This window comes from Pseudomonas sp. NPDC089408 (assembly GCF_044749445.1).
GTDB lineage: Bacteria > Pseudomonadota > Gammaproteobacteria > Pseudomonadales > Pseudomonadaceae > Aquipseudomonas.
Genome location: NZ_JBIVHY010000020.1, coordinates 1 through 98,121 on the forward strand (window position 1 = coordinate 1; position 98,121 = coordinate 98,121).

At 62.8% G+C, this 98,121-nt stretch carries 77 protein-coding genes, 2 pseudogenes and 2 riboswitches; of the genes and pseudogenes, 47 read left to right on the forward strand and 32 right to left on the reverse strand.

Annotated elements, in window-relative coordinates; genetic code table 11:
• Nucleotides 1-642: 642 nt before the first annotated feature.
• The 4 genes from ACIP02_RS23465 to ACIP02_RS23480 all read right to left on the reverse strand — a co-directional run bounded on the left by ACIP02_RS23465 (nt 643) and on the right by ACIP02_RS23480 (nt 5,591).
• A complete protein-coding gene (locus tag ACIP02_RS23465) occupies nt 643-1,422 on the reverse strand; it encodes an alpha/beta fold hydrolase (protein WP_400621274.1) in 780 nt (259 codons plus the stop codon).
• Nucleotides 1,419-1,844, reverse strand: coding sequence for a VOC family protein (locus tag ACIP02_RS23470; protein WP_400621277.1), 426 nt, complete (start codon nt 1,842-1,844; stop codon nt 1,419-1,421). Before ACIP02_RS23470 ends, ACIP02_RS23465 begins: the two co-directional genes overlap by 4 nt.
• Before the next feature lie 117 nt (nt 1,845-1,961).
• Nucleotides 1,962-2,888 carry an alpha/beta fold hydrolase gene (locus ACIP02_RS23475; RefSeq protein ID WP_400621280.1) on the reverse strand — a complete coding sequence of 309 codons (927 nt, stop codon included), beginning with the start codon at nt 2,886-2,888 and terminating at the stop codon, nt 1,962-1,964.
• 186 nt (nt 2,889-3,074) lie between these two features.
• Nucleotides 3,075-5,591: a UvrD-helicase domain-containing protein gene (locus ACIP02_RS23480; protein ID WP_400621283.1), complete on the reverse strand. Its 2,517-nt coding sequence runs from the start codon at nt 5,589-5,591 to the stop codon at nt 3,075-3,077.
• Nucleotides 5,592-5,767: 176 nt separating this feature from the next.
• Here ACIP02_RS23480 and ACIP02_RS23485 point away from each other — a divergent pair, with 176 nt between their 5' ends.
• Both ACIP02_RS23485 and ACIP02_RS23490 read left to right on the forward strand, forming a co-directional pair.
• Entirely contained in the window at nt 5,768-6,466 is a 699-nt protein-coding gene (locus tag ACIP02_RS23485) for a pirin family protein (protein ID WP_400621285.1), read from the forward strand.
• A 459-nt stretch (nt 6,467-6,925) separates the two neighbouring features.
• A complete protein-coding gene (locus ACIP02_RS23490; protein WP_400621288.1) occupies nt 6,926-9,697 on the forward strand; it encodes an amino acid adenylation domain-containing protein in 2,772 nt (923 codons plus the stop codon).
• A 73-nt stretch (nt 9,698-9,770) separates the two neighbouring features.
• Here ACIP02_RS23490 and ACIP02_RS23495 read toward each other — a convergent pair.
• A pseudogene (locus ACIP02_RS23495) lies at nt 9,771-9,854 on the reverse strand (RNA polymerase subunit sigma); the annotation flags it as partial.
• An 8-nt stretch (nt 9,855-9,862) separates the two neighbouring features.
• Nucleotides 9,863-10,003, reverse strand: coding sequence for a sigma factor-like helix-turn-helix DNA-binding protein (locus ACIP02_RS23500; RefSeq protein ID WP_400621291.1), 141 nt, complete (start codon nt 10,001-10,003; stop codon nt 9,863-9,865).
• A 477-nt stretch (nt 10,004-10,480) separates the two neighbouring features.
• Here ACIP02_RS23500 and ACIP02_RS23505 point away from each other — a divergent pair, with 477 nt between their 5' ends.
• On the forward strand, nt 10,481-15,055 hold the full coding sequence (locus tag ACIP02_RS23505) for a hypothetical protein (protein ID WP_400621293.1): 4,575 nt from the start codon (nt 10,481-10,483) through the stop codon (nt 15,053-15,055).
• On the forward strand, nt 15,052-19,560 hold the full coding sequence (locus ACIP02_RS23510) for an RHS repeat-associated core domain-containing protein (RefSeq protein WP_400621296.1): 4,509 nt from the start codon (nt 15,052-15,054) through the stop codon (nt 19,558-19,560). Before ACIP02_RS23505 ends, ACIP02_RS23510 begins: the two co-directional genes overlap by 4 nt.
• Nucleotides 19,561-19,598: 38 nt before the next feature.
• Here ACIP02_RS23510 and ACIP02_RS23515 read toward each other — a convergent pair.
• The 6 genes and pseudogenes from ACIP02_RS23515 to ACIP02_RS23540 all read right to left on the reverse strand — a co-directional run.
• Nucleotides 19,599-20,345 (reverse strand): annotated as a pseudogene (locus ACIP02_RS23515) (IS5 family transposase); the annotation flags it as partial.
• Between the two features lie 203 nt (nt 20,346-20,548).
• Nucleotides 20,549-20,998, reverse strand: coding sequence for a hypothetical protein (locus ACIP02_RS23520; RefSeq protein WP_400621299.1), 450 nt, complete (start codon nt 20,996-20,998; stop codon nt 20,549-20,551).
• A 3-nt stretch (nt 20,999-21,001) separates the two neighbouring features.
• Entirely contained in the window at nt 21,002-21,487 is a 486-nt protein-coding gene (locus tag ACIP02_RS23525; protein ID WP_400621302.1) for an isochorismatase family protein, read from the reverse strand.
• A 69-nt stretch (nt 21,488-21,556) separates the two neighbouring features.
• Complete coding sequence (locus tag ACIP02_RS23530; RefSeq protein WP_400621305.1) at nt 21,557-22,789, reverse strand: type II toxin-antitoxin system HipA family toxin; 1,233 nt, start codon at nt 22,787-22,789, stop codon at nt 21,557-21,559.
• A complete protein-coding gene (locus tag ACIP02_RS23535; RefSeq protein WP_215521491.1) occupies nt 22,773-23,027 on the reverse strand; it encodes a helix-turn-helix transcriptional regulator in 255 nt (84 codons plus the stop codon). Before ACIP02_RS23535 ends, ACIP02_RS23530 begins: the two co-directional genes overlap by 17 nt.
• A gap of 158 nt (nt 23,028-23,185) precedes the next feature.
• Nucleotides 23,186-24,097: a LysR substrate-binding domain-containing protein gene (locus tag ACIP02_RS23540; RefSeq protein WP_400621308.1), complete on the reverse strand. Its 912-nt coding sequence runs from the start codon at nt 24,095-24,097 to the stop codon at nt 23,186-23,188.
• A 194-nt stretch (nt 24,098-24,291) separates the two neighbouring features.
• Between ACIP02_RS23540 and ACIP02_RS23545 the strand changes: the two genes are divergently transcribed.
• Genes ACIP02_RS23545 through ttdB form a run of 3 tightly spaced genes read left to right on the forward strand, consistent with a single transcriptional unit; the run spans nt 24,292 to nt 27,196 of the window.
• Complete coding sequence (locus tag ACIP02_RS23545) at nt 24,292-25,626, forward strand: dicarboxylate/amino acid:cation symporter (RefSeq protein ID WP_400621311.1); 1,335 nt, start codon at nt 24,292-24,294, stop codon at nt 25,624-25,626.
• A gap of 53 nt (nt 25,627-25,679) precedes the next feature.
• Entirely contained in the window at nt 25,680-26,579 is a 900-nt protein-coding gene (ttdA, locus tag ACIP02_RS23550; protein ID WP_400621314.1) for a L(+)-tartrate dehydratase subunit alpha, read from the forward strand.
• 8 nt (nt 26,580-26,587) lie between these two features.
• A complete protein-coding gene (gene ttdB / locus ACIP02_RS23555) occupies nt 26,588-27,196 on the forward strand; it encodes a L(+)-tartrate dehydratase subunit beta (RefSeq protein ID WP_085678993.1) in 609 nt (202 codons plus the stop codon).
• 153 nt (nt 27,197-27,349) lie between these two features.
• On the opposite strand, the gene ACIP02_RS23560 is transcribed toward ttdB, so the two are convergent.
• Nucleotides 27,350-28,408 carry a sigma-54 interaction domain-containing protein gene (locus ACIP02_RS23560; protein WP_400621317.1) on the reverse strand — a complete coding sequence of 353 codons (1,059 nt, stop codon included), beginning with the start codon at nt 28,406-28,408 and terminating at the stop codon, nt 27,350-27,352.
• Nucleotides 28,409-28,702: 294 nt separating this feature from the next.
• Here ACIP02_RS23560 and ACIP02_RS23565 point away from each other — a divergent pair, with 294 nt between their 5' ends.
• The 5 genes from ACIP02_RS23565 to ACIP02_RS23585 all read left to right on the forward strand — a co-directional run bounded on the left by ACIP02_RS23565 (nt 28,703) and on the right by ACIP02_RS23585 (nt 36,580).
• Entirely contained in the window at nt 28,703-29,776 is a 1,074-nt protein-coding gene (locus ACIP02_RS23565) for an ABC transporter substrate-binding protein (protein ID WP_400621319.1), read from the forward strand.
• An 11-nt stretch (nt 29,777-29,787) separates the two neighbouring features.
• A complete protein-coding gene (locus ACIP02_RS23570; RefSeq protein WP_400621322.1) occupies nt 29,788-31,011 on the forward strand; it encodes a lipase family protein in 1,224 nt (407 codons plus the stop codon).
• Nucleotides 31,012-31,023: 12 nt separating this feature from the next.
• Nucleotides 31,024-32,223 carry an LLM class flavin-dependent oxidoreductase gene (locus ACIP02_RS23575; protein ID WP_400621325.1) on the forward strand — a complete coding sequence of 400 codons (1,200 nt, stop codon included), beginning with the start codon at nt 31,024-31,026 and terminating at the stop codon, nt 32,221-32,223.
• A 4-nt stretch (nt 32,224-32,227) separates the two neighbouring features.
• Entirely contained in the window at nt 32,228-33,781 is a 1,554-nt protein-coding gene (locus ACIP02_RS23580) for an ABC transporter substrate-binding protein (protein WP_400621328.1), read from the forward strand.
• Between the two features lie 222 nt (nt 33,782-34,003).
• Nucleotides 34,004-36,580, forward strand: a complete 2,577-nt coding sequence (locus ACIP02_RS23585) for a TonB-dependent receptor (protein WP_400621331.1) — start codon at nt 34,004-34,006, stop codon at nt 36,578-36,580.
• 81 nt (nt 36,581-36,661) lie between these two features.
• Here ACIP02_RS23585 and ACIP02_RS23590 read toward each other — a convergent pair whose 3' ends face one another.
• On the reverse strand, nt 36,662-37,393 hold the full coding sequence (locus ACIP02_RS23590) for a hypothetical protein (protein WP_400621334.1): 732 nt from the start codon (nt 37,391-37,393) through the stop codon (nt 36,662-36,664).
• Between the two features lie 237 nt (nt 37,394-37,630).
• The gene (locus ACIP02_RS23595) at nt 37,631-37,933 is read right to left on the reverse strand and encodes a DUF3077 domain-containing protein (RefSeq protein WP_201201019.1); all 303 of its coding nucleotides are present in this window, start codon (nt 37,931-37,933) and stop codon (nt 37,631-37,633) included.
• Between the two features lie 197 nt (nt 37,934-38,130).
• Between ACIP02_RS23595 and ACIP02_RS23600 the strand changes: the two genes are divergently transcribed.
• On the forward strand, nt 38,131-38,754 hold the full coding sequence (locus ACIP02_RS23600; protein ID WP_400621338.1) for a glutathione S-transferase family protein: 624 nt from the start codon (nt 38,131-38,133) through the stop codon (nt 38,752-38,754).
• Between the two features lie 43 nt (nt 38,755-38,797).
• Here the strand turns inward: ACIP02_RS23600 and ACIP02_RS23605 are convergent, their stop codons facing one another.
• On the reverse strand, nt 38,798-39,967 hold the full coding sequence (locus ACIP02_RS23605) for an MFS transporter (protein ID WP_400621340.1): 1,170 nt from the start codon (nt 39,965-39,967) through the stop codon (nt 38,798-38,800).
• Nucleotides 39,968-40,061: 94 nt separating this feature from the next.
• Here ACIP02_RS23605 and ACIP02_RS23610 point away from each other — a divergent pair, with 94 nt between their 5' ends.
• The 4 genes from ACIP02_RS23610 to ACIP02_RS23625 all read left to right on the forward strand — a co-directional run bounded on the left by ACIP02_RS23610 (nt 40,062) and on the right by ACIP02_RS23625 (nt 44,058).
• The gene (locus ACIP02_RS23610; RefSeq protein WP_400621342.1) at nt 40,062-40,961 is read left to right on the forward strand and encodes a LysR family transcriptional regulator; all 900 of its coding nucleotides are present in this window, start codon (nt 40,062-40,064) and stop codon (nt 40,959-40,961) included.
• 184 nt (nt 40,962-41,145) lie between these two features.
• Nucleotides 41,146-42,123, forward strand: coding sequence for a D-2-hydroxyacid dehydrogenase family protein (locus ACIP02_RS23615; protein WP_400621345.1), 978 nt, complete (start codon nt 41,146-41,148; stop codon nt 42,121-42,123).
• Between the two features lie 55 nt (nt 42,124-42,178).
• Complete coding sequence (locus ACIP02_RS23620) at nt 42,179-43,117, forward strand: 5'-nucleotidase (RefSeq protein ID WP_400621348.1); 939 nt, start codon at nt 42,179-42,181, stop codon at nt 43,115-43,117.
• Between the two features lie 170 nt (nt 43,118-43,287).
• Entirely contained in the window at nt 43,288-44,058 is a 771-nt protein-coding gene (locus ACIP02_RS23625) for an SDR family NAD(P)-dependent oxidoreductase (protein WP_400621351.1), read from the forward strand.
• A 68-nt stretch (nt 44,059-44,126) separates the two neighbouring features.
• On the opposite strand, the gene ACIP02_RS23630 is transcribed toward ACIP02_RS23625, so the two are convergent.
• Nucleotides 44,127-44,291 (reverse strand): hypothetical protein, encoded by a 165-nt coding sequence (locus tag ACIP02_RS23630; protein ID WP_177410275.1) that lies wholly within the window; start codon nt 44,289-44,291, stop codon nt 44,127-44,129.
• A gap of 227 nt (nt 44,292-44,518) precedes the next feature.
• Between ACIP02_RS23630 and ACIP02_RS23635 the strand changes: the two genes are divergently transcribed.
• Nucleotides 44,519-45,283: a hypothetical protein gene (locus tag ACIP02_RS23635; RefSeq protein WP_400621355.1), complete on the forward strand. Its 765-nt coding sequence runs from the start codon at nt 44,519-44,521 to the stop codon at nt 45,281-45,283.
• A 97-nt stretch (nt 45,284-45,380) separates the two neighbouring features.
• Here ACIP02_RS23635 and ACIP02_RS23640 read toward each other — a convergent pair whose 3' ends face one another.
• The 3 genes from ACIP02_RS23640 to ACIP02_RS23650 all read right to left on the reverse strand — a co-directional run bounded on the left by ACIP02_RS23640 (nt 45,381) and on the right by ACIP02_RS23650 (nt 47,934).
• On the reverse strand, nt 45,381-46,043 hold the full coding sequence (locus ACIP02_RS23640) for an HD domain-containing protein (RefSeq protein WP_400621480.1): 663 nt from the start codon (nt 46,041-46,043) through the stop codon (nt 45,381-45,383).
• A gap of 50 nt (nt 46,044-46,093) precedes the next feature.
• Nucleotides 46,094-47,239 (reverse strand): GGDEF domain-containing protein, encoded by a 1,146-nt coding sequence (locus ACIP02_RS23645; protein WP_400621358.1) that lies wholly within the window; start codon nt 47,237-47,239, stop codon nt 46,094-46,096.
• A gap of 155 nt (nt 47,240-47,394) precedes the next feature.
• The gene (locus ACIP02_RS23650; protein WP_400621361.1) at nt 47,395-47,934 is read right to left on the reverse strand and encodes a LysR family transcriptional regulator; all 540 of its coding nucleotides are present in this window, start codon (nt 47,932-47,934) and stop codon (nt 47,395-47,397) included.
• Between the two features lie 109 nt (nt 47,935-48,043).
• Between ACIP02_RS23650 and ACIP02_RS23655 the strand changes: the two genes are divergently transcribed.
• Complete coding sequence (locus ACIP02_RS23655; protein WP_400621364.1) at nt 48,044-49,048, forward strand: DMT family transporter; 1,005 nt, start codon at nt 48,044-48,046, stop codon at nt 49,046-49,048.
• An 84-nt stretch (nt 49,049-49,132) separates the two neighbouring features.
• Here ACIP02_RS23655 and pssA read toward each other — a convergent pair whose 3' ends face one another.
• The gene (gene pssA / locus ACIP02_RS23660) at nt 49,133-50,461 is read right to left on the reverse strand and encodes a CDP-diacylglycerol--serine O-phosphatidyltransferase (protein WP_400621366.1); all 1,329 of its coding nucleotides are present in this window, start codon (nt 50,459-50,461) and stop codon (nt 49,133-49,135) included.
• A 179-nt stretch (nt 50,462-50,640) separates the two neighbouring features.
• Between pssA and ACIP02_RS23665 the strand changes: the two genes are divergently transcribed.
• Nucleotides 50,641-51,648 (forward strand): GlxA family transcriptional regulator, encoded by a 1,008-nt coding sequence (locus ACIP02_RS23665; RefSeq protein WP_400621369.1) that lies wholly within the window; start codon nt 50,641-50,643, stop codon nt 51,646-51,648.
• Between the two features lie 120 nt (nt 51,649-51,768).
• On the opposite strand, the gene ACIP02_RS23670 is transcribed toward ACIP02_RS23665, so the two are convergent.
• From ACIP02_RS23670 to katG, 3 genes are all read right to left on the reverse strand, one after another.
• Entirely contained in the window at nt 51,769-53,103 is a 1,335-nt protein-coding gene (locus ACIP02_RS23670; RefSeq protein ID WP_400621372.1) for an MFS transporter, read from the reverse strand.
• Nucleotides 53,104-53,258: 155 nt separating this feature from the next.
• Nucleotides 53,259-54,470, reverse strand: coding sequence for a M24 family metallopeptidase (locus ACIP02_RS23675; protein WP_400621373.1), 1,212 nt, complete (start codon nt 54,468-54,470; stop codon nt 53,259-53,261).
• Between the two features lie 252 nt (nt 54,471-54,722).
• Nucleotides 54,723-56,981 (reverse strand): catalase/peroxidase HPI, encoded by a 2,259-nt coding sequence (gene katG, locus ACIP02_RS23680; RefSeq protein ID WP_400621376.1) that lies wholly within the window; start codon nt 56,979-56,981, stop codon nt 54,723-54,725.
• 446 nt (nt 56,982-57,427) lie between these two features.
• Here katG and ACIP02_RS23685 point away from each other — a divergent pair, with 446 nt between their 5' ends.
• Nucleotides 57,428-58,330 carry a LysR substrate-binding domain-containing protein gene (locus ACIP02_RS23685; protein ID WP_400621379.1) on the forward strand — a complete coding sequence of 301 codons (903 nt, stop codon included), beginning with the start codon at nt 57,428-57,430 and terminating at the stop codon, nt 58,328-58,330.
• Nucleotides 58,331-58,488: 158 nt separating this feature from the next.
• Here ACIP02_RS23685 and ACIP02_RS23690 read toward each other — a convergent pair whose 3' ends face one another.
• Nucleotides 58,489-59,367, reverse strand: coding sequence for a DMT family transporter (locus ACIP02_RS23690; protein ID WP_400621382.1), 879 nt, complete (start codon nt 59,365-59,367; stop codon nt 58,489-58,491).
• A gap of 247 nt (nt 59,368-59,614) precedes the next feature.
• On the opposite strand from ACIP02_RS23690, the gene ACIP02_RS23695 reads away from it, so the two are divergent.
• Nucleotides 59,615-60,439 (forward strand): aldo/keto reductase, encoded by an 825-nt coding sequence (locus tag ACIP02_RS23695; protein WP_400621385.1) that lies wholly within the window; start codon nt 59,615-59,617, stop codon nt 60,437-60,439.
• A 90-nt stretch (nt 60,440-60,529) separates the two neighbouring features.
• On the opposite strand, the gene ACIP02_RS23700 is transcribed toward ACIP02_RS23695, so the two are convergent.
• Entirely contained in the window at nt 60,530-61,729 is a 1,200-nt protein-coding gene (locus tag ACIP02_RS23700) for a sugar transporter (RefSeq protein WP_400621387.1), read from the reverse strand.
• A 205-nt stretch (nt 61,730-61,934) separates the two neighbouring features.
• On the opposite strand from ACIP02_RS23700, the gene ACIP02_RS23705 reads away from it, so the two are divergent.
• Nucleotides 61,935-63,251, forward strand: a complete 1,317-nt coding sequence (locus tag ACIP02_RS23705; protein WP_400621390.1) for a hypothetical protein — start codon at nt 61,935-61,937, stop codon at nt 63,249-63,251.
• Nucleotides 63,252-63,393: 142 nt separating this feature from the next.
• Here the strand turns inward: ACIP02_RS23705 and calA are convergent, their stop codons facing one another.
• A complete protein-coding gene (calA, locus tag ACIP02_RS23710; RefSeq protein WP_400621393.1) occupies nt 63,394-64,446 on the reverse strand; it encodes a vanillin reductase in 1,053 nt (350 codons plus the stop codon).
• Nucleotides 64,447-64,628: 182 nt separating this feature from the next.
• Here calA and ACIP02_RS23715 point away from each other — a divergent pair, with 182 nt between their 5' ends.
• The 4 genes from ACIP02_RS23715 to ACIP02_RS23730 all read left to right on the forward strand — a co-directional run bounded on the left by ACIP02_RS23715 (nt 64,629) and on the right by ACIP02_RS23730 (nt 69,969).
• Nucleotides 64,629-65,534, forward strand: a complete 906-nt coding sequence (locus ACIP02_RS23715; RefSeq protein WP_400621396.1) for an AraC family transcriptional regulator N-terminal domain-containing protein — start codon at nt 64,629-64,631, stop codon at nt 65,532-65,534.
• A 431-nt stretch (nt 65,535-65,965) separates the two neighbouring features.
• The gene (locus ACIP02_RS23720) at nt 65,966-66,472 is read left to right on the forward strand and encodes a sigma-70 family RNA polymerase sigma factor (protein ID WP_400621399.1); all 507 of its coding nucleotides are present in this window, start codon (nt 65,966-65,968) and stop codon (nt 66,470-66,472) included.
• Nucleotides 66,469-67,446 (forward strand): FecR domain-containing protein, encoded by a 978-nt coding sequence (locus tag ACIP02_RS23725; RefSeq protein ID WP_400621402.1) that lies wholly within the window; start codon nt 66,469-66,471, stop codon nt 67,444-67,446. Before ACIP02_RS23720 ends, ACIP02_RS23725 begins: the two co-directional genes overlap by 4 nt.
• 90 nt (nt 67,447-67,536) lie before the next feature.
• Entirely contained in the window at nt 67,537-69,969 is a 2,433-nt protein-coding gene (locus tag ACIP02_RS23730; protein ID WP_400621405.1) for a TonB-dependent siderophore receptor, read from the forward strand.
• 7 nt (nt 69,970-69,976) lie between these two features.
• Here ACIP02_RS23730 and thpR read toward each other — a convergent pair whose 3' ends face one another.
• Nucleotides 69,977-70,522 carry an RNA 2',3'-cyclic phosphodiesterase gene (gene thpR / locus ACIP02_RS23735; RefSeq protein ID WP_400621408.1) on the reverse strand — a complete coding sequence of 182 codons (546 nt, stop codon included), beginning with the start codon at nt 70,520-70,522 and terminating at the stop codon, nt 69,977-69,979.
• Between the two features lie 158 nt (nt 70,523-70,680).
• On the opposite strand from thpR, the gene lpxO reads away from it, so the two are divergent.
• From lpxO to ACIP02_RS23750, 3 genes are all read left to right on the forward strand, one after another.
• The gene (lpxO, locus tag ACIP02_RS23740) at nt 70,681-71,580 is read left to right on the forward strand and encodes a lipid A hydroxylase LpxO (protein ID WP_400621411.1); all 900 of its coding nucleotides are present in this window, start codon (nt 70,681-70,683) and stop codon (nt 71,578-71,580) included.
• Nucleotides 71,581-71,818: 238 nt separating this feature from the next.
• A complete protein-coding gene (locus ACIP02_RS23745) occupies nt 71,819-72,163 on the forward strand; it encodes a carboxymuconolactone decarboxylase family protein (protein WP_400621413.1) in 345 nt (114 codons plus the stop codon).
• A 78-nt stretch (nt 72,164-72,241) separates the two neighbouring features.
• Entirely contained in the window at nt 72,242-72,811 is a 570-nt protein-coding gene (locus ACIP02_RS23750; RefSeq protein WP_400621416.1) for a GNAT family N-acetyltransferase, read from the forward strand.
• Nucleotides 72,812-72,997: 186 nt separating this feature from the next.
• On the opposite strand, the gene ACIP02_RS23755 is transcribed toward ACIP02_RS23750, so the two are convergent.
• On the reverse strand, nt 72,998-73,744 hold the full coding sequence (locus ACIP02_RS23755) for an outer membrane beta-barrel protein (RefSeq protein WP_400621419.1): 747 nt from the start codon (nt 73,742-73,744) through the stop codon (nt 72,998-73,000).
• Nucleotides 73,745-73,904: 160 nt separating this feature from the next.
• Nucleotides 73,905-74,113: riboswitch (cobalamin riboswitch) on the forward strand.
• A 111-nt stretch (nt 74,114-74,224) separates the two neighbouring features.
• Between ACIP02_RS23755 and ACIP02_RS23760 the strand changes: the two genes are divergently transcribed.
• The 7 genes from ACIP02_RS23760 (at nt 74,225) to ACIP02_RS23790 (ending at nt 82,650) form a co-directional block, all read left to right on the forward strand.
• Entirely contained in the window at nt 74,225-76,351 is a 2,127-nt protein-coding gene (locus tag ACIP02_RS23760; RefSeq protein WP_400621422.1) for a TonB-dependent receptor, read from the forward strand.
• A gap of 196 nt (nt 76,352-76,547) precedes the next feature.
• Nucleotides 76,548-77,714, forward strand: coding sequence for a DUF1624 domain-containing protein (locus ACIP02_RS23765; RefSeq protein ID WP_400621425.1), 1,167 nt, complete (start codon nt 76,548-76,550; stop codon nt 77,712-77,714).
• A gap of 28 nt (nt 77,715-77,742) precedes the next feature.
• Nucleotides 77,743-77,942: riboswitch (cobalamin riboswitch) on the forward strand.
• 110 nt (nt 77,943-78,052) lie between these two features.
• Nucleotides 78,053-79,063, forward strand: coding sequence for an ABC transporter substrate-binding protein (locus tag ACIP02_RS23770; RefSeq protein ID WP_400621428.1), 1,011 nt, complete (start codon nt 78,053-78,055; stop codon nt 79,061-79,063).
• Nucleotides 79,063-80,079 carry a FecCD family ABC transporter permease gene (locus ACIP02_RS23775; RefSeq protein ID WP_400621431.1) on the forward strand — a complete coding sequence of 339 codons (1,017 nt, stop codon included), beginning with the start codon at nt 79,063-79,065 and terminating at the stop codon, nt 80,077-80,079. Before ACIP02_RS23770 ends, ACIP02_RS23775 begins: the two co-directional genes overlap by 1 nt.
• Nucleotides 80,076-80,864 carry an ABC transporter ATP-binding protein gene (locus ACIP02_RS23780; RefSeq protein ID WP_400621434.1) on the forward strand — a complete coding sequence of 263 codons (789 nt, stop codon included), beginning with the start codon at nt 80,076-80,078 and terminating at the stop codon, nt 80,862-80,864. The genes ACIP02_RS23775 and ACIP02_RS23780 overlap by 4 nt, the downstream gene beginning before the upstream one ends.
• A 17-nt stretch (nt 80,865-80,881) precedes the next feature.
• Complete coding sequence (locus ACIP02_RS23785; RefSeq protein WP_400621437.1) at nt 80,882-81,316, forward strand: pseudoazurin; 435 nt, start codon at nt 80,882-80,884, stop codon at nt 81,314-81,316.
• Nucleotides 81,313-82,650 (forward strand): OprD family porin, encoded by a 1,338-nt coding sequence (locus ACIP02_RS23790; RefSeq protein ID WP_400621440.1) that lies wholly within the window; start codon nt 81,313-81,315, stop codon nt 82,648-82,650. Before ACIP02_RS23785 ends, ACIP02_RS23790 begins: the two co-directional genes overlap by 4 nt.
• A 325-nt stretch (nt 82,651-82,975) precedes the next feature.
• Here ACIP02_RS23790 and ACIP02_RS23795 read toward each other — a convergent pair whose 3' ends face one another.
• Together ACIP02_RS23795 and ACIP02_RS23800 are read right to left on the reverse strand one after the other, a co-directional pair.
• Complete coding sequence (locus tag ACIP02_RS23795; RefSeq protein WP_400621443.1) at nt 82,976-83,290, reverse strand: hypothetical protein; 315 nt, start codon at nt 83,288-83,290, stop codon at nt 82,976-82,978.
• Between the two features lie 132 nt (nt 83,291-83,422).
• A complete protein-coding gene (locus ACIP02_RS23800; RefSeq protein WP_400621446.1) occupies nt 83,423-83,920 on the reverse strand; it encodes a GNAT family N-acetyltransferase in 498 nt (165 codons plus the stop codon).
• A 131-nt stretch (nt 83,921-84,051) separates the two neighbouring features.
• Here ACIP02_RS23800 and ACIP02_RS23805 point away from each other — a divergent pair, with 131 nt between their 5' ends.
• From ACIP02_RS23805 to ACIP02_RS23840, 8 genes are all read left to right on the forward strand, one after another.
• A complete protein-coding gene (locus ACIP02_RS23805; protein ID WP_400621449.1) occupies nt 84,052-84,531 on the forward strand; it encodes a hypothetical protein in 480 nt (159 codons plus the stop codon).
• 60 nt (nt 84,532-84,591) lie between these two features.
• The gene (locus ACIP02_RS23810; protein ID WP_400621452.1) at nt 84,592-86,163 is read left to right on the forward strand and encodes a diguanylate cyclase; all 1,572 of its coding nucleotides are present in this window, start codon (nt 84,592-84,594) and stop codon (nt 86,161-86,163) included.
• A gap of 209 nt (nt 86,164-86,372) precedes the next feature.
• Nucleotides 86,373-87,149 carry a ParA family protein gene (locus ACIP02_RS23815; protein WP_400621455.1) on the forward strand — a complete coding sequence of 259 codons (777 nt, stop codon included), beginning with the start codon at nt 86,373-86,375 and terminating at the stop codon, nt 87,147-87,149.
• 174 nt (nt 87,150-87,323) lie between these two features.
• A complete protein-coding gene (locus ACIP02_RS23820; RefSeq protein WP_400621457.1) occupies nt 87,324-87,734 on the forward strand; it encodes a DUF2946 family protein in 411 nt (136 codons plus the stop codon).
• Nucleotides 87,735-87,802: 68 nt separating this feature from the next.
• Nucleotides 87,803-89,953 carry a TonB-dependent receptor gene (locus ACIP02_RS23825; RefSeq protein WP_400621460.1) on the forward strand — a complete coding sequence of 717 codons (2,151 nt, stop codon included), beginning with the start codon at nt 87,803-87,805 and terminating at the stop codon, nt 89,951-89,953.
• A 368-nt stretch (nt 89,954-90,321) separates the two neighbouring features.
• The gene (locus tag ACIP02_RS23830; RefSeq protein ID WP_400621463.1) at nt 90,322-90,963 is read left to right on the forward strand and encodes a hypothetical protein; all 642 of its coding nucleotides are present in this window, start codon (nt 90,322-90,324) and stop codon (nt 90,961-90,963) included.
• A 258-nt stretch (nt 90,964-91,221) separates the two neighbouring features.
• A complete protein-coding gene (locus ACIP02_RS23835; RefSeq protein WP_400621466.1) occupies nt 91,222-92,559 on the forward strand; it encodes an MFS transporter in 1,338 nt (445 codons plus the stop codon).
• A 77-nt stretch (nt 92,560-92,636) separates the two neighbouring features.
• Nucleotides 92,637-92,816: a hypothetical protein gene (locus tag ACIP02_RS23840; protein WP_400621469.1), complete on the forward strand. Its 180-nt coding sequence runs from the start codon at nt 92,637-92,639 to the stop codon at nt 92,814-92,816.
• A gap of 10 nt (nt 92,817-92,826) precedes the next feature.
• Here ACIP02_RS23840 and ACIP02_RS23845 read toward each other — a convergent pair whose 3' ends face one another.
• Complete coding sequence (locus ACIP02_RS23845) at nt 92,827-94,239, reverse strand: amino acid permease (RefSeq protein ID WP_400621472.1); 1,413 nt, start codon at nt 94,237-94,239, stop codon at nt 92,827-92,829.
• A 325-nt stretch (nt 94,240-94,564) separates the two neighbouring features.
• Here ACIP02_RS23845 and ACIP02_RS23850 point away from each other — a divergent pair, with 325 nt between their 5' ends.
• Together ACIP02_RS23850 and ACIP02_RS23855 are read left to right on the forward strand one after the other, a co-directional pair.
• Nucleotides 94,565-95,989, forward strand: a complete 1,425-nt coding sequence (locus tag ACIP02_RS23850; RefSeq protein ID WP_400621474.1) for a PLP-dependent aminotransferase family protein — start codon at nt 94,565-94,567, stop codon at nt 95,987-95,989.
• A 419-nt stretch (nt 95,990-96,408) separates the two neighbouring features.
• On the forward strand, nt 96,409-97,899 hold the full coding sequence (locus ACIP02_RS23855) for a methyl-accepting chemotaxis protein (protein ID WP_400621477.1): 1,491 nt from the start codon (nt 96,409-96,411) through the stop codon (nt 97,897-97,899).
• Nucleotides 97,900-98,121: the final 222 nt, after the last annotated feature.

The window sequence follows — 98,121 nt, forward strand, 5'->3', positions numbered from 1 at the left end:
ATCTTGATCTTGATCTTGATCTTGATCTTGATCTTGATCTTGATCTTGATCTTGATCTTGATCTTGATCTTGATCTTGATCTTGATCTTGATCTTCGCGACTTCAGGAGGCCGAGCGAAGGGTTTGCGGAGGGAGGTGACGGGCATGGATGCCCGTCAAGCGCTGAGGCCCCATGGATGGGGCCTGCAGCGCGTACTCCCGGGAGCAAGACCGTAGCGAGGGAACCCCGGAGCGCAGCGTAGGGGCCGGATGATGGGAGCGCAGCGTTTTTTGGTTACTTTTTGCCGCGTTTGGCAAAAAGTGACTCGCCGTAAGGGCGAAAAGGTGAGTACGCGTCGCCATCGCAAATGGAGTTATCGCTTTATCAAAACAGGCGCTTAAGCTTTTGAGGGTGGGCATTCACACCGAGTAGACATTCATTCGCGCTGGTGGCGCCAAGTCACCCTTCCGCCCTTACGGCGGGTTACTTTGGTCTTGCCCAAAGTAACCAAAGGCGCCCGCTCCCATCATCCGGCCCCTACGCTTCGCTCCGGGGTCCCCTCCTGAAGTCGCAATCTGTGGCGCCTGAACTCTCGCGCGCTTAGAAGCAAAAGCAAAAGCACGGCACGGCACGGCACGGACATGCACTGTGACCACGAACCATCAGCGCAAGAAATGAATGACTTCCGCCACCACCTGCTCTGCCTGCTCCCGATGCGGCACATGCCCACAACCTTGCAACAACCGCATCACCCCTGGCCCACCGGCATGCGCCAATAACCGCTCGGGGTGCGCCGTTGAGCCGAACTCGTCGTTATCGCCATGCAGGCTCAACAGCGGGCAACGCACTTGTGCCAATACAGCATCCAGGTTCCACTGGGCAAAATCCTCAGCCAACCAGTTGCTCACCCAGGCGCGCAGTACCCATTCGGCCTTGCTGCCATGGTAGCGCTGCAACCGCTGTAACTGCCCGGGTTCGGCAAACTGCAGGTCGGCCGCTCGAATACCCTCCAGCGTACGGTCTTCGACAAATGCCTGCGCTGACTCGGTAATCAGTGCCACACACTGGCTGCCAAACGCCGCCGCGCAAGCCACCGCCATGCCGCCACCCACGCTGTGGCCAAAGACGATGAAATCCTCAACCCCCAAATGCTCAAGCAGCGCCGAAAAGCCCTGCCGCGCCTCGTCCTCGACAAAGCCCAAGCGTAATACACCCGGGTGGGCACCGGAACGGCCAAAGCCCAGGCGATCGTAGGCAATTACCCGGTGCCCGGTGGCGTGCGCCAACTGCGCTGGAAAGTCGCGCCATAAAGCTACACAGCCCAGCGAGTCATGCAACAGGACGATGGGCGCCCCTTGTGCCTGCGCTGGCACCCACTCCTGTGCGAACAGCTTGCCTTGTGCGGTATCGACCCAGTGTTCGCGGCTGTGCAGGTTGCTCATGCCACCCCCGCAGTCGGTATCGGCCCTTTCAACTCGACCTGGTTGCCATCCGGGTCATAGCAGTACAACGACAGCCCCTCGCCTTCAGCGCCATAGCGCTTCTCGGCAGGCTCCACTTTCACCCCGGCAGCTTGCAGGTAGGCGGTCAACGCCGGCTCATCGAACGGCTCGATGCGCAGGCAAAAATGATGCAGGTTGCGCCCCTCGGTGCCTGGCGCCGCACCGCCGGGCTTGCCCAGCGGGCCATCGAGGGTGACCAGGTCGATCATTGCCGTGCCCGTGGCCAAATGAACCATACCCAGATCTTCGCGCACGCGGCTAACCGAGCAGCCGAGTAATTCGGTGTAAAAGGCAACGCTGCGCGGCAGGTCACTGACCCGCAATACAAGGTGGTCGATGTGCTTGATGGCGAACGGTCGCATGTCGGGGCTCCTGTGGATTCGCGTACCCTGGGTGTTCGCGGCTAAAGCCGCGCCCACAGAGATTGGGGGTTTGCACAGCCACCATAGCCCAGGTGCGCAAGGCGTGACCAGAATCAGCTACTCGTTCACCAAGCGTTGCAGAACACCCCCTTCATGCCGCGCGAGGATGCGCAGCAATTGATCGACCAGCGCCCGGTCCGGCGCATCCAGGTGGAAGTGGTGCCCACCCGGGTGCCAGGAAATTTTCGCCTGGCTGGGCAAGGCGGCCTGGCGCCGGGTGAAACCTTCGCCGGTAAATGCACCCTGGCGGCCAAACAGCAGATAAAGCGGGCAGTGAATCTGGCTGAGCAGGTCGCAGGCTTCGCGCTCGGTCAGCGGCATCGGCTCAGGCAGTACCAGGCGCGGGTCGTGGCGCCAGCAATAACCATCCCCCAACTGCAGCAGGTCGCGCAGCGCCAGCAGCCGTGCGGCACCTTCCGAAAGTTCGGTATCCAGGCGTTCGCGGCGCTGCGCCAGGGCGGTGTCGAGGTCGTCGAAGCGGCCGACGTCCGGCTCGGCAAAACCTTGCAGCTGGCTGCGCTGGACCATGCGCTTGAGTCGGTAGGCCCGCGCCAGATGCTGCACGCGGTCATCCTCTGCCACGGTGAACGGTGCGCCCATGCCGTCGAGGAAGGTCATGCTGGCAATGCCGCTGGTCATCGCCGCCAGCAGCGAAGCCACCCCAGTGCCCATGCCGTGGGCCAGTACATGAAACTGCCCCAGGCCCAGGCTTTCGGCTACCGCCAGCATGTCCTCGGCGTGCTCCCACAGGTAGTAGCCACTGTCGTGGCGGCGGTGGTCGGAACGACCGTGACCGACCAGATCGGGGGCCACCACGAAGCAGCCATCGAGCATCGGTGCCAAGCGCTCGAACGAGGCGGCATTATCCAGCCAGCCATGCAGGGCCAGCACCGGGATACCGTCTTCCGGCCCCCAGCAACGCACGGCAATTTCAATGCCGTTCAGGTCTAGCAGATGATCCTTGGGTGTCGATGCAGAACGCATGGGTACGCTTCCTGACTTGCAGCCTGGTACGACCACACCAGGCCAAATACGCCGCCGGCCCCTTCGCCTGCTGTCGCCAGCGGCAACCCTTGCGCCGGGCCGCAAGGGGCTCCGACACGTTACCTTGGCGTAACGTCAGGCATCCCACTGGCCCGTCACCGACCGTGACTTAACCGTCACCGACCCTCACTGCCCGCGCAGGTCCTCGAAAAAGGCCTGCTTGCCATCCACCTGGCCCGACGCCCGTGGGGCCGCTGCGGCTTCGCCATTGGCGGCCTCAACATGCCAGTAGCAATGCTGCACCGCACGGGTCACCGCCACGTAGGCCAGGCGCTGCACTTCTTCTTTCTGCGCGGTATCGAACGGTTGGGCATCACCGGCCTTGCCCAACCCGGCCTGGCGGTACACCTGGTTCTTGTACGGCGAGCTGGTCAGGTACTGGCAGTCACCGAGCATGAATACCGCGTCGGCCTGCAGGCCCTTGGCACTGTGGTAGGTCAACTGGCGCAGGCGGCGCTGCTCGGCCGGCAGTGCCGCTTCGGCATGCAGCACGCTTTGCAGGTGCTCGGCCATCAGCGCCCGGTCGCCCCCTTTGCGGTACAACATCATCACCGTCTCGCCGCGCTGGTAATGCTCGATCAGCGTTTCACCCAGGGCCGCCTCATCACGGTCGAAGACCTTGACCGGCGAGCCCGGCAGCTCGGCTGCCGGGCCACTGGCCCGGGCTTTCTTGCCGGCAATCGCCGGGGTGCCCTTGACCAGGTGCTCGGCAGCGTCGATCACCTGCTGTTGGCAACGGTAGTTGTCGACCAGCATCACCCGGGTGTTGGCCGGCGACAGGAAGGCTTTGGTGAACTCCATGAAGTACTTCGGCGAGCTGCCGCGCCAACCATAGATCGACTGCCAGTCATCACCCACGCACAGCAGCGACGAGTGCTGGGCATGGCGACCGGTGTGCATGGCCGGGCCACGCCGGCGGATTTCCGCAAGGCTGGCGCGCAGCCAGCTGACAATCTGCGGCGACACGTCCTGGAACTCGTCGATCATCAGGTGCGCCAATGGCCGCAACAGCGGGTCAGGCAACAGGCGCAGGTTTTCCGGGTTGTTCTCGCCGAACAGGGCGAACATGCGGTTGTAGCTCATCACCGGTGGCGACTGGTCCAGCAGGTGCGCCTCCAGGGCTTTCCAGTACAGGGCCAGGGCCTCGAAGAACAGCGCGTCGCTGTCGCCGGACGGGAAGCTCATTGCCGCCACCGCCGTGTTCACATCCAGGCCAAGGTTCTCGATGAAGTTGGCCGCCGCGACGAACGCATCCAGCAGCGGTGCCGGGGCCAGTTCGCCCTTGACCTTGTATTCAAAGCCGGGGCCGGCCACCGCATCACCGGCCAGCGAGGCTGCCAGGCGCCGGGCCATGGCGTAGTTGTCGAGCCAGATCAGCGGCCTGTCGCAGAACGCCTGCAACAAGGTGCGCTTGACCGCCCATTCGCCACGCACCGCCAGCTTGGCGCCGGGCCGTTGGTACTGCGCGCTTTCCGCAGGGTCAAAGCCCAGCACCACCAACGGCCCGTTCCCCGCCAGGCGCCCGTGCACATGGAAACGGCTGCCACGGATTTCGACGGTTTCGCGGCACGGTTCGATGCCCTTGATCGGCCAGGCGCGGGCGGCGAACCACAGGTCCTCGATCACGTCGCACAGTTCTTCGTCGCGCTGGGCAGCCAGCTGGGTCACCTGGGCGCGCTTCTGCACGTCGGGGTTGTTCGGGTCCAGGGGTTTGAGTTGCAAGGCTTCGCTGCGCAACTGGCCAACCAGCTCGGCAAAGCGCGGGGTTTCGCCCAACAGGCTGCTGTAGCACAGGTTCAGTTGCTGGCGCTGGGCATCGTTGAGGCGCAGGTCAAATGGGTTGCTGTCGGCCTCGGCTTCACGCCCGGCAGGCATCTCGTTGCCCAGCGTTTCGAAGGCACGCACCTGGTCGAACCCCGGCAGGCTGCGCACCAGCGGCAGGATGCGCGAATGGAACGTGCGCACCAGCTCGCGGGCCTGCGGCGCTTGCAGGTTGATCTGCCACAGGGCGAATACTTGCAGCAGGCGCTTGATGAAGTCCTTGCGCGACTCGCGGGTGAAGGTAACCACGGTCATCGCGTCCAGCTCGTAGCCCAGGTAGTGGCGCAACAACAGGATGCGCAGCACCAGAGAGGTGGACTTGCCCGCCCCGGCCCCGGCCACCACGCAGGTCGATGGCGTGTCGCTGAATATCAGCTTCCACTGTGCGGCGCTGGGCTGTGCTTCGGCCGGCAGGCGCGCGGCGACATCGGCCTTGAAGCGCTTTTTCAACTCGGCGGTCAGCGGCAGGCGCCAGTCGTCGAACAGGTTGTCGTCCTGCCCGGGCACGGCGGCGGTGTCCGGACGGGTATCGCGGATCACCAGCACCTGGCGCCCAGCCTCATAGCCCTCCACCCGCCCACGTTCGAAGCCGTCACGCAAACCGTCGGCATGGCCACTGCGCTGGCCCGTGGCATGGCCAAGGAACCAGGAATCACGGTGCTGCGCCTGCAGACGGGTCAGGCCACGCCCTAACAGGCGAGCGGCCAAGCGGCGCAACCAGGGCAATTGGGCGGGCGGGGTAAGGTCGGCGGGGGCCAGGGGTTGCTCGTGGGCCACGGTCACTCCGTTGAAAAACAAAATCAGCCGGCATGTTCGCCCCATCGACAGAAAATCGCCAGCGAATGCTTGCAGATCAGTGCATTAGGCGATGAAGCGGGTAAACGCCTGCCCCAAAATAACATTCGATATATTGATTGTTTTAAGCCGATATTTACGCTTATTTTCGATGTTTCTTTAGCGCATCATGGCTTCATTCCACTGATTCAAGGAGCACGACCATGCTGCAACTGCGACCGTTCGACAGCCTCGGCCACGCCAACCACGGCTGGCTCGACGCCCACCACCATTTCTCGTTTGCCGAGTACTACGACCCGGCGCGTATGCACTGGGGCAACCTGCGGGTCTGGAACGACGACCTGATCGCAGCCGGCAGCGGCTTCCCGCCGCACCCGCACCGCGACATGGAAATCATCACCTATGTGCGTGAAGGCGCGATTACCCATCAGGACAGCCTGGGCAACAAGGGCCGTACCGAAGCCGGTGACGTGCAGGTGATGAGCGCCGGTACCGGCATCGTGCACAGCGAGTACAACCAGGAAGACGTCGATACCCGTATCTTCCAGATCTGGATCGTGCCGGAGCGCACCGGTGAAGCACCGCAGTGGGGCACCCGGCCGTTTCCCAAAGGTGAGCGTGGCGAAGGCTTTGTGACCCTGGCCAGTGGCCGTGCCGATGACGAAGACAGCCTGCAGATCCGCGCCGATGCGCGGTTGGTAGCCGCCACTTTGAAGGCGGGCGAAACCGCCGAGTACCGCTTCGATGCCGCCCGCCGGGGCTACCTGGTTCCGGCCAAGGGCCTGGTCGAAGTCAACGGGCTGCGAGCCAAGGCACGTGATGGCGTGGCGATCGAGCAGGAAGAAGTGCTGCGGGTGACCGCCATTGAAGACAGCGAGATCGTGCTGGTGGATGTGGCCTGATCACCGTTGGCCTTCAGAGCGCAATACCTGTAGGAGCGGCCTTGTGTCGCGATCGGGCCGCACAGCGGCCCCTCGATTTCAGCCATGCTGCTGATATTGCTGGGGCCGCTGTGCGGCCCGATCGCGACACAAGGCCGCTCCTACAAAAAAACCAGCCAAACGCCGGATCCGTGTAAGAGCGGGTTTACCCGCGAAGTAGGCAACGCGGTGCCTGGCACCGGCTGCGCCGGTGTTCGCGGCTAAAGCCGCTCCTACAAAAAACCAGCCAAATGCTAAACCAGCCAAACACCGGCCCCATGTAGGAGCGGGTTTACCCGCGAAGCAGGCAACGCGGTGCCTGGCACCGGCTTTGCCGGTGTTCACGGCTAAAGCCGCGCCTGCGATTGGCGTCATTGCCCTCCCTGCACTAGCGTTGTGCTACCAGCCAGCCCCAACGTTCATGCGGAGCCTTCACCCATCATGCCAGACCTGCGCCCGAACCCGACGCTGTGCCTGGAATACCGTGCCGAGCAGCCGATTCATCAGGCCTTCCTGCAACAGGCCCAGCGCTGCCCAGACGCCAGTGCAATCATTACCCCGCACGCCACGTGCAGTTACACCCAGCTGGCACAGATCAGCCAGGGTATTGCTGCCCATCTGCTGGAACAGACCGGCAGCAGCACTGATCGTGTGTTGATCGTCGCCGAGCGCTGCGCCGCGCTGGTCTACGCCATGCTCGGCTGCCTGCGTGCCGGGCGGGCGTTCAGCGTGGCCGACGCCGCCTACCCCGCCCCGCGTATCCAGCAATTGGCCAGCACCTTGGCGTCTGCCGTAATCCTCCGCTGTGGCCAGGCAACCGTCGAAGCCGGGCAGACCCTGGTTGTAACGGTGCCGGAGGCCCCCGCCGAGGCACTGCAGGCCTTCCCTAGGCACGCTGCGACACTGCCCGCCGTCAGCCCCGAACAACCGGCCTACATCACCTTTACCTCGGGCAGCACTGGCGAACCCAAGGGCATTGTCACTCACCACGCGCCGCTGGTGCACTTCGTCGACTGGCATGTGCACCAGCACGGTTTCACCCAGGCCGACACCTTCTCGTTGCTGTCCGGCCTGGGCCACGACCCGGTGTACCGCGATGTATTCACGCCACTGTCACTGGGTGCGACCATCGCCTGCCCTGCCCAGTCAACCCTGACCGATCCGGTACGGCTGGCCAACTGGATACACCAGCATGACGTGAATGTAATCCACCTCACCCCACCGCTGGGCAAGCTGATCGAAACCGGCGCGCAGATGATTGGCCAACGGTTCGAGCAACTGCGCTACCTGTTCTGGGGCGGCGATGCACTCAGCCCGGCGTTGTTCCAGCAAATCCGCGCCATTGCGCCAAACGCCGTTAACGTGAACTTCTACGGCACCACTGAAACCCCACAAGCCATGGCCTTCCACAGGCTCGACCCAGGCGCGGGCAACACCCCGGTGCCGCTGGGCAAAGGCATCGCTGAAGCCCAGTTGCTGGTGGTCAACCCGGCCAACCAGCTGGTCAGCGTGGGTGAAACTGGCGAAATCCTGATCCGCAGCCCTTACCTGTCGCGCGGCTACTGGGGCGACCCGGCGCTGACCGAGGCCAAATTCATCGCCAACCCGTTTACCGCAAACGCAACCGACCGTTGCTACCGTACAGGTGACCTGGGCACCTACCTGGCCGATGGCAGCGCCAGCTTCCTCGGCCGCGCTGACGGCCAGGTGAAGATCCGCGGCCATCGCATCGAACTGGCAGAAATCGAAAACACCATCAGCCGCCACCCGCACATCGGGCAGTGCGTAGTCCTGGCCAACCACGACAGCGCAACGCCCCGTCTGATTGCCTACTGCGTCGTGCGCCAGGCCACCCACGCGAATGAATTGCGCCAGGCAATCGCTGGCCAGTTGCCGGACCACATGGTGCCGGCACTGTTCGTGTTCCTCGACGCCCTACCGCTCACGCCCAACGGCAAAATCGACAAGCGCGCACTGCCTGCACCGTTTGACGACACCGCAAGCCAACCCTTGTCACCGCTGGCTGAAAACCTGAGTACGGCCTGGGCGCGCATCCTCCAGGTACCGCGCCTGGATACCAGGTTGAGCTTTGTCGAACTGGGCGGTGATTCGCTGTCGTTCGTACAAGCCTCACGGGTGCTGGTGGAGCTGATCGGCCACTTGCCGGAACGCTGGGAAACCCTGCCGGTGTATCAGCTGGCCGAACTGAGTGCACCGTCAAAAAGCGCATGGCGGGCCATGGAGATGCCGGTGTTCATGCGTATGCTCGCCATCATCCTGATTGTCGTCGGCCACCTGAGCGCGTTCGACCACTGGCTGATCGTCGGCGAAACCTCGGTGCTGTTTCTGGTTTCTGGCATCAGCCTGGCACGCTTCCAGCTCAAGGCCATCGAAGCACGGGGTGATGCACGCACGCTGCTGCCGTCACTGGCCGCCATCGTGGTACCGACCCTGTTGTACACCGCACTGCTGCAACTGGTGTTCGACCGGCTGCACTGGCAATCGCTGCTGCTGGTGTCCAACTGGTTTCCGGCCAGCGAGGTCAGCCTGTTCAATTACTGGTACATCGAAGTGCTGGTGCAGATGATCATGATCATTGGGCTGCTGCTGTCGATCAGGCGCGTGCGCCAAGCCGTCAGCGCCGACCCGTTCCGCTGGCTGATCCTGGCTACCTGCACGCTGGTAGCGCTGGATGTGCTGCTCAACCGTTTCGTGTTTGACGCCAGCCCCCTGCTCCACCGGGTGCCGCAACACTTCCTGGCAGTGATGGTGCTAGGCATGGCCGTTCATCACGCCGATACCACCGCGCGCAAATGGGTCGCCAGTGCAGTGGCCGTGCTGGTGGTTGGCGAACTGGACCTGATGGCGGTCGCCGGTATCGGCTGGGAGGCATTCACGCGTTATGTCGACATTGCCTTGCCGGCGATGCTGGCACTTATCTGGTTCCGCTCGGTACCCGTGCCAGCGCTGGTAGCACGGGCGGGTGCAGTGATCGCCTCGTCAACCTTGTATATCTACCTGACGCATTTCCAGTTCCAGTCAGTGGCAGACCCTATTTTCCATCACCCGCTGTTCGAAGTGGCCCTCGCCCTCGCGGGTGGGGTGGCGGTGAGCTACTGCTGGAATACCGTGCTGCGTCTGTTGTTTTTCCGCTGGCGCAAGCGCAATCAGGCAGCCGATACGGATGCTGACGCGCGGGCCAGCTCCGTGTGAGCCGATTTGCCCTGCAGGTCATCAGCCGCCGTGCGATGGTCGCCAGGTAGCCTTTGGGTTCGCGCACGGCTTCGAGTTTAACCGCCGCGTCGGCAGCAGAGATCACGCACACGAACACATCCTGGACCAGGTCGGCCGCCAGGTGGCTGCAGTTCACCCGCGGTTTCAGCCAGTTATGCCGGCCACGTAGCGGCGTACGCTGACTTCGGAGATCCCCAACTTGCTGGCGATGTGTTTGTACGGCATGCCATCGATCTGCGACAGCAGGAATGCCTCGCGCACCTTGGGCCCGAGCGAGGCCAGCATGGTCAATGCCTGGGCCTGGCAACAGGCCGAGCGTTTGCAAACACGGATGGCCACAAGCGAAAGCCCGGCTTCGGCACGTGTACTGGCGTTGGCAGCGCAGGGTCGACACGCCAGCCACCCAGCAGCAGCCCACCCGACAGGCAGTCCAGCTTTGCTGCAGCCTTGGCCAGGTCGATCGGGTGGCTCCCCCTGAGCCAACAAGTGCCCCACCGCCTACTCGATAGCCGACAGCCCACTTAGCTGCGCCACCACGCGGGTTCACGTAGACCAGCATCTTCACCGCCCTGCGAACGCACTGCAGGCAACGGGTGCGCCGTGATGGCGCGTGCGAAAGGACAACTTCGAAGCACTGCAACTGACATTTTTGCCAGTTGCCCCCCTTCTCATCCAGATGAACACTCAATCACCCCTGTTGCCTGCATCGGCTCAGCAGCGTGATCCAGCACCCTGTTGGCCCCTCAAACCAGAGAGGTTGAAATGAGCGCCAAGAAAACCTACAGCGTAAAAGATGTGTACAGGTGCCTCAATATAGGCGACCCCGTTACCGTCAACGGTAATACCTGGTACTGGGGGGGAGCCAACAAACGGATCGCTTGGTTCACGCCAACGCTCGAATATAGAGACTTCATTGAGATTAAATGGAACGACATCGACAGCTTCGAGTGTGTTGAAGAAGCAAAGCAAAGAGTAGCGAACGATTTATCCGAGTTTTTCAACAGCGGCTGGCGGCTGGTGAAGACCAGCTACCATGACAAACTCCATACCCTCCCTCACCCATTCCTGACCGAACATGCGTTCGATGAAAGTTCGTGCTTCTTTCAGATCGGCAAGGCTTCAATGCGTGACGCCTCAAGAGCTGAATTCATCGACGATGATGACGTCAAAGCATTGAAAGCCAGACTTTCCAACCCCTGGTTTTTAAATAGGCTCAGCAAAGGTTTTTCCCCATACCAAGCTTTGAAATACGTGTTCTTTTTCCTCGGCGAAAACACCCCAGCACCTGACTTCGTGGACATGGAGGCCACCCGATACCAGGCATTCATGCATGAAACCGCACCTGATTTTGTACTTGAACTACCCGGTATCACTCATCCGCTTGCGGTCGCACCTGCCGTAGAACCTGCCACTGCGCCCGAATTGTTGGCCATGTTACCCAGCATGACCGGCTTCACGCACAGTGAATTGGGCACAGGTGATTGCGTTTGGGCAAGCCCCTGCCATGTGCTGGCGGACCGGGACCTGCAGTTGGACGAAAGCATTCACGTCTGGGCAATCGACCCCATCGACGGGCGCGTGCTGAAAACCGTCTCGCTGAAAGCGACCGAAGCCACCAAGGCCCGCGTGGCCTGGCCGGTTGCGTTGGTCAAGGCGATTCAGGCCGACGACACGCTGGTCGAAGGCTCCGTGCTGCTCCAGGCGGGGCATCTGTCGGACGACGCCGAACTTACCGAAAACATTGATGCCCCCACCTCGCTAACCTTCACTGGCTACAACAACATCCAGAAAAGCCAGGTCGACCGTTTGTGGGCGTTTGATTCGCATTGCAAGCTGCTCAGCAACCTGCCGTTCAAGGCTAACCAGGTCTGTGCACTCACGCTTCCGGATGCAGCGCCGCCTTTGGAAGAGCGTGCTTGCATCCAAGTACGCCACAGGACCAGCCAGCACCTGTACGAATCCCATTTTTTCCAGCCCGACGCGAACAGCACCGGCGGGAGCTGGAGCAAACAGATGTGCGAATTTCTTAACCAGCACAGTGCGATGCTTAGGGCCGGCAAGCGCCAGGACGATGGCATCAGCATCACGCCCGCGCTGCAGGGTAACCAGCTCTGGATACCGCAACTGTCTGACCTTTCTGTTCAACTTGAATCCGTCAATTGGCTTGAGCATGCATCATTCACCGTGAACGCGGACCTGGCCTTGGAAACCAAGGTAATGATTGCGGTGCACGATGATGTAACGGGCGCACCGTTGCCGGGATCACCGTTCACGTTCAGCCCAAGTGTTGCAACACAGGCGCAGAAACAATGGCCCAGAGCGTTGGCCAGCCAGTTGGCTGGCAGCCCCTTGGCAGCCTACATCAAACTGGAACAGGTAGGCGGCGGCACGGCCCCTGCTTCGACATGGCGTTGCCTGCGCGCAGGGGTGCCACTTCGCATCTGGATGAGCGAACCCTTGGCGTCACCTGCCTGGTCAAGCCGTTCCAGCGAGGATATTGATGATGTGCTTGACGCCTGTATTGGCGACGAAAGTATTCAGTTGCTCATAGAGAGCCGTGACACGCGCACGGGATACCTCTGCCACGCTTCATCCATTACCTTGCCGGCGATGGCATCTTCGATAGATCAGGCAGAAAAGCGGGCCAAGCTAGCAAAAACGCTTGAAGAGCACTTGAAACAAAACGGAGTCGTCTGGCTTGGACTCAGCATCGATGGCAATTTTTCCGGGACCGCTCTGAACAATTGGAGAGTGCGTGAATCAACAGCCCTCCAGCTACAAATAACACTGAATAAAATAACGCCGACGCCCATCCCGACCCAAGAACAAGACACTAAGCCGTTATTTTTCCACGTCCATAAACTTATTACGAATGGACTAATTGAGGCACATAATACCACCTTTCGCACAGCCTACATAGCCGAATCGCATTTATGGAGCGCCCCGCTCGCTTCAAATTACTTATCCCGTATTAACTCACGCCTGATAGACACTGTGTACAACCCTGATTTCGCCCCCATAGACGACATTTATTATTTACACTCAAAAATACTTCACACTACGCCCGACTACATCGTCCTCCCCTCGCTGATCGAAGGAGCGATTGAACAAAAATCCACGCAAATCAATATATGCATATCACAGCGCGACAAACCAAGCAAATATGAGAAAGATTATTTTGTTAGAGCTATACGGAAACTTTTGGATAGCGCAATCTTTTACCGCGATACTGAGTCAAAACCAGATATCGGCGTCATCTCTCAAAAGTCTTCAATAGACAAGGCCGCCCAGATTATTTGCGATAGCTTTGTAAATATATTTTTCCACCTTGGAAGTGGGCTAACTGACATGCACGTTTCCGCTATTTTCAAGGCCTTCTCCTGCAGAGATCTCATAAAAAAGACCCTGTCAAATCTAGTAAGCACTCAATGCCATTTCGCTACGATTGACATCCACACCTCTTCATCACCTGAGCAACTCTGCATTGTGCTTGATGCTCAAACCATTGATAGACGCTTTTCGCTAGTCTCGTGCGAGCGAAATGACTATGGGCTGGCACTTGACTTAGATATCCCTTTCGAACCAGATGAAGATAGTGCTTCCGCAGGCATCTTGATCGGTATCGTATCGCCTGGTTTTCTTTGGAAAAAAGTTCAAAGCTGCACAACAAAAAAAGAAGTAAATATCGAAACACCTGCGACCGACACCCTGTGTGCCGACATGGCAAATACCGAAGGGTCCGAGCTCTTTGCCTCTAGCGGCTCGCAGCTTCATGGTGTCTCGCCCCGGACCGGCCTGTTCCACTTCCATCATCCAGTTGCAACGCTCTCCAGCCTCTCCGGCAACACGCCTGCAATCCCACTGGCGTTCAACTACTCGCCGTTACGTGCCAACGAAAGCGCCCTTGGCGATGGCTTCGCGCTCACCGGCTTTTCAAGTTACGACAATCGAAAGCGGCGCCTGGTACTGGGCAACGAAACCGTGGCTGAGCTCAGCATTGAGGATATCAAGAAACTGATTAATGGCGAGCCGATAGTAGGCCTTGGCTATACCCTCAAAGCGGGCCAAGGGACTACTCACGCGCTGAGCGCTGAAGGTAGTAAACGAAAGGTCTATCACCTGACGGCCTTCACAATCGAATACCTGAACGGCCACGAGGAAGTACTTGGCCTGCCCCAGGCACATGACAATCTGGAAAGTGGCGGGGCGTATAAAGATAATCTTAAAAGCCAGATCAATAAAGTTATCGCGAAGATCGATAACGCACTGGAAGATCTGAAGACGCCATCAAAAGATGCACCGCCGATATGGACTATTGTCGGTTTTTTATTGGGCGGAGTCATTGGCGGTGCGGCAGGTTCAAAAGTCGATGAGTACGAAAAAACCCGTTGCGTACAACTGTCTTCCATTGTCGCGGGTTTTATCAGCACCACATGGGGCGCCGGCTTATTAGGTAAGGATCTGGAAAAACTTAAACGAGTCACCGCGAGTAAATCAGAGCTGAACGAACTCAAAGCCGAAATGGCGCTGGCACTCGCCGAAGCCGAGCGCAATGCCTTGATCCTGGTGCCCCTGCAACTCAAGGCCGACAGCCGAGCACTGCAACTGGCCTGGCAAGGCGTGAAGGGCCATGTCCGCCTGAACAGCATAAAGGACGGCGTCAACGTTCTGCTCAAGGCCGAACACTCCGCCGAGCCGGTGCTAAAGGGTAGCGTAAAGAGCGTTTTCACCCTCTGGCCAGAGACTGATGAGCGCTGCTGCATCACCCTGGACATCAAGGACTGCCTGCTCAGGCGTTTGACTCGATCCAGCGGCCCCCAGACGGACAAGCCCGACCAGCGCCTGCGCTTCCAGTACACCGCGATGCCAGCGCTCGATAATGTATTGTGCTGCGTTGCCGAGGACGATGGTTCACGGGAAGTGGTTACCTACGACCCGAGGCGCTACTGGAGCTGGACCTTGGGCTGGATTTCACTCCCTCGCGTCAATCTGCATACCTTCGTCCCCGGTGGCCAACAACCCAATACCCACCACGCCTGGGCCTGGGAAGGTGAAAAGCAAATCACCGCAGCCACCCGCTACGCGCACGCCCCTGTCGGCAGCGACCTGGCACAGGTCCCCTCCACCCGCTGGGAGTGGTCCCACAGCGCTGACGGTGCCACGCAGCTTGCGCGCCTGATCGAGAAGGTTCCCGGCGAGCAGCAGCGCATCACGCGCCATGTCTACCAGACCGACGACACCGTGCCCGATCCGCTGCGCCAGCCGCGGCAAACAGAGCAGCACATCACCGTCGAAGATCTCCGCGTCGCCGCCACTGCCGAGGAACAGCAGCCATGACCAGCACGGATCAGACCAGCTCCAGCCCAGCGCCCACCCGCCCAGAAACATCGTTCACGGAAACCACGCTTACCCGTTACCGACCAGGCGGCCTTGAGCCTATACAGTTCATCACTGACGATGGCTTGCACACACGGCTCTGGTACTACGAAGCCGACGCCCATCCACTGGATATCAGCAAGCTGGTTGCAGGGCTGACACTGGCCAAGGTCACCAGCGGTACCAACGCCACCCTGGGCAGCAACGGCAGGGCGCTGGCCGATGCCGCCCAGCTCACCTGCACCCAGCGCCCAACGGCGGGTAAAGGCCTGCTGCCACTGTGCGCGCAATACCAGTACCTGCTGCTGCCCGACGGTACCTGCCAGGCCCCAGTACTGACCCTGTTCGGCTACGCCCTGAACCAGCACGACGAGCACGGCACCCTGTTACCCAACACCGTGCTCACCTTCGAAGGCTTCGAAGCGTTTGCCGACAGTGACAGCCTGGCCTTGAAGGACGTGAAACTGGCCAAACCGACAGCGCTGTCCGTCTCCCTGGTGCAGGCCAACTACCAGCACCAGGCCGGCGCGGTTCGCAGCAGCGAACGCATCGCCACCCAGTGGTACCAGAACGACAACGCACGCAGCACCCAGACCGTGACCGAGGTGGTGACCACCGGCCAACAAGCCGCCACCCTCGAACTGCTGCGCACCACGCCGTACTCGACGGCAACGGCTATCCTGGAGCGCCACATCGTGTCGGTGCGCACCGGCCGCCTGCTGCGTGAAACCCAGCAAGACAGCGAGGGCAAGGCCATAGCGTTCACCTGCCATCGGTACGATAGCCTGGGCCGAGGCCTGCGCAGTGACACCTATGCGTTCAATGAAGAGGCCTTTACCACCGGCGTGGTGACTGCGCTAGTAGCCACCCACTCGCAATCCATCCACTACGCGCAAGACGGCAAGGGCAACTGGGTCAGGAGTTGCGACGCGCAGGGGCGTCACCAGCAGTGCTATTACGATGGTCAGCAACGTCTCGTGCGCCGTGAGCTGCAACGCGTGCCAGGGCCCGACCACGGTGCCGCCAACTACTGCACGGTGGAAACAACAGCCTGGGACAGCGATGGGCAAATGACCAGCCAGGTGATGTTCGACTACTTGCCGGGTGGCCTGCGCATCGACAATGTCAAAGCACTGCCCGAGCAGAGCAAGGACTGGTTCTGGCAGGCCCACGGGCATGACCCGGTGGTTACCGATGCAAAGCAGAATGTGTCGCTGACTACCCGCTCCACCCTGGGGCTGATTTCGCAAGGCGCACTGACCACGCAACAAACCACCCAGCGCAACCAGCCGGACGGGGCGGTCACTCTGACCCACGAAACCTGGAAAGGCTTGGAGAAACCTGCCACCGGCGCTGCCATCACAACCACCCAGACCCTCAACCAGAAAGGCCAGCGCACCCAGGTGACCGAGGACATTCCCGGCTATGCCAAGCAAGCCAGAACCTGGGATATCAGCTACGACGGCCTGGGGCGCCCAGAGAAACTGACCCAACCGGACAAATCGATCATTGCCTGGGCCTATGAAGGCTTGAACGACGCCCCGACCCGCATGAGCGTGAAAAAGTCGGCGAACGCGCCGGAACGGGTACTGGCTAGCCGCACGTTCAATGGGGGCGCCGTGTCGACGCTGGTAAGAGGCAGCGATACCAGCCAAACGCTGCGAACCCGACCAGACGGTTACGTGAAACCAGACGGCACCAGCCTTTACCATGCACGCAACGACGATGGCAGCCGGTCCTGGTATGCACAAAAAGGCAACAGCACCGCTAGCAGAGTACCTTTGGTAACCTTCAAGTTGAACACCGTCACACAGGCCTTGCAGGCCGAACGCCCGGTGCAGGGTGATCATCAAAGCTTGGTCACCAGCGAAACCTTGCAGCCGCTGCTGCTCGGCACCTGGCGCTTCAACCGGACGGTGCACGGGCAACAGCAGCGCGATGAGGCCTCGGCCTCCCTGCGCGGCGTGTTGACCGGCACATGGAACAACAACGCCCTGCCCCTGCAGGCCTGGGAGAATGCCCAAGGCTACCGCAGCCGGTTGCGCCGCGGCCCCCTCGAGTACCATTACACCTACACCGCACTGGGCCAGTTGGCCTGCCTGACGGTGCAGGACCTGCGCAGCGGCCAGCACTTGCAGGTGCTGCACGACTACGATGCCTTCGGCCGCGAAACCACACTCAGTTATGCGCTGAACGGCCAGGAAAAGGTGCGCTACGAGCAAACCTGGTCACCGGCCAGTCAGCTGCTGACCAAAACGCTGTACCGTGACGGCACGCGGGCAAGAACCGAGACATTTGTCTATTACACCAGCGTGACCGGCACCAGCGATGAATTGCAGCAATGGACGGTGGACGCAGTGGATGGCGAGCAGGTCAAGGATGAAGAAGGGCATGCCATCAAGAAAGAGACTTACCAATATGACGAGCTGGGCAGCATGACCCAATGCTCGACCACGCGTAGCAACAACGACACGCGGGTACGCAACTATGCCTACGACGATGCGTTGCATCCCACTCGGCGTACCGCGATGACCTGCACTACGACCCTTGCCGGCAAGACCAGTACCCGCAAGGTCACCCTGGCTTACGACGCCAACGGCAACCTGGCGACCAACGAGCAGGAACAGTCCCTGGCCTACACCGACAGCGGTCGCCTGCGGTCAGTGACTGCCAAGGGTGGCACCACGCCGCTGACTTATTACGAGTACGACGAACATGACCGGCTGATTGCCCAGTGTGATGTCGTCAACAACCAGCGGCGCATCCTCAATTATGGCGCCAATGGCCTGAGTGGGGAAACTTGGCTGGATGGTGCAGGCAAGGTGCTCAAGCGCCTGACGCTGGATGACCAGGCAGGCCTTGCGGTGGCCTTGGACGGTCAATGGCTGTTCGTGCTCGGCGACCCGCAGACCGGTGGAGGTGATGAATACCAGTTCAAGGATGGCGCCTGGGTTCGCCATTCGGTCACCTTCACGCCCTGGGGCGTAACCGATCTGGCCGACCTCAACGCTCAATCGGTGGGCGTCGGTTACAACCGCCAGCGGGTGGATCGGATAACGGGTGGTTTCCATCTGGGCGACGGCTACCGCTGCTACGACCCCCTGCACAAAGTGTTCTGCCAGCCCGACGACTGGAGCCCCCTGGGTGCAGCCGGCCCGAATGACCGCGCCTACTGCCCGAAAGCCGACCCGGTCAACTTCGCGGACCCCAGTGGCCACATCATGCTCAACCGCCAGACTCAGGCAGCCAGCCTGGAAAGGCTCGATACCATTATTGCCGCGTTGACGCCCAGCACGGAAACCGCGCCGCCTCAGGCTGCCAGCCTGGGGGAATGGCTGTTGTTCGCGGGTCTGACCATTTTTGGCGCACTGATGATCATAGCTTCAGCGGGCACCCTCAGTGCGCCGGTGCTCGCAGGGCTGATGATCGCCTACACAGCGGGTGCCGCAGTCACGGCGACGGGGATGGCATTGCGGCAGTCGGACCCGGAGGTGTCGCGGATATTGGAACCTGTGGGGCAAGTGATGATGGCACTGGCCAGTGCGCCGGCAATGGGCTCGCAGATGGCCGGCGTGGCGAAGGCGGTGATGTATGGATCGACGCTGGCGTACGCAGGTTTGAACATCGCGCAGGTATCGGTGCAACAGACCAACCCTGAACTGGCGAAGAAGCTGGGATGGGCGGCGATGGCTGCTGGCCTAATAGGCTTGGCTCATAGCGGAGCCAGATATCTGGGACGCACATTTGTAAAATTGGGTTCAAAAGCGTTGACCACCGTACGCACCCTGCGCCTGTCAATACAGTCCAAAAGCATGAGTAGAATACTGGGGCGCTCGCGTAGCTGGATGTACGCGCCGGGTGGTATAGCTCGCCCCACCCTTAACCAAAGAATGGGAGCATCCCTAATGAAAAAACTGGGAATGCGCATGCCGCAAAGAGTCAACGGCAAGATTGGCTATCCTGCGGGGGGAAGTGGAAAACCCCTACCCGGTGGCTCCGGCCAGGTTCCCCCTGCTGCGACTCCACCCTCGAACGATTCAACTTGGCTTTCCAGTGCATTTACTACCGCCAAAAAATCACTCATGCCCGGCACTCAAAAGCCGCCGATGGAGGCGATCCCAAACCGTACTGCGCTTGCCGAACAGCTGATAAATGCCGAAAGCAACAAACCATTCAGCCAGGCAGTCAATATGGTGAACTCAAACCTGGCTTCCAACGGATATGCCGATATTTCAACAGCGAAGCTAGGGCAGTACGTACAACTCACGCAGGACGTAGATGCCGGAAAAATCAGTAGCACTACAGCGTTCTTTGAGTCAGCCGGTGGATGGGTAGGCGATAAGACTTCGTCGGTCCCTGACCGAATGGTCGGCGCATTGTTCAACTTTGGAGGCGCGATGTTTTCAGGTGCACAAGAGGCTGATAACCTGAAGAAAGGACTCATTTTCACAAGCCCTTCGAAATAGTGTTCATAGCTTTTCTTGTTCTGGCGCCTGTACCGGCCTTATCGCGGGTAAATCCGCGATAAGGCTCTGTACGAAAAGGATTGTCGAAAACACCGCATGGAACAAGCCAGTGAAACTATGGCGGCATAGCTTTTCGCGAACTTGTTGAAGCGTGTCACGATCCTGCGATTCTCTTTCAGCCAGCCAAACATGCGCTCGATGATTTTACGTTGTCGGTAGTTGGGCCGATCAAACAGCCTGGGTAAGCCAGGCTTGGGTTTGCGCTTCATTGATCGCAGCAGGATGACGGGCTGCATTCGATATTGATCGCAGTAGTGGGTTAGCGCTTCGGCGTCGTAGCCCTTGTCGGCAAGCAGCCATTACAGCGTTCACCCGGACGACCACGCTGGCTTGAGGGAATGCTGACTTCATCCAACAGAGGCTGGGCGTAGCTAATGTCACTGGCTTGACCGCCATAGAGAAGAAAGCGCAACGGTGTCCTGTTGGCGTCGCAGAGCATGTGGATTTTGGTTGTCAGGCCGCCTCGACTGCGGCGTAGAGCGTGATCGTCAGGCCCGTCAGCCTCCTTTTTTCCCGGCGCCAGATGAGGCTCGGGTTGCACGTACTGCGGTTGAGTCAATCATCCAGGTTTGCAGATCGATCAAACCTTGTTCATTCAACCTCAGGTGCAAGCGTTTGAGCATCTGATCGAATGTCCCTTGGTTTCGCCAGCCCCGAAATCGTTGATACACCGTTGACCACGGGCCAAATCGATCCGGCATATCTCGCCAAGCAGCACCGGAGCAGGCCTTTTCATAACTCACCGGCATTAGCGCATGCCCGCACAGGTACAGCTTCAACTCGTAGGAGCGGGTTTACACCGCGAAGCAAGCAACACGGTGCATGGCACCGGCTGCGCCGATGTTCGCGGCTAAAGCCGCTCCTACATAAGCTGTGTGGGAGCTGGCTTGCCGGCGATGGGCTGCGTAGCAGCCCCAGTAACGTGCGGTTAGCCCGCCTGCACGATGATCTGGCTTTGCAAGTCACGGATCATCACCTCCAGCGCCAGCTTCATGGCGCTGAAGTCGTCAGGCGAGCACACCACGTTGGCCGCGCTGACCTTGAAGTGCCGCTCCACCACCACGGCATTGCCGTCCTGGGTATAACGCGCACTGTAGTCGACATCACCGTCATGCAACTTCACGGGCTTGGGGATTGCCAGTACGTTGACCTGGGCCGGGAACTCGATGCGCGAGGTCTCCACCGTGTCGTTGCCCATGCACACGAAACTCTGGCTGCGTTGCTTCTCCAGGGTAAAGCTGTACACGTTCTGCGAGGTACCACCGGCCAGGCTGGTAAGCGTCGCTACGCCAACCAGCCCGGGCAGGTTGACCAGGTTTTCCGTGCGACCATCTACAGTGCTGACAAAGTCGCCGTCGGCAGCAGGCGGCGCAATCATGCGTTAGTGGTTGCCGACCAGCTCCGCCAGCACCTCGGCCGAGGTGGTGACCTGGCGGAAGTGGTGCTGCCACAGTTGGATGCCCAGCTTGCCCGAGCGGTCCAGCGAAGAGCCTACCGTCATGTCGGTGACCAGGGTCGGCGTCAGCCCGGCATCGAACAGCGCAAAGCCGGCAGCCAGCACGCAGGTTTCGGTCTGCAGCCCACACACCAGCACCCGCTCCACGCCCAGTTGGCGGATGTACGCGATCGCCTCGGCGCTCTGCCCGTAGCCATGCTTGACGAATACCTGGTCGGCCTCGACCAGGCTCTCGTCATCGGCCGCCGGATGCCAGCCCAGTTGGCGCTCGAAGGGCGTGACCTGTTCGTCATGCAACTCGACCGAGGCAACGGTGGGGATGTGCGCCGACAACCGGCGCAGGCCATCAACCAGCCACTCGGGAGGGCTGAAGGTGGACTGAACATCGACGATGAGCAAAACCTGGCGCATGAGCGGATTCCGGCAGGGGCAAAAGCCGCGGAGTATAACGCGGGGCCAACGCAGTGGTCGCCCGGCACGCTAGGGCACGATACTTCTAGCCAGCCCTGCAGCCCATGCAGCGGCCATTTTCGCGCCCACTTCATCAAACGCTGGATGACTGCGCCGGTAGGCCGACATTTCTGCCATTGCCTGCGTCATGCCAGCCTGCACCCTGCCCAGCAACTCATTGCAGCGAGCTTCAGTAAGGTTGCAGGCGGTACGCCCGAATTGCACCAGCAACTTGCGCTTGGGCCACGCTTTCGAGCCCCCCAGCAGCAGCCCCATGATGTCGTGGCTGCTGTACACCGTCGTTGTCACTAGGTCATACGCAGGCGCCAGCCAGATGTCTGCGTCTTCGGCGCAATGCTCATAGAGCAGGCCGAAGTTCTTCAAATGCGCATCACCGTTCTGGATGCCCGCGCACAACGCTACCAGGGTGAAAAAGTCTTCCAGCGCGCGTGGTACTCGGCTAGGCGTGACATACAGCTTGATCAATTGCGCACAGCCTTGGTAGCTGCCGTCGTACTTCTTACGTGTGCCCCACCCCGACAGCACGCACATGTCCTCAAACCCGAGGTAGGCGTTTTCGCCGATGTCAAAGCGCTGAACCACCAGAAACCTGCCTTGCTGGCTGAGCTGGAATTCAGGCACTTCAAGGCCACAATGCAACGCCGCCCGCATGCAGAAAAATTCGTTGGCCGCCAACTGCGGGAAGTCTGCTTCGTTGAATGCCTTCACCAGGTGCGTGGCGCCACGGTGGGTAAGCCGGTCAACAGCATGGGCGGCAGCATCGATATCCCGCACCAGCACTTTGGGCTGAACGCCCGACACGCCGGAGTACGCCGCATAGGTGCCTAGCAACTCGGCGAACAGGCCTTCGGCACCGTCGTGAACCAACAGGTTGGACAGCGTTATCCCCGGCATCGGGTCGTCGCCCTCCTGCTGGGCGATGCTGATTCGACCAAGCTGGTGGGGGCCGACGATGCCCAGCAGCGCGAAATCATCAAACCCGCGCAACGACTTGCTGAAGCGCCGCATGAGCTCTTCTTTCAGGTGCCCTTCAGGCAGGTTCATCTCGAACAAGGGGTGTATTCCATACTCCCACTTATAGCTCTCCAGTCGCGTCGGCATGGTCAACGAGACGGCTTGAGCTTCTTCAGCTGCGGGGTCATAGGTGAAGACCGTGTCACGCGGGTTCTTGTCACTGCGCCCCAACGTGCCGACAGTGCTGCCGCCTGCACCGATGTACAGGCGATCATTCGGCCTGATCATGGATACCCCCGGCTTTCAGTTCATCCAGTGTCCTGCGTCGGCGCTTGGGCGTAGCGGTCAGTTCATAGCCCAGGCCCTCCAGGATCGCGACAACCTTGCGAATGCCGACTTCGGGGATCGAATTGTTTTCGATCCCCGAAATGGTTGCCCGGCTCATGCCGTGACGTTGCGCGAGCTGGGCCTGAGAAAGCCCGGCGTCTTTACGCAGTCTCTTGATCAATGCGCCCAAGTCATTCATACACCACTGCACCATATACAATGCATTTCTGGTAAAAACCACATAAGTGCATCGTATTTGATTCAACAAAGGCTGTATAGGTGTTTCTCGAAGCAAGGTGTTCGGCGTGATTCTCGCAGCGCCTGTCAGCCCCTACTCCTTGACTGAGCTGAAAAGCCTTACTGCCACGCCGCAAACTGATCGCCTTCGCGGAAAAACGCACGCAGATGCTCGACAAAACACGACACCTTGGCCGACAGGTTGAGGCGCTCCAGGTACACCGCATAGATATCCGCCGGCGGCGTCTGGTAGTCGCCCAGCACCTCCGCCAGGCGCCCGCTGCGCAAATGGTCGGCCAGGTTCCACTCGGCGCGCAGCAGAATCCCCTGCCCGTCAAGCGCCCAGTTCAGGGCCACCTCGCCATCGTTGGTACTGAGGCTGCCATGCACCTTTACCGACTCACTCTGCTTGCCACGGCTGAGCCGCCAGATGCCGAACGCTGCATCGTTCTGGCGCAGCACGATGCAGTTGTGGCTGGCCAGGTCTTTCGGTGCTTCGGGGGTGCCGTGCGCCTCCAGGTAGCTGGGCGCGGCACATAAACGACGGCGGTTGGCCGCAATCTTGCGGGCAATCAGCCGCGAATCCGGCAACTCGCCAAAGCGAATGGCCACGTCGATGGCATCGTTCGGCAGGGCAATCGGCCGGTCGGTCAGGTGCAACTGCACTTCCACCTCGGGGTAGCGCCGGGCAAACGAGGACACCGCCGGCCCCACATGGGTACGACCAAAACCCAGCGGTGCATTGACCCGCAACAACCCCTTCGGCTCGGCACGGCTGCTGGACACCTGGCGCTCCATTTCTTCGATTTCGCCCAATATCCGCCGGGCATTCACCAAATAGGTCTCGCCCTCGGCCGTCAGGCTGATGCTGCGTGTGGTGCGGTTTAGCAGGCGCACACCCAGGCGCTGCTCCAGCTGTGCCAGGCGCTTGGAGACCGCCGGCGGGGTCAGGTTCAGCTCGCGGGCGGTACCCGCCAGGCTGCCGACCCTGATCAGCTGGGTGAAGAAGGCCAGCTCCGATACCGGATTCATAATTAACCTGAGGGAAACAATGAGTTGAATTTCATTGTATTACAGCATTTTTAAAAAACCATTACCTTCTGCCCTGCGTGATTAACCCCAAAAAAGCTGGGCTCTTCGGCCGCCAAGGCCAGGTGTGACCCGCACCCCACAAGCAGCCCGGCCGCCAGATAAATCCGACTCACAACAATAATTCGGAGACGGCAATGGCCAAGCGATTGTTCGGCAAGCTTTACGTACAGGTATTGATCGGCGTCACCCTCGGGGTGCTGATCGGAGTGTTCTGGCCACAGGCGGGTGCAGACCTGAAGCCCATCGGCGACGCCTTCATCAAACTGATCAAGATGGTCTTCGCCCCGATCATCTTCGCCACGGTGGTACTGGGCATCGCCAAGATGGAAAACATGAAGGAACTCGGCCGCGTGGGCGTGCGCGCACTGATCTACTTCGAAGTGCTGTCCACCTTTGCCCTGGTGCTGGGGCTGGTGGTGGTCAATATGGTGCAGCCCGGCCAGGGCATGAATGTCGACCCGGCCACCCTCGATGCCAAGAGCATCTCCACCTACACCGCCGCGGCAGCCGGCAACAGCGGTGGCTTCATTGACTTCATGCTGCATGTGATACCCGGCAGCGTCACCGACGCCTTCGCCAAGAACGAGATCCTGCCGATCCTGCTGTTCAGCACCTTGTTCGGCATCGCCCTGTCGCACCTTGGCCCTCGGGGCAAGCCCCTGGTCGATGTGCTGGAAGCGTTCTCCCACGGCATGTTCTTCATCGTCGGCATGATCATGCGCGTGGCCCCGCTGGCCGCCTGCGGCGCCATGGCCTTTACCGTCGGCAAGTACGGCCTGGGCTCGATCGTGTCGCTGGGCAAGCTGATGGCGACCATGTACCTCACCTGCTTCCTGTTCGTGGTGATCGTGCTGGGTGCCATCGCACGGCTGTCCGGTTTCAACCTGTGGAAGTTCCTCAAGTACCTCAAGGAAGAACTGTTCACCGTGCTGGGCACCAGCTCGTCCGAATCGGTCGTGCCGCAGTTGATGAACAAGCTGGAAAAGGTCGGCGTGTCCAAGCCGGTGGTCGGGCTGGTGATCCCTTCGGGCCTTACCTTCAACCCGGACGGCCAGTGCATCTACTACACCATGGCCGCCATTTTCATCGCCCAGGCCACCAACACGCCGCTGACCCTGATGGACCAGCTGATCGTGCTCGGCGTGCTGCTGCTCACCTCCAAAGGCTCCGCAGGCGTGACCGGCTCGGGTTTCATCACCCTGGCCGCGACCCTGGCGACCATGGACAACATCCCGGTGGCCGGCATGGTCCTGCTGCTCGGCGTGGACCGCTTCATGTCCGAAGCCCGGGCCATCACCAACACCATCGGTAACGCCGTCGGCACCGTGGCCATCGCCAACTGGGTCGGTGCACTGGACAAGCAGCACATGACCAAAGTGCTCGACGGCCAGGTACCGCAAGAACAACCCGAGCCGGTGGCGACGCGCCCTGCCCTGGCACACATGGAGGCTGGCACACCAACACCCTGACCTTTCGATAACAGCAAGCACTACCCGCCTTGAGATGCAGTGAGGAAATAATCATGGACAAAGAAACCGCCGTGTCATCGCTTACCGACGTGATGGCCAAGTTCACCGCCTATATCGGCAAACGCCTGCCCCGCGACGTAAAGGCCAAGACCGCCAAGTTGCGCGCAGCCGAAACCAACCCGCTGGCCATCGCCGTGTACGACTCGATGGCCGACAACCAGGAATATGCCGACAAGCTCAACCGCCCCAGTTGCCAGGACACCGGGGTAATCCAGTACTTCGTCGCGGCCGGCGCACGCTTCCCGCTGTTGGGAGAGATGGAAAGCATCCTCGAGAACGCCACCAAGGAAGCCACCATCCAGGGGCCGCTGCGCCACAACGCAGTGGAAACCTTCATCGAGAAGAACACCGGCACCAACACCGGCTCCAAGATCCCGTGGCTGGACTGGGAAATCATCCCCGATGCCGACTACGCCATCGTCGATGTGTACATGGCCGGTGGCGGCTGCACCTTGCCGGGTTCGGCCAAGGTGCTGATGCCGGGCCAAGGGTATGAAGGGGTCACCGAGTTCGTCTTCGATGTCATCACCTCGCGCGGTGTCAACGCCTGCCCGCCGTTGTTGGTGGGGGTGGGGGTTTCGACGTCGGTGGAGACTGCGGCGCGCCTGTCGAAAAAGGCCATCTTGCGCGAAGTGGACTCCAGCCACCCGAACGAAAGCGCGGCGATGATGGAAAAGCTGCTGGAAGACGGCCTCAACGAAATCGGCATCGGCCCGCAGGGCCTGACTGGCAACAGCAGCGTGATGGGCGTGAACATCGAGTCTTCGGCGCGTCACCCCTCGACCATTGGTGTTGCGGTATCCACCGGCTGCTGGGCGCACCGCCGCGGCAAGATCCGCATCAACGCCGACCTGACCTATGACATCCTCTCCCACGAAGGGGTGATCCTGTGAAGAGCCCTGTGAAAAAGATCATCAGCACCCCCATCAGCGACGAAGACCTGGCCAGCCTCAACGTGGGCGATGTGGTTTACCTGACCGGCCAGTTGGTCACCTGTCGTGACGTTGCCCACCGCCGGCTCATCGAGCTGGGCCGCGAGTTGCCGGTGGACCTGCGTGGCGGCGCAATTTTCCACGCCGGCCCCATCGTCAAGAAGAAAGAGGATGGCAGCTTCGAAATGGTTTCCATCGGCCCGACCACCAGCATGCGCATGGAAAAGTTCGAAAAGCAGTTCATTGAACAGACCGGTGTGAAGCTGATTGTCGGCAAGGGCGGCATGGGCCCGGAAACCACCACCGGCTGCCTGGAGAACAAGGCCGTGCATGCGGTATTCCCCGGCGGCTGCGCGGTGCTGGCGGCGACCCAGGTGGAAGAGATCGAACGCGCCGAATGGCAGGACCTGGGCATGCCGGAAACCCTGTGGGTGAACCGCGTGCGCGAGTTCGGGCCACTGATCATCTCCATCGATACCAAGGGCAACAACCTGTTCGAGCAGAACAAGGCCCGTTTCAATGAGCGCAAAGGGGCAGTGATCGAGAAGATCAACAGCCAGGTGCGGTTTATCAAGTAACCGAACCCTACGCGGTCATTTGTAGGAGCGGCCTTGCGTCGCGATAGGGCCGCAAAGCGGCCCCAGAATTTCAGCGTTAACACATGAATTGCTGGGGCCGCTACGCGGCCCTATCGCGACGCAAGGCCGCTCCTACAAAGACCGCGTAGCCGCTCATGCTTTTGTCAGCTCACCAATCTTCTCCAGCCGCGCCCGCACGATGTTGCGGCTGATGTTGAGCAACCGCCCTGTCTGCAACTGGTTCCCATGGCAGTACCGGTACGCTGCCCTGAACACCGTCTCCTCGATATGCTCATACAAATTCGGCACATTCTGCTCGAACAATGCCAGCAACGCGCTTTCCAGATCAGGCGCCGCCACGCCGGGCGCCGGCAGGTGCGGATGCGCAGCTTGCGCGGCTACGGCAGGCCGCATATCCACCAGGTGCAGGTCCGCCGGCGCCACCACCTGGTAGCGGCACACCAGCAACGCATGGTGGATGGCATTCTCCAGCTCACGGATGTTGCCCGGCCAACTGTGCGCCAGCAACTTGCGCTCGGCATCCGGGCTCAGCGATGCACGTTCATAACCCAGGCGCCGGCAATGTTCCTCGATGAAGAATTCCGCCAACGGCAGGATATCCCCCGGCCGCTCGCGCAGCGGCGGCAGGCGGATGGTCGCCACGTGCAGGCGGTAGAACAGGTCTTCACGGAAATGCCCCGCCACCACCGCATCGGCCAGGTTGACGTTGGTCGCCGCCACCAGCCGCACATTGATCGGGATCGGTGTACGTGACCCCAGGCGTACCACTTCGCGCTCCTGCAGCACCCGCAGCAACTTCACCTGCATGTTCAGTGGCAAATCGCCAATCTCGTCGAGGAACAGCGTGCCGCCATTGGCCGCCTCGAACCAGCCGGCCTTGTTGGCCGTGGCGCCGGTGAACGCGCCTTTCTCATGGCCGAACAGCTCGCTCTCCACCAGGGTTTCGGCAAAGGCCCCGCAGTTGACTGCCACGAAAGGCTCACGCCCTCGGCGGCTGAGGTGATGGATATGCCGGGCGACCAGTTCTTTGCCGGTGCCGGTTTCGCCAATGATCAGGGTGTTGGCCTCGCTGGGCGCCAGGCGCTCGATACGGCTGAGCAGTTCCTGCGAGCGCGGGTCCTTGAACACGAGCACGGTGGCACGCACCGACTTGGTCAGCTCGCGGGCATTGGGGTGGGTGATCAGCGACATAGGGGCATTCCTGGCAGTTGACGCGCTGGCCCATAGTGCATGAAACAAATTAGATCAAAAAATTATTAATTAATATTTATATATTCAAATTAGGAATATACGATTTTCCAGCAGCGGCCTGCTGCTCCAGCAGCAACCCGCCAGCACTCACCTGCCCGCCGATCAGCAGGCCCGCCTTGCCTCCTCCCCGCCGCGGTTGATTGAAAGCCACGTAATCAAAGGCCTGCAGCCAGTTTCAAAGAGGCTGGCATGCATTTCGCTCCTGGCCCGTAGAACCTTTGCCTGGAGCTGCACATGAACAATCCCTGGCGTCATGCCCTCGCCCTGCTGGGCGGCCTGTTCCTCAGCCTGGTTGCGCTGGCAGCCGAGCCACCGGCGGCGGTGCGCATCGCCATCGTCGCCTTCACCCAGGGCGGTACGCCGGTATTCGGCGGCATCCCCGGCCGGGTGATCGAAGAAGGCTGGCTGGAAAAGCAACTGGCCGCCCGCGGCGTAAAACTGCAATGGACCGCCTTGCCGCATGCCGGCGCCGGGCCGCAGATCAACGAAGGCTTCAGCAACGACAGCCTGGACTTTGCCGTGCGCGGCGACCTGCCCTCGGTGATCGCAGGCGCCGGCCAGGTGCCGGGCAAGCTGGTGGTGCCAGGCGGCAGCGGCAACAACATCTACCTGGTCGTACCCAGTGACTCCACCGTGCGCAGCATCCACGACCTCAAGGGCAAGCGCCTGGCTATCCACCGTGGCCGGCCCTGGGAGTTCGCCTTCAGCAACTTCCTGCAAAGCCAAGGCCTGCAGTTGAGCGATTTCAAGATCGCCAACCTCAACCCGCAAGTTGGCGCCGCAGCGGTGTCCGCCGGCAAGGTCGATGCCGCCGTGCTGCTCAACGAAGCTTATGCCCTGGAAGACAAAGGCGTGGCACGCATTCTCTGGTCAAGCAAACAGGGCGCCAACGACTGGCGGCTGGTCTCGGACCTGTGGGGCACCGACCGCTTCGTGCAGCAGCACGCCGACCTCACGCAACTGGTGGCCACCGCCTGGGTGCGCGCGGCCTGGTGGATCTCGCAGGAACAGCACCGCGACGCGTACTACGCGCTGTCATCGCGTGCCGGCGTCAGCGAAAGCGTGCTGCGTCGCGACGACCAGGACGACCCGGTGGCGTGGCAGGCGCGCTGGGCGCCGAAAAGCGATGCCCAGCTCAAGGCCCACTACGACGCCCTTGGCCAGTACGCCCTGGCCAATCGGCTGATCCGCACGCCTTACGACATCACCCACGACCTGGCCACCGGCTTTACCCGCCAGGCGCTGATCGACCTGCAACTGACCCACTACTGGCCGTCCCTCGACGCCCAGATCAGCCAACAACCTTGAGAGCCTTACCCATGAAACTGCCTGCTTCGCTCGTCTTCGGTCTCAGTGCCCTGGCCCTGTCCATCGGTGCCATGGCCGCCGAAACCTATGCCCCCAAACCTGACACGCAGCAGGGCGATGGCCGCGTCTCGGCCTTCTACACCTGGAGCAAGGCCATCCCCGCCACGCCCGGCAAGCTGCTGCGCAGCGAACCGCTGGAGCAGGCGCTGAGCCTGCCCCACGCGGCCAGTGCGCAACGCATTCTCTACACCTCGCTGGACGGCATCGACGGCAAGACGCCGATCGTGGTCTCCGGCGCGCTATTCATTCCCAAGGGCAAGGCACCGGCTGGCGGCTGGCCGGTCGCCAGCTGGGGCCATGGCACCGTCGGCGTGGCAGACATCTGCGCACCGTCGTGGGCCGGCCGCAGTTACCGCGATGTGCAGTACCTCAACCGCTGGCTGGACGAGGGCTATGCCATTGTCGCCACCGACTACCAGGGCCTGGGCGTGCCCGGTGGCCACCCGCTGCTGAACAACCGCATGGCCGCCTACGGCATTCTCGATGCCGCCAAGGCCGTGGTCGCCGGCGTGCCGGGGCTGGCCGACAAGGTGCTGATCATCGGCCAGTCTCAAGGCGGTGCCGGCGCCTTTGCCGCCGGAGCTTATGCGGCCACTTATGCACCAAAACTGGGGGTCAAGGGCAGCATCGGCACCGGGGTGATCTACACCGTGGGTTCGAAGAGCGTCGGCGAGCAGGACCAGAACAAGGTCGACCCGGCCCTCGCCTACGGCTTCTACACCCTGCTTGCAGCTCAGCAGTACGACCCGAGCATCGACCCACGCGATTTCTACACCGACAAGGCCCTGCCGCTGTTCGAACAGGCGCGCAGCAGCTGCCTGTCGTCGCTGGTCAGTGATGTGGTCGGCACCGGCCTGACCCCGGCCAACGCCAAGAAGGACTATCAGGGCGACCAGCTCAAGCCATGGCTGGCACAGGTGTCGTACCCGACCCTGAAACTGGCGCAGCCGATCTTCATCGGCACCGGCGCCGAGGACAAGACCCCAGCTGCCGCCACCCAGGTGGCGCTGATGCAGGACGCCTGCAAGGCCGGCTCGGTGGTACAGGGCCACTTGTACAAGGGCCTGGGCCACAGCGAAACAGTGAATGCCTCGCTCAAGGACTCGATCCCCTTCGCCCGCCAGGTCATCAGCGGCCAGCCGGTTACCCCCAACTGCAGCCCAAGCGTTCAGTAAGGAGCACACGCCATGAGCATCGAATTTTTCACACGCCTGCCCCTGCACGGCGAAACCCAGTTCCTGCCCGGCGACCCGCGCAACCGTGGCGATTGGCATGCCGGAGGCCCCAGTACCGGCGCAGTATCCGGCTTTGCCGTCGGGGATCATTTCACCTACATCGACTATCTCGGGCAAATCGCCCGTGCCGCTGAAATCAACGGCTTCGGCGGCGCGCTGATGGTCAACGCACCCACCGGAGAAGAGCCCTGGACAGTGTGCTCGCTGCTGGCCCGGGAAACCCGCACGCTGAAATTCGTCACCGCCTTCCAGCCCTACCACTACACGCCCTGGGTGGCCGTGCAACAGGCCGCGACCTACCAGCGCGCCACCGGCAACCGCCTGGTGTGGAACATCATCAATGGCGGCTCGGATGCCATCCAGCGCCAGGTCGGCGACGTTGAGGACCACGACCAGCGCTACGCCCGCGCCACCGAGTTCATGGACGTGGTGCGCGGCTATTGGCACAACGAGCAGTTCCACTATGAAGGCGCCTATTACCGGGCCGAAGGCGGCGGCCTGCGCGGCCCGCTGAAAAAGGCCGAACTGCCGCTGATCTGCACGGCCGGCTCGTCGGTGGCGGCGCGCGAGTTCGCCGCCAAGCATGCCGACTTCTACCTGATGCGCGCCGAGCACCCGGACGAGATCGCCGCGCTGGTCGCCGATATCCGCGCTCGCGCGCTGAAGTGGGGGCGCAGCGACATCCGCTTTGGCCTGTCCATCGACGTGATCGCCCGCGACAGCGAAGAAGCGGCGCGGGCAGAGGCCAAGCGTTTCTTCGACGAAGGCGTGGCCAAGGGCACGGTCAAGGCCCGCGCCGCCCACGCCGGCCTGCGCACCGCGCGCAAGCTGAGCTACGAGCACGGCTACGGCGACCAGGACGAAGCTAAGGCCTTCGACGACTTCTTCATCCACCCCAATGTGTGGACCGGTTTCGGCTACATCGGCATCCCGCCGGGCTGCGCGCTGGTGGGCAGCTACGCCAACGTGGTGGCGCGCATCCGCGAGTACCACGGCATCGGTGTCGACCTGTTCTTCCTGGCGGGCTACCCGCACCTGGAAGAAGCCTACCGGATTGGCGAGCACATCCTGCCGCACTTCCGCGAGCAGCGTGCGCCCTTGGCCCGCCAGCCCGTCGCCTCCGTGCAACTGCACGCCAGCAACGGGGCCTGACGCCATGGCCTGGGACGGATACCCACTGAGCCGGCGCAGCTTTCTCGGCCACGCCGGCGTACTGGCCGGCGGGGTGCTGGCCGGCTGCGGCCCGGCCGACAGCCCGACCCACGTCGCAGCCGACCAACCGCGCCATGGCGGGCGCTTGCGCCTGGGCATCATCGACGGCAACCAGAGCGGCAACCTCGATGCTCACAAACCGATCGGCAGCGGCATCGTCCGTGGCTTTGCCCTGTACAGCAAGCTGTGGGAATGGGACGAGCAGATGCAACCGCGCCTGGCCTTGGCCGAGTTCGCCGAGCCCAATGCCGATGCCAGCAGCTGGACCCTGCGGCTGCAACCCGGGCTTGAGTTCCACCACGGCAAGACCATCGACGCCGACGACCTGATTTTCTCCATCCGCCGCCTGACCGACCCGCAACTGGCCTCGCCCTACGCGGCACTGCTGCATTGGGTCGACCGCGACAACCTGGTCAAGCTCGACGCACGTACCGTGCGCCTGGGCTTCCGTGAAGGGCGCAGCTACCTGCCCCTGCCGGAAACCTGGGTCAACTTCGGCGGCATCGTGCCGGTGGACTACCACCCGGTGACCAACCCGGTCGGTGCCGGGCCCTATAAACTGAAAAGCTTCACCCCCGGCCAGCGTTCGCTGTTCACCCGCTTCGACAACTACTACAAACCCGGCAAGCCCTATGCCGATGAACTGGAAATCATCGATTTCAAGGACCAGACCGGCCGCCTGGCGGCGCTGCGGGCCGGGCAGATCGACATGGCCAATGTGATGTCCACCGAGCACCTGCAAGTGCTGCAGGCCGACCCTCGGTTGCGCCTGCTGAAGTCGGTGAGCGGCAACTGGCTGTCGTTCGACATGAACACTGCCAAGCCGCCGTTCAACGACCCACGGGTGCGTGAGGCGTTTCGCCTGCTGGCCGACCGCGACGAGCTGGTGCGCCGTGCGCTGAACGGCCAGGGCCGGGTGGCCAACGACCTGTATGCACCGTTCGACCCCACCTTTGACCACAGCATTGGCCCGCGCCCGCATGACCCACAGCGTGCTGCGCAGTTGCTGCGCCAAGCCGGGCACGCGCAGTTGCAGGTGGAGTTGGTGACCACGCCAGGGCCGGGGCTGGCTTCCGCCCTGGTGCTGGCCGAACAGGCGCGGCGCATCGGCGTCACCGTTAACGTGCGCCAGGTCGACCTGGCGACCTTCCAAGGCCCGCAGCGTGATGACTGGACCTTGAGTACAGGTGGCAGCATCGGTGCCCCGTTCCTGGCCAGTGCCATCCATACCGACGCGCCGTTTGCCGTGGCCAACAAGACCCATTTCAACGACCCCGAATTCAGCGACGCGTTCCTTGCCGCCATGGCCCAACCGGACCTGGAGCAACGCAAGGCGCTGGTGCACCGTGCGCAACGTATCCAGTACGAACGTGGCGGCATGCTGATCTGGGGCTTTGCCGACCTGCTCGACAGCGTCAGCACTCGCGTGGGTGGCGCGCAGGCCGAGCAGTCGCTGTTCAGTACCTGGCGGTTCGAGAGCTTGTGGCTTAAAACCTGAGCCCGCTGTTACGCGGTCGTTGTAGGAGCGGCCTTGTGTCGCGATAGGGCCGCAAAGCGGTCCCAGCAATCCATGCACCGACGCTGAAATCCTGGGGCCGCCTTGCGGCCCTATCGCGACACAAGGCCGCTCCTACAACGACCGCGCCAATTCCAACACCAACCGCAGGCGCGGCTGCGCCCTCGCTTCCCCCCCAATCCCTTATCCAACGAGGCCCAGCCAATGCCCCGCGTTACCTTGCTGCACCCCAAATTCCAGCCCAGCGCCCTGGCGCTGGCCATCCTCACCGCCAGCGCGCCGCTGGCGCATGCCGAAGACACCCAGCTGCAAACCGTCACCGTGCAGGCCGAACAGGCCGACGACGAAGCCCTGCCAAGCCGCCCTCCCGCCTCGATCTACGGCGGCCTGGAAGCCAAGGTGCTCGACACCCCGCGCTCGGTCACCCAGATCAACGCCGATCAACTGGCCCGCGACCCGATACGCAGCTCGGACGACCTGGTCAAGTACGCCCCCGGCATCACCCGTGGCGGCGGCCAGAACGCCGGCATCGCGCCGCAGATGCGCGGGCAGAACAGTGAAGTGTTCCAGGACGGCCAGCGCGCCTACGGCGTGCGCCACCCGGCCAACTTCAATGCCTACGAAGGTGCCGACATTGTCGCCGGACCGTCGTCGGTCACCTACGGCTCGGTCAGCGGCAGCGGCGGCTATGTCAACTACCTGAGCAAGAAACCCGACTTTAACCGCTTCCGTACCAAGCTCAGTGGCGAGATCGGCAGCTGGATCCCCGACGGTGAATCACGTGATGCCACCAAATTCAGCATCGACAACACCGGCCCGCTGAGCGACAACCTGGCCTACCGGGTGAGCATTACCCGCCAGCGCCAGGAAGACTTCTACGACAACGTCGAAAACAACTTCGACGCCTTCTACGGCGCACTCGCCTGGCGCAACGACAACCTGCGGGTGGACTGGAACGCCGCCTACGACGATTACTACGACTACAACATCACCCACGGCTGGAACCGCGCCACCCAAGACCTGGTCGACCACGGCAAATACGCCGCCGGGCGCGCCACGCCGATCATCCAGAACGGCAATACCCTGTGGTCGCCGGTATTGTCCTCCGGCGCGGCCGACGCTCAGGTGCTGGGCTGGGTGCAGCGCCAGCGCAATGCCCAGGGCCAGTACCAGGTGGTCGATGGCAGCTTCCAGGGCGCCTCGCCCAATACCCAGGCCAGCCCTGGCAGCCTGCGTGGCTGGGTCTACGACCCGTCCCTGGCGGGCAACGGCCAGGCGTCGTTGTCGTCACAGACCGGCCAGCGCGCGCAGGATGAAAACCGCTCGCGGCGCTTTACCACGCAACTGCGCGTGGAAGGTGACCTGAGCCCGTCGATCACCCTGGCCAACAGCACCTTCTACCAACACTCCACCGACACCACCGATGCAGTGGGCGCGTTCCAGGTGCAGGGCAAGGACGACATCTTCGACAACCGCTTCGAGTTCCGCGCCCGCGGCCAGTGGCAGCTGGGCGCTCTGACCCTGATCGACGACAGCAACAGCGGGCTGATCTACCGCCGCGAGCGCAACGAATCGATTGCTGCCAACAACCACTTCGGCAGCACCATCAACGCCTATGACCTGACCCTCGACCCAACCTTGAAAAACCCCGGCGACCTGCTCGGCCTGGGCGGGCGCAACCCTGCCGGCGGCAATGGTGCGTGGATCGGCCAACCTGGCGTGCCGCAGTTATCCAGTTACTACGGCTGGCTCAACCTGCCGGCCATGTACCCGGCCGGGCATGGCCTGTATGCCGAGTCGGTGGCGCCGTACACCGCCGACAGCACCTGGAGCACCAAGACCCTGTTCAGCCAGCACAATTTGCGCCTGGGCGAGCATGTGGGGCTGAACATCGGCGCCAGCCGCAGCTGGATCGACGCGCGCATTGACAACCCCTTCGTATTACCGGGCGGCAACCCGCGCAAGGACTCGAACAACTACCGGTTGTTCTCGGTGCAAGTCAGCCCCTATGTCAAACCCACGGAAAACAGCACCCTGTACTACACTTTCGACCGCTCGCTGGCGGTGAACACCGGCTTCTTCACCAATGGCCTGGGCTGGGGCAGCGGTGCCGGGGCCAACCAGCTCAACCCGCTGGCCTTCGAAAGCCTCAGTGTGTTGCATGAAGTGGGCGTGAAGGTGGAAGCGGTGCCCGACCAGCTGTTCCTGACCCTGGCAGCCTACCGCCAGGCCCGCGACCAGGCGCCGGACAGCAACAACAACATCGCCCGGCTGATCGTCAAAGGCTGGGAGGCAACCTTGCGCTATCAGGACCAGAACCTGCGCAGTGGCCTCAACCTCAGCCGCATCAGCGCGTACAACGAATTCACCAGCCAGGCCGGGTTCGCTTCGGCCGGCTTCATCCCCGACAACGGGACGGTGTTCGGCGACAACAACAGCCTCAACCAGCGCCCGTCTGGCAAGTTCGATGCAGTGCAGATACCTGAGTACAACGCAGGTGGCTATGTCGACTACCGGTTTGATTCAGGGTTTGGTGTGGAGCTGTCGGGCTGGTGGACCAGCAGCTGGTACCTGAACCTGAGCAAGACCGTGAAAGTGCCGGACGAATACAACCTGGACCTGGCGGTGTACTACCGCCAACCGCAGTGGGGGGTGACAGTACGCATGCTCAATGTCACCGATGAGCTGAATTTTGTCAGCGGGCTGGCGGGGTCGACCAATACCTTCCTGCAACCGATGCCGGGACGGACGTTGTTGGCGCAGGTGGATTATCAGTTCTGATTTGCCACCCCAGACGGGCTTTCTTGTGGGAGCGGGCTTGCGCCGCGTGGGCGGCGCTCGATCGCACAGGCAATGCAGATGTCACGGCAGGCGACGGCGCTCACATCGTGCCAGGCAGGCATAACCCAGGCCAAGCAGGCCAAGCGCCAGTACCCCCAGCAACACCATCAGCTCGCGGCTGTAGCGGGCCACTGTTGCCGGGAAACCGATGACCTCGCGGTACACCTGCACATTGGCCGCACCGTCGGCATGCCGGATGCCGACCCCACCCTGACGGATCTGCGTAAAATCAGCGTCGAAATACACCCACACCTTGCAGGCGCCACCTGGCTCGATGGCCGGGATCTCCACTTGCGCAGTGGCATGCTCCAGTAGCGTGTCATTGCCGGCAGCGTCGCGCACCTGCACCAGGCCCTTGGCTGGCAGGCGGATCTGCACCTGGCGTACCTGCGCGTCACCGCTGTTGCGCAACTCTATGAGCAAGCCGGTTCGGTGGTCGACCAACCCGGCCTCGAACGGTTTGGCGAACAGCTGGGCATACGGCGCCTGGGCCATTTCGATCAGGCGCTCGACCTGGTCGTGGCCCAGCTCACCCTGGCTGATACTGTTTATGCGCCCCTGCAGCTGCTCGTACTTGAGCTGCTCGCTGGCCTTGCTGATGCGCTCGCTGAACTGGCCGGGGTAGGTGAGGTAAGCATAGGTCAAGGACGCTTCCAGGCGCGGGTTGCCCCTGAACAACGCGTAAGCAGCCAACAGGACCATCAGGCCAATCAGCACGGTGACCAGAAGCTTCCCCACCTTGTCCCAGCTCAATGCGTACTTCCTTCTGACGTGGTACAGACGATTAAAACCGCTAAAGGGTGCCAACTTCGCGCCCCCCAGGCAACCCTGTCTAGGGTTTGTACGAAAAGTGCCTGCGCGACGATCATGCTGCGTTGAAAACAGGCTCGGAATGCTCATTTACAACCCGTAAAGTCGGGCGCGACCCCGGCCGTTCCTCGCCTGTTTTCGCCTTGCCTGATCGCCGCTCGGCGACTTTTCGTACAAACCCTAGGCTTCGCCCTCGCCTTCGCGCGCCTGACGCATCTGCTGCAACTGGCCATCGATCAGGGCCTTGGCCATGCCGGCCAGGTAGAACGTGGCCTTCATCATCACCTTGCGGTCGCCAGGCCTGTCAATGGCCTTGCGGGTGATTTCGGTGATGCAGCCCATGATGCCCGATGCTTCCATCAGCGCTGTACGCATTGGCAACTGCGGCCGCATTTGCACCAGTTCGGCATCGGGGTTGCCAAACCGGCTGGCGGCACGCACGACATTCAGTTTGCTGTTGTCTTTCGGGGTGTCGTTTTCCATGTCCATTCCTCGGGGGTTGAGCGTGCCGAGACTAGGCGCCAACCTGCCTCACCACAATGACCTATGGAGTGGAGTGGGTTACTTTCGGAAATGGACTACAAGATTCCTACAAAGCGCACGCTGATCCGTTGATCGGCCCCTTGACCGGCACCCGGCAGTGGCGGACGATCAACCACCCCCACATCAGGACGAACACCATGCTACGGATACTCGGCAGAGCCTCATCCATCAATGTGCGAAAAGTCCTGTGGGCCTGCGCTGAGTTCGAGGTAGCGTTCGAGCGCGAAGACTGGGGCTCGGGCTTCCAGCCCACCGACAGCGCCGAATTCATGGCACTGAACCCCAACGCCATGGTCCCGGTGATCCAGGATGGCGACTTCACGTTGTGGGAGTCCAACAGCATCATCCGCTACCTGGCCAACCGCTACGGCGCCACCGCGTTCTACCCGGGCGAGGCGCAGGCGCGGGCCAGGATCGACCAGTGGATCGACTGGCAGGCTTCGGACCTCAACCGCTCCTGGAGTTACGCCTTCATGTCGCTGGTCAGGCACTCGCCCGCTCACCAGGACCCGCAGGCGCTCGCCGCCGGTTGCGCAGACTGGTCGCATTACATGCACATCCTCGACCGCCAACTGGCCAGCACCGGTGCCTATGTGGCGGGCAGCCAGTTCACCCTGGCCGACATCCCGATCGGCCTGTCGGTCAACCGCTGGTTCGAAACACCGTTCGACCACCCGCACTTGCCCGCCGTGCGCGATTACTACGAACGCCTGAGCGAGCGCCCGGCCTATCACCTGCATGGCCGTAACGGTACGCCGTAAACTAAAAAAGGGGGCGCTAAGCGCCCCCCGATACCTCAAGCCGTTACACCGCAAGCTGCCCCGCCGCCGCTCGCCCACGCCAGGCAAACAGCAGCACCATCACCAGCCCCACCGTCGCCATCGCCGCTCCCGCCTGGGAAATTGCCGGGTAGCCCAGGCCTGCGTTGATCACCGCGCCACCCAGCGCCGCGCCAATCGCATTCCCCAGGTTGAACGCGCCAATGTTCACTGCCGACGCCAGGTTGGGCGCATCCTTGGCCGCCTCCATCACGCGCATCTGCAGCGGCGGCACCAGGGCAAAGCTGGCAGCGCCCCAGACCAGGATTGCCAGCGCCGTCGGCAGCGGCCAGTCCAGCACCAATGGGAACACCAACAACACGGCAATCAGTACCGCCAACGACAGGATCAACGTGCGATCGATCGAGCGGTCAGCGGCTTTGCCGCCCCACACGTTGCCCAAGGTCAGGCCGACACCGAACAGCACCAGCATGGCCGTGACGAAAGTAGTGGACGCCGCCGCTTCGCTCTGCAGGATTGGCGCAATGTAGGTGAATACCGTGAACATCGCACTGGAGCCCACCACGGTCAGCAGCAAGGCTGCCAGCACCGGCCCGCGGCCAAGCACGCGGATTTCGGCCATGGCGCCATCGCCTTTGGGCGTCGGCACATTGGGCAGTGCGTACCAGAGCGTGGTCATTGCGATCAGACCAAGCCCGGCAATGCCCCAGAACGCCGTGCGCCAGCCGAGCATTTCACCAAACCAGGTTGCCAGCGGCACCCCGCCGATGGTGGCCAGGGTCAGGCCCATGAACATCGCCGCCACCGCCCCGGCGCGCTTCTCGGGCGGTACCACACTGGCTGCGACAATCGCGCCAATGCCAAAGAACGCACCGTGGTTGAGTGAGGTGACCACGCGAGCCACCAGCAGGCTGGTGTAATCGCTGGCCAGGGCCGACATCAGGTTGCCCAGGGTAAAGATGGCCATCAGCCCGATCAACAGGTAACGCCGCGGGATCTTCACCGTGGCCAGGGTCATCAGCGGTGCGCCGATCAGCACACCGATGGCATAGGCGCTGACCAGCAGCCCGGCAGCGGGAATGGAAACGCCAAGGTCAGTGGCGATACTGGGCAACATGCCCATGGGGGCGAACTCGGTGACACCGATGCCGAAGGCACCGATGGCAAGTGCGACAAGAGGTGGATTGATACGCATGGCAAGCTCCTTATCTATGCCGCAAATGCTACGATCCGTTTCAAAATCGCACTAGACTGCATTTTTGCGAACCACCTTTGCTTATGAGGCACAAATGGACTTCAGTGGAAGATCCGGCGAGATGGAGATATTTGCCAGGGTGGCGCAGGAAGGCAGCCTGTCTGCTGCCGCCCGGGCGTTGGGCCTGACGCCCTCGGCAGTCAGCCGCATTCTCGCCCGCACCGAACAGCGCCTGGGCACGCGCCTGCTGCTGCGTACCACCCGGGCGCTTACCCTTACCCCCGAGGGCGAGGCGTACCTGCGTGGCGCGCGGCGGGTGCTGGCCGACATGCAGGAGGTTGAAGAGGCGATTACCGACCAGGGCGTGCCACGCGGGCGCTTGCGGGTCAGCGCGGCACTGGGCCATGCCCGGCTGACCGTGGTGCCGCTGCTGGCAGCGTTCAGTGCGCGCTACCCGCAGGTGCTGGTGGACCTGACCCTCAGCGACGAAGTAGCCGACATTCTCGGCGGCCAGGCCGACGTCGCGCTGCGCTTCGGTCACCTGCCGGACAGCTCACTCAGTGCCCGCGCCATTGGCGAAACCGGCCAGGTGGTGGTGGCCTCGCCAGAGTACCTGGCGCGCTGTGGTTCGCCGCAGGTGCCGGAAGACCTGGCCAGGCACAACTGCCTGCGCTTCAACTTCCGCCGTGCAGCGCCGGACTGGCCGTTTCGCCGTGACGGGCAAGTGTTCTCGTTGAAAGTCGCAGGGAACATTGAATGCAGCAGCGGCGAAGCACTGGCGCAACTGGCCAGGCTTGGCGCGGGCATCGCGCGTATTGGCACCTTCACCGTGGCCGATGACCTGGCCAGCGGGCGGTTGCTGCCATTGCTGGAAGCGTACAACCCCGACGACCGCGAGCCGATCCATGCAGTGTTCGTCGGTGGCCCGGCGATGCCGGCGCGGGTGCGGCTGTTTGTGGATTTTCTGGTGGAGCATTTGTCACGTAATGCCTAGGTGGCACTGCTGTTTCGCCATACCTTTTGCATCGCCTGTGAGATCGAGCGCCGCGCGGGCGGCGCTCGATCTCACAGGCACCGGACATCTCAAGGCAAGCACCTGTAAGCCCCTACTGCTTAACTGACGGGCCGCCAGCTGGGTTATCTTTGGTGCCTCACCGTAAAACCAGGGCCAGGCCACCATGCACATTGTCATTCCCGACGATTACCAAAATGTGATCCGCACGCTCGACTGCTTCAGCCGCCTGAACGCACACACTGTCAGCGTCTTGCATGAACGCCAGCCGGCAACGCTGGAGCAATTGGCAGCACGCTTCGCCGATGCCGATGCGCTGGTCCTCACCCGTGAACGCACGCGCATCGACGCCGCCTTGCTCGACCGTCTGCCCAAACTGAAACTGATCAGCCAGACCGGCAAGGTGTCCAGCCACCTCGACCTGGCTGCCTGCACCGCACGTGGCATTGTCGTGACCGAGGGGCGCGGCTCGCCGGTAGCCCCTGCAGAGCTGGCCTGGGCGCTGATCCTCAATGCCCGCCGGCAACTGGTGCCGGCCATCGATGGCTTTCGCCAAGGCCACTGGCAAGTCAACATGGGCCAGGCGCTGGCCGGCCAGGTGCTGGGCATCTGGGGCTACGGCAAGATCGGCCAACGCCTGGCGCGCTATGCGCAGGCCTTCGATATGCCGGTACTGGTGTGGGGTAGCGACAGCAGCCGCGCCGCCGCCGAGGCAGACGGCCACCGGGCGGCAACCTCGCGTGAGGCGTTTTTTGCTGAAGCGGATATTGTCAGCCTGAACTTGCGCTTGTCGGGACAGACGCGCCATAGGGTTACCTTCGATGACCTGTCGCGCATGAAGACTGACGCTTTGCTAGTCAATGTCAGCCGCGCTGAACTGATTGCACCGGGGGCGTTGCTGCAGGCACTGGATGCGGGGCGGCCGGGTTACGCAGCGGTGGACGTGTACGAGGACGAGCCCGTGCTCGACCCCGGCCATCCGCTGCTGCGCCACCCCCGAGCGCTCTGTACGCCGCACTTGGGTTATGTAGAGAAAAATGGCTACGAGCTGTACTTCGGCGACGCCTTTGACAATGTGCTGGCGTTCTTCGACGGCGTGCCGCAAAACGTCGCCAACCCGCAAGCGCTGCCTGCCCGAACCTGATCCAGTGGAAGGCTCACCTACTCTGACAAACCCAGCCACTTGCAGGAGCAGCTTCATGCCCTACCCCATTGAAGAAAAGCTGGTGATCGGTGTCGCTTCCAGCGCCTTGTTCGACCTCAGCATCTCCGACGACATCTACCAGACCGAGGGCGTCGAGGCTTACCGTCAGCATCAGCAGCAGAACCTGGACGACCCCTTCCCCAAAGGCGTGGCGTTCCCGTTCATTCGCCGCTTCCTGAGCATCAACCAGGCCTTCCCCGCTCAGTTGCCGGTGGAAGTGGTGCTGCTCTCGCGCAATTCGCCAGAAACCGGCCTGCGCGTATTTCGCTCGATTAGCCATTACCAGCTGGACATTACCCGCGCAGCCTTCATGTCGGGCCGCTCGCCCTACGAATACATCCCGGCGTTCAATGCCTCACTGTTTCTCAGTGCCAACGAGGAAGATGTGCAAAAGGCGATCGACGCCAACTATCCGGCCGGGCGGGTACTGCCAACGCGCATCTACGACGATGAAATCGACACCGAGCTGCGGGTGGCCTTTGACTTCGATGGCGTGATTGCCGACGACGAAGCAGAGAGCGTGTTCAAGCGCGACAACAACCTGGACGACTTCCAGGAGCACGAGCGTGTGCACATGGGTACCCCGCATTCGCCGGGGCCGTTGGCAGACCTGTACCGCAAGCTTTCGCTGATTCGCATGCTTGAAGACCGTAGGCTGGCCGAGGACCCGACATACAAGCGTATCCTGCGGATTGCCATTGTGACGGCGCGCAATGCACCCTCGCATGAACGGGTGGTGACGACCTTGAAGAATTGGGGCGTGTCGCCGGACGAGTGCTTCTTTCTGGGCGGGATGGAAAAGCCCAGGGTGCTGTCGATCCTCAAGCCGCACGTGTTCTTTGACGACCAGCGCAGCCACCTGCAGTCGCCGGCAGGGGATTTGCCGATGGTGCATGTGCCATTCGGAGTGGCGAACCGGGGTCTCTCGGTGTAGGAGATCACCCAGCCCTTCAGGCTACGCTGTCTCGCAGGAAACGTTGGCAATTGTGGGAGCGGGCTTGTCCCGCGAAGCAGGCAACGCGGTGTCTGGCACCGGCTTTGCCGGTGTTCGCGGGACAAGCCCGCTCCCACAAGTTATCGCCAAATCAATCAAGAAGGCCCCTCATGAACCTTATCCCTGGATTGTCCGGCAAAGCCAATGTACTGATATGCGGTGCCAGCCAAGGCATCGGCCTGGCAACGTGCCGCGCGTTACTGGCACGTGATGACATAAACCGCGTCTGGGCCGTGTCGAGACGGGCCAGTACCTATGAGCCTCTGCAGGCACTTACCCGGCAATATGGCGAACGCCTGCGGCTGGCAGACTGTGATGCGCGCAATGAAACAGCACTCGCTGCGCTGGCGAACCAAGTGGGAGGTGCAGATGACCACCTGCATCTGGTCATCTGCGCCTTGGGCATCCTCCACCAGCAAGGCGCCAAAGCCGAGAAGTCGCTGGCCCAACTGGACCTCGCCGGCTTGCAGGCCAGCTTCGCCACCAATGCATTTGCCCCCATCCTGCTGCTCAAACACCTGCTACCGCTGCTGCGCAAACAGCCCGCAACATTCGCAGCCCTGTCGGCCCGGGTCGGTTCGATCAGCGACAATCAGCTGGGCGGCTGGTACAGCTATCGGGCGAGCAAGGCGGCGCTGAACCAGCTGTTGCATACCGCAAGCATCGAACTGAAACGCCTGAACCCGGCCGCTACCGTGTTGGCGTTACACCCGGGGACCACTGACACCGAGCTGTCACGCCCCTTTCAAGGCAACGTGCCAGAAGGCAAGCTCTTCGAGCCGGCGTTTTCCGCGCAGTGTTTGATCGAACAGATCGGCCGGTCAGGACCGGCGGAAAGTGGCAGCTTCTGGGGATGGGATGGCCAACGTATAGCGTGGTGACAGCCTTGCCTCGTGCCGGGTACGCTGTTGCAGCCCGGCCGAGGCAGTGCGCTCCATCGCGGGGCGGCTTAGCGCGGGCCGCCGCCCTGATGGCCACCAAAGCCACCCCCACCGCCATGGCCACCACCGCCGTGACCACCGCCACCACCTGGCGGCATGAACATCCAGCAACCCGACAACGCGGATACCAACGCAGCCACCAGCGCTGCGCGGAAAAGGTGTTTCGACTTCATTGCAACGCTCCACAAGGCTAGATCGGCTGCCCGCCGTTGGCTGATTCGGCAGCGGGCGGATTTTAGGGCTGAGGGGTGATGGCACGGTGAAACTTTGCACATCTTTACCGTTGCTGCCGACAGTTCGCGTAACCTGTGGGAGCGGGCGCGCCCGCGAAGCGTTCAACACGGTGTATGGCGCCAGCTTTGCCGCAGGGCGCACGCCCACACAGTAGGGATACTGCGCGATGACCTTGTTCTACCTGAAACTCATCATCACCCCGCTGCTGATGTGGGCCATCTCCCTCGCCTCGCGCCGCTGGGGCGGCCTGCTCGGCGGGCTGCTGTCCGGCATGCCGATCACTTCGGGGTTGGTGATCACCTTCCTGTGTCTGGAGCAAGGTACGGCCTTTGCCTTGGGCGCTTTGCCCGGCGCCCTGGGCGGCTTGGCGGCGGTGCAGGCTACTTACGCTTTCTATCTGATGGTTACGCGCAGGCTCGGCATCGCTCCGTCCGTGCTGCTGGCGTTGCTGTTCTATGGCCTGATTGCCTATGCATTTACCCATTGGGGCAACCTGTACCTTTCAATTGCCGTAACGCTGGTGCTGATCGGAGTGCTGATACGCGCCAGCGGCCGCGAGCCCAAACCAGGCACTCTGGCTCGCCCCGGGCAACGATTCTGGGAGATCCCCCTGCGCATGGTGTCTGCCACGGGCTTGCTGATGATCATCACCAGCCTGGCCAGCTGGCTGGGCCCGGCGACCAGCGGGATGCTCGCGCCGATACCGATGATTGCCTGGCCGCTGGTGGTGTTTGCCCATGTGCAGAATGGCCGGGCCGGCATGGCGGCAATGGTGCGGGGCAACGCGATCGGCGCGGTGGGGGTGATTGCGTTTTACCTGGTGTTGGCGGGGCTGCTTGAAGCGTGGGGCGTGGGCATTACCATCAGCCTGGCCATGCTTTGCGCGGTGGTGCTGACGGTTGGGCTGGCCACTGTGTTGCGGCGGCGTTGAGCAGCTCGCAGGGCTTTTAGCATCGCCTATGCGATCGAGCGCCGCCCGCGCGGCGCTTGATGGTGGGCTGACTGACCCGGGCTGGCAGACCCGCCCCCTACCCATCGGCGCTCGCCCCGACCTCATCCATGAAGCCTGCAAGAAACACTTCAAGCCGCGCATGGCGTTCGGCAGCCAGGCGCGCCCCTTCTCGGGTTTTAAAGCCTGACGCCAGCTTGAGCAGCTTGGTGTGGAAATGCTCGATGGCATACGCCGTATCCTGATACTCCCTGCCCCGCGCAGCAGGATTCTCGAAGTCATAAAGCGCCGAGCCCATCCGCCCGGACACGTAAAAGCACCGGGCAATCCCCACCGCACCGATCGCGTCCAGGCGGTCACTGTCTTGCAAAATCCTGGCCTCAAGCGTCTGCGGCTCAAACCCGGCCGAGTAACTGTGAGCTTTCACCGCGTGCGCTACCTGCTGCACACGCATCAACGGCCAGCCCATGTCAGCGAGGATCGCTGTGGCCTTGTCCGCCGACAGCGTCGACGCCTGGCCACGCAACGGCGAGTTTTTTTCCACCGCCACGCAGTCATGCAGCACCGTCGCCGCAAGCAGTACCTGCTGGTTGCCACCCTCCGCCCGCTGGATGCGCTGCGCATTCGCCCATACACGATGAATATGGGCCAAGTCGTGGGAGCCATCATTCAGGTCAGGCGGCAGGTGTTTCAGCAGCTCAGCGGCAAGGCGCTGAAAAGGAGCAAAAGCTTCGCTGGTCATGTTTTCCTGTTTTTGAGTTTGCTTCCAGGCGCACGGAAGCAAAGCACTTTTTACTGGCTAAGATCGGCGATCGGCCGCTCGACAAAGCGAATACTGTCACGCCCTCCCCGTTTGGACTGATACAACGCCACATCCCCCTGCTCGATCAACGCCGCCAGGCTTGCGGGCGGCTGGTCGAACAGGTTGGCGCCAATGCTCAAGGTAACCGCCGCAGGCGTCGGCACCGTCTTGCCAGCAAACTGCTGAAACTGCTCACGCAACAACCCGCACAGTTCAACCACCCGCTCGCTGCTGGCCCCACCCAGCAAGATGACAAACTCGTCCCCGCCCAAGCGCGCCGCCAGCGAGCGCTCGGGCAGCACCGAGCGAATCATCTCGCTCAAGGCTATCAGCAACCGGTCGCCAGCAATATGCCCATGCAGGTCATTGACCAGCTTGAAGTTGTCGATGTCGATCAATAGCAACGCCCCGGGCTGGGTCGGGCTCACGTCCTTGAAGAAATGCGCAGCCCGCACCTCCAGCGCCCGCCGGTTGTACAGCGCGGTCAACGGGTCCCGCGCCGCCAGCCGGGCAATCCGTTCCTCACGCCGGTAACGCACGGTACCGGTCATCGACAAGGCAATCAGCATGATCGCCATCGCCCCTTCAACCAGTGAAACCTGAATGATCAGCCCGCCAAAGGTGGCCAGGTCAATCAAGGTGCCCGGCGCGATGGCAATGATTGCCTTGATTACATAAAACTGCCCATGGATCAGCAATACATAGCGCAACTGCACCGCACCAACGCTCAGCGATTTGCCATGCGGGCGCAGCAGAAAACTGGCCTTGAGCGTCAGCGCGGCCACCAGCAACGAGTTGACCATCAGCATCAGCTTCGACCACTGCGGCCCCACGGGCAACAGCAGCAAGGCGAACCAGACCAGCACGATCATCAGCCAGCCACGCGACAAGCGCTCCTGGGTAAAGCGCAGGACGCCCATCAGGAAGAATGCGTGGGCAACCACCAGCAAGCCATTGGCGAACCAGATGCCGATGAACAGCAAACCGATCCCGCGCAACAACGCCAGGATGCAACCAACAGTAATAGTGGCGAAACCTGCGCTCCAGAACAGCAAAGAGGGTTCGCGGACACTGCGCCATTCAATTGCCAGGTACAGCGCAGCAGCCGCTGCCAGGGCAACCGAAATGGTCAGCATCGTGGGTGGATCTAACGCCATATACGCATTGGCCTATCTGGTTAACGTGGAAAAGGCCGGATTGTATGCGCTCGTGATGACTTTTCAGAGGGCGCTTGGTCCGGTTGCCTGCAATTGCCAGTTCGGCCCCTGCAGATGCCCGTGCGAGCGAAATATCATATTGCCACTACTGAGCCATTCAAACCACTGCCGCAACATGCCGTTGGCCGGATAAAAAGCTCACCAGTTGCCGCCCGTGTGAACTCAGGCGCTCCCAATCGCGAAAGCACAAGCGCAACTCCAGGGTGGCCCAGCTTTCTGCCAGCGCCACGCTCCATCAGTTGCAGGTCGACTTCGGAGTAATCGGCCAGGAACGGCCCCAATATCGCCGGCAACAGCGTACTGTTGGACACCGTGGAGGCTGCCAGGCGCAGGGTGATGCGCTGCTCGCCAGCCAGCTCCTGCAGGGTACCCTGCAGTTTCTGCGCCTCGGCCAGCACACTTCGCGCCCCCTCCAGCACCAGGCGGCCGGCAGGCGTCAGCTGCATGCCAGCAGCATTGCGGGTGAACAACGCCAGGCCACAACGCTCTTCCAGCAGACGCAGGCGATTGCTGGCAGCCGATACCGCCACCGGGAAGCTTGCAGCGGCCTTGCTCAGGCTCCCTGAGGCTGCAATGGCCAGCAGCAGGCGTAAATCAGTCAGGTCGAACGGCATGCCCCTTCCCCTTATTCAAAAACGAACACGGCGTTCGATAAAAAGCGATTTTAGCGCAGGCGCCTTCTGTTCAGAATAAGCCCTGACTTTCCTCTGCCATGAGTACTCCATGAACGCGTTACGCAGCCTGATCCAGCGCCAACTGCAAAGCGGCGCCCTGTACGCCGTACTGGCGGCCTTGGGCTTCAGCTTCAAGGCCATTTTCGTCAAGCTTGCCTACGCCGCTGGGCCGGTGGACGCCATCAGCCTGCTGGCCATGCGCATGGGGCTGTCGCTGCCGCTGTTTGCCTGGCTGGTCTGGGCCAGCCGCAGCCAGGGCAGTACGGTGCTCAACCTCGGTGACGGCTTGCGCGTGGCCATGCTCGGGTTGCTGGGCTATTACCTGGCCAGCCTGTTCGACTTCTATGGCCTGCAGTACATCAGCGCCGGGCTTGAGCGTTTGATCTTGTTCACCTACCCCACCCTGGTGCTGGTGTTCCAGGCGGTGGCCCTGCGCGAACGGCCAAGCCTGCGCACCTTGTCGGCCATGGGCCTGTGCTACCTGGGGCTGGGCATTGCCTTTGTCCACGACGTCAGCGTGGCCGGAGCCGGCCAACAGGTGGTGCTGGGTTCGCTGTGGGTGTTCGCCAGTGCGGTGACCTATGCGCTGTACTACTCCGGCACCGGGGTGATGCTCAAGCGCATGAACTCGATGCGCCTGGCCGGGCTGTGCGGGACTGCATCGTCGCTGATGGTGCTGGCGCATTACCTGCTGGTGGCGCCAGTCGGGCAACTGTGGCAACTGCCGAGTGCGGTGTGGGTCAATGCCGGCTTGATGGCGGTATTTTCCACGGTGTTGCCGATCTACTGGGTAGCGCTGGCGATCCAGCGCCTGGGGCCGACCCATACGGCGGCGGTGGGCAACCTTGGGCCAGTGCTGACTGTGCTGGCGTCGTGGGCGCTGTTGAGCGAGGAGATTTCGTTGTACCAGGTGATTGGGCTGGCGGTGGTGCTGTTTGCTGTTTCGCGGCTCAAGCCGAAGGGCAACCAGGTAACCAAAGCGGCACAGCCCGGCGCAGTCAGTGTAGGAGCGGCCTTGTGTCGCGATCGGGCTGCAAAGCAGCCCCAGCAATAGTGGCGGTGACGCTAAAATCGAGGGGCCGCTTTGCGGCCCGATCGCGACGCAAGGCCGCTCCTAAAAAAAGCGCACCTGGCGGGGTCACAGCACCCGCTTGATTAGCGGCTCCAGCCGGCTATAACGCAACCGCCGCAAGAACTTGCGCACTTCCTTGGGGTGCTCGGCCTTGACCCCCAGCGCCTCTGCCGAGCCAATCTGCGGGGCAAACCGGCGCAGCTCGTTCAACTCCGCCTCGCGCGGACCCAACCATTGCCCTTGCGGGTCGTCGATCAGCAGGCCGTTTTCCAGGTCCAGGTTGAACCCGCGCGGGTTGAGGTTGTTGCCGGTCAACAGCGAATAGCGCTGGTCAATCCACACCCCCTTGGCGTGGAAGGTATGCCCGGGATCGTTCCAGATCCGCACTTCAAGCTGGCCACTGGCGATTGCGGCATGCCGACGCCGGACGAAGGCGCGCAGGTTGTCTTCATACAGGTAGGGCAACGCACCACTGGCACTGAACGGCTCGCCAGGTGCGATATAGAAGTCGTTGGCCGTACGATCACCGACAATCAGTTCAACGCGCACACCCCGTTGCAAGGCATGGTCAAGCTCGCGCATCACCACCCGCGGCGGGTTGAAGTATGGCGTGCTGATGATGATCTGCGTGCGCGCCGCCGCCAGCAAGGCGCACAGCGCCCGGTTCAGCGGGTTGCCACGGCCCACGCCCAGTAGGGGAATCACCCGCAGGCCCTGCCCTGCAACGCTGGCCGGTGCCTCGTAGGCCATGCGCCGCAACCGCGCACGCAAGCGCCGAATATCGCCGCGCAGGCTGCGGGTTGAAGGAGGCGCCGGGAGGTCGAGGCGCGGTGTGGCGGTGTGGTGCAGCAAACGCTGCACCAGCTCGGCCATGGCATCGGCCAGTGCCGGTGACTGGAACAGGTGATAGCGGTCCAGACGGTAGCGGTCGAAACGGTGCAGGTACACGTTGTTCAGGCTGGCGCCGGTATAGATCACGCAGTCGTCGATGATGCTGCCCTTCAAATGCAACACCCCGAACAGCTCGCGGGTCTGCACCGGCACCCCGTGGATGGCGATATCCAGCCCGCGCATCTGCCGTTGGGCCTGGTACCAGGCTGCATTGCCCGGTTGGCGCCCAGCCCCCAGCAGGCCGCGGCGGGCGCGGAACCAGTCGACCACGATGGTGATTTGCAGGCCAGGCCGTGCGGCTTTGGCCTGGTACAAGGCATCCAGTATCTCCTGGCCGGCCTCGTCTTCCTGCAGGTACAGGGCGACGATGACGATGCGCCGGGTGGCCGCGCGGATGCGCTCGAGCAGGCAGGTGCGGTAGGCCTTGGCATCGGGCAGCACCTGGATCGATTCGGGCGCGATGGCGTAGCCTGGCAAGCCTGCCAGCAAGGATTCGGGGTTCACTGACGATCACCTTCTCTGTGCAATCACTGTCGGCCCTGCCAACCGGCGGGGCCATTCCTGGCCGTTATGCCCGGGGTGTAAGATCGACCCGGCAACGACCTATAACAACAAGAACCACGCGAGGCCCGGTTTCTCACTGCCCCTGAACAACATGCCTCAGCTTGCACAGGAACAGCGCAATGGTCCACCCCACTTCTGCAAACCTATCGCCTTCTATTGTAAAGAGTTGTTCGGTAAAGACCTTCGGTTTCCTGATTCTGCCCAATTTCACCACCATCGGCCTGGCATCGGCAGTAGAAACCCTGCGCATGGCCAACCTGGCTGCACGCAAGCCACTGTTTCGCAGCGTGCTGATCGCGGCGGACGACGCGCCGGTAGTGGCCAGCAACGGCATGCGCGTGCTGCCCGACTACAGCATCGCCAACGCCCCCGCATTGGATGCGCTACTCGTGGTCGGCGCCAACCCGATCGATCGCGGCCGAGGCAACCGCCCGCTGATCGACTGGTTACGCCAATTGGCCCGGCAGCGCTTGCCGCTGGGCGGCATCTGCACCGGCAGCTACCTGCTGGCCAAGGCCGAACTGCTCAAGGGCTACCGCTGCACCATCCACTGGGAAGACCTGCCGACGCTGCAGGCGCACTTCCCCGGCATCGTCATTTCCAGCCAACTGTTCGAGCTGGACCGCGACCGTTACACCTGCTCGGGCGGGGTGGCGGCGATGGACATGATGCTGCAACTGGTGGCCCGCGAACCCGGCGGCCAGGACATCGCGGCCAAGGCTGCCGAATTGCTGCTGTGTGACCGCGTGCGTGGCGAGCGCGATCGCCAGCGGGTGCCGCTGCGCACCCTGCTCGGCAGCGCCCAGCCCAAGTTGAGCCAGGTGGTGGCAATCATGGAGGCCAACCTGGAAGAGCCACTGGCGCTGGAGGAACTGGCCAGCCTCAACGAGGTGACGGTGCGCCAGCTCGAGCGGCTGTTCCACAAGTACCTGCAGCGCACCCCCAGCCAGTATTACCTGGAGCTGCGCCTGTCGCGGGCACGGGAGCTGCTGCTACGCAGTGATGTGCAGGTGCGCGAGGTGGCGCTGGCCTGCGGGTTCAGTTCCCCGGCGCATTTTTCCAAGAGCTATAGCCGGTTCTTTGGTTTGTCGCCGTTGGGGGAGCGGCGGCAGGCTTCTTTGCATTGACTGAAATGTTGTGTCGGCTTTGCCGGCCTCTTCGCGGGTGAACCCGCTCCTACAATGATCGCGTCGTGATCGCTTTCTTGTAGGAGCGGGTTCACCGGCGAAGAGGCCGGTGCAGTTCACCTAATCTTCAAGAGCCGTATACGCGGTCTCCCGGCACATCAGCATGGCCACCAGCGCCACCAGTGCCGCCGCCAGCAAATACCCCGCCGGCGCCAGCTTGCTGCCGGTCACGTGGATTAACCAGGTGGCAATGAACGGCGCCGTACCGCCAAAAAACGCGTTGGCCACATTGAAACTCAGGGCAAAACCGCTAAAGCGCACCCGCGTCGGAAAAATTTCCGCCAGCAGGCACGGTAAGGTACCGTCGTTCATCGCCAGCATTGCACCAAAGAAAATCTGGATCGCCAGGATTACCAGCAGCGGTTGCCCGTCCAGCAGGCGGAACAACGGCACGGTCAACCCGAGAAACAACAGCGAGGCCACCACCAGCATGGTCTTGCGCCCAAAATGGTCAGACAGCCGCCCCATGAGGAAAATCAAGCCGATATAGGTGGCCAGCGACACCGTCGAGGCAATGAACGAATCGCGCTCGCTCATACCCATTTCATTGGACAGATAGGTGGGCATGTAGCTGAGCAACAGGTAGAACGCCACCGCATTCAGGCAGGTGACCCCAATGCCGATGGCCAGGCTGCGACGGTGCTGGCCCAGCAGTTCGCGTAGCGGCGTCGGGGCCATGCCTGCCTTGTGCTCCAGGCGCTGCTCCATCTCCAGAAACTTGGGCGTGTCCTGCAGACTCATGCGGATATAGCGCCCCACCAGGCCAAACGGCGCGGCCAGCAGGAACGGCAGGCGCCAGCCCCACTCATGCAGGGCTTCGCTGCTGAGCAGTTCCTGCAGCACTGCGACAAACGCCGCACCAAACAGCAAACCCGCCGCCGTGCTGGCCGGCACGATGCTGGTGTACAAGCCACGCCGCCCAGGCGGCGCATATTCGGCCAGGAACGCAGCAGCACCGGCGTACTCGCCTGAGGCGGAAAACCCCTGCACCAGGCGGATCAGCAACAGCAGCGCCGGTGCCCACAGGCCGATTTGCGCATAGCCGGGCAACAGGCCGATGCAAAAGGTGGATACCGACATGATCAGAATCGACCACGACAGTGCGTTGCGCCGACCATGGCGGTCGCCGAAATGGCCCCAGACAATGCCGCCCAGCGGGCGCACCAGGAACGACAGGGCGAACACCGCGAAGGTGGCCAGCAGGCCGGTGGTCTTGTCGGTTTGCGGGAAGAAGGTAGCGGCGATGATGGTGGCCAGGTAGCCGTAGGCGGCGTAGTCGAACCACTCGACGAAGTTGCCCATGAAACTGGCCCGGGCGGCCTTGCGCAAGGCCTGGCGCTCGGCGTTGTGCGCGGGGCCGGCGACAGCGGATGGGTCAAGGGTGGTGCTGGACATGACGGGTACCCTCTGGTTCTTTTAATTGGAGGCAGGGTCTGGTGGTCATACAGTGTTTTTTTTGTTGTCTGGGCTGGCCTCTTCGCGGGTAAACCCGCTCCTGCAACAAATCTCTGTAGGAGCGGGCTTGCCCGCGAATCAGGCGACGCCGATGCTTATTTGCGAATGATGTTGTGCTCCGGCCCATACGGGAACCGGGTGATGTTCTCGGCGCCGCTGTCGTTGACGATCAGAATGTCATGCTCGCGATAGCCGCCCGCCCCCGGCCGCCCTTCGGGCAGCATGATCATCGGTTCGATCGACACCACCATGCCCGGCTCCAGCACCGTGTCGATGTCTTCGCGCAGCTCAAGGCCCGCCTCACGGCCGTAATAGTGGCTCAAGGTGCCGAACGAATGGCCGTAACCGAAGGTGCGGTACTGCAGCAGGTCGTGGCGCAGAAAGATTTCGTTCAGTTCGCGAGCAATGTCGCTACAGCGCATGCCCGGGCGTACCCGTTTTAGCCCAGCTTCATGCACTTCGACGTTGGCCTGCCACAGGCGCAGGTACTCGTCCGGGCAGTGGTCGAGGAACAGCGTGCGCTCCAGCGCGGTGTAATAGCCGGCGATCATCGGGAAGCAATTGAGGCTGAGGATTTCGCCCTTGCCCACCCGGCGGCCGGTCACCGGGTTGTGTGCGCCATCGGTATTGAGCCCGGACTGGAACCAGGTCCAGGTGTCCATCAGCTCGGCATCCGGAAAGCGCTTGGCAATTTCGCGGACCATCGCCTGAGTAGCATGCAGCGCCACTTCGTACTCTGGTACATCCTCGCGCAGCGCCTCGACCACCGCCGCCCCGCCAATATCGGCCACCTGCGCGCCGTGGCGGATCAACGCCTGCTCCTCGGCCGACTTGATCATGCGCATGCGCATGCACGGTGCGCCGATGTCCACCAGTTCGGCCTTGGGGTAGCAGGCGGCAAGCTTACTGTGGTTCTGCAGGTTGAGGTGATCATGCTCCACGCCGATGCGTGAAGCCAGCGGCAGCGCCTGCTGGATGGCAACGAAGTAGTTGTCGCGCTGCCAGTCGGTATAGACGATGTTGTCGGTGCCGACCGTGCGCCGCCAGGGTTGACCACCATCGATGTTGGCACTGATCGAGGCCACCTTGTCCTGGGTTATCACCAGCGCATACGGGCGGCCGAACGAGCAGTAGAGGAAATCGCTGTAGTAGTTGACATTGTGGTAAGAGGTGAAAATCGCCGCCTCGATGTCCTGCTCCGCCATGTAGGCCCGCAGCCGGGCATGACGGGCGGCGTATTCCTGGGCAGAGAACGTTGGCTGCACCTTGTCGCCGTTGCGAATTTTCAGGGTCTTGGGCATTTGCATGGTCGGGGTTCCTTGTCGTTGTTTAGCACGCTGTTCAGGCCGGCCGCCTGAGAAGCATTGCAACAGAACCGACGAGGGGGCTTTTGTATCTATCCGACCTCAAATTGGCGGGATCGCCACTGGCCTCAGGGGCTGCTTTGCAGCCCTTTCGCGACACAAGGCCGCTCCCACAAGGCCCTGCATATGCCTATCAGTGTGGGAGCGGCCTTGTGCCGCGAATGGGGCGCAAAGCACCCCAGTTCTTCAACGCTGCTATTTCAGGTCAAAACGGTCCAGCTCCATGACCTTCTCCCAAGCCGCAACAAAGTCGCGCACGAACTTGTCGCCACCGTCGCCACTGCCATACACCTCGCTCAACGCCCGCAGCTGCGCATGCGAACCAAACACCAGGTCAACCCGGCTACCGGTCCACTTCACCTGCCCGGTCTTGCGGTCGCGGCCTTCGAAGGCTTCGTTATCCGCCGAGGTCGGCTTCCATTCCACGCCCATGTCCAACAGGTTGCGGAAGAAGTCGTTGGTCAGCGTGCCGACCTTGTCGGTGAATACACCCTGCGTGTTGCCACCATGGTTGGCGCCCAGCACCCGTAGGCCACCGATCAGTACGGTCAGCTCTGGTGCGGTCAAGGTCAGCAGCTGAGCTTTATCCAGCAGCAGTTTCTCGGCCTTGACGCTGTAGCGGCTTTTGCTGAAGTTGCGGAAGCCATCGCTCAGCGGCTCCAGCACGGCGAACGACTCGACGTCAGTCTGTTCCTGCGAGGCATCGGCACGGCCTGGCTGGAACGCAACGCGCAGGTTATGCCCGGCGTCCTTGGCGGCTTTTTCCACAGCCGCGGCACCGGCTAGGACGATCAGGTCGGCCAGCGAGATCCGCTTGCCGCCGGCATTGAACTCGGCCTGTACCTTTTCCAGTGTCGCCAGCACCTTGCCGGTGCCCTGGTTGGCCGCCCAGTCTTTCTGCGGCGCCAGGCGCAGGCGGCCACCGTTGGCCCCGCCACGCTTGTCCGAGCCACGGAAGGTCGATGCCGCCGCCCATGCCGTAGCCACCAACTCGCCAACACTCAGGCCGGTTGCCAGCACTTTGGCCTTGAGCGCAGCAATGTCCTGCTCACCCACCAGCGGGTGCTCGACTTTCGGGATCGGGTCTTGCCACAGGAGCTCTTCGTTGGGCGTTTCCGGCCCCAGATAGCGTGCCAGCGGGCCCATGTCGCGGTGAATCAGCTTGTACCAGGCACGGGCGAAGGCATCCGCCAGCTGATCGGGGTTATCCTTGAAGCGGCGGGCGATCGGCTCGTAGATCGGGTCGAAACGCAGCGCCAGGTCAGAGGTGAGCATCGACGGCGCATGGCGCTTGGCCGGGTCATGGGCATCCGGCACGCTGCCCGCGCCCTTGCCGTCCTTCGGCGTCCACTGGTGCGCACCGGCCGGGCTCTTGGTCAGCTCCCAGTCGAAGTTGAACAGGTTGTTGAGGTACTCGTTGCTCCATTGGGTGGGGGTCGAGGTCCAGGTCACTTCCAGGCCGCTGGTAATGGTATCGCCGCCCTTGCCGGTGCCGAACTTGTTGGGCCAGCCCAGGCCTTGCAGTTCCAGGCCTGCTGCTTCCGGCTCGGGGCCGACGTTGTCGGCAGGGCCGGCACCGTGGGTTTTGCCGAACGCGTGACCGCCGGCAATCAGCGCCACGGTTTCTTCGTCGTTCATGGCCATGCGGCCAAAGGTGTCACGGATGTCCTTGCCCGAAGCCACCGGGTCGGGGTTGCCTTCCGGGCCTTCCGGGTTCACGTAGATCAGACCCATCTGCACGGCGGCCAGCGGGTTTTCCAGGTTGCGCTCACCGCTCAGGTCACGGCTTTCTTCTTCCGGGCGCTTGGCAGGTTCGGCCACCAGGTCCCCCTGCCCCGGCGGCTGGGCCTTGACCTGCTCCTTGCCGTAGCGGGTATCGCCGCCCAGCCAGACCTTCTCCGAACCCCAGTACACATCCTCGTCGGGCTCCCACACATCGGCGCGGCCACCAGAGAAGCCGAAGGTCTTGAAGCCCATGGATTCCAAGGCGACGTTGCCGGTGAGCACGATCAGGTCGGCCCAGGAAATCTTGTTGCCGTACTTCTGCTTGATCGGCCACAGCAGGCGCCGGGCCTTGTCCAGGCTGACGTTGTCCGGCCAGCTGTTGAGCGGGGCGAAGCGTTGCTGGCCAGAGCCCGCACCGCCGCGACCATCGCCAATGCGGTAGGTGCCAGCGCTGTGCCAGGCCATGCGGATGAACAGCGGGCCGTAGTGGCCGAAGTCGGCTGGCCACCAGTCCTGCGAGTCGGTCATCAGGGCGGTCAGGTCTTGCTTCAGGGCCTGGAAGTCGAGGCTCTTGAACGCCTTGGCGTAGTCGAAATCCGCGTCCATCGGGTCGGACTTCGACGAGTGCTGATGAAGGATTCTGAGGTTGAGCTGGTCAGGCCACCAGTCACGGTTGGTGGTGCCGCCACCTGCGGTTTGATGGAACGGGCATTTCGATTCGTTCGACATCTGCGGGTACCTTTGGGTCGGTTATCCAGATTTCCGGTCTATGCCAGGTGTTCTTTCAGCCGAGCGTGTGGGCTCGTGCTACCCCTCATCAGGTGTATACGGGGCTTGCGAAACTGCCACGGTGGGTGAGCGCGGTCTTGCACGCAGGTGCTGGCACGCCGCCCGCACGCGGAATTCGCGGGGCCAGGGGAAAGACTAGCCGAGCTTGAGCAGAGTTCTAATAGAGTGGGTATTGGAGGGTGATAGGTTGGCTCTGTCAGCTTTCCTGTGCCGGCCTCTTCTCGGGTGAACCCGCTCCCACAGGATCACCACAGGTCATGGGCGCTGTGCAGTACCTGTGGGAGCGGGTTCACCCGCGAAGAGGCCGGCACATCCGTACAAGGCAACAAGGCTTGCTACATGCTTCAATACACCGCCACCCCCTACACTCCGGAACCCGACCCCTCATGAACCGCAACGACCTGCGCCGCGTCGACATGAACCTGCTGGTGCTGTTCGAAGCCCTGATGATCGAACGCAACCTGACCCGCGTCGGTGAAAAGCTGTTCATCACCCAGTCCACCGTCAGCGCCGCCCTCGCCCGCCTGCGCGAGCTGTTCGACGACCCGCTGCTGATCCGCAGTGGCCGGGCCATGGAGCCCACGCCAAGGGCCATGCAGATCTTCGCCGAGCTGGGCCCGGCCATGGACGTGATTTCCGCTGCCATCAGCCGTGCCCGCGAATTCGAGCCTGCCAACAGTTGCAACGTGTTCCGCCTGGGCCTGTCGGATGATGCCGAGTTCGGCCTGTTCCCGGCCCTGCTGCAAGCCCTGCGCGAAGAGGCGCCGGACATCAGCGTGGTCGTGCGCCGGGCCAACTTCCTGCTGATGCCGGGCCTGCTGGCCAGCGGTGAAATCTCGGTCGGGGTGAGCTACACCACGGACCTGCCGGCCACTGCCAAGCGCCGTAAGCTGCGTGACATCGGCGTGCGCGTGCTGCGCGCCGACGACCGCCCCGGCCCGCTGACACTCGACGAATACTGCGCCCGCCCGCATGTCATGGTGTCGTTCTCCGGTGACATGAGCGGCAACATCGACCTCGACCTGGCGCGCATCGGCCGCTGCCGCAAGGTGGTGCTGGCCGTGCCGCAGTTCGGCAGCCTGCGCGCCCTGCTGCGCAACACCGAACTGATTGCCACGGTACCGGACTACGCTGCCAGCGCCTTGACCGACGACGGCAGCCTGCGCGCCGACCCGGCACCGTTCGACATCACCGAAGCCGAGCTGTCGATGGTGTGGAGCGGCGCGCAGGACAACGACCCGGCCGAACGCTGGCTGCGCGAACGCATCCTGCAGTTCATGGCACGGTAGATTGGCTTTGTCGGGGCGGCTGTGGATCGATTAACGGCTGCCTGGTGATCGCCGCAAGGGTTTTGGTGCCTGTGAGATCGAGCGCCGCCCGCGCGGCGCACGATCTCACAAGCGCATGAGAAACTCAGCCATGCGCCTCTTCGCACCAACGCAAAACTTCACTTACCCCGCTGCATCCACGCCGCCCCCAGCCCACTGAGGCAGATCACCGAAATCCCCACCAGGCTCAAGGTATCCGGCACCTGGCTATACACCACCAGCCCAAGCAAGCCGGCAAACACGATCTGGCAATAGCTGAACGGCGCCAGCAATGCCGGCGCCGCATGGCGGAAGGCCTGGGTCAGCAGCAGGTGCGCGGTCATGCCGAAGCCACCCAGCGCCAGCATCAGCAAGGCGTGGTCCCAGCGCGGCACTTCCCAGAAGAACGGCACCAGCGCACTCATCGCCAGGGTATTGCACAGCCCTGCATAAAAATTGCTGGTGGTCGGGCTGTCATGCGCAGCCAGGATGCGCGTCAGCAACTGGTAGAAACAGAAGCCCAACGCCGAACCGAACGGGTAGAGGATCGCCGGGGTAAACATTGCCCCACCCGGGTGCACCACTATCAGCACGCCGATAAAGCCCAGCACCACCGCCACCCACTGCCCGACCGTCACCCGCTCTTTCAATAGCGGCGCCGACAACGCGGTGACCAGCACCGGAGCCAGGAAGTTGACCGCCGTGGCCTCGGCCAGCGGCAGGTATTGCAGGCCAGTGGTGAACAGCAGGCTGGTGCTCAATAGGCTCAGGGCGCGTAAGGTCTGCAACAGCGGGCGGCGGGTGCGCAGTACGTTGAGGCCGGACTTGGGCAGGAAGATGCCGGCCATCAGCAGCGTATGCACCACATAACGCGCCCACACCACCATGACGATCGGGTACAGGCCGCCAAGGAACTTGGACAAGGCATCGTGGCTGGCAAACAGGAACGTCGCCACTACCACCAGGGCGATGCCGCGCAAGGGTTGGTTGACGCCGGACAGCGGTGTGCTGGAACTCATGGCTCTCTCGATGACGGCGCGGCGGCACGCTACGCCCAGGGAAGGCCGCACAGGCCTGGCCTGGCGGATGCAACAGCTCGGATTCTAGAAGAGATGCCGCAGGATAAGGAAGTTCATTTGCCGCTTGTCCAGGTCGAACGCAATTTGTGTTCGCTGATCGACCACTTTGTGCCTCGCACGCATGGCCCGTGCCGTGCTGATGATCGACCATCGACCGCCAACCCTGCCCACCGTACAAGGAATTTACATGCAAAGGCTTACCACCCGTAACGGCCTGGACCTGCCTGCAATCGGCCTCGGCACCTGGCCAATGACCGGCAGCGAGTGCACCGCGGCGGTACACCAGGCCCTGGACGTGGGTTACCGGCACATCGACACCGCCACCGCCTACGACAACGAAGCGGCCGTCGGCCAGGCCCTGCGCGACAGCGACGTTCCGCGCGAACAGATCCACCTGACCACCAAGGTGTGGTGGGATCGCCTGGAGCCCAAGGCCATGCGCCAGTCGCTGGAAGACAGCCTGCGCGCCCTGGGTACCGAGCAGGTCGACCTGTTCCATATCCACTGGCCTGGCCAGGACTGGGACCTGGCCCGCAGCATCGACACCCTGGTGGCCCTGCGTGACGAGGGCAAGGCGCGCCACATCGGCGTGGCCAACTTCCCGCTGGGGCTGCTGCGCCAGGTGGTGGAAACCCTGGGCGCGCCGCTGTCGGCTATCCAGGTGGAATACCACGTACTGCTCAGCCAGCAACCGCTGCTCGACTACGCCCGCAGCCGTGACCTGCTGCTCACCGCCTACACCCCGCTGGCCCGGCGCCAGGCGGCGGCGCAGCCGGTGATCCAGGACATCGCCCGCAAGCACGGCGTACTGCCTAGCCAGGTGGCGCTGAAGTGGCTGCTGGACCAGGACGGTGTGGCAGCGATACCCAAGGCCAGCAGCCGTGAAAACCAGCTGGCCAACCTGGCAGCATTGACCGTGCACCTGGATGACGAAGACCGCGCAGCGATAGCCGCGCTGCCGAAGGACCAACGCGTGGTCAGCCCGGCGTTTGCGCCGGACTGGAATAGCTGAGCCTTGCTCAAGCCCTGAAAGCTTGCGCGGCCCATTGCGCGAGCGGGTTCACCCGCAAAGGAGGCCGGTACGCCAATCAAGGCTGCCCAGTCAGTGTGTCAGCGCCTCGCGGAAGCGTCGGGTGCTGGCCATTGCCAGCAGCAATCCGACCACCGCCACGCTACCGCCCACCAGCCCGATATCCGCCACATCCATCTGGCTGCTGACGATACTGCCCAGCAACGCACCACCACCAATGCCAATGTTGTAGATGCCCGAGAACAGCGCCATGGCCACGTCGGTAGCGTCAGACGCCAGTTTCAGCGTCTTGGACTGCAGCGACAGGCTGAAGCTGAGAATCGCCACACCCCAGAACATGCTCAACACCGCGAAGAGGTAGAAGTTGCCCGACAGCGGCAACAGCAGCAGCAGGCATGCCGCCAGCACGCCGATCGAGCCCACCAGGAAGCCATGCGGAAAGCGTTCGCTGTAGCGGCTGAACAGCAACGAGCCAAACACCCCGGCGCCGCCGAACAGCAGCAACAACAGCGTGGTGCGCTCGCCGCCGATCTGTGCCACGTGCAGGGCGAACGGCTCGATGTAGCTGTACGCGGTGAACTGCGCCGTGATCACCAGCGTCACCAGCAGGTAGGTAATGACCAACGCCGGGCGCTTGAACAGGATCGGCAAGCTGCGCAGCGAGCCGGAGTTCTGGCTGGGCAGCAGCGGCAGCGATTTCATCAGGCACAGCATGGTGGCCAGCGCCACCCCGGCAATGCTCAGGAAGGTGATGCGCCAGCCCAGCGCCTCGCCCACCACGCGGCCCAATGGGATACCCAGAACCATGGCCAGGGTGGTGCCGGTGGCCAGCAGGCCCAGCGCCTTGGCCTGCTGGCCTGGCGGCGCCACGCGCACGGCCAGCGAGGCGGTGATGGCCCAGAACACCGCATGCGCCAGGGCAATGCCGATACGGCTGACCAGCAACATAACAAAGCTTTGCGACAGCCACGACAGCAAGTGGCTGACGATGAATACCAGGAACACGAACAGCAGCAGGCGCCGCCGTTCGATATTGCGGGTCAGCAACATCATCGGCAACGAGGCCAACGCCACCACCCAGGCGTAGATGGTCAGCATCAGGCCGACCTGGGCGGTGCTCATGTCGAAGCTGCGGCCAATGTCGCTGAGCAACGCCACCGGGACGAATTCGGTGGTGTTGAAAATGAAGGCCGCCAAGGCCAGGGCAATGACGCTCAGCCAGCTGCCGCCGCCCGTCGTGGGCGGCATGTGGGTGGGAGTGGGTCCGTTCATGGGTGAAAAATGCTTCTCCGCAGACAAGGCAACAGGTCGCACGCCAGCCACCCGCTTGCAAGGCTGCCGACGTACGCTTTGTTATGAATAGGAATGCCCGGCATGGTACGCGTCAAGCCGGGGCCTCACAACCGCAAGTCAGGCAGAAGGAGTACCATGCGCGCTTTGTATGAAACGCATGTGTAACAAGGAGCCCGATCCGCTCATGGACAAGCAGCACCCCCAGCAGCAATGGCAACAGGCGGTTACCGCCTATGCCCAGGCCGTCAACGACTACATCGCGCAGGGCCGTGCGCAAGGCTGGGACAACCTTGAAGAGCCACCGGTGCCAGCCACCGGGCACCTGCTCGACGCTTGGCTGGCGGCCCTGCAGGTGGCCAACCGCCCGGGTGCCGACGAGCAGCAACGCCAGGCCTTCCGCGCCGCCTGGCCCCCTGCGCATCAACCCCTGCTGCCGTTGCTCGATGACCACGGCCAAGGTATCAGCAACGTCCTGCTGCTGGATGACAACAGCCTGCTGGCACGCATCGGCATGCCCTACGACAAGGGCCAGGTGGTGCGTATCGACCACCATGGGGTGACCCCGGTGATCGGCATCGAGCACTTCGGTCGCTGCCCGAAGCGGCGCTACTTCGCCCTGGCCAATGCCGAAGGTGTGCGCGTGACCGATGGCTGGGGCGGCCCGCAGGTGCAGCGCCTGGCCTGGCCGACCGGGTTGGAGGGGTTGCCAGCGGGTTACCCGTTCGAACCATTCGACTTGCCGCCCACGCCGACCACGCTGACGCCCTTCCCCGATGGCCAGCGCGTGCTGCTGGTAAGTGCCGAAGGCACCTTTGTATTGGCCACCGAGGGCGCGACTCGCCTGCTGCCAAACCAGACGCGGATTTTCGATGAGTTGGCTGAAGGTACCGAGCCGGAAGACATCAACCTTGGGCTGAGCATGGAGCATGGTGCAGTGTCGGCGGATGGCCACTGGATCGTGGTGGGTGAGCAAGGCAGCCGGCATCGGGTGCTGGACGACCAGCTCAGGCTTGTGGCCGAGATCGGCCCCGGCAGCGAATACCCGCACTTTGCGCTGTTCAACCGGGCCGGTGACCAATTGATCCTGAACGCCTGCCACTTCTACAGCGGTGCCACGCTGGCAGCCCGGGTGGCTGATCTGCCAGGGCTGCAAACCGACTACTACAGCCAGGACCCGCGTACCCCGCTGGTGCAGGACGGCGCGCGGGTGTATGCCGGGGTAGCGCGCACTGGCGAGTACATCGTAGGGGATGCCTATGGCTACCTGCGGGCGTTTGGCGAAGACGGTAGGGAGCATTGGGAGCACTACCTGGGGTCGACCATCAGTGCCATGGATATCAGTGTCGACGGGCGCACACTGGTGGCGGCGAGCCATGCGGGGATAGTGTCGGTGATTGCACTCGACATTGGGCGGCCAGCATGGCAGATCGGGACCGGGGCGCATGGCGAAGTGCGGCGGTGGTTGTTCTGGAAAGGCTGGGACAGGGCGATGGTCTGGTAGCCGATCCAGCACCTTTGGTACCTGTGCCGGCCTCTTCGCGGGTGAACCCGCTCCTACAGGGGACGCAACAAATTTCGGACTCTGTGCGGTCCTTGTAGGAGCGGGTTTACCCGCGAAGAGGCCGGCCCTGGCAACCGATCAATCAACCCTGCAAAGTGGCCATATCGATCACAAACCGGTACTTCACATCCCCCGCGATCATGCGCTCATACGCCTGGTTGATATTGCGAATATCCAGCATCTCGATATCGCAACGGATATCGTGCTTGGCGCAGAAATCCAGCACTTCCTGAGTTTCCGCAATGCCGCCAATCAACGACCCCGCCAGCACCCGGCGCTTGAGTACCAGGTTGGCCGCGTGCACCGCCGGGTCGATCGGCTCGATCAGGCCGACCAGAATGTGCACACCGTCGAACTTCAGGGTTTCCAGGTACGGGTTCAGGTCGTGCTGCACCGGAATGGTGTCGAGCAGGAAATCGAAACGGTCGGCTGCAGCGCGCATCTGCTCGGCATCGGTGGACACGATCACATGGTCGGCCCCCTGGCGCCGGGCTTCCTCGGCTTTGGCCTGGGAGCGGGTGAACAGGGTCACTTCCGCGCCCAGGGCCTTGGCCAGTTTGATGCCCATGTGGCCCAGGCCGCCCATGCCGAGGATGCCGACCTTGTGGCCCGGGCCGACGCCGTGGTGCTTCAGCGGCGAATAGGTGGTGATGCCGGCGCACAGGATGGGCGCGGCGCTCGGCAGGCCCATGCCGGCCGGGATGCGTACCACGAAGTGCTCGCTGACCACGATGCTGCTGGAGTAACCGCCCATGGTGTTGCTGCCGTCGACCCGGTCCGGGGTGGCGTAGGTCATGGTCGGACCTTCCAGGCAGTATTGCTCCAGGTCCTTGGCGCAGGCCTCGCAGTGACGGCAGGAGTCGACCATGCAGCCAACGCCGACCAGGTCACCGACTTTGTGCGTGGTGACCTGATCGCCCACCGCCGTGACCCGGCCGATGATCTCGTGGCCTGGCATCAGCGGGTACACGGCAATGCCCCATTCATTGCGCGCCTGGTGGATGTCGGAGTGGCACACGCCGCAGTACAGGATCTCGATGGCGACATCGTCCGGCCGCGGGCTACGGCGCTCGAACGTCATGGGGGCCAGTGGGCTGGTGGGGGTTTGGGCGGCGTAACCGATGGCGGTGTACATGCAGGGCCTCGCAAGAAAGTGAAACGATTCAGGCGGCGCATTCTGCGCGCCGTTTGTTGCTTCGCCCACGGCTGATTCTCCGGCATGCATGCCTGATTCTCCGAACATGCCAAGCGCCATCTGGCGCTATGCAGTCAATCTGCGATGATTAGGCTGTCTGATTCTCTGCCCTCTGGTTGACCATGCAACTGACCCGCCACGTCGACGCCAACGCGCCGCTTTGCGCACTGATCCGCTGCCTCGCCGTACGGCCAGGCTTCGTACCCACCCACCTGCCCCAGGTACAGGTACTGAGCTGGGACCACTACGTGGCCAGCAGCCCGCAGATCTACGAACCCAGCCTGATGATCCTGGCCCAGGGCAGCAAGCTGGCGCGTTTGGGGCCGCGCACCCTGGAATACGGTGCCGGGCATTACCTGGTGCAGGCGCTGTCGGTACCGTTCATGTGCGAAACCTTCGCCACCCGCGAAGCGCCCCTGCTGGGCGTGGCGGTGGACATTGACCGTGGCGTGCTGGGTGAGTTGGTGCAGAGCATGGACCTGGCGCCAGACGCTGCGGTGCAGGCGCAAACCCCGCAATCGATGACCTCGGCAGCGCTGGATGCGCCGATGCGCGAAAGCGTGGAGCGGCTGCTGCATTGCCTGCAGGACCCGCTGGATGCCAAAGTACTGGGCCCGGCGCGCGTGCGCGAGGTGTTGTACACCGCCCTGCGCGGCCCGCAGGCTGGCGTGTTGCGGGCGCTGGTGGAACAGCAAGGGCACTTCGCCCGCATTGGCGCAGCCCTCGCCCACTTGCGTGAGCACTACAGCGAGCCATTGAGCGTGGAAGCCCTGGCCGCGCGCGCCAACATGAGCGTTTCGACCTTTCACGAGCACTTCAAGCGCTGCACCGACATGGCGCCGATGCAGTACCTCAAGCGCCTGCGGCTACTCAAGGCGCAGCAGATGCTGATTGGCGAAGGCCTGGGCGTGGCGCAGGCGGCGCACCGGGTGGGCTACCAGAGCACGTCGCAGTTCAGCCGCGAGTACAAGCGCCAGTTCGAGCGCAGCCCGGGGGATGAGCTGCCGTATCAGAGTTTGCCGGTGTAACGAAGCCAATTTGCAAAGCATATGTGTTCGCCGTGCCTTTGGCATCGCCTATGCGATCGAGCGCCGCCCGCGCGGCGCTTCGCGGCGCAAGGCCGCTCCCACATCTGTTTCGGGCCAATCACTCCTGTGGGTTCACCGCTGGCCGCCTTGTTTGTTCCATTCGATACCGGCGGCGCCACTGCTCTTCAGCATTCTCCAGCCATGCACCCAGGGTGCACGCGCCAAACGCACAGGAGTAACTGGCCCGAAACAGATGTGGGAGCGGCCTTGCGCCGCGAAGCGCCGCGCGGGCGGCGCTCGATCTCACAGGCACCCAACATTTCAAGGCAAGCACCTGTCAGCCCTCACTGCTTAACTGACGCCCCATTGCAGGACATCAAACGACCCGGCTACTATTGAGAACGATTTTCACTCACGACGGATGCCAGGCGTTGGACAGCACATCAACCCGAAAACTGGGCTTCTTCTTCAGCGACCATCATCGCTGGTTGCTCCAGCACATCCACAAACGCCTGCGCAACCACGCCGATGCCGAAGACACCGCGGCCGAAACGTTCTGCCAGATGCTTGGCGCACGGGTCGACCCGGACAGCCTCCAGCAGCCGCGCGCCTACCTGACAGTCATCGCCCGCCGGCTGATCTTCGACCGCCATCGCCGCCGCCAACTCGAACAGGCCTACCTGGAACATCTGGCCCGGCTGCCCGAGGCTGTCGCCCCCTCCGCCGAGGAGCAGTTGCTGCTGATCGAGGCCTTGGTAACCATCGACCAAGTGCTGGATGGCTTGCCAACGGCGGTTAAAGCCACTTTCCTGTACAGCCAGCTGGACGGTATGACTTACGCCGACATCGCCGTAAGACTGCAGATCAGCGAGCGCTCCGTCAGCCGCTACATGAAGCAGGCGTTGCGCCAATGCTACCTGTGCGAGCTTGAGGTATGAGCAGGCCCGACCTGGACCGCGTCAGCGAGCAGGCCATCGACTGGATGGTCGCGCTGCGCGCCGCCACACCAAACCAGGCATTGCTGCAACGTCTGCAAATGTGGCTGCAGCAACACCCTGCCCACCAGCAAGCCTGGCAGCGCCTGGAGCAACGCCTCGGCTATTCGTTCGCCACCTTGCACCGCCTGGAGCAACGCGCCCCTGGCCAAGCCGCAGAAGCACGCCGCTTGCTGCTGCAACCGACCCGCTCACGCCGTGAAATGCTGGGCGCCATGGCCAGCCTCGGCCTGTTCGGCTCGGCCCTGTGGGGCGGATGGCGCAGCGACACGGCCCAAGGCTGGCTGGCCGACCTGCACACCGGCCGCGGCGAGCGGCGCAGCTTTACACTGGCCGACGGCAGCCGCCTGAGCCTGAACAGCGCCAGCGCCGTGGATGTGCAGTTCGATGGCGGACAACGGCTGTTGCTGCTGCGCCACGGTGAGTTGTTGATCCAGGTGGCGCGCGACCCACAGCGGCCACTGCGGGTGCGCACGGCACAGGGGTACGTGCAGGCGCTGGGCACGCGTTTTCTGGTCAGCCAGGAAGCCAATGCCACCCGCGTGGTGGTGCTGCAACACAGTGTCCGCGTCAGCCTGGTCGATGGCCAGTGGGCAGAGCTGCAACAAGGTCAGGCAGCCTTGCTGCACAACCACGGCATCGAGCGCCTGAGCGGCGAGCAACTGCAACGGGCCGCTTGGCTGGACGGCCGCCTGGAGGTGCTCGACCAGCCACTGCGTGCCGTGGTCGAAGCGCTGCGTCCCTATCAGCGTGGCTACATCCGGCTTGCCCCCGCCGCACGTGACCTGCGTGTGCAAGGTGTGTTCCCGCTGGACCAACCGCAACAGGCCCTCTCGGCATTGGCTGAAGCGTTGCCGATCACCGTAGAACGCTACGGCCCATGGCTGACCTTGATTGATCGAAAAACCAGCCAATGAAAATATTTCTGAAAATCATTCGCAAAGCTGGCAAGTTTTCGGTGCTCGTCCCACATACCTCCTGAAAGCCACTTCATTCGGGAGTAATCCGTGTACAACCCCTGGCCCCGCGCCCTGCCTCTTGTCGCCGCCTTTGCCAGCTTCAATGTGCTAGCCCAGGCGCAAACCCTTGCATTCGACCTGCCGCCCGCCAGCCTTGCCCATACGCTCAACCGTATTGCCAGCCAGAGCGGGCACATCATCGCCCTGGAACCTGGGCTGGTGCGCGACAAGCAGGCGCCTGCCGTGGTTGGCCAGATGAGCGCCGAACAGGCGATGCAGGCCGCGCTTGCCGGCAGTGGCCTGCAGTTGCGAGTGTCCGCCGAGGGCCACTTCAGCGTGGCCCCTGCCAGCCTGGGGGATGACGTAATGGAGCTGGGCACAACCAGCATCAACGACAACTACCTGGGCGCCACCAGCGAAGGCAGCGGCTCGTATGCCGCGCGTGCAGTGACCTTGGGCAAGGGCAGCCACACGCTCAAGGAAATCCCCCAGTCAGTCACCGTCATCACCCGCAAGCGACTGGATGACCAAGGCATCACTGACTTACAGGACGCGCTCAACCACACCACTGGCATTGTCGGCGCACAGGGCATTGGCCCAGGCGTGGTGGTGACTTCGCGCGGCTTCCAGATCGACGACTGGCAGTACGATGGCGTGCCGATTCCGCGCAACAACTACTCGCTGGGCAACTGGGCGACCCAGGACCTGGTGTTCTTCGACCGCGTCGAAGTGCTGCGCGGGGCTTCGGGCCTGCTGCAAGGCACCGGCAGCCCAGGTGGCGCGATCAACCTGGTGCGCAAGCGCGGCCAGGCAGCACCGACCGTCACCCTCACCGGCAAGGCCGGTTCCTGGGACCATTACGGCCTGCAACTGGATGCCGGCGGCCCGCTGACCAGCGACGGCCGGGTGCGCGGGCGGATTGTCGCCGACGAAGACCAGAGCGACAGCTTCATCGATTATGTGTGGACCAAGAACCACTCGCTGTACGGTGCGCTGGACATTGACCTCAGCGATGCAACCACCGTAGGCGGCGGTATCAGCTACAGCCGACAGCAGTCCAGGCCGATGCTGCGTGGCCTGCCGCGTTACGCCACCGGCCAGGCCATCGACTTGCCGCGCTCAACCTACACCGGCGCGCGCTGGAGCCGCGCAGAGAACGACGTCACCACCTACTACCTGGACCTGGAACACCGCCTCAACGATGACTGGGCGTTCAAGGCCGCGGCCGTGCGTATGGACGAAGTGAACACGTCCACTCACCAGCGCGTGCAGAGCACCGGCGTAGGCGTTGAACCCGACGGTAGCGGCATCACTTACGCCGACTGGCTCACTGATTTTCACTCGACCAAACTCGGCCTGGACATGAACGTGGTCGGCCACTTCGACACTGGCCCCTTGGCCCACGAAATCACCTTGGGCGGCAACTACTCCAAGCTGACCTCGGACGACGCCTACTGGCGCAACTTTGATGCTGGCGGCAACATCTTCGACATCGACCATGATCGCCCGGAGCCCAGCCGTGACAGCGTCTTCGACGGCGACCTGGCACGCTCCAACCGGGCCAGCTATGACATCCGCCAGAAGGGCCTGTATGGTGCCTGGCGCGTCAAACCGACCCAGGACCTTACGCTGATTCTCGGCTCGCGTGTCAGCTGGTTCGACTACAGCTGGGACTCGATCGACTTCAACAGCCTGACCGACCCGGGTACCCGCTACCCGACCAGCCGCATGACCGAATCGGGGCAAGTCACCCCCTATGCCGGCTTCATCTACGACCTGACCCGCGAATGGGCCTGGTACGCCAGCTACACCGATGTGTTTGTCCCGCAAACCGAACGCGCGGTGGGCAATACGCCACTCAAACCGATCATCGGCAGCAACTACGAAACGGGCCTGAAGGGTGAGTTGCTCGACGGCCGGGTCAACGCCTCGCTTGCCCTGTTCCGCTATGACCAGGAAAACCGCGCAGTCACCGACGTGGCCTCGGGCTTCGCCTGCGACGACTGGTACTGCTCTACCGCTGCCGGCAAGGTGCGCAGCCAGGGTGTTGAGGCAGAGATCAGCGGCGAAGTGCTGAGCGGCCTGCAACTGTTTGCCGGCTACACCTACAACACCACCAAGTTCCTGGACGACCCAGACGAAAAAGGCCGCACCTTCAGCCAGTGGACCCCAAAGCACATGCTGCGTGCATGGGCCGACTACACCTTGCCGCTGGACAGCCAACGCTGGAGCACCGGCCTGGGTTTCACCACCCAGAGCCACACCTTGGGCTACGAGCGTACCTACACCGTGCCCGGCTACACGGTGTGGAGTGCACGCCTGGCCTACCAGCTGACGCCTGAAGTGAACGTTGCCGTCAACGCTAACAACCTGTTCGACAAGAAGTATTGGGTCGCAGGCTTCAACCAGCTCAATGGCAGCAACAACTACGGCGAGCCGCGCAACTTCCTGTTGACGGTCAAATACACCCCCGAGTTGTAAGCCACGGTCATTGCGCCAGCGGCCACTGTGCCAGGGGCCAGTAGGCGCCCTTGCGTGACTCGTACAGGCCGAAGTGACGGGCGCCGAGGAAAAATTCCGGCGCACTGGCAGCCTCCGGCGGCTGGCCGCGGTAATCCCTGGACAGGGTCAGGTGCGGGCGATAATCGCGGCTGGCCGCTTCCACCCCCAACGGCAGCAGCGCCTGCTGCAGGCCGTACACCAGTTGCAGCAGTGCCGGCGGTACCTGCTGCGCCTCCAGCACCAGGGCGCCGACCCGCGGCCACACCTGCAGGCGGTCGAGCAGCAAGCGTGGCGCCGAGCCTGGTAGCGTCAACTGGTCGACCGCCGCACAGATTGCAGGCACCTGAGCGGCATCGACGTCACCCAGGAACAGCAACGTCACATGGAAGTTGGCAGCCGGCACCGGCTTGCCACTGCGCAGGTTCAGGTTGCGCCGCCACTGGGCCAACGCCCGGCGCTGGGCATCGCTGACCGGCAAGGCGAAGAACAGCCGCTTGAACGGGCTGCCGCTGGGGCGTAGATCCTGAACCATACGAACTCCTGAACCTGAAACGTTTGCGCAAGACTGTAGGGTATTACACCAATGTCGCCCTGCAGTTTCGCAACAATAAGTGCAAATAACCCTCATGATTGTTTATGCTGGCGGGCTAATGCCATCAAGCATGGCCATTTTTCGACAAGTAAACGTCCATGAAAATTGCACTCGTACTTATCTTCGTCCTCTCGATCGCCTATGTTCACCTGCGCGGTCGGGTGCGCCACAAGCTGACCCGTCAGCTGGGCGACCACTCCAGTTTCCTGGCCCCGGTCAACAGCTTCCTGTACCTGTTTTCCAAACATCCGGCCAAGCCCTATCTGCCGGTCGAGGCGTTCCCCGAGTTGAAACCGTTGCAGGACCACTGGCAGGAAATCCGCGAGGAGGGCCGCCAGTTGCTGCAAGTGGGCGAAATCAAGAAGTCCGAGAATTACGATGACGTCGGTTTCAATTCATTCTTCAAGACCGGCTGGAAGCGTTTTTACCTGAAGTGGTACGGCGAGAGCCACCCATCGGCGATGGCCCTGTGCCCCCGTACCACCGAGCTGCTGCAAGGCATCGGCACGGTCAAGGCGGCCATGTTCGCCACCCTGCCACCGGGCGCCAAGCTGGTGCGTCACCGTGACCCGTATGCCGGTTCGTACCGCTACCACCTGGGCCTGGACACGCCGAACGATGACGGTTGCTACATCGACGTGGACGGCGAGAAGTATTCGTGGCGCGATGGCGAGGGGGTGGTCTTCGACGAAACCTACATTCACTACGCGGCCAACAACACCGAACACAACCGCATCATCCTTTTCTGCGATGTCGAGCGCCCGCTCAAGTACCGCTGGGCAACCGCGTTCAACCGCTGGTTCAGCCGCAACGTCATGGCCGCTGCCGCCGCGCCGAACACTGCCGGCGACAAGACCGGCGGCATCAACCGCCTGTTCACCCGCATCTACAAGATCCGTGAGCGCGGCAAGGCGCTGAAGAAACGTAATCGCATGCGCTACTACCTGGAGAAGTGGGCCGTCGTTGCTGCATTGGTGCTGGTGTTCATCTACATCTGAAGGCTGTACGCAATCCCTTGTAGGAGCGGCTGTAGGAGCGGCTTTAGCCGCGAACACCGGCACAGCCGGTGCCATCCACCGCATCGCCTGCTTCGCGGGTAAACCCGCTCCCACAAGTACTGCGCTGGCTTCGAGTTCACGCAGTACCCTGTGCACACCCACCAAAGTACAAGCCTCACACCTGCCACTCTTCGGCTAGCCTGAAAGCTCCACTCGCAACCACCCCAAGGTGACGACGATGAGCATGATGGACTGGGACGCCTACCGTAAGCAGTTGATGGCCGGCATCGGCGACCTCAAGCAACTGTCCCCCGACACCGTGGCCGGCTACATGACCGCCAGCGGTGCCGGGGCCAAGACCAACCACCTGGACGCCAAGACCCGCGAGCTGATCTCGTTGGCCGTGGCCGTGACCACCCGCTGCGACGGCTGCATCGCCGTGCACTCGCAGCAGGCGGTCAAGCATGGCGCCAGCCGCGAGGAAATTGCCGAGGCACTCGGCGTGGCCGTGGCAATGAACGCCGGTGCCGCGCTGGTCTACTCGGCGCGGGCCATGGATGCCGTGGGCAACGCCAGCAACTGAGCCCGAACGGCACCGCCGCCCTTGCACGACGGTGCCGTGCCCTCCAGACTGGGCCCCTTAGCCCGCGCAGGAACCCGCATGATCCACATCCGCCCCATGACCGCCGAAGACTTCGAGCGCTTCTGGCCCACCTTCCGGGCCATTGTCCAGGCCCGTGAAACCTACGCTTTCGACCCCGCCCTGAACATCGAACAGGCCCGCCAACTGTGGCTGGAGCTGCCCTTGCACACGCTGCTGGCCGAAGAGGACGGCGCACTGCTCGGCTCGTACTACCTCAAGGCCAATGCGGCCGGGCCTGGCGCGCATGTGGGCAATTGCGGCTACATGGTCTGCGAACAGGCGCGGGGGCGCGGCGTGGCCCGGTTGCTGTGCGAACACTCGCAGAAGCTGGCCCGCCAGGAAGGTTTTCTGGCCCTGCAGTTCAACTCGGTGGTCGCCAGCAATGAGGTGGCCGTGGCGCTGTGGCACAAGCTGGGCTTCGAGACCGTTGGCCGCTTGCCCAAGGCCTATCGCCATGCCCGCCTGGGGCTGGTGGACTGCCTGGTGATGTACAAGTGGCTGGCCGATGAGCCAGTAGTGGAGAAGCCGCCGCTGCTGATCGGGCGCAAGAATATCGAGGCGCGGGTGTCGCGGCGACGCGGGCGCTGATCTTCACTCGCAGGTTCGGCCTCTTCGCGGGCTTGCCCGCTCCCACAGCACTGCACATAAGTCATTGAATTAGCGAGGACACTGAGGGAGCGGCTTTAGCCGCGAACACCGGCAAAGCCGGTGCCATGCACCGCGTTGGATTCTTCGCGGCTAAAGCCCCCGCAGGGTATTGCTAACCGCTCTGGCTCAGAACGCCAGGCCCACCTTCACGCCGAACTCGTCACGCTTGAGCTTGGTGTTGTCCGCCACCGGGGTGTCCTCGTCCAGCTTGTACTCGGTACGGGTGTAATAAACCCCGGCCTGCACCGGCAAGCCACCCTGCTGGTTCATCAGCAACGTGACCTCGGCATAGGGGTTGGTGCGGTCCTTCAGGTCGACCGTATCGCTGCCAAAGTCGTCAACCTTCAGCCGGGCGCGGCCGTCGAGAGTATGGCGCGCGCCTACTTCCACGCGCAAGGTCGAGGCATCGAACTGGTGATTGTAGCCCAGCGCGGCCTTGGCAAACGGCGACTTCACAGTGAGCTTGGTATCAAGGTCGTTGATCTCCGGCTCGAAACGCGACCAGCTGTAGCCGCCCCCCACAGTCACGTCGACAAAGTTGCGGGCGTCCAGCGCCGCGCGCCAGCCGAGGTCAAGGTCGGCTTGGGCTTCCTTGAGTTTGTTGTCGTTCTTCTTACCATACTTGGCTTCTGCGCCGAGCTGGTAGATGAAGCCGGACTCAGCGGTCATCTTGTTGCCGAAGGTTGCGAATACCCCGCCCTGGCCCATATGTTCCTTGTCGCTTTCGCTACCGCCTTCGAACTTGAATGTGTCGTAGGCACCCGACAGGCCAAGGGTGAACAGCGGGTCGGTGCTAGGTGCGGCGATGGCCGCCAGCGGCGCGGCGATCAGGGCGAACAGGCAGGTGTGGCGCAACAGTTGACGAGCAGGCATGCGTGAAGTCTCCATGACTTGATAACCAATGACGAACGACCGGTTCGAGAACAGCGGCACTGAGAAAGTTCGAAAAAAAGTGAGCTGAAAAGTGCAACCTCGCGTTCACACAGATCATTCACCGCGCGCCAGTATTTGACGCCCCAACGTTTCGATGCTCAGATGCACGCCAGTTTCAGGTGTCCTGCGCCGCCGCGCGCAGGGTGAAACGGGAAGCCGGTGCGTCGTATTGCCCACGACAAGTCCGGCGCTGCCCCCGCAACGGTAAGCGAGCGAACCCTTCGACATACCACTGTGCACACGCATGGGAAGGTGAAGGTTTCATGCCCCTCGCAAGCCCGGAGACCGGCCTGAAGCATCACTTGGCAACCCGCGGTGGGCGGGCGCAGGCCGGTATCCGTGCGCGCGCCTGCCTGCACGGAACGCCTCCTTTGCGTGTTTTCCACCGGGATCCATTCATTCCTGCAGCAGTGGAACGACATGTCCCGTATGTTCAAGCTTCACCCCCTGGCGGCCTGCCTGGCCGTCGCCCTGCCGGCCCTGGCCGATGACTGTGAGCCGCAACCCCTGGCCTTGCCTTCAACGGCCATTACCGGCAGCCTCGACAGCCGCACTGTCGACTTGGCCACACCCACCCAGGCCGGCTCGCGCCTTGGCCTCAGTGCCCTGGAAACACCCGCCAGCACCAGCAGCATCAGTGCCGAGCAAATCCAGCAGCGCAACAACCTCACTGTGCAGGATGCCGTTACCCGCTCGCCAGGCATCACCTTCGTCGGCTCCCCGGGCGATGGCGGCACCGGCCTGTCCGCCCGTGGTTTTGCCGGACACAGCTCAGTCATGACCTTGTTCGACAGCGCGCGCCTGTTCACGGGTGCCGGCACCCAGACCTTCCCGGTCGACCCGTGGATGGTCGAGCGCATCGACGTGATCCGTGGCCCCGCCTCTGTGCTGTTCGGCGAAGGCGCCACGGGCGCGGTGGTCAACGTGATCCCGAAGAAGCCGTTTGCCGGCGAGGTGCGCAACCACCTGCGCCTGGGCTACGGCTCGTGGGACCGCCAGCAATTAGGCCTCGATAGCGGCGGCAGCCTCAGCGAGCGCCTGAGCTATCGCCTAACCCTGAACCAGCAGGCCGGCAATGGCTGGGTCGACCGTACCACTTCGCGCAGCCTGGCCCTGAGCGCGGCACTGCGCTTCGACGCCAGTGAAGACCTCAGTTTCACCCTTGCCCATGACCGCGGTGAGGCACAACCTGCCAACTACTACGGCACCCCGCTGATCGACAGCCACTACCGCAGCAGCCTGCACAAGAAAAACTACAACGTGCAGAACGACGTGCAGCGCTACGACGATGAGTGGACCCGGCTGACCACCGACTGGACGTTGAACGACCACGTCAGCGCCAGCAACCAGCTGTACTACATCAAGAGCCGCCGCCACTGGCGCAATGCCGAGAACTACGACTGGGATGCCGAGCGCCAGCAGTTGCAGCGCGGCAGCTACCTGGAAATCAAGCACAACCAGGAGCAGTTCGGCGACCGTCAGACGTTCACCTTCGATCACTCGCTGTTCGGCCTGGCCAGCAAGACCGTACTCGGCGCCGAGTACAACAAGGTGCGTTTCAACGTCGACAGCAACGCCCCTTACAACGATGTCGGCGGGGATTACATCGACCCGTGGCAACCCCGGCCAGGCTGGTTCCACAGCGCCTCGCCACTGCGCCCGCAAACCCTGTCCACTACCCACACATTTGCCCTGTTCGCCGAAAACCGCCTGCTGCTGAGTGATCGCCTGTCGCTGGTGACCGGCGTGCGCCGCGATCAGAACCACATCGACCGCGACAACCTGACCAACAACAGCCGCAGCGACCGCAGCCTGCATGGTGGCAACTGGCGCGTCGGGCTGGTGTACGCGCTCAGTGACGAGCTGTCGCTGTATGGCCAGTACTCCACCAGCGAGGACGGGGTGAACAACCTGATCAGCCTTAGCCCGAGCCAGATGCACTATGACCTGACCGAAGCGAAGCAGACCGAAGTGGGCCTGAAACAACGCTTCTGGGACGGCCGTGGCGAATGGACCCTGGCGGCCTACCACATCGTCAAGAAAAAGCTGCTGGTGGACGACCCGATCACCCACGAGCAACAACAAGCCGGCCAGCAGACATCCGATGGCCTGGAAGCGACCCTGGAGCTGGCGCTGGCGCACCAGTGGCAGGTGTCGGCCAACGCCTCGCTGGTGCGCGCCAGGTATGACGACTTTGACGAGGTGGTCGGTGGCGTGGCGCAGAACCGCGCCGGCAACCGGCCAACCAACGTGCCACGGCGTACGGCCAACCTGTGGCTGAGCAAAGGCTTCGGCCAGCAGGTGGAGGCTGGCATTGGAGCGCGCTATGTGGGTGAGCGCTATGCCGACACCGCCAACACCCAGAGCGCACCCGGCTACACCGTGGTCGATGCCAATATCGCCTGGCAGGTGCTACCGGATGTGAAGCTGGGCTTGCAGTTGAACAACCTGTTCGACCGCGAGTATGTGCAGTCGGCGTTCAGCGGGCAGCAGTGGCTGATGGGGATGCCGCGGTCGTATTTTGCGACGGTGGATTACAGCTTCTGATCTGAGCTGGCCTCTTCGCGGGTAAACCCGCTCCTACAACGGACAGCGTCAATCTGGAGGGTGTGCTGTGCCTGTGTAGGAGCGGGTTTACCCGCGAAGAGGCCCGCACTGCCAACACAAAAACCACTACCAACCCCTAATCAATTAGTTATAAGATAACGTTTCACTTGACATCAATTCCCATCAGCGACCCTCCATGACAAGCGCCAGCGCCACCCCTACCCTGCTTACCCAGCGCCTGCAGAGCATCGATGCCCTGCGCGGCCTGGTGATCCTGTTCATACTCCTGGACCACGTCCGCGAGACCTTCTTCCTGCACCGCCAGGTCAGCGACCCAATGGCCATCGACACCACCGAGCCGTCGCTGTTCATCAGCCGCACCCTGGCCCACTTGTGCGCGCCGGTGTTCGTCCTGCTGACCGGTCTTTCCGCCTGGCTGTACGGCGAGAAATACCAGGGCCGTGGCGATGTCTCGGCGTTTCTGTTCAAGCGCGGGCTGTTCCTGGTGGTGCTGGAGTTCACCCTGGTCAACTTTGCCTGGACCTTCCAGTTGCCGCCCAGCGTGATCTACCTGCAGGTCATCTGGGCCATTGGTATCAGCATGATTGCCCTGTCGCTGCTGGTATGGTTGCCACGCGCCGCGTTGCTGGCGCTGGGGGCGGTGATCATCGCTGGCCACAACCTGCTCGACAGCCTGCACTTTGGCGTGGAATCGGCCCTGCATGTGCCATGGGCGATCCTGCATGACCGCGGCTGGCTGGAATGCTCCGACAGCCTGCGCCTGCGCACCTCGTACCCGGTGCTGCCGTGGATCGGTGTCATCGCCCTGGGCTATGGCCTGGGCCCCTGGTTCGCCCGTGGCAGCGAGGCCGGGCAGCGTCAGCACCGCCTGCTGCTGGCCGGGTTGCTCGCGCTGCTGGGCTTTGTCGTACTGCGTATGCTCAACAGTTATGGCGAAGCACCGTGGAGCGGCTACCCCACCTTCATGCAAACCCTGATGAGCTTCTTCAACATCACCAAATACCCACCGTCGCTGCTGTTCCTGGCGCTGACTCTGGGCTGCGGCCTGCTGTTGCTGCGCGCCTTCGAACGCGCCGGCCAGGCACGCTGGATCAGTGCCCTGGCGGTGTTCGGTGCGGCACCGATGTTCTTCTACCTGCTGCACCTGTATGTGCTGAAGCTGCTGTACCTGGCCAGCGTGGCTCTGTTCGGCCTCAACCACGGCGACTACTTCGGCTTCGACGGCATCGCCGGGGTGTGGCTGGGCGCCGTGCTGCTGGCAGTTTCGCTGTACCTGCCGGTGCGCTGGTTTGCCCAGCTGAAACAGCGCCGTCGCGACATGCGCTGGCTGAAGTACTTCTGAAAAGCGTTTTCACCCGGCGGCGCGATGGTCTACCATGCGGGCCGCCGGTTTCCACCACGGAATTAATAGGGAATCCCGGGCCCGTCCTTTCGGGCCAATCGGAACTGCCCCCGCAACTGTAGGTGCCGAGCCTGCTCCATCGATGCCACTGGGTGTAACTGCCCGGGAAGGCCGGAGCCGGGCCGTGACGCACCAGTCAGGAGACCTGCCGGCCTACATTCACCAACCGGCGGGGTGTCCGGGATTGGCTATCAGTGTTGCCCCTGCCGCCAGCGGGGGCGCGGCGATGCCTGTCCGTGCGTTCATTCCGTGAACTGTCCGATAGGAGATCGCCCAGCATGCTGCCCCGTTTCGCCACCCTGCTCGCCGGCCTCGGCCTCACCGGCCTGGCCCAGGCTGCCGCCACCCACTACCCGCTGACGGTCGACAACTGCGGCAAACCGCAGACCTTCGCCCAGGCGCCGCAGCGCGCGGTCACCATCGGCCAGGCCGGTACCGAGATGCTTTACGCACTGGGCCTGGGCGACAAGCTGGCGGGTACCTCGCTGTGGTTCAACAACGTGTTGCCCGAGTACCAGGCGGTGAACGCCAAGGTGCCGCGCCTGGCCGACAACGACCCCAGCTTCGAGGCGGTGGTCGGCAAACGCCCGCAGCTGGTGGCGGTGCAGTTCGAATGGATGGTCGGCGCCCAAGGCGTGGTCGGCACCCGTGAGCAGTTCGATGAGCTGAAGATCCCCACCTACCTCCTGCCTTCGGACTGCGAAGGCAAGGACAACCTGGTCGGTGCCGACGGCACCCGCTTGCAGGCGTTCCAGGTAGACAGCATCTACAAGAGCGTCAGCCAGCTGGCGGAAATCTTCGACGTGCAGGCGCGTGGGGCGGCACTGAACGCCGAGCTGAAAGGCCGACTGGATGGCGCCAAGGCGCAACTGGCCGGCAAGGACCTGTCGGGCACGTCGGCACTGTTCTGGTTCTCCAGCGCCGATCTGGATATCGACCCGTATGTGGCGGGCCGCCAGGGTGTCGCCGACTTCATGCTGCGCACCCTCGGCGTGCGCAACGTGGTCGAATCCAGCGAGGAATGGCCAACCGTAGGCTGGGAAACCCTGGCCAAGGCCAACCCGACCTGGCTGATCATCGCCCGCATGGACCGCCGCCGCTTCCCCGCCGACGACTACCAGAAGAAACTGGCATTCCTGCGCAGCGACCCGGTCACGCGCAACATGGACGCGGTAAAACACGACCGCATCATCATCCTCGATGCCGACGCCATGCAGGCTGGCATCCGCCTGTTCACCGGGCTGCAGACCTTGTCCACAGCCTTCGTCAGCGGTAAAGCAACCCAGTGATGGCGCGCCTGTTACCCTGCATCGCAGTTGCCCTGGCAGCCTTGCTGGTCGCCCTGCTGGCCGGTACTGCCATCGGCGAAACCAACCTGCCGCCCAGCGTGGTCGGCCAGGTACTGGCCAACCACTTGTGGCAGGCCGGCTACCCGGTCGACCCGATCGACGCCGGCATCGTCTGGAACTACCGTCTTACCCGTAGCCTGGTCGCGGCGGCTTGCGGTGCTGGCCTGGCCACGTGCGGGGTGATCCTGCAGGCGCTGTTGCGCAACCCCTTGGCCGAACCCTACCTGCTGGGGCTGTCTGCCGGTGCCTCGACCGGGGCCGTACTGGTCGGCCTGCTGGGGCTTGGCAGCCTGGCCTTGAGCATGTCTGCCGGGGCCTTCATCGGCGCCCTGGCCGCCTTCGCCCTGGTGCTGGTGCTGGCCCGCGCCGCTGGCCCCAGCAGCAACAACGCCCAGGTGATCCTCGCCGGGATCGCCGGCTCACAACTGTTCAACGCCCTGACGGCGTTCCTTATCACCAAGTCGGCCACCGCCGAGCAGGCACGCGGCATCCTGTTCTGGCTGCTGGGCAACCTCAGCGGCGTGCGCTGGCCTTCGGTGTGGCTGGCGGTGCCGGTGGCGCTGTTCGGTTTGCTGGTGTGCCTGTGGCATCGTCGTGCGCTGGATGCGTTTACCTTCGGCACCGATTCGGCAGCCTCGCTGGGTATTGCGGTGCGGCGTACCCAATTGCTGCTGATCAGCTGTGCGGCACTGGTGACGGCAGTGATGGTGTCCATCGTTGGCGCCATCGGTTTTGTCGGGCTGGTCATCCCTCATGCCCTGCGCCTGCTGCTTGGGCCCGGGCACAGCCGCCTGCTGCCCGCCAGTGCGCTGGGCGGGGCGTTGTTCCTGATTGCCGCCGATATCCTTTCGCGCACACTGATCAGCGGCCAGGTGATCCCGGTGGGTGTGGTCACTGCCCTGATCGGTGCACCGGTGTTCGCGCTGATCCTGGTCAGCCGCCGGGGGCGCCCATGACGGTCATGACCACTGTCGCCATTGCGCCACTCAGCTGCCAGGGCCTGGGCCTGCAACTGGCCGGCAACCCAGTACTCAACGGTATCGACCTCAACGTGGTCGCCGGCGAAACCCTGGGCATCGTCGGCCCCAACGGCTCTGGCAAATCGTCGCTGTTGAAATTGCTGGCTGGCCTGCGCAAGCCGGCCAGCGGCCGTGTGCAGTTGATGGGCGAGCCACTGGCCCAGATGCCCCGCCGTCGTGTTGCCCAGACCCTGGCGCTGGTCGAGCAACAGGCCGACACCCTCGATGCCATCAGCGTGTTCGACGCGGTTGCCTTGGGGCGTACGCCGTGGCTGTCGGCGCTGGCACCGTTCTCCCGCGAAGACCGTGCCATCGTCGAGCAGGCGCTGGCCGACCTTGATGCCTTGCACCTGCGCACACGCCTGTGGGGGTCGCTGTCCGGTGGTGAGCGCCAGCGCGTGCACATCGCCCGCGCCCTGGCCCAGCGGCCACAAGTGCTGCTGCTGGATGAGCCGACCAACCACCTGGACATCCAGCACCAGCTGAGCCTGCTGCAACAGGTACAGGCCCTGCCGGTAACCACCCTGGTGGCCCTGCATGACCTCAACCAGGCGCTGACTTGCGACCGTGTCGCGGTGCTCGACAAAGGCCGCCTGGTCGCCCTTGGCACACCGTTCGAGGTGCTTACCCCCGAACGCCTGCTGAGTACCTTTGGCGTTCACGCCCACTACCTCATCGACCCTTTCGACGGCGCGCGCATCCTGCGCTTTCGCGCCCCCTGAACCAGGAAGTTCAACCCATGCTGTTACGCCCCTTCGCCCTGCTGCTTGCCAGCACCTTGCTTGCCCCTGCCGCGCTGGCTGAAGTGCATGAAGTAAAAATGCTCAATCGCGGCAGCGACGGTGCCATGGTCTACGAACCGGACCACCTGCACATCGCCCCCGGCGACAGCGTACGCTTCCTGCCGACCCAGAGCGGGCACAACGCCGCCAGCGTGGCGGGCCTGCTGCCCGCCGGGGCCGAACCGTTCAAGAGCAAGCTGAACCAACCGTTCGAGCAAATCTTCACGGTACCCGGCTTGTATGGCATCCAGTGCATTCCGCACCTGGCGATGGGCATGGTGATGGTGGTCCAGGTGGGTGACGCAACGGCTGCCGAACTGCCCGCCAGCTTGCCGGCCCGGGCAAAAGCCCGGTTCGCAGCGCAACTGCAGAAACTTGAGGCAGGCCAGTGAGCCGCCTCTGGTTGACGCTGCCCCTGCTGGGGCTGGCACCTTTCGCCCTGGCCGACCCGGCCCAGTCGCAAAGCAACGGTTTTGTCGAGGACGGCAGCTGGAGCATCCTCAACCGCAGCGTGTTCGACCAACGCGACTACAAGCACGGCGGGCGCAACAGCGCTGCGCGCAACGCCTACAAGCCGCGCAACGACCGTAATGGCAAGGCCGAGGAATGGGCCTATGGCTTGATGGGCAGCTTCCAGTCCGGCTTCACCCAAGGGTTGATAGGGGTCGGCGTCGATGCCCACGCCTACCTGGGTGTACAACTCGACAGCGGCGGTGGGCGCGCGGGCAAGGCACGCTTGCTGGGCGTCGATCACGACGGGCACCCGAAGAACGTATACAGCCGTGGCGGCGCGGCGGTGAAGCTGCGCCTTTCCAATACCGTGCTGTCCTACGGCGAGCAACGGGTCAAGACCCCAGTGTTCAGTTCCTCCGACAGCCGCCTGTTGCCCGAGACCGCCACCGGTTTCTTCCTCACCAGCAACGAATTCGACACGCTCAAGCTGGTGGCCGGGCATTTCAACGAAAGCACCGACCGCAACGCCTCAAGCCATGATCAGGGCTTTGTGGTGAACTACTCCAACGGTCGCCAGGGCAACAGCTTCAACCTGGCCGGCGCAGTGTGGAACCCAAGCGCCGCGCTCAGCGCCAGCCTGTACACCTCGCGCTATGAGGACAGCTGGAACCAGCATTACCTGGGCAGTACCCTCAGCCATGCGCTGGATGACCACCGCAGCGTCAGCCTGGACCTCAACCTTTACCGCACCACCGACACCGGCAAGGCGCTGTCCGGGCGTATCGACAACACCACCTGGAGCCTGGTCTCGCGCTATAACCAGGGGCCACACGGCTTCAGCCTGGGCTGGCAGCAGGTGGACGGCAACACGCCATTCGACTATGTAACGCGGGGCGCGATCTTCATTGCCAACGCAGTGCAGATGTCGGACTTCAACGCGCCGAACGAAAAGTCGTGGCAGGCGCGTTATGACCTGAACATGGGTGCCTACGGCGTGCCAGGCTTGAACTTGACGGCATTGTACGTGCGCGGGTTCGACATCGATGGCACCCATGTCGACCCCAACGGCGGGTATGCGTACCTGGGCTATGGCAAGGGTGGCAAGCATTGGGAGCGCGACCTGGAAGCACGTTACGTGGTGCAGAGCGGCAAGGCCAAGGGCACCACGTTTTCACTGAGGCATAACGTGCACCGGGGGAATACGGCGCAGGCGGAGCTGGATGGGGACCAGATCCGGCTGGCGGTGGAATGGCCGATATCGGGTGGGTTCTGATAGACCGCGTTGCCTGAGATGGGGCTGCTTTGCAGCCCATCGCGATGCAAGGCCGCTCTCATAGAACAAACTCTAACTTATTGATTTGGTGAAACTTGTGGGAGCGGGCTTGTCCCGCGAACACCGGCAAAGCCGGTGCCAGACACCGCGTTGCCTGCTTCGCGGGACAAGCCCGCTCCCACAATGGCCATTGTTCTCTGCGAGACAGCGCAGCCCGGAAGGACTGGGTGATCTCCTACAGGGATCGCGCACAGTTCGGTTTGACGCGATCCCCTGTAGGAGCGGCCTTGCGTCGCGAAAAGGCCGCACAGCGGCCCCTGGTCTGTCAGGCAACCGAGCTTCCCGCAGGTAGCAACCCCCACTCCACACGCTCCTGCTCACTCATCGCTGCCACCACCTCGGCAAACGCACGCTCCAGCGCCGGACTGACATGGCCAAAAGCCCGGTAATGCGTCAGCAAGTAGCGCTCCACGGCCCTTGGCCAGAGCCTTTCCTTATGCGCCGCCTTGATGAGGCCCTTGGCGTGGTGCGGCTTTGCCCCACGCCACAAGGCCATCAACCGGCGCTCGAAATCTTCATAGGTCCACAGGTCTGTGCGGTCGTCGAACTCATCCAGCAGTTTGAGCCTGTAAAGGGCCATGTATGCCATCGTGAAACTCCCCCCTGATGCCATGAAATAATCGTGCACAGGGGAAGTTAAGCAAGGCGTAGTGCCATGGAAATGAACGTGTAGATCACGCGTAAAGCACCGTTGTAGGCGCTTTCCCACAATTCACCCCAGCCGCAGCTGCATGTGTGTGGTTTGCCAGACCGGGTCTTGCTCCACATCCACCACAGCAAACCCTTGCCGCTCCCAGAACGCAATCGCGCCCGGCAGAAACGGATGCGTATGCAGGTACAGGCAGCCGATGCCCGCCTGTACCGCACGCGCGCGCAATGCACTGAATAACGCGGCAGCCAGGCCATGCCTGCGGTAGGCCGGCAGCACGAACAGGCGCACCACTTCGACCACCTGCTCTGCGCGATAATCAAGTTGGGCAAAACGGTGGTCATAGGGCAGGTAACCGATCACCGCTACCAGTCGCCCGTCATCGCGGGCCTCCAGGAAGCAGCCCTCACCCTCCAGGTAGGTTTCGGCGAATTGCGCCAGGTCACGCGGCAACGGCGCGTTGGCGAGCATCGGGAACAGCGCACGACGGGCGCTGTCGACAAACGCCAGCACTTCGGCAATGGCATCGCGCGGCACAGGTTGCAGGGTCCAGTTCGGCATCAGGCACTTGGCAAGGGTTGGGAGGCCAAGGTTCTACCGCAGCAGGCCGCTCAAGGCAAATCACAGGGCTCGTCGCAGCCTGGCAGACATCGGTATAATCGCCAGCCTTTACTGCCCGACCAGGCCACGCCATGCCTCGCTTCCAGAAGTTGCTGTTGCCGCTGTTGATGACTGTTGCCCTTGCCGCCTGCGACCAGAAGCCCTCCCGTGAAGAACAGATCCTCGCCCAGCTGCCGCTGCAGGATGCCTACACCCACAACATCGAACGCATGGCCGAGCTGCTCGGCCGCACGCACCCGCGGCTGTCGCAAGCCACTATCCAGGAGGTGCTGCGCAAGCACCTGACGGTCGAGGACCAGCGCCAGGACCTGTTCCGCCTGTACAGCGAAAAGAACTTCAGCGATGCCGAGTTCGCCAGCATCGTCGCTGCCACCCAGGACCCGGCCAAGGCCCGCGCCCTGGAAGACACCGAGGACGGCAAGCGCCTGAGCGAAAAGCTCACTGCGCTGATGCGCGAGACTGCCCGCGATGTGAAGGTGCAAGCCCTGGTCGAGCAGCGCATGCAGCAGGTGGAAGACGAGCTGAACGCGCTGGACATGGCAGGCTCTTGAAACGTGGCCGACAAGGTCTTCCCCATTTCGTAGCCCTCTTTAAAACAACCGAGGTCAGGATTGCCACACGCCAAGCACGGATTGCGCCTGGATCTACGTACACTCATTCTGGTGCTCTGCGCCCTTACCGCCGTGGTCATGCTGTGCGCCAGCTATTTCGCCAGTTACCGGGTGCAGCGCCAATTGCTGATCGACCATGCCCTGGAAGCCAACCGGGTGTATGCGACCAAGCTGGCCAGCATCACCGAAACCTTCATCGCCAATGCCTTGCAGCAACTGACTTACAGTGCCAGCGTACAGGGCCGGCAACAGAGCGACCCCGCTGCACTGCAGGTAGAGACCGACCGCGTGCTGGGCCAGAGCATGGCCTTCAATTCCACATTCGTGGTCGATGCCAACGGCGTGTTGCTGGCGATATCCCCTGCCCCGTTACGCCACTTGGTCGGCACCCTCGTGCAAACACCAGGCGCTCAGGAGGCACTGCGCGAACAGCGTCCGCTGGTTTCCACACCCTACCTGTCGGCTGCCAAAAATCTGATAGTGGCACTGTCACAACCCATTTTCGACAGCAACGGCCGTTACCTGGGGTATGTCGGCGGTAGCCTGTACCTGCGTGAACGCAACATCCTCAACAGCCTGTTGGGCGAACACTTCCACCAGGACGGCTCGTACCTGTATGTGGTCGATCGCAACCGCCGTCTGCTGTACCACCCCGACAGCCAGCGGGTGGGCACGGTGGTAGAGGGCAACGCGCTGATCGACCAGCTGGCGACACTGACCAGCGGCACCCGGCAACTGAGCAACAGCCTGGGCGTGGAAGTGCTCGCCGGTTACGCCACCGTCCCCAGTGCCGGCTGGGGCATCGTGGCACAGCAGCCGTTGGCGCAAACGATCATGCCGCTGAGCCCGCTGATCCAGAATGTGGTGGGCACCTCTGTCCCGTTGGCACTGGTAGGCTGCCTGCTGCTCTGGTGGCTGGCAATGACCATCGCCCGGCCACTCTGGCAACTGGCTGCCGGTGCCCGCTCGATGGACCGGGTTGGCACCGCCGAGCGCCTGCATCGGGTGCGGGCTTGGTACTTCGAGGCGGCAGAACTCAAGCGCGCCTTGTTGTTTGGCCTGAATTTGCTGCAAGAGCGCATCGGCCGGCTCAACCGTGATGCCCAGACCGACCCGTTGACCGGCCTGGGCAACCGCCGCAGCCTGGAACTCAACCTGTCGCTACTCGAAGCCGAAGGCCGGGCATTTTCGGCCATTGTGCTGGATATCGACCATTTCAAACGGGTCAATGACAACCACGGGCATGAGGTGGGCGACCAGGTGCTGCGCCGGCTGGCAGAGCTGATGCGCCGTTGTTGCCGCGAAGGTGACCTGCTATGCCGCACCGGGGGTGAGGAGTTCCTGATGCTGCTGCCGGGGGCCAGCCTGGAGGTGGCGGCAGTGGTGGCCGAACGGTTGCGGGTGACGGTGCAGGATACGCCGGTGGAGCCTGTTGGGGCGGTGACGGTTTCACTGGGGGTGGCGCGCTGGGATGGCGAGGCAGGTAGCGAGCCAGGGGAAATATTGAGTGAGGCTGACCGGGCGCTTTACCGGGCCAAGCAGGCGGGGCGTAATCGGCTGGTGATTGCCTGAGTGTGGTGCTTCTGCTGAACCGGCCCTTTCGCGGGTAAACCCGCTCCTACATCGACAGCGTTGCCCCGTAGGAGCGGGTTTACCCGCGAAAGGGCCGGTACAGGCAAAGATGAAAGTGCAGGTTGTAACAATCCTTGTCATAAAACTGCAGTGTTTCAGTCATAGGATTGACCCCAACCTGACATTTTCATTTCATGGATGAGCGTCTCATGCGTCGTGTGGTTTTCAATCAGAAAGGTGGCGTCGGAAAATCCAGCATCGCCTGCAACCTTGCTGCAGCCAGTGCTGCCGAAGGCTACCGGACCTTGCTGGTCGACCTCGACCCGCAGGCCAATGCCACCTACTACCTCACCGGCCTGGTCAATGACGCCATTCCTGCCGGCATTGCCGACTTCTTCCGCCAAACCCTGTCGCCAGTCACCGCAGCCGGCAAGAAGCACCGCGTGGCAATCACCGAAACCCGCTACAGCAACCTGCACCTGGTCACCGCCAGCCCCGACCTCAGCGACCTGCAGAGCAAGCTGGAGAGCAAATTCAAGATTAACAAGCTGCGCAAGCTGCTGGTGGAGCTGGGCGAGGAGTATGAACGGATCTACATCGACACCCCGCCGGCGCTCAATTTTTACACCTTCAGCGCCTTGGTGGCGGCCGAGCGCCTGCTGATCCCGTTCGACTGCGACAGTTTCTCGCGCCAGGCGCTGCACAGTGTCATGGCCGAGGTCGAAGAGCTGCGCCAGGACCACAACCCGGCGCTGCAAGTGGAGGGTGTGGTGGTCAACCAGTTCGCCGGTCGCACCGCCTTGCACCAGACCTTGGTCGAGCAGTTGCGCAGCGAAGGCATGCCGGTGCTGCCGGTGTACCTGAGCAGCTCGATCAAGATGCGCGAATCGCACCAGGCTTCGGTGCCGCTGGTGCACCTGGCACCGCGGCACAAGCTGGCGATGGAGTTTGTCGATTTGCTGGATGTGCTGGAGCGGGCGGCCTGATAGGTCGCTGGGCGCGCTGTGGGAGCGGGCTTGTCCCGCGAACACCGGCGTAGCCGGTGCCAAATAACGCGTAGCCCCATTCGCGGGACAAGCCCGCTCCCACACAGCGCAGCCCCAAAATTATCCGGGCAAAGCGCTACCCGACCGTTCATCAGGGTGGTAGATTCGCCCCCCATGAAAACCACCCAGCACACCCGCACGCTGACTGCCTGGACGCTCTATGCCAGCGTTCTGTTCAGCCTGTTGCTGTGTGGCTTGCACCACGGCCAGATGGGCGGCCTGCGCCTGGCCGGCCTGGAAGGTGGCTTCTGCTCGGTCAACAGCGAGCACGGCGTGGCCATCGACCTCGACGGTGCCGGTGGCGACCAGCACATGGCCCAGCTCGACTGCCCGGTGTGTTCTTCGTTCGGCCTGGCCGTGCCGCTCAGCAGCGGCGGCTGGTCGTTCACCCCGGCGCAAGCCGTGGCCACTTCGCCCATCGTCGTGCGCAGCTGGGCACAACCGCCACCACGCTATCAACGCCCCGCCCTCAACCCCCGCGCCTCCCCCGCCGTCTTCCCCGCTGCCGTTTTTCATATCGCCTGACTTCAGCCGGGCGCACTTGCCTGCGCGCTCGCCGTCAGCCATGACCTTTGCGTGGAAGACCTACCAACATGCTTCGCAATACTTCACTGGTGCTCCTGATAAGCACCTGCAACTTTGCCTGGGCGGACAACGCCGCCGTGGAACTCAGCGCCACCACCATCGACGGTGAACGCGAAAACGCCAGCGGCGTGCAACTGGACGAGCCGATCCGCACCGGCTCGCGCCTAGGCCTTACCGCGCGGGAAACACCCGCCTCGGTCAGCGTTTCCGACCGCCGCTTGATCGAAGAGCGCGGCGCCAACGACAGCCAGGACGTGATCAACGCCATGACCGGCGTCAACGCCTCGGCCAACCCCGGCTTTGGCGGCTTCGTCGCCTACCGCGGCTTCACCCAAAACCAGGTCACCCAGTTGTACAACGGCATCAACCTGGGCTACAGCAGCGCCACCCGGCCGGTGGATGCCTGGGTACTCGACCGTGTCGAACTGATTGGTGGGCCGTCCTCGTTCCTGCATGGCGCAGGCGCCGTGGGCGGCTCGATCAACTACATCACCAAGCTGGCCAGCCGCGACGCGCACATCATTGACGGGCGTATCCGCTACGGCAGTTTCGACGACAGCGAAGTGGCCTTCGGCATCAACCAGGCACTGGCCAGCAACCCCGCCGATGCGCGCCACTTCATGCGCCTGGACTTCAGCCGCGGGCACGGCAACGGCTATGTCGACCGCAACGAACGCAACACCGACAGCCTGGCCTTCTCGCTACTCAGCGACCTGGCACCCAACCTGACCCATACCCTGGCGCTGGAGTACCAGGAGGACCGTGAAGACAGCCCTTACTGGGGCTCACCGATCCTGCCCGGGCGCAGTACGATGAAGATCGACAAGCGCCGCCGCTTCGAAAACTACAACGTCGGCGATGGCCGTTATGAGCAGCGGGTGCGCTGGCTGCGTTCGATCCTCGACTACCAGATCAGCGACAGCACCAGCGTGCAGAACACCCTGTACCACTACAACGCCCAACGCGATTACCGCAACCTCGAACGCTACGCCTACACCACCAATGGCCAGGTAGAGCGCAGCAGCCCCTACCTGCAGCGCCACGACCAGAACCTGCTGGGCGACCGCATCGAACTGCGCCACGACAACCAGCTGTTCGGCCTGGCCAGCCAGTGGTCGCTGGGGCTGGATTACTCACGCATGCGCCAGACCCTCTACCCCACCTCCAGCAGCTGGACCGACGTGGTTGATGCCGACCACTTCGACCCCGGCAGCTTCGATGACATCCCCGGGGTGAATGCTGGCGTAACCAAGCAACGCCGCCACGTGGTGACCAACCGCGCAGTGTTTGCCGAGAACCGCCTGCAACTCACCGAGCGCCTGGCCCTGCTGACGGCCCTGCGTTACGACTACCTGGACATGGAGGTAACCAACTACGGCGCGGTGACGCCAACCTCGCCGGCGTATTTCGAACGGCGCTGGGAACCGCTGTCCGGGCGTATCGGCCTTACCTATGCGCTGACACCTTCGGCCAGCGTCTACGCGCAGTACAGCTCCTCTGCCGACCTACCGGCCGGGTCGCTGGCAGCGGCGACTTATTCCAACGTCGGCCTGTTCGACCTGTCCAAGGGTGAGCAATGGGAAGTGGGCAGCAAGTTCGACTTCCTCGACGGCCGCGGCGCGGCCACGCTGGCGCTGTACCAGATCGTGCGCAAGGACTTTGCCGTGCGCGACTCGAACGATGCCAACCTGACCGTGCAAGCCGGGCAGCAGACCTCCCGCGGTGTCGAGCTGTCCGGGCGCCTGCAGGTAACGTCAAAGCTGCTGGCCGAGGCCAACTATGCCTACGTCGATGCCCATTACGATGAGTTCAACGAAGCGGTCAACGGCGTGTCGGTATCGCGCAAGGGCAATGCGCCGGTGAATGTGCCTGCCAATGTTGCCAACCTGTGGCTGACCTACAGCTTGTCGCCGGCCTGGTCGGTGGGCGCGGACGGGCGCTACGTGGGCTCGGTGTATGCCGACAACGCCAACAGCCTCAAGGCCCCAGCCTACACCCTGTTCGGCGCGTTCGCCCGTTATCGGCTGGATGAACACACCACCTTGACCGGGCGGGTGCGCAACCTGACCGATGAGGTGTATGCCAAGCAGGCTTACAACAGCCAGTACTACATGGGGCCGCCGCGTACCTTCGAACTGGCGCTGGATATGCGTTTCTGAAGATCCTGCATAAGAATCCCTGCCAACACTGATACATGTAGGAGCGGCCTTGCGTCGCGATGGGCTGCGCAGCAGCCCCGGCAATTCGTGCGTCTGTGCGGAAACCTGGGGTTGCTGCGCAGCCCATCGCGACGCAAGGCCGCTCCTACAAGTCTCCACACAAACCACACAAAACCCTGAGCAGGCTCGATGATACGATTTACTCTCATTCAACCCGGCACGATGCCGACGCTCATCTCAAGGAAGTTTCTGTGTTCAGATGGTTTTCTCCAACAGTCGCAGCTGTTGCGCTAATCGCTCTGGCGGGTTGCCAAAGCCGGTCTACCTCCGAGGCAGACAAGCTGGCGCGCCAGGCATTCGTCAGCGACATGCAACAGGCCTTGAAACTGGGCATCGTCACGGCCGATACCGGCAAACAAATCGGCGTAGTCATGCTCGACGTCACCCTCGACCAGAACTCCGCGCCCATCGGCTGCAAAGCCCGCAAGGCACCGATGAAGTACGCAATGGTGCTGCCTGCCGAGCTGGTCCGTACGGACTTCAAGGCGTTGGCCAGCATGGTCGAGGCGCAATGCTGGAAAACCGTCTACCCCGTGATACCCAAGTCGCTTCGCGAAGAGGACGGTACGGCAAAGGTCCGCGCGCCGCTGTTCATCGAGCTGCCCGCTGCCGCGCAGGCACCGGACACCGCAAGGCGTCAGGCCAATGCCCAGCGTGAGTTCTTCTGGCAGCATCTGTTTCGCGATCAGCCGGTAAACAGCATCGGCAGGGCCTCGCTTTACTATGAGGCCAATGCGCAAGGCAAGGTTCAAGGTTGCCTGGTGCAAATCTATCCCCACCCCAACCGGCCGGACGATTTCCGACTCGATGGCCAACTGCAGGCCGAACTCAACCGCCGCTGCATGGCGCTGGACCTAGTCAGCCTGCCGGGCTTCAAGGCCGACGAGCACGGCCAGGCCAAAGGCTACAGCGAGTTGGAGTACGCCCCCTGGAAAGTCGGCCGGCTGTAAACCGTGGCAGCTCCATCGCCGGCAAGCCAGCTCACAGGATTACCGTTGCCCTGAAAATTGCGCGATACCTGTGGGCTGGCTTGCCCGGCGATGGGGCCATCATGGTCGGCCCATCACTGCGGTTGAATCAGGTATCCCGAGGTCGCCCTCGACAAAGCGCCCTGCAGCGCCCGGCTATCTACTGGCAAGCACAACAATGATGGCGCGGCCCGACCGCGCCACTCTCATCATGGCTGCCAATGGAACCGGAGCACCCACATGCCCACACCTCATGAGGTATCCCCCGCCACGCTGCGCCGGGTGATCGCCGCCTCGGCCATCGGCAACTTCGTCGAATGGTTCGACTTCGCCGTCTACGGCTTTCTCGCCACGCTGATCGCCAGCCAGTTCTTTGCCAGCGAAGACGCCAGCGTGGCCTTGCTCAAGACCTTTGCCGTATTCGCCGTGGCCTTCGCCCTGCGCCCGTTGGGCGGCATCGTGTTCGGCGCCCTCGGCGACCGCCTGGGGCGCAAGCGCATCCTGTCGCTGACCATTTTGCTGATGGCCGGCTCCACCACCCTGATCGGCCTGTTGCCAACCTACGCCAGCATCGGCCTCGCCGCCCCGGCGCTGCTGACGTTGGCGCGCTGCCTGCAGGGCTTTTCGGCCGGCGGCGAGTATGCCGGCGCCTGCGCCTACCTGATGGAGCACGCGCCCAATGACAAACGGGCCTTCTATGGCAGCTTCGTGCCGGTTTCGACCTTTACCGCGTTTGCCTGTGCAGCGGTGATTGCCTACGGCCTGGAAGCCAGCCTGTCGACCGAGGCGATGAATGCCTGGGGCTGGCGCATACCGTTCCTGATTGCCGCACCGCTGGGGCTGGTCGGCCTGTACCTGCGCTGGCGCATGGAGGAAACCCCGGCGTTCCGCGAAGCCGTGGCCCAGGGCAAGGAGCACGAGCATTCGCCGCTCAAGGAAACCCTGCGCCACCATGGCCGGGCGATTCGCAACCTGGGCGCGTTCATTTCGCTGACTGCGCTGTCGTTCTATATGTTCACCACCTACTTCGCCACCTACCTGCAACTGGTCGGCAACCTGACCCGCGCGCAGTCGCTGCTGGTAACCACCGTAGCCCTGCTGTTTGCCGCCATCTGCTGCCCGCTGGCAGGGGCATTCTCGGACCGGGTCGGGCGGCGCAAGACCATCGGCTTTACCTGCCTGTGGGTGATGCTGTGCGTGTTCCCGGCGTACTGGCTGGCCAGCTCGGGCTCGATGGCGGGCGCGCTGCTGGGGGTGATTCTATTGGCGGTGGGGGCGTTGTGTAGTGGTGTGGTCACGGCGGCGCTGCTGTCGGAGAGCTTCCCTACCCGCACCCGCTACACCGCTTCGGCGATTACCTACAACGTGGCGTATACGCTGTTCGGTGGTACCGCGCCGCTGGTGGCGACCTGGCTGATCGGGCAGACCGGCAGCAGCCTGGCACCGGCGTTCTACCTGGTGGTGATTGCGCTGGTGGCGTTGGTGGGTGGGTTGGCGTTGCCGGAGACTTCGCGGATTTCGCTGCATGATGAGGCGGGCGTAGAGGGCGTCCGCCAAGGCGTTCATCGCTCGGTGTGAAACCCTGGGGCTGCCTTGCAGCCCATCGCCAGCAACAGGGTCGGAACTGACCACCTGTGCCTGAAGTCAGTCCATGTATGCGCACGCCCCTGAGAACCTACATCGCCCTCGCCATCCTGGCCTTGATCGCCGCTGCGGCGCTGCTCGGCTCGCCATGGATGAACCAGCGTTTCCACATGCCCGCCGAAAAACACCAGGCGCAACAACGCGAAACGGCCGGGTCCCCAAGGGAGCCGGCCGTTTCCACACACAATTAGCGCTTAGTGCTTAGTGCTGCTTGCTGCCAGAGCGGATCTGGTGCACCACACCCATCGCCACCACGATTGCCGCGGCAATACCGGTGGAGATTACCAGGATCTGGTAGTCAGGCATGAAGGCCATGGTCACCAAGGCTGCCACGATGAAGGCGATCACCAGGTAGGTCAGCCAAGGGAACAACCACATCTTCAGGCGCACTTCTTTGCCCTCGGCGATCAGCTTGCGGCGCATGCGCAGCTGCGAGAAGGCAATCACCAGGTACACCAGCAAGGCGATCATGCCAGTGGTGTTCATCAAGGTGTCCAGCACGTCTTTCGGGCGCAGGGTTTCGCTGAAGTTGATCAGCGCACACACCACGGCCACGGCGCACGAGCCCATGATCGCGTACACCGGTACACCGGTGCCGGCACGGGTAATCTTGAAGAACGACGGCGCGTCGCCACGCTGGGCCAGGGAGAACAGCATGCGCGAAGCGGTGTAGTGGCCCGAGATCAGGCAGCTGCTCACCGAGGTCAGCACCACGAAGTTCATCAGCAGCTCGGCATACGGCACGCCCAGCAGTTCCAGGGTACGGCGGTAGGCGCCATAGCCGGAAACGCCCAGGTGCGGGTCGTTCCACGGTACCAGGCAGACGATCAGGAAGATCGAGCCGACGTAGAACAGGCACACACGCCAGACCACCGAGTTGGTCGCCTTGACGATCTGCGCAGCAGGGTCCTTGGCTTCGGAAGCGGCGATGGTGACGATTTCGGCACCGAGGAAGGCGAACATCACCCCGAGCAAGGCACCCACCACAGTGGTGATGCCATTGGGCATGAAGCCTTCGGCGGTAAGGTGGCTGATGCCACGCACTTCACCGAACTGCCATACGTTCATGACCGCAGCGGTACACACGATCAGGAAGCAGACGATCGCGATCACCTTGATCAAGGCGAACCAGAACTCGAACTCACCGTAGTGCTTGACGTTGAAGAAGTTGACGGTAATCAGCAGCAGGGTCGTGGCCAGCACGAACACGTTGACGCTCACATCGGGGAAGAAACCGTGCAGGATCTTGCCCGCCACATAGGCTTCCCAGGCCATCAGAATGACCCAGTACCACCAGTACAGCCAGCCGATGGTGAAACCGGCCCAACGGCCAATGGCGCGGTCGGCGTAGGTGGAGAACGAGCCGGTGTCTGGCGAGGAAGTCGCCATTTCACCCAGCATGCGCATGATCAGCACCACCAGAATGCCGCCTGCCAGGTAGGCCAGGACAGCGGCTGGGCCGGCGCTGTGGATCACGCTGCCGGAACCGACGAACAAGGCGCCGCCAATAACCCCGGCGATCGACATCATCGTCAGGTGGCGCGACTTCAGCGAGGCACTGAGCTTGCTCTCGTGCCCGCTTTTCGCGGTGGTGGTTGTGGATGTTGCGTCCATCAGTTGTGTACCCCGTGCTTCTTTTTATCCAAGGAAAACCGTGAAACCCCGATGGCTGGCGGTTTCACCTGTACATCAGTGCTAATGCGGGCAGGATGGTGTGAGCAAACACACGCAGGCCCTCCATGGCGGCCTGCTGACGCGCCCGAAGGTTTGCCCTTCGAACGAACTGAACATGCTTTATGTGGCGATATCCGACACCTAATGTAAAAATGTCCGACGCAGAGAGCCATGCACAGTGGCATGAATCTCGCACTGCACTGTACAGGTCGCCCATGCAATACACCCTGCAAATGCCTGGCGATACGCACCCTGAAGGCCCCGAATGTTCGAATTACATCCAGACTCCTCGACCCCGTTGGTGAACCAGATCATCGACGGGCTGCGCGAGGCGATCGACAACCAGACCCTCAAGCCTGGCGCCAAGGTCCCGTCGATCCGCGCCTTTGCCGCGAGCTATTCGGTGAGTACCTTCACCGTGGTCGAGGCCTACGACCGCCTGGTCGCCCAAGGCCTGCTGGTGAGCCGGGGCAATGCGGGGTTCTTCGTCAACCGGGCCGCAGGCGAGCTGCTGGAACAGCACAACGCCGAGGCCGACACCACCCGACCAACGTTCAACTCCGAATGGTACCTGCAACAGATCTTCGAGATCCGCCAGTTGCCATTCAAGCCGGGCTGCGGCTGGCTGCCCAACGACTGGATGTACGAAGAAGGCCTGCGCCGCGGCTTGCGCCAAGTGGCTGGCAGCCCGCTGGAACTGTCGGGCTACGGCGACCCCATGGGCCTGCTGGAGCTGCGCGCCCTGACCGCGCAGAACCTGCAGCAGGAACTGTCGATCGTCGCCAACCCGGCGCAGCTGATGCTGACCCATGGCGCCAGCCAGGCGCTGGACCTGGCGGCGCGCACACTGGTACGCCCGGGTGATGTGGTGCTGGTGGACGACCCGGGTTACCCGAACCTGATGAGCATCCTGCGCACCCAGGGCGCGACCCTGGTCGGCGTACCGCGCACCCCGGCCGGCTACGACCTGAACCAGCTGGAGCAACTGCTCACCCACCACCGCCCGACGGCGTTCTTCACCCAGCCGCACCTGCACAGCCCGACCTGCTCGCGCACCCCGCTGCCACAGCTGCACCGCCTGCTGCAGCTGGCCAGCCAGCACGGCTTCCGCCTGGTGGAGAACAACCTGTACGCCGACATGGTCGCCGAGCCGCAACCGTGCCTGGCCAGCCTCGACCACCTGCAGCAAGTGGTATACGTGGGCAGCTACTCGAAAAGCATTTCGCCCAATGTGCGGGTCGGCTACATGCTGGCCAACCCCGAGCTGATGCAGAAGCTGCTGCACCTGAAAATGCGCTCGGGCCTGACCACCTCGCAGGTGATGGAGCGCGTGGTGTATGCCGCGATCATCGACGGGCGCTGGCGCAAGCACCTCAAGCGCCTGCGCCAGCGGCTTGCCGAGGCGCATCAGGAAGTTGGCCGGCATTTGCATCGATTGGGTTTCGAACTGTTCATCGAATCGGACGAAGGCATGTACATCTGGACCCGCCACCCGGCGATTCCGGACAGCGCCGCATTGCTGGATGATGCGTTGGAGAAAGGCATCATGCTTGGGCCTGGGCAGCTGTTCATGGTGGATGCCAAGGCGACCGGGTGGATGCGCTTCAATGTGGCGTTCAGTACCGATCCTGCGATGTGGGAGTTGTTGGAGAAGGTGCTGGTGAAGCATGTGCGGCGGGGTGGGATGTAGTTCGCCGCAACCTTTTCAGCGCCTGTGAGATCGAGCGCCGCCCGCGCGGCGCTTCGCGGGGCAAGCCCGCTCCCACATCTGTTTCGGGCCAGTCACTTCTGTGAGGCCTCCTCTGCCGCCTTGTTGGTTCCATTCGATATTGAAGGTGGCGCTGCTCTTTTTCGATTTACAGCCATGCACCCAGGGTGCGCGCGCCAAAGGCACAGGAATAACTGGCCCGAAACAGATGTGGGAGCGGGCTTGCCCCGCGAAGCGCCGCGCGGGCGGCGCTCGGTCTCACAGGCTCTGAAAACCTCAAGGCAGGCTCTTGTCAGCCATACCACTCCCCCAAGCCGTCCTCCTCGCATCCATTCGCATACCCACCCTGGCGCGATGATGGCAAACGGCTACGCTCTCCATGACCCCATGGAGCCCCGCGCATGCCCCACGCCCCTCGCTTTTTCGAACACTATCGTAAAGCCGACCGGATCATGCTCGGCCTGATCTGGCTGATGTTCATCTTTTCTCTGGCCCTGGCGCTCTGGCACGACACTTTCATCCAGGCCTTCATTGTCGGCGGCGGCACCAGCGTGGCGCTGACCGCGCTGTACCAGGCCCTGGGTGGCAAGCGCCTGATGCGCTGCTGCCTGGCCTTTGGCCTGATGGTCATGGCGGCCTTGCACATCAACCAGGCCGAGGGCGTGATCGAATCGCACTTCGGTATCTTCGCCCTGCTCGCGGTACTGACCTTCTACCGCGACTGGCTGCCGATCCTGGTCGCGGCAGCGGCCATTGCCGTGCACCATGTGGTGTTCCATGTGCTGCAACACCAAGGCTACCCGGTGTACGTCATGGCTCACCATGGCGGCTGGGCAATGATCTTCGTGCATGCCTTCTACGTGGTGATGGAAACCGTCGCCCTGCTCTACCTGGCCGTGCACAGCCGCCGTGATGCCGACGAAAGCCAGGACATGCTGGACAAGATGCTCGCCACCACCTCGCAATTCACCGCCGAAACCACTGCCGATACGGCCGCGCATGTCTCGCTGGCGCAACGCTTCGACCGCTTCCTCACCCAGATCACCGACCTGGTCGATGGCGTGGTCCGCGATTCGCAAGGCCTGGGCGAGCTGGGCCAGGAACTGGCCAAGACCAGCACCACCCTGGAGAAAGGTGCCCAGCACCAGCTGAACGAGATCGCCCAGGTTACCGGCTGCATGCAGCAGATGGGCAATGCCATGGGCGATATCGCCATCCACGTCGAACACGCCGCCGAACATGCCGGCCAGGCCAGTGACCAGGTCAGCCGTGGCCAGGCCAGCGTCGAACGGGCGCGGCTGGAAATCGTCCAGCTGGCCTCAAGGCTGCAAGGCACCAACGACACGGTCGAGGTACTGGCTGGCCAGGCCGAGCAGATCGGCAGCGTGCTAGAGGTGATCAGCAGCATTGCCGAACAGACCAACCTGCTGGCCCTGAACGCCGCTATCGAAGCCGCCCGCGCTGGCGAGCAAGGCCGGGGCTTTGCCGTGGTTGCCGACGAGGTGCGCAACCTGGCCAAGCGTACGGCCGTGTCGACCCAGGAAATCAGGACCATCATCCAAGCCTTGCAGCAAGGCAGCCGGCAGGCGGTCGAGGCCATGCATCACAGCCGAGAGGGGGTAGAGCGCTGCGTCGAGGACAGCCAACTGGCGGTGACGATGTTGCAGGCGGTGAGCGGTGATATTGCACATATCGACGCACTTAACGGGCGAATCGTGACGACTACTCGCGAACAGTCGGCGGTGAGCCAGGAGATTGTCGGGCGCTTGCAGTCGGTACAGGGGATTGCCCAAGGGACGGCGCAGGATGTGCAGGCGCTGGCGTCCAGCAGCCGGCGGTTGCCGCCGATTGCTACCCGGCTGGATGCGCTGGGGCGAACGTTTCACCCTTGAGGCCGCGCTGGCCTCTTCGCGGACATGCCCTAATGCCAGTCAGTTAAGGCTACTGGGGCTGCTGCGCAGCCCATCGCAGGCAAGCCAGCCACACCGATTGCACTGATCTCAAGCCATGCGCCGTACCTGTGGGAGCAACTGTCTTTAAGGGTTTATTTTCAAACGATCCTTTCAGGCATGGCTTCGCTGGCGATACCGCAGAGCGGTGTCGCCGGCGAAGCC

Bases quoted from the DNA above. Each gene is read 5' to 3' on its own strand.
- ACIP02_RS23465 (WP_400621274.1), bottom strand. From the start codon at position 1,422: ATGAGCAACCTGCACAGCCGCGAACACTGGGTCGATACCGCACAAGGC.
- ACIP02_RS23470 (WP_400621277.1), bottom strand. From the start codon at position 1,844: ATGCGACCGTTCGCCATCAAGCACATCGACCACCTTGTATTGCGGGTC.
- ACIP02_RS23475 (WP_400621280.1), bottom strand. From the start codon at position 2,888: ATGCGTTCTGCATCGACACCCAAGGATCATCTGCTAGACCTGAACGGC.
- ACIP02_RS23480 (WP_400621283.1), bottom strand. From the start codon at position 5,591: ATGGGGCGAACATGCCGGCTGATTTTGTTTTTCAACGGAGTGACCGTG.
- ACIP02_RS23485 (WP_400621285.1), top strand. From the start codon at position 5,768: ATGCTGCAACTGCGACCGTTCGACAGCCTCGGCCACGCCAACCACGGC.
- ACIP02_RS23490 (WP_400621288.1), top strand. From the start codon at position 6,926: ATGCCAGACCTGCGCCCGAACCCGACGCTGTGCCTGGAATACCGTGCC.
- ACIP02_RS23500 (WP_400621291.1), bottom strand. From the start codon at position 10,003: ATGCTGGCCTCGCTCGGGCCCAAGGTGCGCGAGGCATTCCTGCTGTCG.
- ACIP02_RS23505 (WP_400621293.1), top strand. From the start codon at position 10,481: ATGAGCGCCAAGAAAACCTACAGCGTAAAAGATGTGTACAGGTGCCTC.
- ACIP02_RS23510 (WP_400621296.1), top strand. From the start codon at position 15,052: ATGACCAGCACGGATCAGACCAGCTCCAGCCCAGCGCCCACCCGCCCA.
- ACIP02_RS23520 (WP_400621299.1), bottom strand. From the start codon at position 20,998: ATGATTGCGCCGCCTGCTGCCGACGGCGACTTTGTCAGCACTGTAGAT.
- ACIP02_RS23525 (WP_400621302.1), bottom strand. From the start codon at position 21,487: ATGCGCCAGGTTTTGCTCATCGTCGATGTTCAGTCCACCTTCAGCCCT.
- ACIP02_RS23530 (WP_400621305.1), bottom strand. From the start codon at position 22,789: ATGATCAGGCCGAATGATCGCCTGTACATCGGTGCAGGCGGCAGCACT.
- ACIP02_RS23535 (WP_215521491.1), bottom strand. From the start codon at position 23,027: ATGAATGACTTGGGCGCATTGATCAAGAGACTGCGTAAAGACGCCGGG.
- ACIP02_RS23540 (WP_400621308.1), bottom strand. From the start codon at position 24,097: ATGAATCCGGTATCGGAGCTGGCCTTCTTCACCCAGCTGATCAGGGTC.
- ACIP02_RS23545 (WP_400621311.1), top strand. From the start codon at position 24,292: ATGGCCAAGCGATTGTTCGGCAAGCTTTACGTACAGGTATTGATCGGC.
- ttdA (WP_400621314.1), top strand. From the start codon at position 25,680: ATGGACAAAGAAACCGCCGTGTCATCGCTTACCGACGTGATGGCCAAG.
- ACIP02_RS23560 (WP_400621317.1), bottom strand. From the start codon at position 28,408: ATGTCGCTGATCACCCACCCCAATGCCCGCGAGCTGACCAAGTCGGTG.
- ACIP02_RS23565 (WP_400621319.1), top strand. From the start codon at position 28,703: ATGAACAATCCCTGGCGTCATGCCCTCGCCCTGCTGGGCGGCCTGTTC.
- ACIP02_RS23570 (WP_400621322.1), top strand. From the start codon at position 29,788: ATGAAACTGCCTGCTTCGCTCGTCTTCGGTCTCAGTGCCCTGGCCCTG.
- ACIP02_RS23575 (WP_400621325.1), top strand. From the start codon at position 31,024: ATGAGCATCGAATTTTTCACACGCCTGCCCCTGCACGGCGAAACCCAG.
- ACIP02_RS23580 (WP_400621328.1), top strand. From the start codon at position 32,228: ATGGCCTGGGACGGATACCCACTGAGCCGGCGCAGCTTTCTCGGCCAC.
- ACIP02_RS23585 (WP_400621331.1), top strand. From the start codon at position 34,004: ATGCCCCGCGTTACCTTGCTGCACCCCAAATTCCAGCCCAGCGCCCTG.
- ACIP02_RS23595 (WP_201201019.1), bottom strand. From the start codon at position 37,933: ATGGAAAACGACACCCCGAAAGACAACAGCAAACTGAATGTCGTGCGT.
- ACIP02_RS23600 (WP_400621338.1), top strand. From the start codon at position 38,131: ATGCTACGGATACTCGGCAGAGCCTCATCCATCAATGTGCGAAAAGTC.
- ACIP02_RS23605 (WP_400621340.1), bottom strand. From the start codon at position 39,967: ATGCGTATCAATCCACCTCTTGTCGCACTTGCCATCGGTGCCTTCGGC.
- ACIP02_RS23610 (WP_400621342.1), top strand. From the start codon at position 40,062: ATGGACTTCAGTGGAAGATCCGGCGAGATGGAGATATTTGCCAGGGTG.
- ACIP02_RS23615 (WP_400621345.1), top strand. From the start codon at position 41,146: ATGCACATTGTCATTCCCGACGATTACCAAAATGTGATCCGCACGCTC.
- ACIP02_RS23620 (WP_400621348.1), top strand. From the start codon at position 42,179: ATGCCCTACCCCATTGAAGAAAAGCTGGTGATCGGTGTCGCTTCCAGC.
- ACIP02_RS23625 (WP_400621351.1), top strand. From the start codon at position 43,288: ATGAACCTTATCCCTGGATTGTCCGGCAAAGCCAATGTACTGATATGC.
- ACIP02_RS23630 (WP_177410275.1), bottom strand. From the start codon at position 44,291: ATGAAGTCGAAACACCTTTTCCGCGCAGCGCTGGTGGCTGCGTTGGTA.
- ACIP02_RS23635 (WP_400621355.1), top strand. From the start codon at position 44,519: ATGACCTTGTTCTACCTGAAACTCATCATCACCCCGCTGCTGATGTGG.
- ACIP02_RS23640 (WP_400621480.1), bottom strand. From the start codon at position 46,043: ATGACCAGCGAAGCTTTTGCTCCTTTTCAGCGCCTTGCCGCTGAGCTG.
- ACIP02_RS23645 (WP_400621358.1), bottom strand. From the start codon at position 47,239: ATGCTGACCATTTCGGTTGCCCTGGCAGCGGCTGCTGCGCTGTACCTG.
- ACIP02_RS23650 (WP_400621361.1), bottom strand. From the start codon at position 47,934: ATGCCGTTCGACCTGACTGATTTACGCCTGCTGCTGGCCATTGCAGCC.
- ACIP02_RS23655 (WP_400621364.1), top strand. From the start codon at position 48,044: ATGAACGCGTTACGCAGCCTGATCCAGCGCCAACTGCAAAGCGGCGCC.
- ACIP02_RS23665 (WP_400621369.1), top strand. From the start codon at position 50,641: ATGGTCCACCCCACTTCTGCAAACCTATCGCCTTCTATTGTAAAGAGT.
- ACIP02_RS23670 (WP_400621372.1), bottom strand. From the start codon at position 53,103: ATGTCCAGCACCACCCTTGACCCATCCGCTGTCGCCGGCCCCGCGCAC.
- ACIP02_RS23675 (WP_400621373.1), bottom strand. From the start codon at position 54,470: ATGCAAATGCCCAAGACCCTGAAAATTCGCAACGGCGACAAGGTGCAG.
- katG (WP_400621376.1), bottom strand. From the start codon at position 56,981: ATGTCGAACGAATCGAAATGCCCGTTCCATCAAACCGCAGGTGGCGGC.
- ACIP02_RS23685 (WP_400621379.1), top strand. From the start codon at position 57,428: ATGAACCGCAACGACCTGCGCCGCGTCGACATGAACCTGCTGGTGCTG.
- ACIP02_RS23690 (WP_400621382.1), bottom strand. From the start codon at position 59,367: ATGAGTTCCAGCACACCGCTGTCCGGCGTCAACCAACCCTTGCGCGGC.
- ACIP02_RS23695 (WP_400621385.1), top strand. From the start codon at position 59,615: ATGCAAAGGCTTACCACCCGTAACGGCCTGGACCTGCCTGCAATCGGC.
- ACIP02_RS23700 (WP_400621387.1), bottom strand. From the start codon at position 61,729: ATGAACGGACCCACTCCCACCCACATGCCGCCCACGACGGGCGGCGGC.
- ACIP02_RS23705 (WP_400621390.1), top strand. From the start codon at position 61,935: ATGGACAAGCAGCACCCCCAGCAGCAATGGCAACAGGCGGTTACCGCC.
- calA (WP_400621393.1), bottom strand. From the start codon at position 64,446: ATGTACACCGCCATCGGTTACGCCGCCCAAACCCCCACCAGCCCACTG.
- ACIP02_RS23715 (WP_400621396.1), top strand. From the start codon at position 64,629: ATGCAACTGACCCGCCACGTCGACGCCAACGCGCCGCTTTGCGCACTG.
- ACIP02_RS23725 (WP_400621402.1), top strand. From the start codon at position 66,469: ATGAGCAGGCCCGACCTGGACCGCGTCAGCGAGCAGGCCATCGACTGG.
- thpR (WP_400621408.1), bottom strand. From the start codon at position 70,522: ATGGTTCAGGATCTACGCCCCAGCGGCAGCCCGTTCAAGCGGCTGTTC.
- lpxO (WP_400621411.1), top strand. From the start codon at position 70,681: ATGAAAATTGCACTCGTACTTATCTTCGTCCTCTCGATCGCCTATGTT.
- ACIP02_RS23745 (WP_400621413.1), top strand. From the start codon at position 71,819: ATGAGCATGATGGACTGGGACGCCTACCGTAAGCAGTTGATGGCCGGC.
- ACIP02_RS23750 (WP_400621416.1), top strand. From the start codon at position 72,242: ATGATCCACATCCGCCCCATGACCGCCGAAGACTTCGAGCGCTTCTGG.
- ACIP02_RS23755 (WP_400621419.1), bottom strand. From the start codon at position 73,744: ATGCCTGCTCGTCAACTGTTGCGCCACACCTGCCTGTTCGCCCTGATC.
- ACIP02_RS23760 (WP_400621422.1), top strand. From the start codon at position 74,225: ATGTCCCGTATGTTCAAGCTTCACCCCCTGGCGGCCTGCCTGGCCGTC.
- ACIP02_RS23765 (WP_400621425.1), top strand. From the start codon at position 76,548: ATGACAAGCGCCAGCGCCACCCCTACCCTGCTTACCCAGCGCCTGCAG.
- ACIP02_RS23770 (WP_400621428.1), top strand. From the start codon at position 78,053: ATGCTGCCCCGTTTCGCCACCCTGCTCGCCGGCCTCGGCCTCACCGGC.
- ACIP02_RS23775 (WP_400621431.1), top strand. From the start codon at position 79,063: ATGGCGCGCCTGTTACCCTGCATCGCAGTTGCCCTGGCAGCCTTGCTG.
- ACIP02_RS23780 (WP_400621434.1), top strand. From the start codon at position 80,076: ATGACGGTCATGACCACTGTCGCCATTGCGCCACTCAGCTGCCAGGGC.
- ACIP02_RS23785 (WP_400621437.1), top strand. From the start codon at position 80,882: ATGCTGTTACGCCCCTTCGCCCTGCTGCTTGCCAGCACCTTGCTTGCC.
- ACIP02_RS23795 (WP_400621443.1), bottom strand. From the start codon at position 83,290: ATGGCCCTTTACAGGCTCAAACTGCTGGATGAGTTCGACGACCGCACA.
- ACIP02_RS23800 (WP_400621446.1), bottom strand. From the start codon at position 83,920: ATGCCGAACTGGACCCTGCAACCTGTGCCGCGCGATGCCATTGCCGAA.
- ACIP02_RS23805 (WP_400621449.1), top strand. From the start codon at position 84,052: ATGCCTCGCTTCCAGAAGTTGCTGTTGCCGCTGTTGATGACTGTTGCC.
- ACIP02_RS23815 (WP_400621455.1), top strand. From the start codon at position 86,373: ATGCGTCGTGTGGTTTTCAATCAGAAAGGTGGCGTCGGAAAATCCAGC.
- ACIP02_RS23820 (WP_400621457.1), top strand. From the start codon at position 87,324: ATGAAAACCACCCAGCACACCCGCACGCTGACTGCCTGGACGCTCTAT.
- ACIP02_RS23825 (WP_400621460.1), top strand. From the start codon at position 87,803: ATGCTTCGCAATACTTCACTGGTGCTCCTGATAAGCACCTGCAACTTT.
- ACIP02_RS23830 (WP_400621463.1), top strand. From the start codon at position 90,322: ATGCAACAGGCCTTGAAACTGGGCATCGTCACGGCCGATACCGGCAAA.
- ACIP02_RS23835 (WP_400621466.1), top strand. From the start codon at position 91,222: ATGCCCACACCTCATGAGGTATCCCCCGCCACGCTGCGCCGGGTGATC.
- ACIP02_RS23840 (WP_400621469.1), top strand. From the start codon at position 92,637: ATGCGCACGCCCCTGAGAACCTACATCGCCCTCGCCATCCTGGCCTTG.
- ACIP02_RS23845 (WP_400621472.1), bottom strand. From the start codon at position 94,239: ATGGACGCAACATCCACAACCACCACCGCGAAAAGCGGGCACGAGAGC.
- ACIP02_RS23850 (WP_400621474.1), top strand. From the start codon at position 94,565: ATGTTCGAATTACATCCAGACTCCTCGACCCCGTTGGTGAACCAGATC.
- ACIP02_RS23855 (WP_400621477.1), top strand. From the start codon at position 96,409: ATGCCCCACGCCCCTCGCTTTTTCGAACACTATCGTAAAGCCGACCGG.